The sequence below is a fragment of the Stenotrophomonas sp. CASM101 genome, from assembly GCF_049384845.1.
Taxonomy (GTDB): Bacteria; Pseudomonadota; Gammaproteobacteria; order Xanthomonadales; family Xanthomonadaceae; genus Stenotrophomonas; species Stenotrophomonas hibiscicola.
Map to the genome: position 1 here is coordinate 53,742 of NZ_JBMRFR010000001.1, position 112,149 is coordinate 165,890.

A 112,149-nucleotide genomic window follows, 5' to 3' on the forward strand; every position below is an offset into this window, starting at 1 on the left:
TGGGCATGGTACAAGGACGAACCTAGGGCTGATTATGGCCAGCCCGATCAGCCGGGAGACGACACAAGATGGAGTCGATGCGTTCCGCTGTTCACGGTCAAGAGCGTGACAGGTCCACACCTCGAACCGGCAAAGTTCGCCGGTAGATCGCACTACCAGGTGCAGCTCAGGTATCGCGAAGGGCCGCCCGCCACTCACTACGACGCGGGCTACCACGACGTTTGCCCGATCAAGGGGCGCCCCTGGCAGATGCGCGGCGACGGCGATTACCTGCAGTTGGTGCGCCGCGCACCGCCTGCGGTAAAGCCACGCCGCGTTCGGGCAGCACTGGCATCCACTCCCACCCCGCCGCCGGCATTCCCGGCCCAACTGGGCTTGTTCGCATGAACCTCTCACCGTCTATTGGACTCGGCGCGCGGGACTTCTCAGCCGATGCGTCGATGCCGCCAGTAGTTAAGGCCCGCAGGGTCAAGCACGACCTCGCAGGCTACGGCTACATGCGGTCGATCATGCTTTTCATGAAGTGGGCGCACGAGCAGGAGAAGTTCCCTACAGCCGAAGAGGTGATCGCGCGGTTTAGCGTGAGCCGGGCGACGGCTTATCGGCTCACGAGCGCGCTCGCCGATACCTACGGCATCGACCCTGCCGTACGGCACAAGGAGCGCCGATGAATCATCAGTATCAGCGTCGCGAGCCCCGTCATATGAAGCAAGCCAATGAAGGCCAGGTTGAGAGCTTGTACGACACACTTGGCCTTGAAGGTGCAGCTCGCATGATGCGCTTGGGCCTCGAAGCCATGAAGGAACTCGTGGACAAGGGTGAAGTGCCTGCCGTGCGCTTGAATCAGAAGCACACGGTCATGCTGCGTGAGGACCTGATCGACTTCCTGCGTTCGGAAGGGCGCAGGCAAGCTGCTGAGCGCAAGAAGTCGGCCATCGGGACCCGGCTTGCAGCCAACACGCCCGAATCAGTTCCGACCAGACGTGCAAGCAAGTCCCGTCGCACAAAGATCCCCGACCTCCGCGCTTACGAGCAGGCCGATCACCAAAGCTGATCGGCCAAATCGGAAGCACGCAAGTTGGCGTATCGCTTCAGCTGGCGCGGATCGCGATGCCCGGTGATGCTCGCGATCTTGATGTCTGTCAGCGTGGTCTTTTCGTACAGCCGGCTCGTCGCTTCGTGACGTAGATCGTGGAAGCCCAGATCCGCGCATCCGGCCGCAACGAAGATGCGCTCGAACTGGCGCGACAGCTTGCTCGATACACGCCGCAGGGCGAGCGGAGTACGCTCACCCGCCCAGAATGGGAATAGCCGGCCTTCGTAATCACCCTCATACGCGGCAAGCTTCGCCAGCAGTACCGAAGTCATGGGTACCTGACGCTTGCTCCCGTTCTTTGTCTTGTCCAAGAAGATCGTGCGCCGCGACACATCGAGCTGGCTGCGTTCTAGCGTGTAGATCTCCCGCATGCGCATGGCGGTTTCCAGCGCCATGTCGAACATCAGTATCAACGCCTCCCGCTGTGGCAGGTCGAGCGGCCGCTGCCGCCCCGGTGGCTTGGCGCCGGCCAGGATCTCGCGGATGCGTTCTTCCTCACCAGGTTCCAGACGGCGATCGCGCTCCTGGTCAGCTTTCGCCTCCCCATCTATGCGCTTCACGGCGATCTTGTCATCAGCTGTGTACGTCGAATAACCCCGAGGCAGGAGCCGCAGTGGATTCATTGGCAGTGCGCCATGGGCAGCCAGCCAATCCAAGGCACGCGAGAGTGCCCCCACGTAGTGTCGGATCGTTGAAGGCGCAAGGTTCTGCTCGCGCTTCATGGTGGTGACCCACTCTGTCGCCCAAGTGAAGGTCAGCTGCGGCAAGGTGATTCCGATAGGCAACCGCGAGAGCAGGACCGGCAGCAGCTGCTCGTCATCGACAGAAATGTGCTGCGCGCTCCGATACTCCGTCACCTGGCTGCGCAGGTCCTTCGCCGCCGCCTTGGTGTTTGCCAGCTCCTCCGGCACCACCCCACGGTCGAGCAGCGCCTCAAGGCGACGCACATACTCGTCGCCTTCCGCCTCCGAGGCAAAGCTCAGGTAGACCGGTTGGGGCAGCAGCCCCGCCCGCTTGATCGTGTACTGCCAGGAGTCGCCCCGGCGTCGCTTGGTTGCCATCCCTGCTCAAACTCACGTAAACGCACTCGGCACATGTTAACGCGAGTTTGCCACCCGAAAACGGGTGGCAGACCGATGATTTTGGGGGCGAATCAGGGGATCTCGGCCTCGGGTGTCGAACGCCAGGCAAAGAAAAAGCCCTGATAAATCAGGGCTTTATTTGGAGGCCTCAAGCGGAATCGAACCGCTGTAAACGGATTTGCAATCCGGTGCATAGCCACTCTGCCATGAGGCCAACGTACTTCACGCCAGGAACGTAGCCCTGACAAGACAAAACCCCAAGATGGGGCCTGTCGGAACATGGAGCGGGAAACGAGACTCGAACTCGCGACCTCAACCTTGGCAAGGTTGCGCTCTACCAACTGAGCTATTCCCGCGTAAGCCGACATGCTACCGGAAATCCGGAAAACACACCAGCGATTTCACCTTTCTGACTGCGCGTAAAGCCTTGTGGCCCAACGTGCCCCGCCTTGCCGTGGCGGGAGAAAAACAAGGCCCCTACCGGGGCCCTGTAGAATCTGGAGCGGGAAACGAGACTCGAACTCGCGACCTCAACCTTGGCAAGGTTGCGCTCTACCAACTGAGCTATTCCCGCAGATTCCGTTCGACCTGCGTCGAAGGAGCGCCATTGTGTCCAAATTCCTTCACGCCGTCAACAGTCTTCACATCATGCGGTCACGGGCGTCCGCGCTGGGGTACGCTGCCCCGCCCAAGCACGGACACCGCCGATGCCGAGACGCTACGTCCGCCTGTTCTGGTTGCTGGTCGCGCTGACCTGGCTGGCGCTGATCGCCGCGCTGGTCAATGCCGGTTTCACCCCGGACTACTGGCTGCTGCACCGACTGGAAGGCGCTGAGCTGCCCTACCCGACCAGCACCGTCATCCTGTTCGCGCTGCTGGGAACGGTTGAGCTGGTGGTGGCCGCGTTGATCGTGCGGCCTTGGAAACTGAAACGCCTGTGGCTGCGTCTGCTGATCGCCTTTGCCTTGCTGCTGGTGTGGTCGGTACCGTGGATGCTGTCGGCGATGCACCAGCCGCCGGTACAAGGCATGCACCTGCTGTGGCTGCTGCTGTTGGACGTGGGCCTGCTGCTGGCGCTGTGCGGGGTGTCGGCGGTGAGCGCGTGGCGGGCGTTCAGGCGTCCGCCACCACGCTAGGCCTATTTCCGGAACTCCACCCGCACGTGCTGGCCGAAGCGCGCCTTGGCCTCGCCATCGAACTCCAGCACACACTCCACCACCTTGGCCACGCCACGCCCTGCATCTTCAGGCAGGCGTGCCTGCGCGAACACCGGGCTGATGCGTACCACGCGTGCGGTCGGCAGCGTGCCGGTGTTCTCGGCACCATCACTGTCCGGTACCACCGCCGCTTTCATGCCTACCTGCACCGCATCGGCGTAGGCGGCGCTCAGTTCGGCGCGCACCTGCAGCGGGCGCGCCGGCAGCAACGAGATCGCCGGCTTGCCCGCCTGCACGAAGGCACCGACGCCCGGCACCTGGCTGACCACGGTGCCGGCTTCCGGCGCGCTCAACGACATCTGCTGCAGTTTCAGCTTCGCGTGCTCCAGCTTGTGCTGCGCCATGTCGACCTGCGCACCGGCCACGTCGACATCGGCGCGCACGCCGGCCAGCTGCTGTTTGGCTGCATCGGCCTGCTGGTTCGAGGACACGCCTTCGCTGGCGCCCGTGGACAGGCGAGTGGCGTTGCGCTCCAGTTCGCGCAGCTGCGCCTGGCTGCCCTTCAGGCGGTCATTGGCCAAGGCCAGATCGGCGCTGGCCATCGCCACCTCCTGCTGCAGCAGGGCACCATCCAGCGACAACAACAGCTGCCCCTTCTTCACCGTGGCGCCTTCCTTCACCGGTGCGGCGATGATCGAGCCATCCACCGGCGGTGCCAGCGCGATCAGGCCACCTTCGACGTCAATGATGCCCCGCGCCACGGCGACCTTGCCGGCGGCGGCAGTACCCTCCTTGCCTGAGGGGGCCGATGCAGCGGTGGGCGCTTCCCTGGAACAGGCGCCGAGCAGCAGTGCCGCGGACAGGGCCAGGCTGAGGGGAAGCAGATGCGACGTCTTGGTCATGGGGCGGACTCTACGGTTTCGTTCTGGCGGCGGTCATCACGGACCATGCCGTCTTCCATGGCGATCACCCGATCGGCATGCCGGATCAGGCGCGGATCGTGGCTCACGCACAGCACGGTGGCGCCATGCGCACGTGCGTAGCGATGCAGGATGTCGATCACGCGCTGACCGTTCTCGGCGTCCAGCGCGCTGGTGGGTTCGTCGGCGAAGATCAACGTCGGCGACTTGGCGAACGCGCGGGCGACAGCGACGCGCTGTTTCTCGCCACCGGACAGCTGCGCCGGGCGCATGTGGCTGCGGTGGCTGAGGCCGACTTCTTCCAGCGCCATGCGGGCCAGCGGCTCGCTTTCGCGATTGCGCATGCCGCGGTAGCCCAGTGGCAGCTGTACCTGCTCCAACGCAGTCAGTGCCGGGAACAGGTTGAAGCCCTGGAACACGAAGCCGACATGGTGCAGGCGGAAACGCTCCACTTCACTGCGGGTCATGTGGCCCACGTCCTGGCCCAGCGCGTGCACGCGACCGCCATCGGGTGCGGCCAGGCCGGACAGCAGCGACAGCAGCGTGCTCTTGCCGCAGCCGGACGGGCCGGATACCAGGGTCAGCTCGCCGGGATAGATGTCCAGCGACAGACCACGCAGCACCGGCACCTGCACATCACCGGACATGAAGCCTTTTTCCAATGCTTCGGCCTGCAGGGTCGGGGCGATGGCGCGTGTGGAAGTCATCGGCCGGTCCTCAACGCAGCAGCAACGATGGATCGGAGCGGACGACGCTGCGCACCGCCATGATGCTGGAGAGCATGGCCATCACCGCGACCAGCGCCACGCAGCCCAGGATCACCATCGGCGTCAGCTGCACCGGTACGCGCTGGGTCTGCGCGATCAACAGCACCACCGTGCTGAACGCCGCCGCCAGCAGCATGCCCACGCCACCGATCAGCAATGCCTGCTCGAACACCACCCGCGCCAGCGCGTAGCGACCGGCACCGAGCGCATTGAGCGTGGCGTACTCGCGCGCCGAACCTGCCACTACCGAGGCGAACGACTGGTTGGTGATCACCGCGCCGACGAAGCAGACGATGACGGCCATGAACAGCACCGCGATGCCGGCGCCGGTGTCGAACAGCCAGTATTGCTGCGAACGGCTGGCGAACGCCAGCGCGGTCTAGAACTCGACCGGCGTAGCTTGGCCCATTGACGCGGCCAAGCGATCGCGCACGCGCTCGGCCAGGTCCGGCGAGCGCAGGCCCGCCACGAAGTAGGTACTGCCCTCATGTGGGTCGGTACCAGCGATGGCGCGCGCGGTATCCAGCGAAGCCAGTACGTTGACACCACCAAGGCCACGCAGGCCCGGCTGCGCGGCAACCACGCGCACGGCCTTGCCATTGATCCAGGCACGGTTGTTCTGCAGGTCCACGCCGAGCGTATCCAGATCGGCGCTGTCGACGATCACCGCACCCGGCTCGCGAAGCTGCGCGCGCAGGTCGGCGGGCAGGATGCGCGCGAACATCATCGCGTCGTCCTGGGTGGAGATGCCGGACAGGTACACCGACACGTTGCCGGTACCCTGCGCGCTGGAGCGCCATTCGCCATCAACCCACTCGTAAGGTTCGACGCGGGTGACATCCGGGTCCATGCGCAGGTGGCTTTCGACGTCGGCGCTGATCGCATGGCCGTAGTTGACGCTCTGGGTGCCGGGGAAACCGGCCCAGATATCGGCCGAGGATGCCTTCACGTAGATCGCAGCGGTACCGAAGATGCCCAGCACCAGTGCTGCCTGCACGATCAGCAGCACGCCGGCGAAACACATCGCCAGCACCACCGGCAGGAACCGGCGCCACTCATAGGCCAGGGTCTTGCGGGCCAGCGCGATCATTGCGGTTCGCCCTCAGCCTCGACCGGCAGCGGTGCGCCGCCAAGGGCGCGGTACAGCGAAGCAAACGCCAGCACGCGTGCGCCCTGCGCACCGATCAGATCCGCCTGCGAAGCGAGCGCGGCACGTTGCGTGTCCAGCCCATCGAACTCGCTGGACAGGCCCAGCTGCACCTGCCGCGCCTGGCGCTTGACCTGCTGGTTGGCGGCATCGTTGGCCGCGCGCAGCGACTGGATGCTGCTGTCCTGGCGTGCAAGGCTGCCCAGCGCACCTTCCACTTCGCTCACGCCTTCCAGCACGGCCTTGCGATACCCGAGCAGCGCGGCGTCCAGTTGCTTCTCATCGGCATGGAAACGCGCACGGCGTTGGCCCCAGTCCCACAGCGGAATATCGACGTATGGACCGATCGACGGACTGGAGTCGGAATTGGAGCGCGCGTTCTGGGTGAGGTTGTAGGCATACAGAATGGAGCCGCCGAGGCTGATCCGCGGGTACATCGCGGCGCGCGCCGAGCCCTTGCTGGCGGCGGCCTGCATCACCTCCGATTCGGCCAGCAGGATCTGCGGACGATGGCGCAACAGGTCCGCCGGGACCTGCTGCAGCGAGAACGTGCCCAGCTTCGGCGGCGTGCGATAGGCGCGCCAGGCCGGATCCGGGCCATCTCGCCCCAGCAACACTGCCAGCGCGCGGGCCGCGTTGTCAGCGTTTTCCCGGGCCTGTGCCGTGGCCGCGCGGGTGGCGGCCTGGCGTGCACGCAGGCGATCCAGTTCGCCCGGCTCGTCCAGACGCAGGCGCTGGCGGACCCGCCCCAGTTGTTCGCCGCGGTCGTCCACGGCCTGCTGGCGCATCAGCAGATCCTGCTGGGCCTGCGCCACGGTCAGGTCCAGATAGCTGCGCACCACGTCGGCAATCACCGCTACCTGCGCGGCATTGCGCAGCGCCTCGGCATTGCCGGCCGAGGCCTGCGCGCTCAGCTGCGCACTCTCGGCGGCGCCGAACAGGCCCAGGTCCCAGATCGCTTCAATGCCGGCATGGAAGTAGGTATCGACAGCGGCGGCGTCCTGCACCTGCTTGGCGCTGGCGGAGATTTCCGGCAGGAAACGCGAGTCGGACGTGCCAGCGACGATCCGAACGGCCTGCAGGCGCAAGGTGGCCTGCTGCAGGTCGAGATTGCCGGCGACCGCCTGATCGACCAGGCCATCCAGCGCCGGGTCGGCCAGCACCTTCCACCACTGCCTGGCGTCCACCGCCACGCCCTGGCCCTGCGGTACCTGGGTCCAGGCGCTGGGTGTGCGATCAGGCAGGTCCGGGACGGGCACCGACATGCAGCCGGCCAGGGCCAGGGTTGCCAACAACGCACCGGGGCGCAGCACTGCCTGCAGGGAGAGTCCGCGCCCTGTCCTGGGCACTGCCACTGAAGTGATACGCCTGACCACCAGCCCGCCAACGTGTAGAAGGAGCATGAAGGCTACCGTGCGATTGTGGAGCGAACATGGAGAATTGGTCCGAAAACGGTCACCACACGCGTGCGGTTCAGGCAACGCTGCCCCAGTCTTTCACTGCGCTTTCAACGCGTTCCCGGTACAGAACACTGGATGCTTTTCACGGCGCATTGCACATTGCGACGTCTCCCCGGCTCGACGTACCACACGCGTGAACTTTCCCCGCCGCTGGCAGCCAATCGCTTCGATCACGGCGGTGCCTGTCGGTGCATCGTGGTCGCGCTGACCGCTCCACCGGCCTCGAACGCTTGCTGGCGACCCATGGGCGCATCCGGTCCGACAAACGAAAAACGCCCCCTTCCGGGAGCGTTCTTCTTGAATCTGGAGCGGGAAACGAGACTCGAACTCGCGACCTCAACCTTGGCAAGGTTGCGCTCTACCAACTGAGCTATTCCCGCAGATTTCGTTCGACCTGCGTCGAAGGAGCGCTATTGTGTCGGCATTGCTGCACGGCGTCAACAGGAATTTTCACGAGAAGTGAGGGGGTGGCGTTCAGGCGCCCCTGCCTGCTCCCTTCACGTGCGCAGCCCGCGGCGATGGAAGTAGACCTGTTCGGCAATGCGGCGCATGACCGCTGTATGCAGCAGTACATCGAGCGGCCAATCGGCCTGCAGATGATCCATCGCCCAGCGCAGCACGCGCTTGCCATGGAACGCCGGGGCGACCTGACGCGCCACCCGTTCCGCTTCTGGCCCTTGCCCACGCAGATGGCGGGCAATCGCCTCACCGACCGCCCAGCCGTGCCGCCACGAAGAGTGGATGCCCCCGGCGGACAGCGGCGAGACGATGCCCGCAGCGTCGCCGGTCAGGATCAGCCGCTGGCCGGTGATCGGCCCATCCGGCCGGCCGCAGGGCACCAGCCCTGCACGAGTGGCCGAGGGGCGCACGGAAGGCGGAATGCCGACGACATCGCGCACGTGGTCGAGGAAGCCATCAATGTCCGGCGGCCGTACCTGTTGCGGGTCATGACGCAGCGCCAATCCCACCTGCAGGCCGGTTGGATTCTGCGCGACCCAGCCGATGTAGCCCGGCGCGTAGCGCTTGTTGACGAAGCAATGCAGCGCGTCACCCTGCGGCAATTGCAGGTCGGCGAACTCACGCTCGACGCCGTAGAGGTTGTCACGCACCTGGCCGAGCCCGGTGCGATGTGCCACGCGTGAGCGTGCGCCATCAGCACCAACCAGATAGGCGCATCGCCCTGCCCCTTCCACCTGCCAGCCGTCACCACAGCGACGAGCGTCGGTGAAGGACTGCTGCAGGCGCAGGTCGACACCGTTCGCGCGCAGTTCGCTGGCCAGCCAGCGCATCAGGTTCGGCGTATCGGTGGTGAGGAAGTAATAGCCCGGCGCGACCAGCAACACGCTGCGCAGGTTCGGCGCATACAGGCGCACGTTGGCAACGCGCTGCACGAGGTGCTCGGGCATGCGCCCCAGCCAGGTCTGCTCCATCGCCTCTTTCACCACGATGCCAGTGGTGTGCAGGCGCTCGCCGGGGTCGGCCTTGCGTTCCAGCACGCAGAAGCGCAGACCGTACTGGGCGGCAGCCAGTGCGCAGGCGGCACCGGCGAAACTGGCGCCGACGATGACGACGTCGTGGTCGTAGGCGGGGGAGGTGTGAGGCATTTCGGCATCGCCGTGGAGAATCGGAGATGCAGCTTCGAACTGCCGCGTGACGAGCCGAAGGAGTGGCGGTGAAGTGGGAATGAAGCGCGGAATACGCAGACGAAAAACGCCCCCTTGCGGGAGCGTTTTTCTTGAATCTGGAGCGGGAAACGAGACTCGAATCCACCGTCCCAACCTTGGCAAGGTAGCGGTTGAAGCAGCTGACTGCGTAATGTATGAGTGGCACCGTCACCCAAACCAGCGGCCAGCTCCGGCAGGAATGCCACTGCTTCCATTTCGGAAACATTGCATGGACCGCGCCACATCAAAGCCTGATGGTGCATGCCCCTTCCTCACGCATTCAACGATGGCGATTCCAGTCGATCAAATCGTGTTTCTGCTGGCCACCGACTGTTTCAGGGAGGTGCTCCTTTCAACATTTCCGAGAAGCGATGCTGAAGCTGCGCGGCTTGCAGCACAGCGGACTGTGAGCCAGCTGGTCGATGGAGGAGATAACTACTACCTGTACGCCAGCTTCAGCGAAGCAAGGATAGGAAGCACTCATGATGCATTCTTCGACGATCTCCGCTCGCTTGGCGCCTCCGTCCGATTACAGAACCACGTTGCACTTGTGATTCAAGCACTACCAACTCCCGGAGCAGCAACGATCCGCGCATGCGATACGATCACGTCCATCGCCAGCTACCTCTTCTGGCTGGAAAGCGAGGCTCTATGCAATCCGATTACAGCGGAGCTCGTTGATGCGATCGCCGCGATAGAACCGCTTGGCCTGCAACGCGAGCCGCCCTGCGTGGATTGGCATGCAGCCTGGACCCATTCGGAGTCCGAGCAGGATCGTTACGTTGCTTCGTTGATGGATGGAATTGACGATGCGCCCGTGTACGTGTTTAACGATGTGCAGGCATTCACTGTTCGATTCGATTTTCTCTCACTGTGGAGAGCGCGACTTGGCGAAGCCTGCTTTGGGCTGATCAGCAAGTTCATCGCGACCGAGGCGCACTTGAGGCTGGACGATCGCGATGCTGACGCCGCTGGTCACATCGATCAGATCCTTGCGGCGATCTAGAACGTTGAGACGACAGATTCAAACCAGAACGAAAAACGCCCCCTCGCAGGAGCGTTTCTCTTGAATCTGGAGCGGGAAACGAGACTCGAACTCGCGACCTCAACCTTGGCAAGGTTGCGCTCTACCAACTGAGCTATTCCCGCTTGGGAGGCGAAATTCTACCTATTCCAAGGATGGCGTCAAGCGCTTTTTTCCAGAGTCTGCGAGGCGCCTTGCACCGCGTATCCACGCATGGCGTGGATCCACTACAGCATCCCCGCAAACCGATGGATCCACGTCCTTCGTGGATGCAGCATTTCCAGTAGATCCACGCCATGCGTGGATAGCGGATCGATGGGCTCAGTTGCCCAGCTTCTTCTGCCGCGCACGCTCGCGCGCAGCGCGCTCGTCATCGCGCAGGCTCGGCCAGGCGGCGTGCAGGTACTGCAGGCCCGACCACAGGGTCAGCACCGCGGCAATGGCCAGGGTCCAGTCGCCGATATGGAACACCGGCCAGCCCATCCAGATGTCTTCCACCGGCACGTTGGGGGCCACCGAATACAGCAGGCACAGCAGCGCGACCATCTGCGCGGTGGTCTTGACCTTGCCGATCATCGCCACGCGTACCTTCGCGCGCTGGCCCAGTTCGGCCATCCATTCGCGCAGCGCCGACACCGCGATCTCGCGGCCGACGATGACCGCCGCCCAGAACGCCATCCACGGCGTCGGGTGGCCCTGCACGATCAGGAACAGCGCTACTGCCACCATCAGCTTGTCCGCGACCGGATCGAGGAACGCGCCGAAGGCCGACTCCAGCTGGTAACGGCGTGCGATCCAGCCATCGAGCCAGTCGGTGATCGCGGCCAGGCCGAAGATCGCCGCCGAAGCGAAGTTGGTCCAGGTGTAGGGCAGGTAGAACACCAGCACCAGCACCGGGATCATCACGATCCGCAACAACGTCAGCCAGGTGGGCAGGGTCAACTTCATGCTTGCGTGCTTCTCTCTCTACTCGGCCGCATCGGGCGTGGCCAACCCGTGCAGGTTAGCGTAGATACGTGCCGCGAGGGCGTCATTGATGCCTTCCACCTTGGCGATTTCCGCTTCGCCAGCGGCTTTCAGGCCCACCAGGCCACCGAAATGCTTGAGCAGGCTGGCGCGGCGGCGCGGCCCGATGCCGGGGATATCCTCCAGCTTGCTGGTCATCCGTGCCTTCTGGCGGCGACCGCGGTGACCGGTGATGGCGAAGCGGTGCGCCTCGTCGCGCACCTGCTGGATGAACTGCAACGCTGGATTGGCTGCGCCCGGGCGCAGCTCGCGACCGTCGGGCATCACCAGCGCTTCGTGGCCGGCGCGGCGCTCCACGCCCTTGGCCACGCCCACCAGCAGCACGCCTTCCACGCCCAGATCGGCCAGTGCGGCCTGCGCCTGCGCCAGCTGCCCGGCGCCGCCGTCGATCAGCAGCACGTCCGGCAGCACGCCCTGCTCTTCCACCGCACGGCGGAAGCGGCGGTCGATGGCCTGGCGCATGGCGGCGTAGTCATCGCCCGGCTCGATGCCGCTGATGTTGAAGCGGCGGTACTGCGCACGCACCGGGCCGGCCGCATCGAACACCACGCACGAGGCCACGGTAGCCTCGCCCAGGGTGTGGCTGATGTCGAAACATTCGACCCGCTTGACCGGCTCGGCCAGGCCCAGCATCTCGCGCAGTGCGTCGCTGCGCGCCTGCTGCGCGTTGCGGCTGTTGAGTTCGGTGGCCAGGGTCAGCTGCGCGTTGCGGCTGGCCAGTTCCACGTAGCCGGCGCGCTCGCCGCGCACGTTCCACTTCAGCTGCACCTTGCGCTCGGCCGAGGCCGAGAGCGCGGCAACCAGCAGGTCGGCATCGGGAATCTCGCGGTCCAGCAGGATCTCGCGCGGCGGCTCGAATTCGATGTAGTACTGCGAAACGAACGCGGCCAGCACTTCCTCCGGGCTTTCCTCGCCGTTGGTGCGCGGGAAGAACGGGCGGGTGCCGAGGTTGCGGCCATCTCGGAAGGCCAGCAGCAGCACGCAGGCCTGCGACCCCTGCGTGGCCACCGCCAGCACGTCCAGGTCGGCAGCACGGCCATCCACGTACTGGCGGGTCTGCATGCTGCGCAGCGAGGAAATCAGGTCACGCAGGCGCGCGGCCTGCTCGAATTCCAGTGCCTCGCTGGCGGCCTGCATCTGCTCGCCCAGCTCGCGCGTCAGTTCGTCGCTCTTGCCCTCCAGGAACAGCGCGGCGCGGCGCACCGATTCGGCGTACTCGGCAGGCGCTACCAGCTCCACGCACGGCGCGCTGCAACGGCCGATCTGGTACTGCAGGCACGGCCGCGAACGGTTGCGGAACACGCTGTCCTCGCAGCTGCGCAGCTTGAACAGCTTGTGCATCAGGTTCAGCGTTTCGCGTACCGCGGTCACGCCCGGGTACGGCCCGAAATAGCGGCCGGGAATGGCGCGCGGGCCGCGATGCAGCGCGATGCGCGGCCAGTCCTCGCGGGTCAGCAGTACATGCGGGTAGGTCTTGTCGTCGCGCAGCGAAACGTTGTAACGCGGCGATAGGGATTTGATCAGCTGGTTTTCCAGCAGCAGCGCCTCGGCTTCCGAGCGCGTGACGGTCACGTCCATGCGCGCGATCTGCGAGATCATCGACATGATCCGCGCGTTCTTCGGACTGCCGTTGAAGTAGCTGCCAACGCGATTGCGCAGTGCACGGGCCTTGCCCACATACAGCAGGGTGTCGTCGGCGGCGTACATGCGGTACACGCCGGGCGCGGTGCTGAGCTGGGCCGCGAAGGCCTTGCCGTCGAAGGCCGGGGCGGGAACGTCGGTCATTCGCTGATCGGCACTTCGCTGAGCACGCCGCTGTCGGGATCGAATCGCAGCACGGCATGGGCGTCGGTCTCGGCAATCCACACCGCCCCGGCCCCCACCGCCAGGCCGGCCGGGCCATGCAGGCGACGCGGCAGCGGTTGGGTCGTCAGTTCGCCTCCGCCCAGGCGCAGCGTGCGCAGGCGGCCGTTGCCGGTATCGGCAATCCACAGCAGCGGCGCATCCGGGCTCAGCGCGATGGCCTGCGGGAACTGCAGGCTGGCCTGGGCGCGGGGACCGTCTTCACTGCCGAAGCGCCAGGGCCCCTGCCCGACCAGGGTCTGCACCAGGTCGCCACGCAGCTGAAGCGCGCGGATCGAGGAACCCAGCGCATCGGCCACGTACAGCACCTGCTGCACCACGGCGAGCGCGGTGGGCTGGGCGAAGGCCGCCAGATGGCCGCTGCCATCACGCTCGTCAATGGAGCCGCTGCCGGCGCGCCATTGCAGGCTGCGCTGGCCCAGGTGGTAGCTCCAGATGCGGTTGTCGCCGGCCATCGCGATGTGCAGCTGGTTGTCGGCAATGGCCAAGCCGACCGGGTGGTCCAGCGAGACCTGCCGCGGCTGCGCAACCGGACCTTCCACCGGCGCACCGGGGCGCCCGTTGCCACACAGGGTGTCGACGATGCCGGTCAACAGGTTGATGCGGCGCACGGCATGGTTGCCGGTATCGGCCACGTACAGCGAATCGCGCTCCAGCACCAGCGCCTGCGGGCGATGGAATGCCGCTTCGGCAAGGTTGCCATCCATGAAATCGGCGGTACCGAGGCCGAACTGGCGCAGGATGCGGCCACCGTGGCTGCATTCAAGGATGCGGTGGTGGCCACTGTCGGCGATGTACAGGCGCTCGGTGCTGACTGCCAGCCCCAACGGGAAGCGCAGGGCCTGGCGCGGTTCCGGATGCAGTTCGCTGCCCCCGCGCGACGGCGCCGAAGGGGCTCCCTGGCACAGCGCGTTCAAGGCGCGTTCCAGTTCACCGGGGGCCCCCAGCCCGATCAGCCGTTGCTGCTCCCTGCCCTGTGCATCCAGCAGCACCAGGGTCGGCCAGGCGCTGACGCCGAAGCGGCGCCAGCCATCCCAGTCGGCATCCAGCAGCACAGGCATGGTCAGGCCCTGGCGACGCAGCAGTTTCAGTGCAGCGCTGGCGTCACGTTCGAAATCGAAGCGCGGCACCTGCAGCACCAGCGGCTGCAGCTTGCCCGGATGGCGCGACAGCCATTGGCCGAACTCGGCCAGGCGTTGCGCGCTCCAGGCGGAGGCCGCATTGACGAACAGCAGCGCGACCGGCCGGCCGCGCAGTTCGGTCAGGGTGCAGGGGGTGGCGTTGAGCCAGGTGGCGAACTCGGGCAGGTCCGGGACGGGCTGGACGTTCATGATCCGATTATGCCGGAGTCGGCGTCATGCAACAGTCGTGCCACTGCACGTTTTGCAGCATCGTCGACCAGCGACCAGACCTGTTCGAAATGATCGCTCCCGCCGGTGTACGGATCGGGGATCGCGATCCGCCCCTGCGCGCCGGACCAGGGCAGGTACAGCGCCAGCCGTTCGCGCTGCGCCACCGACGCCAGGCGACCGGCGTCACGCAGGTTGGCCTCGTCGGCACACAGGATCCAGTCGAAACGGTCGAAATCCGCGGCCTGCAGCTGGCGTGCGCGCAGGCTGCCGATGTCCACACCGTGCCCGGCCGCGCAGGCGATCGCACGCCGGTCCGGTGGCTCGCCCACGTGCCAGTCGCCGGTGCCGGCCGAATCCACCTGCACCCGCCCGGCCAGCGGCGAGGCCTCCAGGCGTGCACGCAGCGCACCTTCGGCCATCGGCGAACGGCAGATGTTGCCGAGGCAGACGACCAGCAGCCTCATCGCGCGGCCATCGCCTGCAGCAGCCGCTCGGCGCGCTCCAGGTCCTCGGGCGTGTCGATGCCCGGCGGGAACGGTTCGGGCGAGATCGCCACGCTGATCGGGTAGCCCGCTTCCAGCACGCGCAGCTGTTCCAGCGATTCGACCTGCTCCAGCTGGCCTGGCGGCATCGCCGCGAACCGCTGCAGGAAACCGGCGCGGTAGCCGTAGATGCCGATGTGGCGCAGCCAGTGGTGGCCGTCCGGCAGCGTGTCGCGGCTGCGTGCGAAGCCGTCGCGGTGCCAGGCGATCGGCGCGCGGCTGAAGTACATCGCCTCGTTGCGCACGTTGCGCACCAGCTTCACGACGTTCGGGTCGAACAGGGTGTGCGCGTCCTCGACGGTCGTGGCGAGAGTCGACATCGGCGCAGTGCCAGCGACCAGCGCATCTGCCACCGCGCGGATGCCGGTCGCCGGTGCGAACGGTTCGTCGCCCTGCAGGTTGACCACCACCGTGTCATCGGCCCAGCCGGCAATGCGTGCGCACTCGGCCAGGCGATCGGTACCCGAGGCATGCGTGGTCGCGGTCATCGCCACCTTCACCTCGGCCAGCCCGGACAGCGCATCGGCAATGCGCTGATCGTCGGTCGCTACCCAGACCTCCCGGGCGCCGGCCTGCAGCGCGCGGCGCGCCACGAGCAGTACCAGCGGTTCACCACCCAGCAGGCGCAACGGCTTGCCGGGCAGCCGCGAGGCGGCATAGCGGGCCGGGATGGCGACGACGAATTCGGTCATGGGGCGGTACTCGGCAGGCTCGTTACAAGGGGAATGCGGCCGGCGGCGCGTGAATGCAAGCGCCGCTGCGCCGCTCAGTTCGGTCGCAGCTTGTCCAGGCGGTCAGTCAGCGCCACCCAGAACGCGGCGGGCAACTCGGCGCGCAGCGGAACCGCGTAGTGCCAGTCGTTGCCGAACGCCCGGCATTTCACCGCATCCTTTTCGGTCATCAGTACCGGCAGCTGGCTGCCGAAGGACAGGTCCTGCGGCTGATAGGCCTGGTGGTCGGCGAACGCATGCGGCACGACGCCGATGCCACGCGCGCGCAGCATGTCGAAGAAGCGCTGCGGATGGGCGATGCCGGCCACCGCATGCACGCGCTGGCCCTTGAAGTACGCCAGCGGGCGCGCGCGGCCACCGGCCAGCGGCTGCGCACTGTCGATGTGCAGGGCCATTGGCCACTGGCCGAAGCCACAGGCCTGTGCCGCGGTCTCCTCATCGGCCTGGCCGAGATTGACCACGCGGAAATCGCACTCGCTGGCGCGGCTGACCGGCTCGCGCAGCGGCCCGGCCGGAATCATCCGGCCATTGCCATAGCGACGCTGCGCATCGACCACTTCGATCTCGATGTCGCGCGCCAGCCGGTAGTGCTGCAAACCGTCGTCGCAGACGATCACATCGCAGCCGGCCTCGATCAGCGCCTTGCCGGCAGCAACCCGATCACTGTCCACGCGCACCGGCACGCCGGTCTTCCAGGCGATCAGCACCGGCTCGTCACCGCCCTTGGCGGTTGGCGTGTCGGCCCGCACCCACAGCGGCTTGTCGGCGTCTTCGCGACCATAGCCGCGGCTGGCCACGCCCGGCTTCCAGCCGGCGGCACGCAGGCGCTCCACCAGTGCGATGGTCAGCGGCGTCTTGCCAGTGCCACCGGCGGTGATGTTGCCAACCACGATGACCGGCACCGGCAGCGTGTAACGCTTGCGCCAGCCACGCCGATAGGCGCGCCGGCGCAGCGCGGTGACGCCGGCGTACAGCGGTGCCAGCAGGCGCATCGCCCACGGAACCGGGCTGCCGTCGTACCAGTACGCCGGGGTCTGGGTACCCTTGCCGGCCATCAGTCCTGCCTTTCGCGGAACTGCATGCTGTGCAGATGCTGGTACAGGCCGCCCAGCTCGAGCAGCTCCTTGTGGGTGCCGCGTTCAACGATGCGGCCATGGTCCATCACCAGCACCTGGTCGGCATGCTCGATGGTCGACAGCCGGTGCGCGATGACCAGCGTGGTGCGTTCGGGCATCAGGCGCTGCAGCGCGTCCTGCACCAGGCGCTCGGATTCGTTGTCCAGCGCCGCAGTGGCTTCGTCGAGGATAAGGATCGGGGCGTCGCGCAGGATCGCGCGGGCGATCGCCAGGCGCTGGCGCTGGCCACCGGACAGCAGCGCGCCGTTCTCGCCTACCGGCGTCTGCAGCTGCTGCGGCATACGTGCGATGAACTCCCACGCGTTGGCGGCTTCGGCCGCCGCGCGGATCTGCTCGTCGGTCGCTTCCATGCCATAGGCGATGTTGGCGGCGATGGTGTCATCGAACAGCATCACCTTCTGCCCGACGATCGCCACCTGCCGGCGCAGGTCGGCCAGCGGATAGTCATCCAGCGCCACGCCATCGAGGGTGATGACGCCGCCACTGGGCTCGTAGAAGCGTGGCACCAGCCGGATCAGGCTGGTCTTGCCGCTGCCGGAACGGCCGACAATGGCCGTCACCGTACCCGGCCTGGCAACGAAACTGATGTCGTCCAGGGCGATGCCACTGTCTTCGCGGTAGCGCAGCATGACGTGGTCGAACGCCAGTTCGCCACGCACGCGTTGCACGCGGTGCTGGCCTTCGTCGCGCTCCACCGGCATGTCGAGGATGCCGAACAGGCGCTCGGCGGCGGACACGCCGCGCGAAATCGAGGTCTGCACGCTGGTCAGGCGCCGCAGCGAAGGAATGATCGCCATCATCGAGGTCATCAGGCCCATGAACTGGCCGGCATTGAGGCGGCCGGCCAGGGCTTCGCGGGTCGACACCCAGACGATCACCGCCAGCGCCAGTGCGGCCAGGAACTGCACCACGCTGGACGCCGCTGCGCGGGTCACCTCGACCTTCATGTTCAGCGCCAGCATGCGGTTGGCCAGGCGCGAGTAGCGCGAGATCTCATGCTGCTGGGTGCCGTGCACCTTCACTTCCTGCTGCGCCGCCAAGGACTGCTCGGCGGTCTGCGCCATCGTGCCCATGCCGTCCTGGATGCCGCGGCTGATGCGACGATAGCGCTTGCCCACGTAGGACACGATGGCACCGATCAGCGGCACCACCAGCAGCATCGCCAGGGTTACCTTGACGCTCATCTGCAGCATCACCGCCAGCATCGCGATGATGGTGAGGGTATCGGCCACCACGGTCTTCAGCGCGTCGGCGCTGGCCTGGGTGACCTGCTCGGTATCGAAGTTCAGGCGGCTGACCATCACCGGCGTTGCTTCGGTGTCGAAGTGCGACGACGGCAGGTGCAGGTACTTCTGCAGCACCTGCTCACGCAGGTCGCGGACCACGCTGCGGCCGGTCTTGGCCAGCGTATAGTCGCTGACCCAGGTGGCCACGCTGCGCATCAGGAACAGGCCGAGGATGGTCAGCGGCAGGACCACGGCCGCGCGCGGCTGCGGATCGACAAACCCCTCGTTGACCAGCGGCTCCATCAGCTTGGTGAAGTGATAGCCGGCCAGGGCTTCGACCACCATGGCGATGACCGCGCCCACCATGAACACCCAGTAGGTGCGGGTGTAGCCCAGCAGACGTTTGTAGATCGGCCACACCGGCGCGTGATGGGAACTCATGGACGCACCTCTGGCGCAGTTGCAATGGCGATACGACGGAAACCGAGCTGACCGAGCGCGTCCTGCGCAGTCACCACGGCCTGGTAGGGAGTGCGTGCGTCGGCGCGCAGCAGCACGGGCTGGCTGCGGTCACTGCCGGCCACGGACGCGATGGTCTGCTTGACCGACTCGACGTCGCTGCGCAGCACTTCCTGGTCATTGATGAAATAGCGGCCTTCGGCGTTGATCAGCACGCTGAGCGAACGCGGCGGCTCGTTGTTGGGCTGCTGGCTGGCGGTAGGCAGCTGCACCTGCAGCGTCGAGCGCGCATCGAAGGTGGTGGTGACCACGAAGAAGATGATCAGCACCAGGATGACGTCGATCAGCGGAACCAGATCGATATGCGGCTCATCCTGGGAGCGGTCATTGCCGATACGCATCGATCAGGCCTTCGCCGTCGCGGCGTTGGCCGGTCGCGCCGGCGCGGCCGGGTTCATCACCCCGGGGCGACCGTCGAGCGTGTCCAGCAGGGCACTGGCTTCCTGCTCCATTTCCACCACGTAGCCGTGGATGCGGCCCTTGAAGTAGCGATGGAACATCAGTGCCGGAATGGCCACGATCATGCCCGTGGCGGTGCACACCAGCGCCTTGCCGATACCGCCGGCCAGCTGGTTCACGTCGCCCACCCCATGGTCGAGGATGCCCAGGAACATCTGGATCATGCCGATCACCGTGCCCAGCAGGCCCAGCAGCGGGCCGGCCGAGGCAATGGTGCCCAGCGCGTTGAGGAAACGTTCCATGCGGTGCACCAGGTGGCGGCCGGTGTCCTCGATGCGCTCGCGGATCTGGTCGCGCGGACGATTGCGGGCTTCCAGCGCGGCCGCCAGCAATGCGCCCAGCGGCGAGTTGGCACGCAGGGTCTGCAGGTGCGCCGGGTCAAGCTTGCCGCGTGCGGCCCAGTTGCGCACTTCCTGGCCGAGGCCGGGCGGCATCACTTCAGTCCGCCGCAGGGACCAGAAACGCTCCAGGATGATCGCCAAAGCCAGTACGCCCAACAGCAGCAGCGGCACCATCGGCCAGCCACCGGCCTTGACCAGTTCCCACACGTTTCAACCCTCCGGCCCAACGGCCGCTTGTTCGTTCGGCGATAGGATAGCAGCCGACCGCGCCCGCCCAGCGGCATCCCACCACCGGGATGCGTGGATACGCTGTTCACGCAGCTGCAGCCCTTGTGCACCAAGCCATACGCGGATCGCGCCGGAGTCGGCCGTGGCCAGCACTTCCGCCCCCTGCGCCTGCCAGCGTTGGACCACGTCCTGGCGTGGATGGCCGAAACGGTTGCGGTGGCCGGCCGAAACCACCGCCAACCGTGGCGCCACGGCGGCCACCCACGGCGCGCTGGAGCTGCCACCGCTGCCATGATGCGGCACCAGCACCACATCCGCCTTCAGCGCGGCCGGAGACGCCTGCAGCAGCGTCCGCTCGGCCGGCCGGCCGATGTCACCCGGCAGCAGGACCACGCCGTGGTGGCTGGCGATGCGCAGCACGCAGCTGTCTTCGTTCTCGGCCTGACGGCTGCCCGGCGCCGGGTGCAGGACCTGGAAATCTACCCCGTCCCACTGCCAGCGCAGCCCGTGGTGGCAGGACGTGGCGCCAGCGATGGTGCTGCCCGGCGGCGCCAGCAGCTGCAGTCCGGGCAGCTGCCGTCGCAGGCTGGACAGGCTGCCGGTGTGATCCAGATGGTCATGGCTGAGCATCACCTGCCGGGGCGGCGCCTGGCCGAGCGCGCGCAGGGCCGGGACCAGAATGCGCTCGTTGCCCTCGCCGCCGGTCGGAGGCCCTACGTCGTACCAGAGTGCGTGCCGCGCTGTACGCACCAGCACCGCTGTGCCCTGCCCCACATCGTGCACCAGCAGCTCCAGTTCCCCCTCGGCCGGTGCATGCCGCGCCGGCCACAACAGCGGCAGGCACAGCAGCAGGCCCGCCAGGCCACCGCCGGCGCCGCGTGGCAGCAGCCACCAGAACACCCCCGCCAATGCCGCCGGTACGGCCCAGCGCGGCGCCTCGGCCAACCACCACATGGCCTGCGGGTGCAGCGCCAGTGGCTGCAGCGCCTGCCAGCTCAGCTCGAACAGCCAGGCCGCAGCACGCCAGGACCAGCGGCCGGCTCCCTCGTGCAGCGCATGCAGCCCCGTACCCAGCAACGACAACGGCACCACCAGCAACGTCCACCACGGAATGATCGGCAGGTTGACCAGCGGCCCCAACCGCGCGGTGCCGCCGAACAGGGCCACGCACAGCGGCAACAGGCCGAGGCTGGCCACGCCCTGGGCGGCCAGGAAGCCACGCAGGCCCCCACCGGCGCCCTCCGGCCCGGTTCGCGGCAGGCACCACAGCAGCCACAGCACCCCGCCAAAGCTGAGCCAGAAGCCGGCCGACAACACCGACAGCGGCGCCGGCAGCAGCATCACCATCGCGGCCAGGGCCAACCCCTGCCCCGCACACACCGGGCGACGTCCGGCACGGGCCAGTGCCACCAGCCCGATCATCAGCGCCGCGCGCACCGTTGGCAGCGCGCCGCCGGCGGCCACGGCATAGGCGGCTGCGGCCAGCGCTGCACCCCATGCCGCCGCCTGCGGCCGTGGCCAGCAACGTCCCAGCACCGGGCACAGCCACCACGACAAGCGGCACAGCAGTACCCCGAAGCCCGCCACCACGCCGACGTGAAAACCGGAAATGGCGACCAGATGGGTCAGGCCCAGCGCGCGCAGGTGTTCCCAGTCGGCATCGGACAGCCCGCGGGTATCGCCCAGCGCCAAGGCCTGCACGAACCGCGCGGCAGGATGTGCCACCTGCGTAGCGATGGCGTCACTGCTGCGCTCGCGCCAGGCTGGCAGGCCCTGCGCAGGCGCGCGCTCACGCGCAGCCCCCGGGTCGCGTACCGTGCCATTGCCGGAGATGCCGCGCAGCAAGGCATGGCGTTCGCCGTCGAAGCCGCCGGGATTGATCCGCGAACGTGGCGCACGCACGCGCAGCGGCAACTGCCAATGCGATCCCGCACGAACCGCATGCCGCCCGCCCTCGGCCTCGTGCGCTGACGACCCGCGCCACGGATCGTTCCAGGTGACCTGCAGGCGCTTGCCGCGCAGCGCTGGCAGCGCATCGGCCTCATCCACGTGCAACACGAAACGGGTGTAGCCGGGCCCCCGCTGCGGAAGATCGGCGACTCGTCCGCTCACCCGCACATCCTGCGGCGGCGCGCCGGGTGGCAGCTGGCCGTGCAGCGCCCAATGCCCGTGCAATGTTGCCCATGCCAGGCCGAGCACGATTGCAGCCCAGGGGCGGCCGCGCCAGCGCAGCAGCCAGCCCGCGCCGCCGGCAACCGCCATCGGCGCGCTCAGCCACAGCGGCAGCAGCGCCGGCATCTGCACGCAGGCCAGCGCGCCCAGCACCAGGCCGGCAGCGCAGCCGGGGCCGAACAGGGCCGGCGCGGAACGTTCGGAAGCCATTCCATCAGCCTGCCGCCAGGCGCTACAGGCTGCCTATCGGGGTTTCCCCCGCGCGGCTGTCAGCGCCGGACGGTGCCGCGATGGAAGTTGACCCGGAAGCTGGCACCACCGCCGGTGGCCTCGCCGACACTGACCGAGCCGCCGTGATGCTGCACGATTTCCTTCACCAGATGCAGGCCGAGGCCACTGCCGCTGCCCGCCGCGCGCAGGCGATGGAACGGCTCGAAGATCGCTTCACGGTCACTCACCGGAATACCGGCGCCCTGATCGCTGACTTCCAGAAGGCCACGTGCATCCAGGCGCACGCAGATGGTGCCGCGCCCGCCGCCGTGGACGATGGCGTTGTGCACCAGGTTGGCTATCACCCGCCCCAGCGCCAGGCTGTCGCCATGGATCCACACGGGCGACTCCGGCGCATCCACCTCGAAGCCATAGCCGGCGCCGACCACCAGTGGCGCCAGATGGGCGGCCGCTTCACGCACCAGCAGCGCCAGATCCAGCCGCTGCAGTGCGCCGACATTGCGATCGAGCCGCTGCAGGTCAAGCAGGTGCTCGGCGACGTTGCCGAGCCGCGCCACGTCGGTCAGCAGCTGCGATTTCAGCTCACCCTGCGGCAGCTGCGACAAGCGCGCCTGTACCACTGCAATCGGCACCCGCAGCTCGTGCGCGGCATCGGCGAGGAACTTGTCACGTGCTGCATAGCCCTGCTGCACCTTGTCGATCGCGTCGTTGAAAGCTTCCACCAGCGGCGCGACCTCGGTCGACACCAGCTGCGCATCCAGCCGCGCACCCGGCTGGCCGATATCCAGCTCCTTGGCCTGCTGTGCGGACCGACGCACGCCGCGCATCGCACGGTGGATCACGGTCGGCATCACCAGCAGCGTGATCACGATCAGCGGCAGGAAGAACCACAGGCCGATCAGGCGCAGCACCATCAGTGCGCCGTCCAGCAGCCCGCCCTTCGGCGCCCCGCCCACCATCACCGTGATGCGCCGCCCATCCTCGTTGCGGATCATCACCCGCGCAACGTCCAGATAGGGCGGCACCAGTGAACCCAGTTCGGTGGCGCCCACCGTCGGCAAGCGTGCCAGCAACGGGGCGTGGACCGCAGGAATCGTGCCGCGCTCCAGCCACGTGCCCCTGTCATCAACCGCCGCGAACCAGAGGTTGCCCCCCGCCCCGGCATTGAGCCTGTCCCAGCGCGCCTGGTCCAGTACCAGCCGGCCGCCTTCGCTGTGCACGGCTTTGGCTACCGCCTCGGCCGTGAACATGTCCATTCCCCAAGTGTCCTTGTCGCCCCAGGTCAGGATCAACGCGACCACCGCGAACAACACAGTGAAGGCCTGCGCCAGGAACAACCGCCAGGCCAGGCCGAGCGTGATGGAGCGGATCGGTCGGGTCATCTCACGCCTCCGCCAGCAGATAGCCGACGCCGCGGATCACATGGATCTCCACACCGGCCCCGGCCTGCTGCAGCGCCTTGCGCAGCTTGGAAATGTGCGCGTCGAGTGCATTGGACTGGATCTCGTCATCAAACCCGTACACCGCCGCTTCCAGCGCGCTGCGTGTGACCGTGCGCCCCTGGCGCATCGCCAGCGCCTGCAGCACCAGCACCTGGCGCCGGGGCAGTGCCAGCGGCTGGCCTCCCACCTGCGCCTGCAGCGATTCGAAGTCGAATTCCAGCCGCCCCAGGTGCAGGCGCGGCGTCACCATCGCCGAGGGCCGCCGTGAGACTGCACGGATCCGCGCCATCAGTTCCTCGATCGCCACTGGCTTCACCAGGTAGTCATCGGCCCCCACATCCAGGCCCTCGACCTTGTCTGACAACGTGCCCTTGGCGGTCAGCATGATCACCGCCAGGTTAGGCCGCAGTGCACGCGCGGTGGCGACGAACGCCGCGCCATCGCCATCGGGCAGCTGGCGGTCGAGCAACATCAACTGGTGTACCGGTTCGCGCAGCGCGATCGTAGCTTCGGCCAGGCTTCCGACCACGTCGGCGACCACGCCCTGCCGCTCCAGGCCCGATTGCAGGGCTCGGGACAGATCGGGATCGTCTTCGACCAGGAGGATGCGCATCAGGGGGTTCGGCTACCGGAAACGCTGCCGATCATAGTGCCTTGCGCCGGGTTTGGGCGCCTTCGCGTGCCGATTGCCGACGCGCAATGTTCTGACAATGTTGCGCCCGCACCATGCACAGCCATCCTCCGCAAAGTGGCTGATCGATGCCGTTGCTGCCCCCGACCCTGCTGCGCCTGTTGCTGTTCTCCGCTGCCATCAGCTTTCCGTTGGCCGCCAACCAGCGGTTCGGCGATGCAGTAAAGGACAGCCCGATGGCGCGGCGTGGGACACAGACGTCGGCCTTCGTTTCCCTGATGCGCTCGTTCTGAGCGAGCGCCCGTTACAGACAAGGACACCCCTCATGGCCTGCGTCTCCGCCCCCCTCGAAGCCCATGCGATCCTGTGTGCTCCCGACCTGGACAGCGCAGAACGTGCGTATCTGGGCCTTATGCCCGATCTGGAGCATGTGGATGCGCTGGCCCGCCGCGCACTCGGGCTTTCGCGCGTCGCCGATGCGGCACGCACCTACGCGCTGTCGATGACCCTGGTCGGGCTGCGCCTGCAGGAACTTGAGATGAGCGAAGCGACCGCAAAGGAGCACCGCCAGGCTACGCTGCACAGCCTGCGGCAGGTCTTCAACGCCTGAGCGCAGGGGCGCGATGGCTCAGCGGAAGGTGGCCCAGGCCAGCACCGCAGCCAGCAGAGCTACCCAGACCACGGCCTTGAAGGTGCCTTCCAGCATGTTGCCGCCCAACAGCAGCTCGACGAATGGATTGGTCCGGGGAGCCGGAACATGCTCGCTCATCTGAGATGGATCCTGAGAGTGGTAGGGACGCGCACGCCACGGCGACACGCGGAACGCCTGCTTAACAACTCGCGCCGCAGTTCGGGTATGTTCCCGACAACGCTGCGTTCAAGGATGATCAATGCTCAAGCGCGCCCTGGTTCCTGTTGCTGCCCTGCTGCTGTCGGCGTTGATCATCGCGCTGGGATGGCAGAACCGCCAGTTGCGGCAGATCAACGAGCAGATGGCCGCCCAGCTGCAGGCCATGCAGCATGAGGCGCATGGCCTGGCGCTGGGCACGCGTGCCGATACGTTGGCATTGAAAACCACCCAGCGCACCCGGGTGATGATCGGCGGCGAACGCAGCACTGCCCAGATCCTGTACTTCTTTTCCACCGCCTGCCGCTATTGCCTGGCCTCGATGCCGCAGCTGCAGCAGATTGCTGGCGGACGTGGCACCAGCGAGCTGGTCGGCGTGGGGCTTCCTCCCTACGATGAACTGGCCGACTACGCCGGCAAGCACGATCTGCGCTTCCCGATTGCCATCGACAGCGACGGCGATGCCGCCAGACGCTACCGCGCCACGGTCACACCGATGCTGGTGGTGCTGGCTGCAGATGGCAGCGTGGCCTACAAACACGTCGGCCAGCTCGATGAGCAGGTCGTGCAGGCCGCCATGAAGTCGCTGGCGCCTCGCCTTGCATTGCACTGAGGCGCCACGCGCCCGATCCGCGCGCCCGCCCTCGCCACCAGATTCGCGCCACAACCGGCACTCCGGTGCCTTCGGCAACTGCAACACCAACGCCAACCAAGGAGATACACATGATCGGAAAGAAGGTCCTTTCGTCCGTCGCCGGTATCGTCGTTGTCGCCGCGCTGTCGTTCGGCGCGTCCCGGGCCTTTGCGAAGCCAACCAAGGCTGGCTTCGCGCCGGGCTGCACCTACACGCCGGGCTGCGTTTTCGGCGGCAACGGGACAATCGGTGGTACCCGCATCTGCTGCCAGCCGAACTGACCTGTGCAAGGCCGTCCCGCAAACGGCCTACACCGTGCATTTCCACACCTGAAGGAGCCACGCATGATCGGTAAGAAGAAGCTGTTCTCGTCTGTCGCCGGTATCGTCGTTGTCGCGGCCATGGCCTTCGGCACCAGCCAGGCCTTTGCCGTTGCGCCCAAGACCGGCTATGCGCCCGGTTGCGAGCCGCATCCGAGCTGCCCGTTCGGCAACTCCGGCAAGCCTGGCCAGGTGCTGTGCTGTGATCCGCTGTAATCGAAGCCGAGCTGCGGGTCGCCAGCGCTGACCCAGCGCAGCGGTGTTGATCGGCGCCCACCCGCATCGGGCATCGCGCCGGGCCGTCTCTTGGGGCGGCCCGGCACTTCCGGCCCCGGATTCATCCTTCCCCGGGCGCCTTGGCGCGCGCTTTACCGGCTTTCGTCGCATACCGGTTTCACACCGCAGGGGGCAGTGCCACGCTGGACTCCCTTCTCCGGAGCACCGTGCCATGCCGATGCTTGCCCTGCTGCTGTTGTGCGCTGGCCTGTTCGGCCGCGATACCGACGCCGGGGATGCTTCCCTGCGCAGCCAGATCCTGCAGGCCGAGGCTGGGCAGGCAGGAGCATCTCCAATGCCGGATGAGAAAGCAGACCCGGCCACCCTTCAGCTTTACCGGCTGCGCCAGGATCGCGTGCTGCGCGTGGGCAACCAGCCCCTGCGGGCGGACACCCCGCAGCAGCGCACCGGCTCGGCACGCGTTGCGCAGGTCTGGGAACGCGTGGACGGGCATTGGCGGCTGCAGCGCATGATCAGCATCGACGAATGGGTGGCCCAACGCTGACCGCTGGCTGCAGCCCGCTGGCGCAAACGAAAAAAGCCGGCCCGGGGCCGGCTTTCATTCTGATCCACCGTTGCACCGGCAGTGCCGGGAGCCAGGTGGTGGGCGGTACAGGGTTCGAACCTGTGACCCCTACCATGTCAAGGTAGTGCTCTACCGCTGAGCTAACCGCCCATCTTGTTCTTGCCGCCCAAAAGCTGGCCTTGCTACGTAAAAACCCGGCGCCAGGGCCGGGCTTTGCATTTCACGACAGCCCTCTTCCGAGGACTTCGTGGTGGGCGGTACAGGGTTCGAACCTGTGACCCCTACCATGTCAAGGTAGTGCTCTACCGCTGAGCTAACCGCCCGTTTTTGCTTCTGAACGTTCGCGATTGCGTCGGTGCAGGCCGCGTATATTACGTATGCCCGCCGTGAAGTGCAATACTTTCGTGAAGAAGATGCTGCACTGCCGCGTTCAGCCCAGACTCGCCTCCTTCAGCTGCCTGATCTGGTCGCGCACGCGGGCCGCGTCCTCGAATTCGAGGTCCTTCGCATGCTGGTACATCTGCTGTTCCAGCGCCTTGAGACGGGACGCCAGCTGGGCCGGGCTGAGCGAGCGATAGTCGCCCCCGTCCTCGGCCACGCCAGGCCTGCCCTTGCCCTTGCCCTTCCTCGCTTCCTTCTCTGCCGCATCCGAACGCGCGCCTTCCAACACGTCGACGATCGGGCGCGCCACCGAGCGCGGCACGATGCCATGTTGCTCGTTGTACTCGACCTGTTTGGCACGACGGCGGTCAGTCTCATCGATCGCGGCCTGCATCGAACGGGTGATCTTGTCCGCATACAGGATCGCCTTGCCACGCACGTTGCGCGCGGCACGGCCGATGGTCTGGATCAGCGAACCGGTGGAACGCAGGAAGCCCTCCTTGTCGGCATCAAGGATCGCCACCAGCGATACCTCGGGCATGTCCAGGCCTTCGCGCAGCAGGTTGATGCCGACCAGCACGTCGAACTTGCCCAGCCGCAGGTCGCGGATGATCTCCACGCGCTCGACCGTGTCCACGTCCGAGTGCAGGTAGCGCACGCAGATACCATGTTCGGTGAGGTATTCCGTGAGATTCTCGGCCATGCGCTTGGTCAGCGTGGTGACCAGCACGCGGTCGCCCGCCTTGATGCGCGCGTTGGCCTCGCTCATCAGGTCGTCGACCTGGGTACCGACCGGGCGGATCTCCACCACCGGGTCGATCAGGCCGGTCGGGCGCACCACCAGTTCGGTGATCTCGTCACCGGCTTCACGCAGTTCATAGGGCCCGGGCGTGGCCGACACGTAGATGCTGCGCGGGCAGCGCTCCTCCCACTCCTCGAAGCGCAGCGGGCGGTTGTCCAGCGCCGACGGCAGGCGGAAACCGAATTCGACCAGGGTCTCCTTGCGCGAGCGGTCGCCCTTGAACATGGCGCCGATCTGCGGAATGGTCACGTGCGATTCGTCGATCACCAGCAGTGCATCCGGCGGCAGGTAATCGAACAGGGTCGGCGGCGGCTCGCCGGCATTCTTGCCGGTCAGATGCCGGGAGTAGTTCTCGATGCCGTTGCAGTAGCCAACCTCGGCCATCATTTCCAGGTCAAACTGGGTGCGCTGGGCCAGGCGCTGCGCCTCCACCAGCTTGTTCTGCGCGTAGAGCTGCTCCAGCCGCTCCTTCAGCTCCACCTTGATCGTCTCGATCGCTGCCAGCACGCGCTCGCGCGTGGTCGCGTAGTGTGTCTTCGGATAAACAGTGAAACGCTGCATGTTGCGCAGCGTCTCGCCGGTCAGCGGGTCGAACAGTGTGATCTTCTCGACCTCGCCATCGAAAAGTTCCAGGCGCAGCGCCTCGCTGTCCGACTCGGCCGGGAACACGTCGATCACTTCGCCGCGCACGCGGAAGGTACCGCGCTGCAGCTCGTACTCATTGCGCGTGTACTGCAGCTGGGTGAGGTGATTGATCAGGTCGCGCTGGTCGATGCGCTCGCCCTTGGACAGGATCAGGCGCAGTGAAAGGTAGTCTTCCGGCGCACCCAGGCCATAGATCGCGGACACCGTGGCCACCACGATCGCGTCCGGGCGCGACAGCAGGGTCTTGGTCGCGGCCAGCCGCATCTGCTCGATGTGTTCGTTGATCGAACTGTCCTTCTCGATGAAGGTGTCCGACGACGGCACGTAGGCTTCCGGCTGGTAGTAATCGTAGTAGCTGACGAAGTACTCCACCGCGTTGTGCGGGAAGAATGCCTTGAACTCACCGTACAGCTGCGCCGCCAGCGTCTTGTTCGGCGCCATGATCAGCGTCGGCTTCTGCACGTTCTGGATGACGTTGGCGATGGTGTAGGTCTTGCCCGAACCGGTGACGCCCAGCAGGGTCTGCTTGGCGATGCCCGCTTCGAAGTTACTGGTCAGCTTTGCGATGGCATCAGGCTGGTCGCCTGCCGGCGAATACGGCGAGACGAGTTCAAAACGGTCGCTCATGGTGTTGCCAGTTCCCGGGAAGGGTGAGTATACGGGGCAAGCGGTGACGGCCAGCTGAGGGGTTTCCGGGCAGGCGGGCGCGGCAGTGCCTGATGGCGAATGCCCCGGCGTACGGCGAGGCTGCAGGCATGTCCCTTCGCCATCGCCCTGCCCGGCTCCACCGCGGGCTCCATCTGATCGAGTTCCTGATCGCCGTCATGGTGTTGGCGGTCCTGCTGGCGTTGGCGTGGGGCCCTTGGCAACGCATGTTGCGGCACTTCCAGGCGGAAACGCTGCGCGCCGAACTGGTGACCAGCCTGTCGATGGCACGCAGTGCCGCCATCACCGAACGCCGCCGCGTGACGGTCTGTGGCTCGTCGGATGGCATGACCTGCGACCAGGCATGGCGCCAGGGCTGGCGGGTACAGGTCGAACCGGCCAACAGCGCAACCGGCGCCGGAAGGGAACTGCGCGTGCACAGGGCACGCCAGCGTCATGTCGACCTGCGCGCCAGCGATAATCGGCCCGACGTGCGGTTCCGGCCCGACGGCCGCAATGCAGGCACCAACCAGTCCATCGTGCTGTGCGTGGACGGACAGGAGCACAGCCGCGTCATCATCAGCGTCCCCGGACGGGTCAGGAGCCAGCGCCCGCAAAGGCCCATCCCCTGCTGATGCCCGCAATGCCAACGCAGAAACGAAAAAAGCCGCGATTTCTCGCGGCTTTTTTCGAATCTGGCGCCCGAAGTTGGACTCGAACCAACGACCCCCTGATTAACAGTCAAGTGCTCTAACCGGCTGAGCTATTCGGGCGGGGTGCGCATTTTAGCCAGCGTTCGGTGGGGAGTGCAAGCCTTTTATGCGATGCCGCCCAAAGGCCTGCCCTTTACCAGCATCCGGGCCCCTTGCTGGCATTCGGCGTCTTTCGTCCGGCCTGGTCCAGGGTCAGTGTGCCGCAGTCATCCTTCTTCTGGATCTCGGTCGGTGCCGCCTGGAGGGTAAAGGAGGTGCCATTTGGCGTTCCCACGTAGGAAAGCGTGTATCTGGCGGTACCGTCCCGTGGCGATTGCGAGAAGGGCAGCGTCATGCCCGCATAGGTGTTCTCCACGGTATGCCGCCGCTCCAGCATCTGCGCCAGCTCGACCAGATCGGCCTTGGCCTGGGCACGATTGGCCTTGCGCACATAGGCCTGGTACGAAGGCAACGCGATGGCAGCAAGAATGGCGACCACGGCCACGGTGATCATCAGCTCGATCAGGGTGAAGCCGGTGGCGGTTCGACGCCTGCTGTACACATGCATGGGCAACCTCGATATCGGATTCATCAACGGATCTGCCGCCACGATTGCCGCCCACAGGGCCGTGGCATGTAAAGCGGATCGGCGCCGGCCGCACGCAGCACGAACGTACACTGGCTGGCCTGCAGCATCTTGTCGACCGTGCACCCGGTGTCGCCAGGTTTGCAGGGCGTAAGCTTGGGCACAAAGATGTTGGTGTCCTTCACTGGCGGCCCTTGGCTAAGATCACCCTTCTTGGTCAGGGCGACACCACCGCAGTTGCCGGTGCACAGCGCTTCTCCGCCGATGGTTGGGCTCAAGCCGGACATCTGGCCCCCACCGGTCAGCAGATTCAGACCGTACAGCCAGTTCACGCCACCGCCGCTTCCGCAGATGGCGGTACCTGGCACATAGGACGTGAAGAACACGATGCCGTTCTGCACACGGGGGTTGCCGACGAAGCGTTCGCCTTCGACTGCCGATCCGGCCTGCAGGTCCACATACCAGCCGCGGGCCGAACCGTAGTTCACCGCATTGCGGGTGACATCACGCAATTGATAGCCGCTGGCCGATGTGCCGGTAGTGATCACCTGCTGTACCAGATTGTCGCGCGTGCCAACCGCAATGGCGAGGTTATCCCAGATGCCATACAGCGACTGCACTGGCGAGGTGCTGCTGACCGCATTGTCATCGGCGGCGAAATACTGGCCGGTACCGAAGAACAGACTGATGCCGCCGCCCGGACCCGTGCTGATCTCGATGCCGCTCATGATCGGCTGCGGGCTGTTGTTGCGCGTAGCGGTGAACAGCGGCGTTCCAGACAGGGCAATGTTCCAATCGGTCGGATCGGTGCTGGAAAGATCGAACTTCCAGATATTGCCCTGCATGTCACCGCCATACACAGTGTCGGTGATGCCGTCATTGTTCTTCAACGCCACCGTGGCGATGTTGATCAGGCCATTGCGTGCCGCGTACTTGGCACCTACCGGCGAAAGCCGCTTGAGTACCTTGCCGGTCTGGATATCAACCACGAACAGCGCTGCCTTGCCGCTGGTGGAGTTGACGCCATTGCCGAAGATCGCGACGAAGCGCGGCGCAGCATTGGCATCGGCGCCCTTCACCGCCACCACAGCCGGCTTGCCCAGCACGAACCCGAGATCCGACTCTGTCTTGCCCGAGACTTCCCACAACACACTCGATGCACCGAACGCGGTCGGATCGCTGACATTCAGCGCGAACACGGAGCCATTGCCTACGCTCGTCGCATTGGGCGCCTTGCTGGAGCCACCACCACCCGTGGTGCCCACCAGCACCGTGTTCCAGGCATCCCCGTAGTAGACGTCGGACGACGTCAGTGGGCCATCCACGTAGTAGCGATGCCCATACTTGGGATTGGCCAGCTCGGCAATGTGCTGCATGGCAGCTGACGGAATGAAGGCCAGTTCTTCGGTACCGCCGGATGCTCCATTCGAACCGTTGAAACCATGCACCATCCCGTCATTGGCGCCAACATAGATCATCGTCGGCGGCCCCGAGGTCGCGCGCTTCGCTTTCAGGAAGGCGTCATAAGACGTGCCCAGCGTCGCCTTCCACTTGACTGTCGACTGCCTCGCCCAGCCTGCATAGCCGAAGTCATCCGTCTTGGAGACGATCTCGGTGGTGGAATTGACGATGTCACCCAACGGCGAAGTACGCGAACGGAGCCCGCTCACCGCCGCGCCGCGCAGATAGTTGACCAGGGTGGTCGAGGTCTGATTCGCGAACCATGCAGGAATCGAGTCACTGAATCCCAATGCCGACAGCTTCGCCCGCTCATCGTTGCCCGGCAGATTGGTGGCCAGGAACTCGTTCGCATTGACCGGGGTCACCGTGCCATCGGACGCGGTCTTCGTCGGGGACGTCGCCATGTAGATGCGGCGCGTGGCACTGCCGATGTTGCTGGACGCCTTCCACAGCACGGCTCCGTCCGCACCCTGGCCGTCGACCTGGGTGGCAATGACATCACCGGTCCAGTCCACAGTGCCAGAGGGCACGCTGTAATGGGACGATACAGTGAACGAGTTGGTCGAAATGCGCGCGCCACTGCCGCTACCACCGACCGGCGCATCACCTTCCGCTGCGCTGTTGAAGATCGCCTCCAGCGCCTCCTTCAGTTTGGTCGGATTGCGTGCCAGGAAGTAGTTATCCGGCACCCCTGGCTTCTTGCTGTCCCACTTCTTACCGGCCGGGACACCGTACTTGGCGGCATACCACAGCGGGCTCTGCAGCTGGCCCGCCGCAGTGGTAGAGGCCTTGTACTTGATGACTACCGGCCTCTGCCAGTTGCTCGGGAAGTTGTTTGTGCTGGTCAGCACGGAGCCATTGCTGTTGCCCGGACGCAGCGCCAGACGCTGCACGGTGCTGGAGGCATTTGAGCCTGTGATCGTGTAGCCCGTCAGCATTGCGTTGCCAGCGTAGGCCGACAGGTTCTCGATCCGGATGAGCACTTCATCCTCCTCGACCTTGCCGGCCAAAGTGGTGCCAATCCAATCCACCCCTTTGTTTGCAGTTGTGTAGTCGCACAGTCGCGTATTGCCCGCGGCGCTGTTGCTCACTTTCGCATCAGCACGCCAGCAGATGTTGTTGAAGGTGCCGGTATCGTTGCACGCGGCGCCCACGCAGTAGCTCAGCATGGCAACGACGTCGTTGTCATGGTCATTGCCCCACAGCGAGTCTTCCCACACCAGCGAGAAGCTGCCGGACTTCGCATCTGTCCGGTAGGGACGGCCATAGATCAGCTTCCCGCCAGTGTCGTTGGCCTGCTTGGTGCCAATGCCGACCGAACCCAGGAAACAGCTGCGCCAGCCCGTGCTCGCTGCCGTTGCGCCTGAGGTGTTGTTGGCCTGGCAGAGTGGGGCCAATCCGATCTTGCTGTTGCCCACCGCGATCTCGAACTGCGGAAGGTTCTCCGCCATGGCAACGGCATAGGTGGTGGCAGTGACCTTGTACGTACTTGGTTTGTTCTGCACGTTGGGACGCAGATCGGTCTCAGCTGCGGCCTTGGCCAGTCCCGCCATCAGGAAGCTGCCTTCCATCGAAGGAATGTCGGGGCAGATGCCACGCGCCTTGCTGAGGCCACTGATTGTCTGCCCTTGGCAGATATCGCTATGGGTATCAAGTGAGGTGTAGCGCGGCGTATCACCCACGCGACCGATCATGTAGCTCTTGCCAGCGATTCCTTCGGCCATGCCGACTGCATCGGTCGCGGACACCGCAGACGCAAGGCCGGTCACGGAACCGACGTTGTCACTGTCGAAGGACGGCAGGCCCGAAGACAGCACCAGGATGTTGCAGGTCGCACAATAAGAGTTGCCACCTTCTGCGGGCAGGCGGTAGGGATCCTTCCAGCTGATATTGGTTGGCAGGCCGCTGAGATCTCCGCTGTCACTATAGACCTTGGAACCCGCAGTGATGTAGCGCAGCGCCTCCGCATACATTTCCGCCAACGGATTGCCCCAGGCACTGCACTTCTGGCCTCCGGTTCCCGGATCGGTCAGATTGCCATTTCCCTTCTGGTCCTGTCGATTGAGGATGCCGTAGGTGTTGCAGTCATTCCAGTTGTTGGACCAGTTCCAGTTGTCCAGACGGAAGCTTGAAATCGCATTGATCACGCCCTCATCGTCGGCTTTGGCGCTTCCCGTCAGATTCAGGTAGCAGAACTGCCCCGTAGACAGGTCGATTTCATCACCCACGCCGCAGAACTTCGTACCGTTGCCCGCGATCTTGCCGATGTTCCGCCGCAGGACACCGCCATCCCGCGGATTGGCGTAGGTTCCCGTCACGAGCCCAAAGCGCAGTCGCCCGCTCTCACCGTAGGTCTGCAGCAGCCCAGCCGGCTTGAAACGGTCGGTGATGCCATCGTTGTATTTGCGGCAGAAACTCTCACGCACCGTTGAGCTGGCATCACACACTTCCACGCGCACGGTGTAGTCCGTGGCCGAGCGGGGAATGTCCGCGTAGCCATCGGCGTTGCTGGCTCGTCCGGTATCGCACTGGTTGCTGGCCGTCGAGGCCCACTCGCCCAGTGCACCTTCGGCCACGCGCATCAGCGGCGCCCCGGTTGCAGAACGGGTCGCACTGCAGAAGCTGAAGGTTGTCCCGCTTCCAGCAAGGTTGGCGAACTCGCGAAGATCCGATCCACTGTAGACCTTGACCCACGCATGCAGATCGCTGGGGATCGGCGCCCGCTCCAACACCGTCTTTTCCTTCGTATCGGTGAAGCGCTGGCCGCCGTACAGCACGTAGCGCATCACGTCCAGGCGACTCATCGTCACCCAGTTGAGGAAGTTGCCCGACCACGCGCCGCTGCAGCTGTGCTTGTTGGCGCCCTTCGCCTCTGCACTGGCCTTGAAGACACCGCTGTTGTACGAGTAACAGAGGTTGTAATCGAAGTAGCCTGAGTAATCGAACTTGTCCTGGTAGGTGGTGTCCAGCACCCCGTCCCCGTCCAGGTCGCTGTAATCGCTGTAGGCCTTGTTGAACAGCTGCTCGTCACGCGACATCACCATCATCATCAATGGCGGCTGGCTCTGCTTGCTGTACAGCGGCTCCTGCGCGATGTCGTAGTCACCAAGCGCGGCCTGCAGCGGAATGATCAACGCGGCAAGGCCGGCAAGCGCAGCAACACCCACACCGGCCCGCAGCCAGCTGGAGGAACGAAGTGGAAGGAAACGGCGCTCGCTGTTCATGGGATGAAGATCGTATCGATGACCGCACTGGCGGACGCATTGGAGGGATCGTCACTGGCAAGCGCCGTGACCTGGTAGATGTTCCCGGTTTCTTCGTTCTGTCGGCCGCCGGTGCGCCGGCTGGACGCTGCAAAGCACTTGTCGATGCGACGCGTATAGGTGGACTTGGTCTCACTGAGACCATCGGCCCAGGTCTGCGGATCGTAGGAGGGACTGCATTCCTCCTGGCTGGCCTTGAAGATGCCCCCGTCAGCCAGCGCCTTCTCGATGGATTTCTCGGTCTGCCGGGCGTCGGCCTCAGCATTCTGGAAGGCAACGTTGCTGCGCAGATAGTTGGCAGCCATCCGTTCCTGCATGCTTGTGACCTGCATGCCGGCGATGCCCAGCAGGGCCATCAGCACCAGCATGATCAGCACGACGTACAGCACCGCGCCGCGCTGGGAACGCGGTGAATGCAGAGAATGGCGGCGGGCGGGATGGGTACGCATGGTGGCCTCAGTTGCCATACAGGCGATTGCGCAGAGCGATCGTGCTCTGGTAGGCGGCGCGCATGCGGCCGTCAGAAGGCGCGGTGTATGTCACGCCGAGCGCGGTCAGCGGCGTACTTGAACTGGCCTGGACGGATGCGGCCGGGTCTGGACTGGACACCACCAGCCCCAGTTGCACCGTGCCCACGCGCTGCCAGCCACGCGAGGTCGGCACGATGGAGGCCTGAACATCGGTCGCGGTACCCTGGCGATCAATGTAGCCGGTCGGCGACACCGTGCTCAGACCGTGATCCTGGCCGTACAGAAGCTGCATGTTCTCCACGCCTTCGACCAGCGCCTCTGCTGGTCCCGCGACCAAGGCAGCACCGGGCTTGGCGGTGAATCGAAGGCGATACAGCGACGATTGCTTGGTCGTAGCGTCGTAGCCCACGTACAGGATGGACGTCTCGGCGCGATACAGCACCGCTTGGCCGGGCTGGTAGTTGCGGGCGATGGCCACGTCGTTGTTGGGTGCAGTGCCCACTGTCACGGTACCGGCCTTTGCGTCGATCGCACGAGCCTGGAAGACCGTGGCGGAAATGCAGTCGGCCACACCGAACAGCCCCGCGTCGGTAACTCCGCTATCAAGCACGGCAAGACGTTTTGGATCAAAACTGAAAACCGGCTGGGCAACCGTTCCGGCTACCGCGGTGACCGGCACACCGGTCGGCACCAGATAGCGCAGAGCGACGATATCGCTGCCATCGACCCGGTTCTTGATGGCCGCGGCGAACTCACTCGGCAACGCCGGGGAGTACTTGGTGCCCCCCGTTGACGGCGTTGCCGCCAACGTCACTGCGTCGCCCGGCTTGGTATTCGTTGCCTCGTAGCCCTGGATCGACCGCGCGAAGTCCAGCGCGGGGTGTCCTCCCGCAGCAAAGGTGGTTGCCAAGGTGCCCTGCGGATCATGCGCCTGATCGTTCACGCAACCGAAGTGCCCCGCCATGCGCAGTTCGCGTTGCAGGGAATCCATCGCGAAACGACTGTTCTCCTGGACCCGCGCAAGCCCTTCAGACAGCTGGTAGGCCGTGCGTGAAGCGGCGAACACTTGGACCACGCCCAGCATGATGATCAGGCCGATGGTCAGGGCGATCATCAGCTCGATCAACGACAGGCCACTCATCGTTTGGCGGGAGCGCATTCTGGTCATCACAGCAGGCTCTCGGCGGCAAAGGTGGTGTCAGCCTTCGAATCGGGATTCCAACGCTCATCGCCCCAGCTGACCGATACCCTTACCCGGCCGTCATTGACAGTCACCGTTCCGGACGCCGAGTCACCCAGTGCGCGGCCGAGGCGACAGCGCCAGTCGCGGGTGAAGTCATCCTTGCCGATATCCTTGCCAATGGACGGCGCGCAGTCCCCCTTGCCGGTGGTAGCAGCATAGGTACCGGCATAGCTGAGCGCGTTGATCCGGTTGGCCCGGATCTGATCAAGCAGTTCGTACCCCAGGTTGGTGGCCTGGGTGCGATAGTTCGCGCTCTGCACGAACCGTACATTCATCGTCTGCAGCAGCGCGAAGCCCAGCAGGCCGATACCCATCACCAGGATCGCGATCATGACCTCGATCAGGGTGAAACCTCCCTGCGCCGCACGGTGCGGCTGGAAGCCGATCCTTTTCATGAGCAACTCTCCTTCAACAGCCGCACCTGTCCCGTAGGCGATATGCGCAGCGTTCGCTGCAGGGGCTGGTCGCCACACTTTTCAGGGCGCAGTGTCACATCGACTTCCGCGTTGGCGCGATTGCGGCCACGGCCATCGAAGCCGATGGTCAACGCTTCGGTTGCGGACTTCATGGTCGGGCGACCTTCGCTGTAGCGCAGCACGTTCTCACCGGAATCAAGCGCCCCGTTGCCGTTGCGATCTTCCCAGACCATCCAGCCGTCGGCCCAGCTGCTGCCATCACACTCTTTGCCCGCTGTGGATGCGCATAGAGCCCCACCACGCGTGTTTTTTATCGCCTCGGAACGGGCAAGCGCCAGCGACGCGATCAGTTCGTTGGTCGTCGTGGCCACACGATTTGAGCGGATCGTACTCTGGAAGCTGGGATAGGCGATGGTGCTCAGGACCGCCAGCACGGCAACCGTGACCATCAACTCAACCAGCGTGAAGCCGTTTTGCCGGCGCAAAGACATTGGACGCTCCCCAGCGTGTTGGTGGCCACGATGGGCCATCGCCCCGTCACCGGCAAGCGGCGGCAGGATGAACGGTCAATCCGGGGCGACGGGCGTCAAAGCCTTGACGACCCGCCCTCCCCTACCCGTGCCGGCGCGATCCCCATCACGCCGGCGCAGGCTCAGGCCAGCACCTGGTAGCAGGGCTGGTATTCGCCGGAGATCTTCATCCGGCGCTGCTCGACGAAGGCGCGCAGCAATGCGTCCAGGGCCTGCATCATGTCCGGATCGCCATGGATCTGGAACGGTCCGAACTGCTCGATGCGGCGCATGCCGTCCTCCTTCACATTGCCGGCCACGATGCCCGAGAACGCCCGGCGCAGGTCGGCCGCCAGCGCGTGCGGCGCACGCCCGTGGTGCAGGTCCAGCGCGGCCATCGCCTCATGGGTCGGCACGAACGGCTGCTGGTACTCCCACGGAATCTCAATCGACCAGTTGAAGAAGAACGAGTCCTTCTGCGCCAGGCGGTGCTCGCGCACGCGCTTGATGCCGTTGGCCATCTTCTTGGCCACCGCGACCGGGTCACCGATGATGATCTCGTAGCGCTCGGCGGCAGCATCGCCCAGGGTCAGGCGGATGAAGCGGTCGATCTGCTCGAAGTACGGCGCCGCCACGGTCGGGCCGGTCAGGATCAGCGGGAACGGCAGGTCCTTGTTTTCTTCGCGCAGCAGGATGCCGAGCAGGTACAGGATTTCCTCGGCGGTGCCGACGCCACCGGCAAACACGATGATGCCGTGGCCGATGCGGACGAAGGCCTCAAGGCGCTTCTCGATGTCCGGCATGATCACCAGGTGGTTGACGATCGGGTTCGGCGACTCGGCGGCGATGATGCCCGGCTCGGTCAGGCCGATGTAGCGCGTCACGGTGCGGCGCTGCTTGGCGTGGGCAATGGTGGCGCCCTTCATCGGGCCCTTCATCGCGCCCGGGCCGCAGCCGGTGCAGATGTCCAGGCCGCGCAGGCCCAGCTCGTAACCGACCTGCTTGGTGTACAGGTATTCATCGCGCGAGATCGAGTGGCCGCCCCAGCACACGACCAGGTTCGGGTCGCCCGGGTTGAGGATGCGCGCATTGCGCAGCAGGCCGAACACCGCGTTGGTGATGCCCTCGGACGACTCCAGCTCGGCCGCGTAGGCCGGGCCCATCTCGATGGCCATGTAGGCCAGGTCGCGCACCACTGCGAACAGCAGTTCGGCGACACCGCGGATGATCTCGCCGTCGACGAAGGCCATCGCCGGTGCGTTGACCAGATCGATGCGCACGCCGCGATCCTGCTGCGCCACCTGGATGTCGAAATCGGGGTACAGATCGCGCGCCGCGCGCGGATCGTCAGAGGCGCTGCCGCTGGTCAGCACGGCCAGCGCGCAGCGGCGCAGCAGCTCATGCATGCCGCCGGCAGACGCATCGCGCAGGCGGGCCACTTCCGCCCGCGACAGCACATCCAGCCCACCGCGCGGGTAGATCCGCGCGTCCTGCACCGGCAGTGCGCGGGCTGATTTTTCGTTCGTGGTCATATCCAATTTTTCGCTTCCTTCAAGGTTTCCGACTGTACTGCCGCCCCCTTAAAAAGCAAAACGGCCGGGAAGCCCGACCGTTGGATGTGTGCTTCCTGCGTTCGCCTTTCCGGCACCGCATCGGCGGCGTTGGCACCGCGCACATTTCCGCATACTACGCCGATGCCAGGGGACCTGCAAGGACTTTCGCATGAAAGAAAAACGGCCGGGTTTCCCCGGCCGCTTTCACCTACTGCTTCAGATTCTGACGGATCAGAACTTGTACTTCAGGGTCAGCTGCATCGACCAACGCGACACGGCGGTGTTGCCCTTGTCGTTGTTGTTTTCCTGCACCGACGGGTTGTCGGTCGAACCGGTGAAGGAGTACACGTACTTGCCGGTGGCCGGATCGATACCTGCGTAGTTGGCAACGCGACGGGTCGAGTAGAAGCCGTAGTCGTCGATCAGGCCCCACTTCTTGTTCAGCAGGTTGCCGACATTCATGATGTCCAGGGCGACTTCACCCTTGTGACCCTTCATGAAGCCCGGGAATTCCTGGCTGACGCGGACGTCGAAGCTGTTGACCCACGAGGCGCGGTGGCGGTTGGCCGGGACCACGCTGCCGCGGTAGGCATCGAGTTCCGGATTCTGCGCCAGCCAATCGAAGAACTGCTTCTCCATCGCGGCACCACCGGTGAACAGCACGTCGCCCGGACCCTTCGGCACGTAGAACAGGTCGTTGGTGGTGGCACCGTCGCCGTTGGCATCGTTGTAGAAGATGTAGCTGTACGGACGGCCCGAGCGACCTTCGTAGAACAGGCCCACGCGGGTGGCGTTGTCACCGAAGAAGTTGTGCTTCCACTCCAGGGTGCCGGTGACGCGGTCCTTCATCGCGTAACGCGAATTGTAGGCCACGTTCTCATTGGCGTTGAAGATGAGCGTGTTGTTCCAGTTCGAGGTGTTCTGCGAGCTGGACAGCGGGCTGACCTCGGTCGACTTGGTGTAGGTGTAACCCAGCGACCAGCCCCAGTTCTCGGTCAGCGGCTTGGCCAGCGAGAAGGTGGCCTGGGTGCCGCGACCCTTGTCGGTATTGCGCAGGACCAGAACGTCGCCGATGTCCTTCGGACGGTTGAAACGATCAACCGCATTTTTGGTACCGGTCGAAATGCCGTAGTCGACACCCTTATCGATGCGAGTGTTCGCCGAGTTGCGTCCAGCATCGTTCCAGTAGATCGCGCGGCCATCCTGACCGAAGGCGGTCGGCGCCGACACGTCCAGACGGTCGAAGTAGATGCCGTCCTTGACCTTGGTGAACAGCACTTCGGCCGACGCGACGATGCCGTACCACGGCAGCTCATGGTCGAACGCCAGGTTGGCCTTCCACACCGACGGCAGGCGGGTGCCCGGCGCGATGATGTCGACGTTCTGACGGGCCGAAGCCGGGCCACCGGCCGGGATGTACGGGTTGTTGCCGTCCGGAGTGAAGGCACCGGCCGGGATGCTGCGCTCGTCGTACTCGATGTAGTTCAGGCCGGTGTTCTGGTAGGCACCTGCCAGCCACACGTTCGGGGCGGCGCCGCCGAACAGGCCCACGCCACCGCGCAGCTGGGTCGGGCGATCGCTGTCGAAGGTGTAGTTGAAGCCGACGCGCGGCTGCACCAGGTTCTTGTCGACCAGCTTGGTGTTGTTGAAGCCGTACAGCTGCTCGATGCGCGGGTTGTACAGGCGCTGGGTGCTGAAGTCAGGCATGTCGATGCGCACGCCGAACATCAGGTTCAGGTTGTAGTTGATCGCCCAGGTGTCCTGCACGAACACGCCGGTGTTCTTCAGGGTGAAGTCGGCCGGGATGTCGCTGCGGCTGCCATCGGCGCGAGGAGCACGCAGCTGGTAGCGCGAAGCATTGCCCGCCAGGAAATCGTTGACGCTGTTGAATTCGTACACGCCGTTGAGGTTGCGGCCGTAGAAGTTCATCAGGTCATTCTTCGAGTAATCGAAGCCGAACTTGACGGTGTGGTCACCGATGTACCAGGTACCGGCACCAAAGGCGCTCAGTTCCTTCGACTCGACGATGTTGACGTGGGTGTTCTGTTCGGTACCGACGTACAGCGAATCGTTGCCCGACTTGATGCGGATCTGCGGCATGTCGACCAGCGGGACGCGGTTGGCCGAGTAATCCTTGTGCGAGACCTTGAACTCGGTCGAGAAGTTCTCGGACCAGTCACTGAACAGTTCGCCCATCCAGGTTTCGTACTCGGTGGGCTGCTGGTACCAGAAGTTGCTCAGCGAGATGGCGCTGCTGCTGACCTGCGGGAAGCGAACGACGTTCTGCTCCATCTTGTTGTAGCGCAGGGCCGCACGGTGGTTCTCGTTGATGTTCCAGTCCAGCTTGACCGCATACTCCTCGATCTCGGTCTTGCTGTTCGGCGCCGTCAGGCTGCCCGGATCGTAGCCCAGCTTGCCCAGGAAGTTCTGGACGTCGGTGATCTGCTGCTGGGTGATGGTGCCACGGCCGATCGGCGTGTCGCTCAGCGCGACGCCGGCGGCCGAGCGCTCGTACTTTTCGTAGTTGGTGAAGAAGAACAGCTTGTCCTTGACGATCGGGCCGCCGAAGGTCATGCCGTAGGTCTTCTCGTCCTCGAAGCCGTTGAAGTCCTGCTTGTCACCTTCCAGGCGCGAACGGACCATGTCCTTGTCGCGGTACGAGCCGTACACGGTGCCGTGGAATTCATTGGTGCCCGACTTGGTCACGGCGTTGATCACCGCACCGGTACCACCGGCGATGGTGGTGTCGTAGTTGGCCAGGTCGATGTTGATTTCCTGGATGGCGTCCATCGACACCGGCTGACGCTCGGTCGGCAGGTTGTTGGAGCCCAGGCCGAACGGATCGGAGGCGCTGATGCCGTCGATGCGGATGGCGTTGTAACGGGTGTTCTGGCCACCGGCCGAGATCGCGCCGTCAGCCTTGCTGACCTGCGAGATGCGCGGATCCAGGCGGACGTAGTCCTGGATGTTGCGGCTGGCCGACGGCAATGCATCCATCGTTTCGCGGGTCACGTTGGTGCCGGTGCCCATCTTGTTGGCGCTGAACAGGTCCAGGCCGCCGGCAGTGGCGACAACGTTCACCGCGTCCAGGTTGGTCGCAGCCAGATCACCGCCCAGGTTGGCATTGACGGTGTTGACCTGGTTCAGGTTCAGGTAGACACCTTCTTCGGTCTTGGTGCCTTCACCGGGCTTGGTGATGGTGATGGTGTACGGACCACCCACGCGCAGGCCGCGCGCGTTGTAGCGACCCGACGCATCGGTGGTGGCACGCGAAACAGTGCCCGACTCGGTGTGCGTGATGGTGACTTCAGCGCCGGCAACAGGCTGGCCTGCGGCGGACATCACCTGGCCGCCGACACCGGCGGAGGTGCTGCTCTGGGCGAAGGCGGGAGCGGCAGCAAGTGCAGCCACGAGACCAAGGGTAAGCTTGGACATCCGGAGTGGGTGGGTCATTTTTCGGTAGCCTCGATGCGAGTTGGCGATGGCGGAAAAAAAGCGCATCCAAGCAGCCCTGCGGGTGGCTGATCGGAGAGTTATCTGGGGTTCCCTACCGTTCGGCTGAAGGCAGCCCTAACGGTTAACACTAGATTAACACGCTACGCCATCAATGTGACGGTTGTGCGACAAACGGCACCGGTTCGCAACGCAATCGTGACGGGCTCTTCACTCCGTCTTTCCCCGGCACTCACTCCGCAGGGGGCGCCTCGCTGGCATCGAGAATCTTGCCCCGCCAGACGGCGCCAGCGCCCGACAACAGGGTCACCGCCGCGGCGGCGGCGGCCTCCGGGCCTTGGGCGGCCGGGTCCTGATCAACGGAATAGGCCCGGGCCCGCAGGGCTGTGCGCAGCGGACCGGGGTACAGGCCACTGACCCGTACCGGGCTGCGGCCGAGTTCGTCGTGCAGGCTGGCGATCAGGCCACGAAGGCCATGCTGGGCCACGCCATAACCGCCCCAGTAAGCCTGCCCCACCCGTTCGGGAGCATCGACCGCAAACACCAGCGCCGCATCTTCACGCTGCCGCAGCAGCGGCAGGCAGGCCTGGGCCAGCCAGGCCGGCGCGGTCAGGGTGACGTGCACCGCGCGGGCGAAACTGGCCGGGTCGGCCAGTTCAAACGGGGTCAGGCCAGGGAAGTGAGCGGCACAGACCAGCAGGCCGTCCAATCGCCCCAGCTCGCGCTGCAGGGCCTGGGCCAGCTCGGCATAGTCGTCGGGGCCCGCGCCTTCCAGGTCCAGTGGATACAGCAGCGGCTCCGGGCCGACCGCCTGCACCTGGGCGTAGACACGGTCCAGGCGGCGCGGCTTGCGGCCCAGCAGGACCACGGTGGCACCGGCGGCCGCAGCAGCCACTGCCGCCGCACTACCCAATCCGCCACCGGCACCGGCGACCAGCACTACGCGATCCTGCAACGGGCGGCCATCGAGCGCCCCGTCGGCCGGTGACGTCGATGGCCAGGCACTCATCCCTGGGTCGCCTCTTCGACGATGCGCTTGAGCTCGCCGGCTTCGAACAACTCCAGGACAATGTCACAGCCACCAATCAACTCACCGTTGATGAACAGCTGCGGGAAGGTCGGCAGGTTGGAAAAGCGCGGCAGGTTGGCGCGGATCTCGGGTTCTTCCAGCACGTTGACGGTGCGCAGGGTGACCGCGCCGGCCGCCATCAACGCCTGTACCGCGCGGCTGGAGAAGCCGCACATCGGGTATTGCGGGGTGCCCTTCATGAACAGCACGAGCGGGTAACGATCGACCTCGGCCTGGATTTGCTGCATTACCGCCACAACCACACTCCTTGCTTCGCCGGACAAACCGACCGCGGTGGTCGGCTAGACTGCCCACGGTAGCCGCCATTGTAAGCGGATGGAACCGGCTGCCGCCGCCCCTCTGGCCACGAACCTGTCCATGCCTGTTGAATTGCCTGCCCTGCCCTACCTTCCCGGCTCCCTGCAGCCGCACCTGTCCGCACAGACCGTGGAACTGCACCACGGCCGCCACCATCGCGCCTATGTAGATGCCGTCAACGCCGGCATCCTCGGCACCGAGTGGGAGGAAGCGTCGCTGGATGAGATCGTCCGCCACGCCCAGGGCAGGCTGTTCGATGCGGCCGCTCAGGCCTGGAACCACGGCTTCTATTGGCAGTGCCTGCGGCCGCGCGGCGGCGGCGAGCCGCAGGGCCGATTGGGCGAGCTGGTCAAGCGCCAGTTCGGTGACGCGCAGCGCCTGCGCGAGGAGTTCAACCGCGCCGCGCTGGGCCTGTTCGGCTCGGGCTGGGTGTGGCTGGTGCAGCATCCGGGCGGGCAGCTGGGCATCCAGGCCACCCGCAACGCCGGCACACCCCTGACCGGTGAGAGCACCCCGCTGCTGTGCTGCGATGTCTGGGAGCACGCCTACTACACCGAGTACCAGAATGACCGGGCGCGTTACCTGGATGCCTTCTGGCAGCTGGTCAACTGGGAATTCGCCGAAAGCCAGCTGCGCTGACCCCTGTAGAGCCGAGCCCATGCTCGGCTGCTGTCCGGCCAGCCGAGCATGGGCTCGGCTCTACAGATCACGCTTCACGCGTTCTCGTGCGCGGCCACCGCGTCCATCACCCGTGCCGAATACACCAGCGCGGCGCCTGCATTGAGCGACACCGCCACGCCCAGTGCTTCGGCGATTTCCTCGCGGCTGGCGCCATGCTTCAGCGCTGCATCCACATGTACGGTGATGCAGCCATCGCAGCGGGTGGTCACCGCCACTGCCAGCGCGATCAGTTCGCGGGTCTTGGCATCCAGATGGTTGGTCTGGGCGCCGGCATTGGCCAGGGTCGCGTAGCCCTTGACCGTGTCCGGCGAGAGCTTGCCGATCTCGCCGATACGGCCCTTCAGTTCCTTGCGGTAGGCATTCCAGTCGAGCATGGTCGTGACTCCTGTGAAAGGAGCTCCACGCTACCACCGGCAATGGTGCGCCGATGCCTGCACCGGCGCGCCACACCGTTGCAGGCATACAAGGTTGTGCCGGCCATTGGCCGGCACGCCCGGGCTCAGCGATTGCGCAGCGCGTGTACCGCCGGCGCCACCTGGGCCTGGCGGTCCAGTTCCAGGCCAACCTGATCCAGCGCATCGGCCAATGCAGCGGCATCATCGTCGCGCAACGTGGCGTGGCCGACCTTGCGGCCCTCGCGCGGCTCCTTCCCGTAGTCGTGCCAGTGGCCGCTGGCCTGGGCCAGTACCGGTGCCGGGTCGGGCATCACGCCCAGCCAGTTCAGCATGCAGGCGTGACCCAGCATGCGGGTGCTGCCCAGCGGCAGGCCCAGCACGGCGCGCAGGTGATTCTCGAACTGCGAGGTTTCGCTGCCTTCGATGGTCCAGTGGCCGGAGTTGTGCACGCGCGGCGCCATCTCGTTGGCCAGCAGTTCGCCATCGCGGCAGAACAGCTCCAGCGCGAACACGCCGACGTACTGCAGGTGCTCGGCAACGCGGCGGGCATAGCCGATCGCGGCCTGCTGCTCGGTGTCGGACAGCACGGCCGGGGCCACGCTGGCCGACAGCACGCCGTCGACATGCCAGTTGCCGGTGACCGGCCAGGCCTCGAAGCTGCCATCGCGGCCACGCACGGCAACCACGCTGACTTCGCGCTGGAAGGCCACGAAGCCTTCCAGGATCAGGCCGGTACGCTCGACCTGTGCACCCAGCGCATCCCACGCGGCATCGATGTCGGCCTCGTTGCGCAGGCGGAACTGGCCCTTGCCGTCATAGCCGAGGCGACGGGTCTTGAGGATGCACGGCAGGCCGAATTCGGCGGCCTTGGCGGCCAGTTCGTCGCGGCTGCGGATATCGGCGAAGGCCGGCAGCGGAATGCCCAGCTGCTGGAACAGGGTCTTCTCGCTGAGCCGGTCCTGTGCGACAGCCAGCGCCGACGGCGGCGGGTAGACCGGCACGCGGTCGGCCAGCCACTGCGCACTGTCGGCCGGCACATTCTCGAAATCGAAGGTGACCACATCGACCTTGGCAGCGAAGTCCGCCAGGGCCTGGCGGTCATCGAAGGCGCCCACGGTGAGCGGCGCCAGCGGGCCGCTGCAGGCATCAGCGGCCGGGTCATACAGTTCGAAGCGCAGCCCCAGCGGCGCACCGGCCAGGACCATCATGCGGGCGAGCTGGCCGCCGCCCAGGATGCCGACGGTCAGGCTCATTGGCGCGGATCGTCGTGGGCCATCACGTCTTCGGTCTGGCGTGCACGGAAGGCATCGAGCGCCTGGCCGATCGCCGGCTGGTCGCTGGCCAGCATCGCAGCGGCGAACAGCGCGGCGTTGGAGGCGCCGGCGTTGCCGATGGCAAAGGTGGCGACCGGGATACCGGCCGGCATCTGCACGATCGACAGCAGCGAATCCATGCCGTTGAGGGCCTTGGACTGCACCGGCACACCCAGCACCGGCACGGCGGTCTTGGCCGCGATCATGCCCGGCAGGTGCGCGGCCCCGCCTGCACCGGCGATGATGGCCCGCAGGCCACGCGGGCCCGCCTGCTCGGCGTAACTGAACAACACATCCGGCGTCCGATGCGCGGACACCACCTTCACTTCGAACGGAACACCCAGGGCTTCAAGCTTCTGGGCGGCGTGCTGCATGGTTTCCCAGTCGGAACGGGAACCCATGACGATGCCGACAAGCGGCGCGATCGGGTTGGGGGTCATTGGCCGTCACCTGCCTTAAAGACGTATTCTAGCCATCTTCCACGCAAGACGAAGAACCATGGATCGCAAGCTGCTCGACCTGCTGGTGTCGCCGGACACCCGCCAGCCCCTGTCCCTGCTGGATGGCAAGGGCCTGGAAGCCCTCAACAAGGCCATTTCCGCCGGCGCGGTGACCAAGGCCGATGGCAACCCGCTGGCGCAGCCGCTGCGCGAGGCACTGGTCACCCGCGACCGCAAGCAGGTCTTCCGCGTGGACGATGGCATTCCGGTGCTGCTGGCCGAGGAAGCCATTCCCACCGCCCAGATCGCCGACTTCCCGGCCGCATGAGCGCGCTGCCGACGCCGGACGCGGCCGTTGTCGCCGCCGATGTCGCGCGTGCGCTGGCCGAGGACCTGGGCAGCGGCGACGTCACCGCTGCGCTGCTGCCCGACCAGGCCGACAGCGCTTACCTGCTGTGCAAGCAGGACGGAGTGATCGCCGGTCGCCCCTGGTTCGACGCCACCCACCGCGCACTCGACCCGGAGGTGCGCATCGAATGGCGTGTCTCCGAAGGTGACCCGGTCACTGCCGGCACCGTGCTGGCCCTGCTGCACGGGCGCAGCCGCAGTCTGGTCAGTGCCGAGCGCACCTCTCTGAATTTCCTGCAGACGCTGTCCGGCACCGCCACCACCACCGCCCGCTACGTAGCGGCAGTGGCCGGTACCGGCACGCGCATCCTCGACACCCGCAAGACCCTGCCCGGCCTGCGCCTGGCGCAGAAGTACGCGGTGCGCTGCGGCGGTGGCGAGAACCACCGCTTCGGCCTGTACGACACGGTGATGCTGAAGGAGAACCATATCCGTGCCGCCGGTTCGCTGGCCGCAGCCGTGGCCGCCGCACGCCGGCAGTGGCCTGCGCTGCCGCTGGTGGTGGAGGTCGAAGACCTGGCGCAGCTGCGCCAGGCGTTGGAAGCCGGGTGCGAACGCATCCTGCTGGACGACTTCAGCCCCGACCTGCGTCGCGAAGCCGTACGCATCACGGCCGGCCGCATTCCACTGGAAGTCTCCGGCAGCGTCGGCCTGGGCGGCCTGCGTTCGATCGCCGAAGACGGCGTGGACTGCATCTCCATCGGCGGGCTGACCAAGCATGTGCAGGCCATCGATCTGTCGCTGAAGCTGGGCCCGCCGCCGGCTTGAGGCCTGCGGGACGTTGTCGAGCCTACCTCGGCTGCTTCTCGATCTGCGGCGCGCCCTGCACCCGCTTTGCGCGATGAGCCGGGCGTGGGCTCGGCTCTGCACGACCGGAACGCCTTCACGGCTCGGCTACGGCCGCCTCTGCGACGCTGCCGGCATCCCCCACAGGAGCCGCGCATGCGCCGGATGCTCTTGCCTGCCTGCCTGCTGCTGGCCGCAGCGCCGTTGTCCGCAGCGGCCGCCGAAGCCTGCGACGTACCGCCCCGCTTCGGCCTGAGTCCGTTGGCGGTGGCCATCCGCAACACCGCCTGCAATGAGCACCGGCTCTGGTACCGGCCCTTCATCGATCGTGAAGGCCGTGCCGCCAGCCTCAGCGTCACCGAGGCCGAAAGCGATCACCTGGCCGACAACGGACTGATCGCCTGGCAGCGCGTGGCTGGCTACTGGCGAAACAGCGGCACGCTCAACGCGATGGGCAGCATCGCCGGCGCCAGCAGCTGCCTGGCACCGCTGGGCACGCGCTACACCGACAGTGACTGCCGCGCGTTCCTGATCGACAACCCGTGGTCGGCCGCGTTCATCTCCTGGGTAATGGTGCAGTCCGGCGTTCCCGGCTTCAATACCTCGCCTCGCCACATCGACTACATCCGTGCCGCATACCAGGGCGGCCCCTCGGGCGTGCCGTACCGGCTGGTCGACCCGGCCACGGCCAAACCCGCGCCGGGCGACCTGCTGTGCTTCCTGCGCGACCGCAGCACCACGCTCAGCTACAGCGGGCTGGTGCAGGCGCTGGGCAACGGCTCGGTGGGCCACTGGAAGTCGCATTGCGAAGTGGTGGTGGCCGCCAACCTGGGGGGCGACCAGACCCTGTACCTGGTCGGTGGCAACGTGATGAACACCGTAGCGATGCGGCTGCTGCCGCTGGACCGCACCGGGCTGATCAAGCTGCCACCGGCGCGCGAACGCAACAGCACCGGCATCGACCCGAGCTGCACGCCAGGGCGCGAGGACGAATGCAGCTTCAACCGCCAGGACTGGGCAGCCCTGCTGCAGCTGACTGCAACCTCACCGCTGGTGATGCCCTCGCCCACTGCGACGCCGATGCAGCACACTCCGGCACCGCAACCGATCATCGTGCCCGCGCAGCCGGTGTCCAGCGAACCGCAGCCGCGGCGGTGAGTGCGGCGCTTGATCCAGCGCGCGTTCGCCGCCATCTTTGCGGGATCGACCTCTGACGGCTGACGCCATGCCTACCCTGCTGTTGTTGCTGATTGCCGGCGGAATCATCTACTTCTTCTGGAACGCGGCACGCTCGGCCGCAGAGCGCGCCGTTGAATTGGGCCGCAATGCCTGCCGCGCAGCTGATGTGCAATGGCTGGATCAGGCGGTGCACGCCACCGGCCTGCGCCTGTCGCGCGGCGAGGATGGCCGGCTTGGGTTCGAGCGCACCTTCAAGTTCGAGTATTCCTACGATGGCATCGATCGCCACGTGGGTCGCATGGTGCTGCGTGGCGACCAGTTGATCTCGTTCACCGGCCCCGGCGCGGCGCGGATCAGCCAGATCCGGCCGGATGCGGAGGATGCCGAGGATGTGTAAGGGCTGAACGCGTGCCGACCAACGGTCGGCACCCACCGTTACTTGGTTACTTGACCACGCGCAGGTTCGGCCGCCCCTTCGGCGGCGGGCTGGCTGGCGGCGTATCGTCCGGCGGCGTGCCTTCCTCGTGCAGCAGTTCGTCGCTGGTCGGCGCGGTTTCGCTGCCCGGGATATCATCCGGCAGCGCCATGCCCTGCCCGGTCTCGCGGGCATAGACCGCCAGCACGGCGCTGATCGGTACCTGCACCGGGTAGCTGGTACCGGAGAAGCGCGCCGAGAAGCTCACCATCTCGTTGTCGATCATCAGCCGTACGACGGCACGTTCGGCGATGTTGAGCACGACCCGGCCATCCTTGACCGCCGAAGGCGGCACCTGCACGCCGGGAACGCCGGCGTCGACCAGGATGTGCGGGGTCAGCTGGTTGTCGTTGATCCATTCCACCAGCGCCCGCAGCAGGTACGGGCGGTGGCTGGTCATGTGGAAGAAGTCTTCGGTCATGCGTGAAGTGTACGCGCCCGGCGCCCCGCCGGGGCGGATCGCCTGCACGCCGGTCGGCGTGCAGACGGGTAACGCGGGCCGGATCAGGCCGGCAGGTCGCGCAGCTTCTTTTCCTGCTCGGTCAGGCTGCGGACGAAACCGGGGTGGCGGAAGATGCGGTTACCGTAGTCCTCAATCGCCTTGCCATCCTTCGGAAGTGGCACATCCAGCGATTGCAGCCGCCAGATGATCGGGGCCATGGCGCAGTCGGCCAGGCTCATTTCCGGGTTGAGGAAGAACTTGCTGGCCTTGAACAGCGGCAGCGAGGCGGTCAGCAGTTCCTTCAGGCGCTTGCGCCCGGCCTCGGCCTGGGTCTTGTTGCCCAGCTGGATGGCCTGCACCTGCGGCACCCAGTCGTGCTCGATGCGCAGCATCGCCAGGCGGATGCGCGCACGCGACAGCGGATCGACCGGCATCAGCGGCGGATGCGGGTAGCGCTCGTCCAGGTACTCGCTCACCACCGACGCGGCGTAGAGCACCAGCTCGCGCTCCACCAGGGTCGGCACCGAGTGGTACGGATTGAGATCGATCAGGTCTTCGGGCGGGTTCTGCGGATCGACCGGAACGAAGTCGAAGGTGACGCCCTTGGCCGCCAGGACCAGGCGCACCCGGTGGCACAGCACATCGTCGTTCGAGGAAAACAGCGTCAGTGTATTGCGCATGCGTACGCTCGCCGCCATCAAAGGCTCTCCCACGACAGGAGACCGCCTGCCGCATCGGCGCCGCCGGCACCGTGCCGACGGTCGACTCCTCCCCGAGTGTGCAACCGACCATCACAAAAGCCAATAGGCCCGTGCGATGGCCGGCGGCCGAATCAGTGGACGTCCTTCCAGTATTCCTTCTTCAGCAGGTACAGCAGGAAGGTCAGCAGGGCCAGGAACAGGATCACCCACACGCCCAGCTGCTGGCGCTTGAGCGCGGCCGGCTCGCCGGCGTATTCGAGGAAGTTGGTGATGTCGCGCACCGCCTGGTCGTACTGCCCGGCATCGACCGATCCCGGCGTTTCAATCTTCAGGCCGGTCACCGGCGGGTCCATGCCGGGGCCTTCGGCCTTGCCATGCACGGCGTGCTGCAGGCCCTGCATCTCCCACAGCGGGTTCGGCATGGAGGCGTTGGCGAACAGCGCGTTGTTCCAGCCCAGCGGCCGGCTGCTGTCCAGGTAGAACGACTTGAGGTAGGTGTAGACCCAGTCGCTGCCGCGCACGCGCGCGATCAGGCTGAGATCCGGCGGCATCTTGCCGAACCACTTCTCCGCGTTCTCCTTGGGCATCGCCACCGGGATCGGGTCGCCGATCGCCGAGCCGGTGAAGTTGAGGTTGTTCATCACCTCTTCCTCGGTCAGGCCCAGGTCCTGCGCCATCCGCGAATAGCGCAGGTACTTCAGCGCATGGCAGCCGGAGCAGTAGTTCATGTACAACTGTGCGCCGCGCTGCAGCGAGGCGCGGTCACCCAGATCGTTGCCTGCCTGCAGCAGCTTGGTGCCGCCCTCGGCGGCGGAGGCCAGGAAACTGCCCAGCATCAGGGTGGCCGCCAGGGCCAGCCGGACCATCCAGCGCTCAGTCATGCGTGGTCACCCTCTCCGGTACCGGCTTGGTCTTGTCCAGCCTTGTCCATAGCGGCATGGTGATGAAGAAGGCGAAGTACAGGAAGGTCAGCACCCGCCCGATGTAGGTTTCATGCACGTCGGTGCCCGGGCCGGAGCCGATCACGCCCAGCCACACGAAGCACACCGCCAGCACGCCCAGCATCACCCTCGAGATCCAGCCGCGGTAGCGCACCGATTTCACCTTCGCCTTGTCCAGCCACGGCACCAGGAACAGGATCGCGATGGCCGAGAACATCACCAGCACGCCACCGAGCTTGTTCGGCACCACGCGCAACATCGCGTAGTACGGCGTGTAGTACCAGACCGGCTTGATGTGCTCCGGGGTGACCAGGCGGTTGGCCTCGGTGAAGTTGTCGTGCTCCAGGAACAGGCCGCCGAAACCAGGCGCGAAGAAGATGATGAAGGCGGCGATGATCAGCAGGAAGCCGGCGCCTACACCATCCTTGAGCGTGTAGTACGGGTGGAACGGAATACCGTCGGCCGGAGCGTTCGGCGACCAGCGGTTGCCCTTCGGCCCCTTCTTGATCTCCACGCCATCGGGGTTGTTCGAACCCACTTCGTGCAGCGCGCCCAGGTGCAGTACCACCAGCAGCAACAGCACCAGCGGCAAGGCGATGACATGCAGCGCGAAGAAGCGGTTGAGCGTGGCGTCACTGGGCAGGTAATCGCCCATGATCCACTCGGTCAGGCCGTTGCCGATCACCGGTATGGCACCGAACAGCGAGATGATCACCTTGGCGCCCCAGAACGACATCTGGCCCCATGGCAGCACGTAGCCCATGAAGGCTTCGGCCATCAACACCAGGTAGATCAGCATGCCGAGGATCCACACCAGCTCGCGTGGCTTCTGGTAACTGCCGTACAGCAGGCCACGGAACATGTGCAGGTAGACCACGATGAAGAACAGCGAGGCACCCGTGGAGTGCATGTAGCGGATCAGCCAGCCCCACTCCACGTCCCGCATGATGTACTCGATGGAGCCGAACGCCTCGGCGGCGCTGGTCTTGTAGTGCATCGTCAGGAAGATGCCGGTGACGATCTGGTTGACCAGCACCAGCAGCGCCAGCGAACCGAAGTAGTACCAGATGTTGAAGTTCTTCGGCGCGTAGTACTCGCTCACATGCTTGCGATAGACCGGCATCAGGCCCGGCGCGCGGGCATTGACCCAGTCGGCCACGCCGCTGGCGGTACGGCTGAGGATATTGGCCATCAGGCAGCCCCCTGCGGATCGACACCGATGATGATGGTGTTGTCGTCCTGGTAATGGTGCGCGGGCACCTTCAGGTTGATCGGCGCCGGCACGTCCTTGAAGACGCGTCCGGACATGTCGAAGCGCGACTTGTGGCAGGGGCAGAAGTAGCCGCCCTTCCACTGCGGGTCGTAGGGCTCAGGCCGGATTTCGGCGACCATTTCCGGCGAGCAGCCCAGGTGCGTGCACAGGCCGACCAGTACGGAGATGTCCGGCTTGATCGAGCGCAGTTCGGGGTTCTGCTTCAGCACGTAGTCCGGCTGCTGGTCCTTCTCGCCGGACTCGGGGTCCTTGAGACGGCCGTCCAGCCCATGCAGCGCATCGAGGATGGCCTTGGACCGCTTGACGATCCAGATCGGCTGGCCACGCCATTCCACGATCAGGCGTTGGCCTTCCTGCAGGGCGCTGATATCGGCCACCACCGGTGCGCCGGCAAGCTTGGCGCGGGCACTGGGGTTCCAGGACTTGATGAAAGGAACGGCGGTGAATCCGACGCCGACGGCGCCCACCACGGCTGTGGTGGCAGAAAGAAAACGCCGACGTCCGGTGTTGACTGGATCGTGTACCCCATCGTTGGCCATCCGGCACTCCGATATTGATTAGGTAGCTTTAAGGCTGCCAGCGGATCCGGTGGGGGCCAGAGCCGCATTGAATCGCGGTCGAGTGTAGCGGAACCGTCGCGCGCCACACAACGCTCTTTGCAAGGAGTGCCGACTGACAGTCGGCACCCACCTGTTCAAGGGAGTGCCGACCAACGGTCGGCACCTACTGGTGACTCAGGGCGGTGCGGTAACGCTCGGCCAGCTGCCCGACCCGGCGCACGTAGTACTGCGTCTCGCTGTAGGGCGGCACGCCACCGTGGCGGTCGACCGCGCCCTCGCCGGCGTTGTAGCCGGCCGCAGCCAGGGTCAGGTCGCCATTGAAGCGCTTCAGCAACCACGCAAGATACTGCACGCCACCGCGGATGTTCTGCCCGGCATCATAGGAATCGCTGACCCCGAAGCGGGCCGCGGTCGGCGGCATCAGCTGCATCAGGCCCTGCGCGCCGGCGCGGCTGAGCGCGGTCGGGTTGTAGGCCGACTCGGCGTGGATGATGGCGCGCACCACGGCTTCTTCGACGCCGAACTCGCGTGCGGCCGAGGTGATCTCGGTCTGGAACGCGGTGGTGTTCAAGCGCACCGAACCGAAGTCCACGCGTGGGTTGACGCCACAGGCATAACAGCGCTCCATGAAACTGTAGCGGATGGTACGCACCGGGCCGAGGTTGGCGACCTGGGTTGGCCGCGCACTGGTGTAGTGGCGCACCCCATCCTTCATGAAGGAATAGACCTGGCCGCTGACCATCCGCCCGGCCCGCGAGGCCGTCGGTGCCGCAGCAGGCGCGGGGGCAGCAGGCGTCGACGCGACCGCAGTGGGCGCAGCGGCGCTGGCCGCCACGGCGACCGGATTGCGTTCGATGCTGGCCACCGTGGTCGGCGCAGGCTTCGGCGCGACCACCACAGGGCGCGGTGCCGGCCGGGTATCGCGGCTGTAGCTGATGCTGCTGCAGCGCGCGCCGGCCACTCGCTTGCTCACGTAGCTGGTGACCCCGTCGGCGCCCTGGCACTTGTACAGGGTGCCGGCGCTGGCCGGCGCAGCGGTCAGCGCAGCGATGATGATCGCCGTTGTCCCCAGTATCCCCTTCATGCCGCGAGTGTCCCAGCTTCGCCGGGGCTTGCCAAGCGACGTGGCTCAGCCTGTGACCGGCGGCACAGCCAGCACCTGGCCCAATCCGGCCAAACGCTGTGCCAGCTCATCGCGCAGGCCCGGCGGTGTGGTCCACAACGCCACCGGCACCCGGTCCAGGCTGAGGATCTGCGCCAGCATCATGCCGCGGCTCTCGGCGCCCATGCGCAACAGGCAATGGCCGGCACCATCAGCCTCCAGCACACCACACCACGGTGGGATGCGCCCTTCCAGCTCGGTGCGGCTGCCGGCCAGGCGGACGATGGCCTGCAGTGCGAACGGCGCCTGGCTGACCGCCTGCCGCACCATCACGTCCGGAGGGGCTGGCGTGCGCCGGTGCAGGCCCGGCTCGGAGCACTCACGTACGGCACCCATGCGGTCCACGCGGAGAGTGCGCCAGTCCTGCCGCCCCAGGTCCCAGGCAAGCAGATACCAGCGCCGCCCGTAATTGACCAGGTGCTGGGCCTCGACCTCGCGCTGGGTGACCGCGTCCTGCGCACTGCGGTATTCGAAGGCCAGCCGCGACGCCTGCCGACAGTGCTGGGCCAGCCGTCCGAGCAGGCGTGCGTCGGTGGACGGAAGGTCGGCCAGGGTGGCCGTCGCCGCATGCACCTCCCCGGCCTGCCGGCGGCGGCGGGTCGGCACCAGCGGGTCGAGCTTGGACAACAGGCCCCGCGCAGTGTCGTCGATGCCGGCGACGGTCGCAGACGCGGCACGCAGGGCGATGGCCAGGGTGGTTGCCTCCTCCTCGTCCAGCAGCATCGGCAATACCGGCGCCCCCGCCCCGAGCTGGTAGCCGCCGCCCACCCCTGACGAGGCGTGGACCGGGTAGCCCAGCTCGCGCAGGCGCTCGATATCGCGGCGGATGCTGCGCCGGTCCACGCCCATGCGCTCGGCCAGCTCAGCCCCGGACCACTGGCGGCGGGCCTGCAGCAGGGCGATCAGGCGCAGCAGTCGATGGGCGGTATGGCGCATGAAGAATCGAGGACAGAAGTCGTCCGCAATAGTGCCCCAGGATGGCTTCCAGTTCACCACCCACCGCAAGGAGCAATGCCATGACCTCACGCCAGATCACCCTGTATCACGCCGCCCGATCCCGCTCGAGCGGCGCCGTGGCTCTGCTCGAAGCGCTGGGTGCCGACTACCGCATGCAGGTGCTGGACCTGAAAGCCGGCGCCAACCTGGCTCCGGCCTATCTGGCCATCAACCCGATGGGCAAGGTGCCGGCCATCGTCCACAACGGCGCACTGGTGACCGAGCAGGTCGCCATTTATCTGTACCTGGCCGACCTGTATCCGGAAGCCGGGCTGGCACCGCCGATCGGCGACGCCCTGCGCGGGCCCTACCTTCGCTGGATGGCCTTCTACGGCGCCTGCTTCGAGCCGGCGATGATCGACAAGGCGATGCACCGCGAGCCACCGCCGCGCCTGATGTCACCGTACAACGATGCGGACACCGTGCTGCAGGTGGTCGAGGCCCAGCTGGCACAGGGTCCCTACCTGCTCGGCGGGACGATGAGTGCCGCCGATGTGCTGTGGGGCAATGCGCTGGCCTGGACCACGGCCTTCGGCCTGGTGCAGCCTGCGCCGGCCACGGCTGATTACATTGCGCGGATGAGCGCGATGACCGCCTTCGACCGTTCGCGGCAGATCGATGCGGAGCTGGCAGCGGCATAAGCAGCGCCGGCCGGCTTTCCTTGTAGAGCCGAGCCCACGCTCGGCTGGCTTCCGTAGAGCCAGGCCATGCCAGGCTGCCCCATGGGAAGCGGGAAGAGCAGCCGAGCGTGGGCTCGGCTCTACAAGGGCGCGGCGGCTGGCGCGGGATGCGGGTAGAATTGCCCGCTTTCCCGCCACCCGAATGGATTAAGCGCCATGACCGGGACGCCAGACGTCTTTCCGCCCGCCACGCCGGGCGGTACCCCGCTCGTTGCCCTGCCCGCTGGTCCGCGCAAGCCTGACCAGGTCAAGGGCAAGCTGTACATCAAGACCCACGGTTGCCAGATGAACGAGTACGACTCGGCCAAGATGGCCGACGTACTTGCCGCCAGCGATGGCCTGGAACTGACCGACAGCCCGGACGACGCCGACGTCATCCTGGTCAACACCTGCTCCATCCGCGAGAAGGCGCAGGAGAAGGTGTTCAGCCAGCTGGGCGTGTGGAAGGGCCTGAAGAACAAGGGCCGCGAGGTCATCATCGGCGTGGGCGGCTGCGTGGCCTCGCAGGAAGGCGAGGCGATCATCAAGCGCGCGCCGTTCGTTGACCTGGTGTTCGGCCCGCAGACCCTGCACCGCCTGCCGGAACTGATCCGCGCACGCCGCGAGCAGAAGCGCCCGCAGGTGGACATCAGCTTCCCCGAGATCGAGAAGTTCGACCGCCTGCCCGAGCCGCGCGCCGAAGGTCCCTCGGCATTCGTGTCGATCATGGAAGGCTGTTCCAAATACTGCTCGTTCTGCGTGGTGCCCTACACCCGCGGCACCGAAGTCAGCCGCCCGTTCGAGGACGTGGTGGTGGAAGTGGCGCAGCTGGCCGCACAGGGCGTGCGCGAGATCAACCTGCTCGGCCAGAACGTCAATGCCTACCGAGGGCCTTATGGGGACGGCGAATTCGCCGACCTTGGCCTGCTGATCCGTACCATCGCCGAGATCGACGGCGTCGGCCGCATCCGCTTCACCACCTCGCATCCGCTGGAGTTCAGCGATTCGCTGATCGATGCGTTCCGCGACGTGCCGCAGCTGGCCAACTTCCTGCACCTGCCGGTGCAGGCCGGCAGCGACCGCGTGCTGTCGGCGATGAAGCGTGGTTACACCGCACTGGAATTCAAGTCGAAGATCCGCAAGCTGCGCGCGGTGCGCCCGGACATCTCGATCAGCTCGGACTTCATCGTCGGCTTCCCCGGCGAGACCGATGCCGACTTCGAGAAGACCATGAAGCTGATCGAGGACATCGGCTTCGACCACAGCTTCTCCTTCATCTATTCGCGCCGCCCGGGCACGCCAGCGGCCGATCTGGAGGACACGATCAGCGATGCCGAGAAGCACGCTCGCCTGTCGCGGCTGCAGGAGCGCATCAATGCGCACGCCGCCAGCATCTCGGAGAAGATGGTCGGTACCGTGCAGACCGTGCTGGTGGAAGGGCCGTCGCGCAGGAATCCGAACGAACTGACCGGCAAGACCGAGAACATGCGTTCGGTGAACTTCCCGGCGCCGGCGCGGTTGATCGGCCAGTTCGTGGATGTGCTGATCACCGAAGCGCTTACCAACTCGCTGCGTGGGCGCGTGGTGGCGGAATAAGGTGTGCCGACCAACGGTCGGCACCTACCGGAAATGATGCCGGCCAGCGGCCGGCACTACCGAATGACAGGCCTCAATCCAGGCGCTTGCGGAAACGCAGGATCGCCAGGGTCATCATCACCACGATGAAGGCCAGCAGCGCCAGCGCGTCGTGCCACAGCTCCCATAGGGAGGCGCCGCGCAGCATGATGCCGCGCACCAGGCGCAGGAAGTGGGTCAGCGGCAGCACCTCGGCCAGCCACTGCACCGGCCGCGGCATGCCGGCGAACGGGAACATGAAACCCGACAGCAGGATCGACGGCAGGAACAGGAACAGCGTCATCTGCATCGCCTGGAACTGCGAACGCGCGCGCGTGGAGATCAGCAGGCCCAGCGCCAGGTTGGCCAGCACCAGCAGGACCGCGGCCAGGTAGATGTCCAGCAGGCTGCCGCGGATCGGCACCTGGAACAGCCAGGTACCCAGCGCCAGCACCAGGGTGGTCTGCAGCAGGCCGATCGCTGCATAGGGCAGCACCTTGCCGACCATCAGTTCGCTGCGCGATACCGGCGTGGCGATCAGCAGTTCCATGTTTCCGCGCTCGCGCTCGCGCACCACCGCCACCGCCGTGAACATCACCAGGGTCATGGTCAGGATCACCCCGATAAGGCCGGGCACGATGTTCACCGCCGAGCGCCGCTGCGGGTTGTAGAAGCTGGTCACGCTGATTGGACCACCTGCGATGCTGCCTTCGCGTAGCGGCCGCGTATTGCTGGTCGGGCGCGTATCCAGTGGCACCCGCGCCAGCTGGATCGCCGCACTCTGCACCACGGTGTCGCTGCCATCGACCAGCACCTGTACCGCTTCGCGTCCATCGAAGCGGCGACGCTCGAAGTCGGCCGGCACCACGATGCCGACGCTGATCTCGCCGCGGCGTAGTGCCTGCATCAGCTGGTCCGGCGTGTAGGCCTCGCTGCGCGGCGTGATCACGCCGGTAGCGACCATGTCCTGCACCAGCGCGCGAGAGGCGGCGCTGTTGGCCTGGTCGGCGACACCCGCATCGAGGTGGCGCAGGTTGAGGTTGATCGCATACCCGAACAGCAGCAGCTGCATCACCGGAATGCCGACGATCATCGCCAGCGTGATGCGGTCGCGGCGCAGCTGCCGCAGCTCCTTGAGCACGATCGCCCACAGCCGGCGCAGGTTCATGCCGCCGGCTCCCGGCCACGGCCGCGGGTGGCGGCGACGAACACGTCTTCCAGGTTCGGCGCTACGGTTTCGATATGCGCTTGCGGGTCGGCGCTGGCCAGCGCGCGCCGCAGCACTGCGACATCCGCTACGCCCTCATTGCACAGCACGCGCAGATGGGTGCCGATCTGCGCCACGCTCAGCACGCCGGGCAGCTCGGCCAGCACGCGGCTGGCCTGGCGTGGCTGCGATGACGTGACCTGCAGCGTGCGGCCGTCCAGCTGCGCACACAGTTCGGCCGGCGTGCCATCGGCGACCAGCGCGCCACGATCAAGAATAGCCAGCCGGTGGCAGCGCTCGGCTTCGTCCATGTAATGGGTCGAGACCAGCACGGTGGTACCGGCGTCGGCAAGTTCAAACAGGGCCTCCCAGAAGTCGCGGCGTGACTCCGGGTCGACCGCGCTGGTCGGCTCGTCCAGGAACAGCAGTTCGGGCGAATGCACCACGGCGCCGGCCAGGGCCAGGCGCTGCTTCTGCCCGCCGCTGAGCGTACCGGCCAGCTGCGGCTGCCGGTCCTGCAACCGGTACTGCTGCAGCAGCGCATCGACCCGTTGCCGGGCCTGGTTGCGCGGCAGGCCCTGGATGGCGGCGAGGAATTCCAGGTTCTCGCGTACCGATAGGTCTTCGTACAGCGAGAAGCGCTGGGTCATGTAGCCGATGCGCCGGCGCAGTGCTTCGGCCTGCTCGGGAACCGCCAGGCCCAGCACCTCGATCTGCCCCGCACTGGGTTCCAGCAGGCCGCACAGCATGCGGATGGTGGTCGACTTGCCCGACCCGTTCGGGCCCAGGAAACCATAGACCTGGCCACGGGGCACGGTCAGGTCGACCTTGTCCACGGCCAGCAGATCGCCGAAGCGGCGGGTCAGGCCCTGCGCATGCACTGCGATGTCCGCACCGGTGTTCAGAAGCGCACCTGCACCGGCAGCCCGGCCGGAAGCGTCTGCATGTCGCTGGCTTCATCCACTTCGATCTCGGCGAGGTAGCTCAGGCGCTCGACGTCATCGCCGGTCAGTGCGTAGTACGGGGTGAATGAAGGCTCGCTGCGGATCGCGCGCACATGGCCCTTCAGTACGGTGCGCCCTCCCTCCAGCTGTATCTGCGCCGGCTGACCGACCTTGACCTGCAGGCGCAGCGGCTGCGGCAGGTAGACGCGCGCATAGGGACGCTCGCCAACCAGCAGCACCGCCAGTGGCGCCCCGATCGGTGCCTGGTCACCCTGCCGGTACGGCAAAGCATCGATCACGCCATCGCGCGGTGCGCGCAGCTGCAGCTTCTGCAGGTTGACGCCCTGCACCACCTGCTGCGCCTGTGCGGCGTCGGCGGCCGCCTGGCCCTGGGCGATGTCCTGCGCGCGACTGCCGTGCACCCGTTCCAGCCAGGCCTGCTCGGCGGCACGCACGCTGGCCGCGGCATTGCCGGCGGCCGCCCGTGCACGGTCCAGCTCGGCGGCGGCGATCAGGCGCTGGCGTGCCAATGGTTGCACGCGCCGATAGTAGGCAGTGGCTTCAGCAGACTGCGCGCGCAACGCGGCCAGTTGTGCCTGGGCCTGTGCGATCTGTTCCTGCCGCGGGCCGAGCTTCAGCTCTTCCAGCTGGGCCTGCGCGCGCGCCGTGTCGGCCTGCGCCACCGCGAACTGCGCGTCGCCGCGGGCGGGGTCGAGCTGCATCAGCACGGCCCCGGCCTTGACCCGCTGGCCCTCGCGCACCTCCAACGTGGCGATCACCTCGGCCGCCGGCGCCGGCACCGTGATCCGGTCCCACTCCAGTGTGCCCAGCGCCGTTGGCGTTGACTGCCCACAGCCTGCCAGCAGGCCGATGGCCGCCAGCCCGAGTCCACGCATCCCGTTGCCGATGCCCATACCATCCCCTCCTGCGACGGCGACACGGTGCCAGCTGCCCCGTGCACCCTCAATGATTCCGATCAGCCCTGACGGTTTTTTCGCCACGTACGGGCGAGCCTTTTGCTGCAAGGCTCCTCTCCACCTATCCACAGCTTGATTCAGCATCATTCCACAGCTGGTGTGGAGAACCGAACGGGGGCGGCCGTACTGGGTGCCTGGCAGCGGAAGATGCGCTGCCGTCACAGGAGCCGGCCGGCTGTGACGGTTTTTTCACCACCGCCTCATACGCCTTGTGGCACAAGCACTGCGAAGGCCTATCCACAGGTTTTCGCGCCCCCCGTCCACACCGGGTGTGGAAAACCGCGTATCGGCCCGCTGCTGGCCGCATGCCCGGTACGCGCGTAACCTTGTCATCCCAAGTCCATCGCGGTGGACGGCGAACCCGCCCCACCCCAAGCAATGAAAAGCATCGATCATCGAGACTTCACCCTGTCGCCGGAAGACAACGAGCGATTGGCCAACCTGTGCGGCCCCTTCGACGGGCACCTGCGCCAGATCGAGCTGAAGCTCGGCGTGGAGATCGCAAACCGTGGCTTCGTGTTCCGCATCAGCGGGCCCAATGAAGCCATCGTGGAGGCGCAGAAGCTGGTTGAAGCGCTGTACGCCGAAGCCGGCGAGACCGTCTTTGACAGCCACGCCATCCATCTGCGCCTGGCGCAGGCCAATGTCGAGCAGATCGCCGAACGCTCCTACGAAGCGCAGGAGGTCGCGATCAAGGTCAAGCGCGGTACGGTACGTGGCCGTGGCGCCAATCAGTCCCGCTACCTGCACCAGATCGCCACCCACGACATCAACTTCGGCATCGGCCCGGCCGGTACCGGCAAGACCTTCCTGGCCGTGGCCAGCGCGGTCGAAGCACTGAACGAATCGCGGGTGCAGCGCCTGATCCTGGTGCGCCCGGCGGTGGAAGCCGGCGAGAAGCTGGGCTTCCTTCCAGGCGACCTGAGCCAGAAGGTCGATCCCTACCTGCGACCGTTGTACGACGCCCTGTACGAGATGATGGGCGTGGAGAAGGTGGTCAAGCTGGTGGAGAAGAACGTCATCGAGATCGCGCCGCTGGCCTACATGCGCGGCCGCACGCTCAACGATGCATTCGTGATCCTGGACGAAGCACAGAACACCACCATCGAACAGATGAAGATGTTCCTGACCCGCCTGGGCTACGGCTCCACCGCGGTGGTCACCGGTGACCTGACCCAGACCGACCTGCCCAAGCACGTGAAATCCGGTCTGCGCGACGCCATCGATGTGCTGCGTGAAGTCGAGGGCGTCAGCTTCACCTTCTTCGAATCCCGCGACGTGGTCCGCCACCCGCTGGTCGCGCGCATCGTCAGCGCCTACGACCGCCGCGACCTGCATCAGATCCAGCCTGGAGCGACGCCATGACCCGTGGTCCCGTGCGACTGGACGTCGCCGTCAGTTATGCCCTGCCGCGTGCCGGCCTGCCGGCGGCCGTGAGCTTTCGCAAGTGGGTGGCCGCTGCGTTGAAGGGCCGCATCCGCGAGGCCGATCTGGCCATCCGCGTGGTCGATGCCAAGGAAGGCCAGTCGCTGAACCGCCATTACCGTGGCAAGGACTACGCCACCAACGTGCTCAGCTTCCCGGCCGAAGTGCCCGAAGGCCTGCCCAAGGGCGTCAAGTTTCCACTGCTCGGCGACCTGGTGATCTGCGCACCGGTGGTGGCCCGCGAAGCCGACGAACAGGGCAAGGCGCTCAACGCCCATTACGCGCACCTGACCGTGCACGGCGTGCTGCACCTGCTTGGCTGGGACCACGAGGACGACAAGGAAGCCGAGGCGATGGAACAGCTGGAGCGCGACATCCTGGCCGAGCTCGGCATCGCCGATCCCTACGCCGGCGAGCGCTGACGACCACACACACCGGGTTCATCACGGAGGACAGCCCCATCGCGCTGTTGCCCGCACTCATCGCCGCTCTTCTGCAGGTAACCACTGCCCCGGGCATCGACCCCGACCGGGAACGACCGTCGCCGTTCCCGGCCAGCGACAGCGCGGCCGACATTGCCGCCAAAGTCGCCGAGGTGCAGGCCTTCTTTGACGTCAGCCAACAGACGGCCCGCCAGGCGGTCGCCGAGGCGCAGCAGCACGCATTGATGGAACGCTTGAGGGCGCGCCACGCGGCACGCCTGGCCGGCATGTGGGTGGACAATGCGACGGGTTGGACCGTCGTCGTGCGATTGACTGGCCCAGCCTCCGAGGCGGATGAGACCCATCCAGGGGCGGACGGCCCGCAACGCGTGCGCTATATCATCGGCGCTTCAATGACCGAAGCGGAGATGCAGCGCCGTCTTCAGGCGCAGCAGGGCTGGTTCATCCCGCAGCTGCCCGGTCTGACCGGCTATGGCCTGGACGTCATGACCGGTGAACTGGAGCTGGAACTCCGGGATACCGCTGGCGCGCGCGCAACGGCGACGACCGTGCGCGACCACCTGCAGGCGCTGCTGGGCTACCCGGTCAGGCTGCGCTGGTACCCAGCGGCATCGCAGCGCCGATCGCCCTGACCCAGCCGGGCTGCAGGTGCCGGTCCGCGCGCTGCGCAATTGTTTGCCGCCTGGCATGGCGGCACAAGGAAACCAAGGATGACCTCGGGAAACAGCTTCACGGCGATTGCAATGAGTGCGGGCCTGTTCGCAGGCCTGCTGGTGCTGGGCGCGTACACCGTGCGCCGCATCAGCGCCCGCGACCCCAGCGGCAGGCACTGGCTGCTGCGCAGCCTGGCCCTGCTCTTGCCCTTGTGCCTGCTGGCCGGGCTGGCGACCGGCATGATCGGCCCACACCTCACGGGTAGAGCAGAACCCGTCCACCTGCCCGGGCTGTGGGAAACGTCGATGGTGCTGATACTGGCCGGTGCCTTGACCCTGCCGGTGCTGTGGCGAACGCTGCTGCAGCAGCGGCTTGGCAGGCCGGTCAACGCGCTTCCGTTCTTCCATGCCAGCCGCACCTCGTTGCTGGTGCTGTTCGTGCTGGCCGTGATCTACGTGAAAGTGGCCAGGACAGCCGCATCGGAAATGTTGCCCTGGCTGACCAGCCCGGGCCTGTGGCCGGCGGTGGTGCGCATCGCGGGGCAATCGATGCAGATCACCATGCTCGCGGTCGTGCTTACCCTCTCACTGATGGTCGTGCGGCGGGCGATGACCGGTTTCCTGCGCCTTCTCAGCGGGCTGTTCAGGCGCTCACCGGAGCTATGATGGGTGCCCTTCGCCTGCGGAAACCGCCCGTGTCACTGCGCTGCTGCCTGCCCCTGCTGTGTGCCCTTGCGGTCCCATCCGCCTTCGCTTCCAGCGTCGACCTGCCGGCCCTGATCGAATGCCGCCAGGGCGTGGCCGAGCAGGCCGCGCTGGCGCCGCTGCTGGCCGATCCGCTGAAGGCCGTGGCCCAGGGCCTGCAGCCGCTGCCGCAGGGCAACCAGTTCATGAGCGAGTTCCGGCTGGCCAGCCCGATCACCGTCTTCGGCCAACAGACCGATCGGGTGGCGGTGGCCGGCGCCAGCGTCATGGCCGTCCTCGACCAGGCCGACCCACGCCCGCTGGCCAAACGGCTGGAATTGGAGACCGGCTACGACCAGGACGGCAAGTTCATGGCCGGCCGCGAGCTGGTCAGCCGCGACGTGACCGACCCGAAGACCGGCGAGGCCCAGATCGAGTCGATCATCCTCAGCGTCTCCACCGTGGCCTCCCACCCGGGCAAGACCCTGGCCGGCTGCACCTACAGCCTGGACCTGCCCGAGGAGGAGCCGGCTGCGGCCGCCCCAGCCCCGGCCACCGGCAGTCACTGACAGGCCGTCACATCCTGCTAGACTTGGGTCAACGCCCGGCCTGCCGGGTGCCTTTTTTCCAGAGATGTCAGAAGACGACAGTAGTAGCTCCCCTGCGGAGCACAGTGAAAAGAAGCGCGGCTGGCTTGAACGCCTGACCTCCGCCTTCTCCGGCGAACCCCATACCCGCGACGAGCTGGTCGCTGTCCTGCACACCGCGCAGGAAGAAGGCCTGATCGCCGCCGATACCCTGAAGATGATGGAAGGCGCCATTTCGGTGGCCGAGCTGACCGTGGGCGACGTGATGATCTCGCGCTCGCAGATGGTCTCGCTGCCGGTTGAAGCGCCCTTCCTGGAACTGATGAAGCAGGTGGTCGAATCCGGCCATTCACGCTTCCCGGTACACGGCGAGAACAAGGACGACATCCTTGGCATCCTGCTGGCCAAGGACCTGCTGCGCGGCGTGGTCGCCGACAACGGCCCGGCCAACGTACGCGAGCTGCTGCGCCCGGCAGTGCTGATTCCGGAGGCGAAGAAGCTCAACGTGCTGCTGAAGGAGTTCCGCCTGTCGCGCAACCACATGGCCATCGTGGTCGACGAGTACGGCGGTGTCGCCGGCCTGGTCACCATCGAGGACGTGCTGGAACAGATCGTCGGCGAGATCGACGACGAGCATGACGAGGCCGAGGACCCGTCGGCGCAGATCGCCATCCAGTCCGACGGACAGTACGTGGTCGACGCGCTGACCCCGATCGGCGACTTCAACGAGCGTTTCGGCGCAATGTTCTCCGACGAGGATTACGACACGATCGGTGGCCTGGTCACCGAGGCCGTGGGCCATCTGCCGGAAGTCGGCGATGAGCTGGCACTGGACCGCTTCATGTTCCGCGTGGCCCGCGCCGATGCGCGCCGGGTACAGGCCTTCCACGTGACCGTGCTGCCGCCGGACGCGCAGGACGACGCTTGAAGCGCCGCGGCCTGATCCTCATGGTGTGGCTGACACTCTACGTGTTGGCCATGGCCCTGCCGCTGGCCGCCTTCGCGCAGCCGGCGCCGGCCACACCTGCCGTGCCCGCGGCCAGCGCTGAAGCCCCTGCTCCGCGCATCGGCGTGGTGACCATGCAGCCGGGCACGGTGTTCTTCGAACGCTTCGGCCATGACGCCATCGTGGTGGTCGATCCGCTCAGCGGCGACGCAACCTCGTACAACTTCGGCTACTTCGACCCCACCGAGGACGATTTCATCAGCCGCTTCGCACGTGGCGACATGATGTATTACCTGGTGGCGCTGCCGCTGCAGCAGGACCTGTCGTACTACGACGAGACCGGCCGCGGTGCCAGCGTGCAATGGCTGGACCTGCGCCCGGACCAGGCGCGTGCCCTGGCCGCTGACCTGGCCGAGCGGGCCAAGCCGGAAAACGCGCGCTACCACTACGACTATTACACCGCCAATTGCGCCACGATGGTGCGCGACACCCTCGACAAGGCGTTGGGTGGTGGCCTGCAGTCGCAGCTGTCGGGGCGCTCGCGTGGCAACACCTATCGCAGTGAATCGGTCCGTCTGGCCTCGCCGGCACCATGGATGTGGCTGGGCTTCGATGTGGGCCTGGGGCCGTTCGCCGACCAGCCGCTGTCGCGCTGGCAGGAAGCGTTCGTCCCGATGCGCCTGGCCGATGCCCTGCGCCAGGCACGCAACAGCGATGGCCGGCCGCTGGTGCAGGCCGAACAGGAACTGTTGCCGCACCGCATCGATCCGGAGCCGAAGGAGTTCGCACGCCGCTGGTGGCCGTGGCTGCTGTGCGGCCTGGTGATCGCCGCTGGCGTGCTGGCGCTGCGCAACCGCCCGCGCCTGCTGGCCGGGCTGGCACTGCCGTTCTGGCTGCTGTGCGCTCTGTTGGGTGGCGTGCTGGTGTTCCTGTGGGGCTTCAGCATCCACTACGCCGCGTGGGCAAACCGCAACCTGCTGCTGCTTTCGCCGCTGGCCGTGCTGCTGCTGCCCGGTGCGATCGCGCTGCTGCGCCGGCGCCTGCCGGGACGCATGTTCAGCATCATGTTGTGGCTGCTGGCGGTACAGGCGGTGGCCGCACTGGTGCTGCACTGGCTGAGCCTGCAGGCCCAGTACAACGTGCAGTGGATCGTGCTGCTGCTGCCGGTGCACGCGGCCCTGGCGTGGGTGCTGGGGCGCCGTCCTCACTTGTCCGAAACACGGCCCTGACGCACGATGGCGGGCATGTCATTGCCCGCCTCCGCTTCCGCCCCGGCTTCGGCCAACCCTACCTGCGTCATCAACTGCGTCCACTACGATGACGAGGGCAAACGCCACGACATCACCCTGGACGCCATCAGCGATGTCATCGCCAGTGGCAATGGCTTCGTGTGGGTCGGCCTGTACGATCCCAACGACGATGTGCTGCTGAAACTGCAGGAAGAATTCTGCCTGCACGACCTTGCCATCGAAGACGCGCGCAACGCACACCAGCGGCCCAAGGTCGAGACCTACGGCAATTCGCTGTTCGTGGTGGTGACCACCGCGCAGATGGTCGACGAGCGCATCCAGTATGGCGAAACCCATGCCTTCCTCGGCCCGCGCTTCCTGGTGACGGTGCGCCACGGCGCCTCGCTGTCCTACGCGCCAGTGCGCGCACGCGTCGAGCGCGAGCCGCAGCTGCTGAAAATGGGCCCGTCGTACTGCCTGTATGCGGTGACCGACTTCGTGGTCGACAACTACCTGCCGATCGTGCACCGCTTCCGCGATACCCTGGACCTGCTGGAGAAGGACATCTTCGCCGAGAATTACAAGCGCAGCACCGTGGTGCGCCTGTACGAGCTCAAGCGCGAACTGAACAAGATGCGCATGGCAGTGGCGCCACTGCAGGACGTGCTCGCGCAGCTGCGCCGCTACCAGGGCGAACTGATCCCGGACGAAGTGAAGCTGTACGTGCGTGACGTGCATGACCATGCGGTGCGCATCAGCGATGTGATCGACACCCTGCGTGAGATGCTGGGCACCGCGCTGAGCGTGAACCTTTCGCTGGTGACACTGGCGCAGGGCGAGACGGTCAAGCGGCTGGGTGCGTGGGCCGCACTCTTGGCGGCGCCGACGCTGATCACCAGCTGGTACGGCATGAACTTCAGCCACATGCCGGAGCTGAGCCAACCGTGGGCCTACCCACTGATGATCGTTGGCGTGGGCGGCGTCTGCGTAGGGCTGTACCGGCTGTTCAAGCGCGCGAAGTGGTTGTAGCGCGTATCGACCAACGGTCGATACCCACCATGCACGGGGGGCGTCGATACCCCGCAATCCGGTAGGCCCCGACCGTTGGTGGTGGCACATGACCCGCTTCTGGTAGTGCCGGCCGCTGGCCGGCAATCAGGGCAATGCGGGCCAGCGACCGGCACTACCGCTCGGGATCAAGCCACGTAGACGGTCTTGATGTTCATGAACTCATGGATGCCATGGTCAGCCAGCTCCCGACCAAAGCCTGACTGCTTGCTGCCGCCGAACGGCAGCCGCGCGTCGCTCTTGACGATGGCGTTGACGAACGCCGCACCGCATTCCATGCGCTGCGCGAAGCGCTCGCCGCGTACCGGATCGCCGGTCCACACGCTGCCGCCCAGGCCGAAGCGGGTGTCGTTGGCCACGCGCAGTGCCTCGGCCTCATCCTTGACCCGGATCACCGCGGCCACCGGCCCGAACAGCTCCTCGTCATACGCCGGCATGCCCGGGCCGACCTGGTCGAGCACCGTGGCCGGATAGCCGGCATGGGTGCCGGCTATCGGCTCACCACCGATCAGCACCCGCGCGCCCTTGGCCACGCTGGCCTGCACCTGCTTGTGCAGTTCGTCACGCAGGTCGGCGCGAGCCATCGGTGCCAGCGTGGTGCCAGGCTTATCGGGATCGCCGTACTGGCGCTCGCCCGCCGCCTCCACAAAGCGACGGGTGAACTCATCGGCCACCGCCTCGACCACGATGAAGCGCTTGGCCGCGATGCAGGTCTGGCCGCTGTTGTCGAAGCGCGACTTCACCGCTGCGGCCACGGTCTTGTCGAGGTCGGCATCGTCGAGCACCACGAAGGCATCGCTGCCACCCAGCTCCATCACCGACTTCTTCAGCTGGCTGCCGGCATTGGAGGCGATCGAGCGCCCTGCCCGCTCGCTGCCGGTCAGCGTCACCGCCTTCACCCGTGCGTCGCGCAGCACGTCGGCGGCCTGGTCGTTGTCGATGTGCAGCACGTCGAACACGCCATCAGGCAGGCCGCCGTCACGGCACACCGCCAGGATCAGGTCGGCGCACTGCGGCACATTGCTGGCGTGCTTGAGCAGGGCGACGTTGCCAGCCATGAACGCCGGGGCGAGGAAACGGAACACCTGCCAGATCGGGAAATTCCACGGCATCACCGCGAATACACAGCCGATCGGCTCGTAGCGCACGTAGCTGCGCTGGGCTTCGGTGTCGATCAACTGCGGCTTGAGGTAGTCGGCCGCGTGGTCGGCGTAGTACTCGCAGGCGGCAGCGCACTTGTCGACCTCGGCCAGCGCTTCGGCCTTGAGCTTGCCCATCTCGTGGGTCATCGCCTGCTGCAGGTCGTCGCGGCGCGTGCGCAGCTGCGCCGCGATCTGGCGCAGGATCACGCCGCGTTCCTGCAGCGAACGCTCGGCCCAGCCGGGGAACGCATCGGCGGCGGCCTGCAGGCGCTGCTCGATGTCGGCAGCGCCCATCAGTTCATGGCGGTAGGTCACCTGGCCGGTGGCCGGGTCGACGATCTCGACGGTCATGGGGGATCTCCATCTGGAAGACCCCCATTGTGCGCCGCCGGCCGTGAGCCGGGTGTTGCCGGCACAGTGGACGGATCGTGTACTCAGCCGTTGTCCTGCCGCGCCAGCTGCAGGTCGCGCTGGCGCCGCTTCTCGGCGCGGGCATTGATGTACCAGCCGATCACCGCGGCGATCGATACCGCCGACACCAGCAGCGTGGCCAGTGCATTGATCTTCGGGCTGATGCCCATGCGCACCGACGCGAACACCTTCATCGGCAGCGTGGTCGAGCCCGGCGTGGCCACGAAGCTGGCCACCACCACGTCATCCAGCGACAGGGTGAACGCCAGCAGCCAACCCGCCACCAGCGCCGGCGCGATGATCGGCAGGGTGATGCGGGTGAACACGGTCAACCGGCTGGCCCCGAGGTCCATCGCGGCTTCTTCCAGCGACAGATCCATTTCCTGCAGGCGCGAGGACACCACCACGGTGACGAAGCAGAGGGTGAAGGTCACGTGCGCGATCCAGATGGTGGCCAGGCCACGCGCCGGGAAGCCGGGAATCGCGCCCATCGAGGCCAGCAGCGCCATCAGCGAGAAGCCCAGGATCACGTCCGGCATCACCAGCGGCGCGGTGACCAGCGCCCCGAACAGTGGCTTGCCGCGGAAGCGCTTGAAACGGGTCATCACCATCGCCGCCAGCGTACCCAGCACAGTAGCGGTACACGCAGTCCAGAACGCCACCACCAGGCTGGTCCACATCGCCTCCATCAGCGCGCGGTCGGCAAACAGGTCGCTGTAGGCGCGGGTGGAAAACCCGGCCCAGACCATCGCCAGCCGCGAGCTGTTGAACGAATAGAACATCAACAGCAGAATCGGCAGGTACAGGAAAGCGAAGCCGAGCAGCAGCACGCCCAGCGCTAGGCCTTTGCCGGTGCGCGGACTCATGCCTGCTTCCCTTCCAGCAGGCGCTGCTGGGAAAGGTTGAAAAGCAGGATCGGCACCAGCAGCAACAGGATCATCGCCACCGCCATCGCCGAGGCGCCTGGCCAATTGCGGTTGTTGAAGAACTCGTTCCACAGCTGGCGGCCGACCATCAGTGTCTCCGAACCACCGAGCATTTCCGGGATCACGAATTCACCCACCGCCGGGATCATCACCAGCATGCAGCCGGCGATGATGCCCGCCTTCGACAACGGCAGGGTGATGCGCAGGAACGCCTGCCACGGCTTGGCACCGAGGTCGTAGGCCGCTTCCAGCAGGCGGTGGTCATGCTTGACCAGATTGGCGTACAGCGGCAGCACCATGAACGGCAGATAGCAGTAGACGATGCCGATGTAGGCGGCGGTCGGGGTGTCGATCAGCTGCAGTTTCGGCAGGCCCATCGACGTCATCAGCGCCTGCAGGCCGGTGAACTGCAGGAACTGGTCAAGCAGGCCGTTGCGGTCCAGGATCGCCTTCCACGCATACACGCGGATCAGGAACGAGGTCCACGACGGCAGCACCACCAGCATCATCGCCACGTTGCGAGCGGCGGGCGACAGGCGCGCGATGGCATAGGCCATCGGATAGCCGATCAGCAGGGTGAAGAAGGTGGAGATCGCCGCGATCCTGATCGAGCTCAGGAACGCCTGGGCATAGATCGAATCGCGGAACAGCGCCAGGTAATTCTCCAGGTTCAGCTTCAGCGAGAAACCGCCGTCGGCGTACTGCAGCAGCCAGGTATACGGCGGCGAGCCGACCCGGCTGAGCGAGAAACTGATCATCAGCACGATCAGGAACGGCACTGCGAAGAACAGCAGCAGCCACAGGTACGGAATGCCGATCACCGTGGCACGCAGCCCCGGCAGCCAGCGCTTCAGGCCGGCGACGCTCATGAGGTCAGCACCACGCCGTCGTTGTCGCGCCAGTGCACCCACACCTCGTCGCCCCAGGTGAAGCCATCACTGGCCCAGCGCTGCGAGTTGGCGAAGTTGGCCAGCACCTTGGCGCCGCTGGGCAGGCGCACGTGATAGACCGAGTGGCTGCCGAAGTAGGCGATGTCCTCGATCACGCCCTGCGCCTTGTTGGTGTGCCCTTCCGGCTCGTCCTTGCCGATCATCACCTTCTCCGGGCGCAGCGCGAACGCGACCGGCTGCCCTTCATAGCAGGTGATGCCATGGGCAATGTAGATCGGCGCCGGGAACAGCGGCGACCGCACGGTCACGTACTCGGGCAGGTCCTCGTCGATCACCCCGTCAAACAGGTTGACCGAACCGATGAACTCGGCGACGAAGCGGTTGGCCGGCTGCTCGTAGACCTCGTCCGGCTTGCCGACCTGCTGGATCCAGCCGGCATCCATCACCGCGATGCGGGTGGCCATGGTCATCGCTTCTTCCTGGTCGTGGGTGACCATCACGCAGGTCACGCCCGACGACTCGATGATGCTGACCAGTTCCAGCTGCATCTGCGAGCGCAGCTTCTTGTCCAGCGCGCCCATCGGCTCGTCCAGCAACAGCAGCTTCGGCCCCTTGGCCAGCGACCGCGCCAGCGCCACGCGCTGCTGCTGGCCACCGGACAGCTGGTGCGGCTTGCGCTTGCCCAGGTGGCCCATCTGCACCAGGTCGAGCATCTCGCCGACGCGCTTGCTGATCGCGTCCTTGCCCAGGCCATCCTGCTTCAGGCCGAAGGCGATGTTCTGCTCGACCGTCATGTGCGGGAACAGGGCATAGGACTGGAACATCATGTTGACCGGCCGCTGGTACGGCGGCAGCGCGTCCAGGCGCTGGCCATCGACGGTGATGCTGCCCTTGGTGGGCGTCTCGAAGCCGCCCAGGCAGCGCAGCAGGGTCGATTTACCACTGCCGGAGCCACCGAGCAGGGCAAAGATCTCGCCCTTGCGCACGTCCAGGTTGACGTCGTCGACGGCGACGAATCCGTCGAATTCCTTGCGCAGATCACGAATGGAGAGATAGCCGGGCGCACCGGTCGTGTCGACGACGGCGGCTACCGGCTGGGCTTCAACGGGCATGGGGGCTCCGGGAGCGGGCGGTGGACAGCGGCGGCCATTCTAACGGCCGGGGGCCGAAGGGGATATGACGGCAGTGGGTGGAAGCGGCCGCTGGCGCGCCCAGGCCTCCCGAGGTGTGTCGGTTTTCCCCCGCCATGGTGGCCTGTGCGCCGGGAGGCCCAGGCTCTCCTCGACGCCCGGACGGCCGTCCCGGCCAGGCACCACGGGCGGCGGCCCGATCTGCAACATTTTTCAGAGCGGGATCCATTGAAAGCCCGGGGCATTCCCCGCGCAATGCCCCGGATCTAGGCCTTGCATGGACCGACCCTGGTGATTTCCCCGGACAGCCCCTCCCCTTTCCCGCCCCGCCTGCCGGGCTGCCTGCCTGCACGGCTGCCGCTGGTCATCATCGGCGCCGGCCAGGCCGGGTTGTCGCTCAGCGCGCTCCTGCAGGAGGCCGGCGTCGAGCATCGCGTGCTGGAGGCCGAAACCGTGGGTGCCAGCTGGCGGCGGCGCTGGGATTCGTTCCAGACCAACACCGCCAACGCGACCATGGCCCTTCATGGCCATGCCTATGCCGGGGATGACCCGGAAGGGTTCATGGGGGCCCCGGAAGTGATCCGACGGCTGCGCGACTATGCCGACGAGCGCTCGTTGCCGATCAGCGAAGGGTGCGTGGTCCATCGGGTCGGGCCCGAGTCCGGTGGTTATGACATCGACAGCAGCCGGGGGCTGATCCATGCCCAGGCGGTGGTGGTCGCCACCGGTGAATACCGCCGGGCGCGGTTGCCCCGGGCCCCCTTCGCGCCCGCACCAGGCCTCACCGTGCTGCACTCCAGCGACTACCGAAGTCCCGGCCAGCTACCCGAGGGCGCGGTGCTGGTCATCGGCGGCGGCCAGTCCGGCGCGCAGATCGCCCAGGACCTGCGCGACGGTGGTCGCAGCGTGTACTGGTCACTGGCCCAGCGGCATTCGCACACCCGCCGGCTGCGCGGCAAGGACTCGATGACCTGGTGGGACATGGCCGGGCGCATCCACCAGCACGTGAGCGAATCGGCGGGAGTACTGGCGGGTGGGCCGGACGCGCTGCGCAAGGCCCGCACTGCGGAGTTCCCGCTGATATCCGGCAAGGGAAGCGCCGGCCTGGGCAGTTCGATCAGCCTGTTGGCGATGCACCACGCAGGCATCAGGTTGCTGGGCCGGTTGCAGGAATTCAGCGGAAACACCGCCCGCTTCGCCGATGTCCGCCCGCAGCTGCATACCGCGATCGAGGCGACGCGGGCCGAATATGCCTATCTCGATTCGCTGGCCAGCGCGTACTACGCCACGCGGCCCGAACCGCGCACCGACGATGCCCGCTACATTCCCGAAGAGGTCTACCTGCACTGGGAGCCGGAACCGTCCCCATGCAAGCTGGACCTGAAGGCTGCGGGCATCCGCGCGGTGGTACTGGCCACCGGCTTCGTCGCCGAATGGCCCTGGCTCGACATGCAGGGCGTGCTGGATGCACACGGCTATCCGCTTGGCGACTTCGGTGTTTCCCCGCAGCCGGGGCTGTTCTTCATCGGCATGCACAACCTGCAGCGGATGAGTTCGTCGTTCCTGTGCAACGGCGGCCGCGACGCACGCGACCTGCTGCCGGCCATCCTGCAGCACCTTGGCCGAAGCGGGAGTACCGGCTTCGGCGCAGGTTAAGGGAGCCGCCGGGCAGGGCCCGACGGCGCCAGACCGGCTCAGCGGCCGGTCTTCACCTCGGTCCACAGCCGGGTGTAGAGCTTGTCGGTCTCCGGCGTGTTGATCGAGTAGGTGAACATCTTCTCGGCGACATCCGCCGGCGGATAGATGGTCGGGTCGGTGCGGATCGCCTCGTCCACCAGCGGCGTTGCGGTCGGGATCGGGTTGGCGTAGTGGATGAAGTTGGTGTTGGCCGCAGCGACCTTCGGTTCCAGCAGGTAGTTGATGAACCTGTAAGCCGCTTCCGGGTGCTTGGCGTCCTTCGGGATCGCCAGCATGTCGAACCACTGCGGCGCACCTTCCTTCGGGATCGAATAAGCCACGTGCACGCCATTGCTGGCTTCCTCGGCGCGGTCGCGGGCCTGGATGATGTCACCGGACCAGCCGACCACCAGGCAGGTACCGCCGTTGGCCAGCGAACCCACGTACTGCGAGGAGTGGAAATTCTGAACGTACGGGCGGATCGACTTCAGCAGGTCGGCCGCCTTCTGCAGTTCGGCCGGGTCGCCGCTGTGCGGGTCCAGGCCCAGGTAATGCAGCGCGATCGGGATCATGTCGGCCGGCGTGTCCAGGATGGTCACGCCGCAGTCCTTCATCTTGCTGATGTTCTCCGGCTTGAACACCAGGTCCCAGCTGTTGGCGATGTCGGTGCTGCCACCGAAGCGCTGCTTCAGCATGTCCACGTTGTAGCCGATGCCGGTGGTGCCGATCATGTACGGCACGCCGTACTGGTTGCCCGGATCCTGGGTGGCGATGCGCCTCATCACCGCCGGATCGAGGTTGGCCAGGTTCGGGATCTTGCTCTTGTCCAGCGGCAGGAACACGCCGGCCTGGATCTGGCGGCCGAAGAAGTTCAGCGTCGGCACCACCACGTCGTAGCCGCTGTTGCCGGCCAGCAGCTTGGTCTCGACCATCTCATCGCTGTCGAACACATCGTAGGTCACCTTGATCCCGCTCTCCTTCTCGAAGGTCGGAATGGTGTCCTCGGCGATGTAATCGCTGTAGTTGTAGACGTTCAGGACCTGGCTGTCCTGCGCGCCGCCGTTGCCACCGCCACAGGCGGCGAGCATGGCGGAGGCCAGGCCGAGCGTGAGGATACGCAGCTTCATCGGGTGCTCCAGAATGCGGGAAGGGGGGCCGGCGGTGCCGGCGACGGGTGCCAGCCTACCCCCCGGCGGCGGATTTTTCTATTGCGGATGCTCAGACGTTCAGCAGCAGGAACTCGCGCTCCCACGAGCTGATGACGCGGAAAAAGGTCTCGTATTCCTTGCGCTTGACCGAGATGTAGGCGCGGCAGAAACGCTCGCCCAGCAGGGCCTGGAGCTCGCTGCACTGCTCCAGCCCGTCCAGCGCCTCGCCCAGCGAGCGCGGCAGGTTGTAGCCCAGTTCCTTGGCGCTGCCGGTCACCGGCGCATCCGGTGCCAACCGCTCGCGGATGCCCAGCAGGCCGCAGGCCAGGGTCGCCGCCATTGCCAGGTACGGGTTGGCGTCGGAGCCGGCGAAACGGCTCTCCACGCGCATGTTTTCCGGCGTATCCAGCGGCACGCGCAGCCCGCAGGTACGGTTGTCGAAGCCCCAGTGCACGTTGCTCGGCGAGACCTCGCCGAACACCAGGCGGCGGTAGGAGTTCACGTTCGGCGCGAAGAACGCCATCGCCTGCGGCGCGTACTTCTGCAGGCCACCCAGGTAATGGCCGAACACTGGGCTGAACTCGCCCTCGGCATCGGAATCACCGGCAAAAACGTTGCTGCCGTCACTCATCCGCACCAGGCTCTGGTGGATGTGCATGGCACTGCCCGGCTCGTTCTCCATCGGCTTGGCCAGGAAGGTGGCATACACGCCGTGGCGCATCGCCGCCTCGCGCATGGTGCGCTTGAACAGGAATACCTGGTCGGCCAGGTCCATCGCATCGGCATGGGTGAAGTTGACCTCCAGCTGCGCCGCGCCCGATTCGTGGATCAGCGTGTCCACGTCCAGCTTCATCGCATCGGCGTAGTCGTACATCAGGTCGAGGATCGGGTCGAACTCGTTGACCGCGTCGATCGAGTACGACTGCCGCGCGGTCTCCGGGCGCCCGGAGCGGCCGGCCGGTGGCAGCAGCGGGAAGTCCGGGTCGGTGTTCTTCTGCACCAGGAAGAACTCAAGCTCCGGCGCCACCACCGGGCGCAGGCCCAGCTCGGCGTAGGCCGCCAGCACGCGGCGCAGTACGTTGCGTGGCGCCAGCTCGTGCGGCTCACCGCTCTTGGTGTAGCAATCGTGGATGACCTGCGCGGTGGCGTCGGCCGCCCACGGCACCATGCGCACCGTGTCCGGATCGGGGCGCAGCATCATGTCCGAGTCGGACGGCGAGGTCAGCTCGTAGTAATCGTCAGGGAACTCGCCGGTGACGGTGGTGGCGAAGATGCCCTCAGGCAGGCGCGTGCCGTAGTCGTGCGAGAACTTGTCGGCGGGAATGATCTTGCCGCGCGCGTTGCCGGTGATGTCCGGCACCAGGCATTCCACCTCGGTGATGCGCCGCTCCTTCAGCCAGCGCAGCAGCGTGCTTTCCTGCGGTGCGGGGGGCGTGGCCGTCTTGCGCGGGCGCGTTCGGGAACTCATCGGGAATCCAGTCGGTTCTGTTGGTGCTGCCGGCAAGCCTGGCCGAACGCACGGAAAATAGCGTGATAGAACGGCGCCTGCATGACACGCCACTCCGGGTGCCACTGTACGCCGAGCACGAAACGATGGTGCAGGCTGCGTGCGGCTTCGACCAGCCCATCGTCGGCCACGGCCTCGACCTGCAGGCCCTGCGCGAGGCGGGCAATGCCCTGCCCGTGCACCGAATTGACCTGCGCCCGGTCGCTGCCGTGCCACTGCGCCAGCCAGCCATCGGCAACCAGGGTAACCGCGTGGGCCGGTCCGTACTGCACCTCCACCGGCGCCTGCGGGTCTTCGCGATGGTCAGCCAGGCCAGGCACCGCGTGTACCTGCGGATGCAGGCTGCCACCCAGCGCGACGTTCAGTTCCTGGAAGCCGCGGCAGATCGCCAGTACCGGAAGATCCTGCGCCAAAGCCTCACGCAGCAACGCGAACGCATTGGCATCACGGGCCGGGTCATGCAGATTGCCCGGCCAGCTGCGACCGCCCTCGTAGTGCCGCGGTTCGATGTTGCTGACCGCGCCGGTCAACAGCAGGCCATCAAGCCCCTGCAGCCAGTCGCCAACCGGCAAAGGAGGCTGCAGGCTCGGCAGTACCACCGGGGTCACTTCGGCGGCCTCGGCCAGCGCGCGCACGTACTTCTCGCCGGCCGCCGCGAAGCGGTGATGGCCGAGCACGGTACTGTCGGTGGGCAGGCCCACCCAGGGCAGGCGGCGCATGGAAAAACTCCTTGACGTGCCGACACGTTACCCGTCGCCCGGCGAAGGCGGCAAGTCGTCGCCGTCACACCATGGCTGTCACGCATCGGCGAAACTACGCGGGTGAATGCTGATCGTCCTCCCCCGCTCCGCCCTCCCGCACTGCGCCCGCGAGGCCTGCGGTGAGTGCCGCCTTCCCGCCCAGCTGGTACGCCGCCAGTCTGCCCGAACCGCCCGCACTGCCCCCGCTGCAGAGGAATGTGCAGGCCGACGTTGCGGTGCTCGGTGCCGGCTATACCGGCCTGACCGCAGCCCTGGAACTGGCTACGCGCGGCCAGCGCGTGGTGGTGCTGGACGCGCAGCGGATCGGCTGGGGCGCGTCCGGTCGCAACGGTGGCCAGGCGCTGGTCGGCTATGGCTGCGAGGTGGACGAACTGGAGCGTCAGCTCGGTCGTGATGATGCGCGCCACCTGTTCGACTGGTCACGCGACGCGGTGCAGGCGATGCGCGCACGCATCGATCGGCACGGCATTGACTGTCATTGGGTGGAAGGCCACGCCAGCGTCGCCATCCGCGAACGCCATGAGCGCGACCTGCAGGCCAACTGCGAGCATCTGCAACGCCACTACGACTACCCCATGCAGTGGTGGGACCATGATGCCCTGCGCGCACAGCTGGACAGCCCACGCTACCGCGCCGCGATGTTCGATCCGCTCAGCGCGCATCTGCAGCCCCTGGCCTATGCCCGCGGACTGGCCGATGCGGCGCGTGCGGCCGGCGCGGTGATTCATGAGAACTCCGCAGTGACCCGCGTGCAGCGCGGGCCGCAGCCCACCCTGCATACCGCGCAGGGAAGCGTGCGCGCTGCGCATCTGGTGGTGGCCGGCAACGCCTGGTTGCAGGGCCTGCTGCCCGAGCTGGAACGGCGGATCATGCCGGTCGGCACCTATATCGGGGCCAGCACTCCGCTGGGTGCCGAGCGCGCCCGTGCCCTGATCGGCAACAACATGGCCGTGGCCGACACCGCCTGGGCACTGGATTACTTCCGTCTCAGCCACGACCATCGCCTGCTGTTTGGTGGCCGTGCCAGCTATTCAGCACTACCGCCACCCGGCCTGCGCGGGGTGATGCAGCGGCGCATGCACCAGGTGTTCCCGCAGCTGGCCGACGTGCCTCTGGAGCAGGTCTGGGGCGGTTATGTGGACATTACCCGCAACCGCGCCCCGCATTGGGGCCGGCTGGACGGCAATCTGTACTTCGCGCAGGGGTTCTCCGGCCATGGGGTGGCCGCCGCCGGGCTGGCCGGTGAGGTGATCGCCGCTGCTATTGCAGGCCAGAGCGAGCGCCTGGACGTGTTCCAGCGCCTGCGGCATGCCCCCTTCCCTGGCGGCCGGCTGCTGCGCACGCCACTGCTGGTGGCGGCGATGTCGTGGTACAAGCTGCGGGATGCGTTGTGGTGAAACAGTGAGCTGACACGGAGAGATTCCGAAGAACTGGCAATTCCCGGACCTCCACAGCATGTGAAGAGCACTCATCCAGAAGGGCGTGACGGAATTCTCATTTGATCGGCAGATCGCATCGGCAATTGCATTATCTATTTCATGCCGATACCGTCCCTCAGAACCGGGTCCCGCGGCGAATGGATGCTGACAGGGAACGTACTAGAGGGAGATGTGCGATTGAACTGGTGGAATGAAGGCCTGCAGTTGAAGTTGCGTATCCGCCCGGCGGGGCTGGTCCTTGCGCTGTTGTACGCCATCGCATGCTGGGCGTCTCGCCAGTTGTCGCTCGACCAGTTCTACCTGCCCGCCGGCGTCCGCGTGGCTGCGGTGCTGTTGTTCCCGCCTCGATGGTGGCCGTACCTGCTGCTGGGCGAATACGCCTACTTTGCGCAGATGCGCGTGCCAATGATCGAGAAGTATGGACTGGCCTGGATAGTGCTTGGTTCGGCACTGCTGATGCCTGCAGTGATGCTGATCGTGCATCTGCACCGGAAAATGATGGTGACCACGAAGAATGCATGGCTGATTTCAGTCGCGGCGGTTTCGGCACTGGTGGTCACGGCGCTCAATCTGATGTTGGCACATCTCCTGTGGCCGACACCGCCGGAGATGCCGGTGCTTGCGAGCATCGCGCGCCTGGTCGTTGGCGACTTCATCGGCATACTGACCCTTGCACCGCTTGCGTTGCTGTGGACACGCCGGACCGGCAACGCCCGTTGGACATCAGGTTTCGCCCCGCCTGCAGTCGCTGCCCTGACGCTGATGGCCATAATTGGCCTGTATGCCGCACAGCTGCCCTTGGACGAAGCCAACGCCAAGACATCGATGCAGCTGCTGATGGCGCTGCCGGTCGTCGTGCTCACCTGTCTGTATGGCTGGCGAGGTGCGGCGATCGGAGTACCGTCGCTCAACCTGATCATTGGCCTGACCACCCCAAGCCCCTACACGGGTGCGTTCGATCCAGCTGCGTTCGCGACCCAGCAGATCATGGCGGTCACCGGCGCTGCACTGCTGGTGTTAGGGTCGCGCATCACCCACTACTACCACCGTTCGCGATTGGGCGAAGTGGGTGAAAGGGATGCGCTCAAGCACGCGCGCAATTCACTGGTGGCAAGCGAGCTTGATCTCCGTGAGCGCGCGCGACACCTGAGGAAGCTGGGGGACGGCATCGACACCTCGCTCAGCGAGGTGGTGAATTGGCTCAATGCGCATGGCCATCCCACGATAGCGAACAGTCTCCTGCATATGGCTTCGGTCCATTCGCGACAGTTCCGCGAACAAACCAGCATGGTCTATCCCGCAGCACTGGAACATCTTGGGCTCTACGTCGCCCTGCAGGCCGGCGGCGTACGCGAAACCTGGGACCTGAGCCATCGCGTGATGCGCCCTCGATTGCTCGGCGATCCCTGTCAGCTCAGTGTCGGCCTGCAGCTGGCCGCCTATCGCGCCCTCACCGATGCCGTTTCGCTGTTGATCAACAGGGAATCCGGTCAGATCAGCATCCGCGTGCGTTGCGGCAGGAGAGGAGGACGCCGCGGCATCCTGATGACGGTCGCACTGCTGGATTCATACCGCAGCCTGTCACCGTCAACCGTCACCGCCACGGTCGAGCGCTTGGCTGGCCGCACGATTGCCTATGGCGGAACAGTGCAGTGCCATCGGAATCGGATACGGATGGCGATGGTGGAGACGGGTGACTCCGCCGCCATCGGCATTGCATCGTTCAGCGCTATGGATTACGTGACCACCTCCGGGCAGGGAAGCTCGCAGACCCAGATCTGATTGCCGGTGTCCGCCAGAGGGCCGGCCCTACAATAATCGCCCTCTGCCGCGTTCATCGCGGCAAGCGCAGCGGCGCAGGATATCCCGACACCGCTGCGCACTTCTACGTCTTTACGGTGTTTCAACCGACCAGATGACCTCGCCGCCACTACGATAACGCACCAGCGAAAAATCGCTGCCGCTGTAGATCTGCGAGCGGCTGGCGCCTGCCGGTATCTGGATCTTCTGCTGGGGCAGCGAAACCTTGGTCGCATTGTTGCCTGCCGGCAGCACCCAGTAGGTCCCCCCTGCGTTGCCGATAATCAGCTGCACGTTTCCGAGGAGGTCGTTCACCTGCAAATAGGTAATGCCATCACGCTGGAATCCATACAGCTGCCAGCTGGGGTCCTGGCTGAGATTGACCGCAGCCGGACTGGCCTGCCCCAACCCAGCCGTAGCCAATGGCTTTCCATGAAAATCCGAGGGACCGCCCGCGATTGCCGGGGCAGCGGCAATCATCAGCAATCCAGTAGCCGCACCAAAACATGAAAATCGCACAGTGACCTCCAGGTCGAAGTTGAAATCGAGAACCTCCAGCTGATACTAACCGCTTCCCATCTGAGCAATGGGCCAAACGACGAGCACGGACGTTTTCGTCCTAAAGTTACACCCGAAACCGCCGCTATCCGTGCCGAGCCCTCCTTCGTGAGCCACCGCATCATGCCCGTCCTGCCGCAGGCCGCCGTCGATGGCGACCTGGCCGATCCCCTGCCACAGCGGATCCTGCTGGTCGAAAATTCCCGTGCGTTCACCGGCATGCTGCGCGAAGCCATCGAACAGCGCCTGGAACTGCCGGTGGTGATCGCTTCCACCCTCGCCGAGGCCGATCGCCTGCTCAGCGAAGGTGCCGGCTGGTTCCTGGTGCTGACCGGGCTGGTGCTGGCCGACGGCGACCGTGATGCGGTGGTCGAGTTCTTCCTCAAGCGCGACCTGCCAACGGTGGTGGTCAGCGGCGTGTACGACGAGGACCTGCGCAAGCGCGTGCTGCAGCAGCAGATCATCGATTACGTGCTGAAGAACACCCCCGGCAGCATCGATTACCTGGTGTGGCTGGTGCAGCGGCTGGAACGCAACCGCCGCATCGCCGCGCTGGTGGTGGACGATTCGCCGTCTGCGCGTGGCTACGCTGCGGCCCTGCTGCGCATGTACGGCCATGAGGTGCATGAAGCCGCCGACGGCAACGAGGGCCTGGCTGCGATCGAGGCGCATCCGGCAATCCGCCTGGCGGTGGTCGATCAGGAAATGCCCGGCATGCAGGGCGTGGAGTTCACCCGCCGCCTGCGTACCCTGCGCTCGCGCGACAAGGTGGCGGTGATCGGCATCTCCGGCAATACCGATGCCTCGCTGATCCCACGCTTCCTTAAGAACGGTGCGAACGACTTCCTGCGCAAGCCGTTCTCGCGCGAGGAGTTTTTCTGCCGCGTCTCGCAGAACGTGGACCAGCTGGAGCTGATCGGCACTCTGCAGGATCTGGCCACCCGCGACTTCCTCACCGGGCTGCCCAACCGACGCTTCTTCCTGGAACAGAGCCAGCGCCAGCTGCCACAGCTGCAGCTGCATGGCCAGTGCGTGGCGGTGGCGATGATCGACATCGACCACTTCAAGCACATCAACGACACGCACGGCCACGAGGCCGGCGATGATGCGCTGCGCTCGGTGGCCGGCGCGGTGGCCGCACATGCACGCAGCCAGGACCTGATCGCACGCTTCGGTGGCGAGGAGTTCTGCCTGCTGGTGCCGGACATGGAACAGGACGAGGCGCTGCTGTACTTCGAGGAACTGCGCCAGCGCATCGCCGCGCTGGAAGTGGACATCGGCACCGCCACCCTGCGCATGACCGTGAGCATCGGCCTGTGCTGCCTGCGCCCGCAGCGTGATGCACTGCACCGGTTGATCTCCGAGGCCGACCGCCAGCTGTACCTGGCCAAGGCCGGTGGCCGCAACCGGGTCAGCTGCACCACGGTGGCCAGCCCGCTGCGCCCACGCGAGCCTGCCCTGCCCTGACCGGCCCGCTTTGATCCAGATCAACGCCGCACCCGCGCGGCAGTACTACAGTCGGCCCCGACATACGCATGAAGGGGAGCCGGGGATGGCACTACTGGTTTGGCAGGACGATCTGAACATCGGCATCGATGTGATCGACCAACAACACCGCCGCATCATCGAGATGCTCAACCACCTGCACGTGGCACAGGCCAGCATGCAGCGTGCGGCGGTGGGTGAAGTGATCGACGAAGTGGTGGACTACACCCTGTCGCACTTCGCGTTCGAGGAAGAGCTGATGGAAGAGGCGGGCTATCCGTTCTGTGCCGCGCACAAGCGCGTGCACGAGGTCTTCATCAAGCGGGTATCGGAATACCGCATGCGCTTCCAGGCCGGCGAGGACATCAGCGATGAACTGCGCACCATGCTCTCGCGCTGGCTGTTCAACCACATCCGCGGCGATGACCAGGCCTATGCCGAACAGGTCAAGGCGCACCTGAACCACTTTGCCCGCGAACACCAGGGTGGCGGCTGGCTGGGGCGCACGCTCAAGCGCTTCTTTGGTTGAGCCGCAGGGCGCGCCTGTGCAGTGCTACCAGCGCGCACAGGGTAGCTACCGCAGTCAGGCACAGGTAGTAGCCGACCGCGACCAGGCCGAAGCGTTCCGCCAGCCAGGTGGCCAGGTACGGCGCCGGCGCCGCACCCAGAATGCCGGCCAGGTTGAATGACAGCGAGGCGCCTGTGTAGCGCACTTCCACCGGGTAGATTTCGGCCAGGAAGGTGCCACAGGGGCCGTAGGTCAGCCCCATCAGGAACAATCCCAGGCACAGGAACGCAGTGACCAGCCATGGGCTGTGCGGCTGGAACAGCGGTGCGAACAGCACGCCGAAGCCGACAATCAGCACGCTGGCGACGATCATGGTGCGACGCGTCCCCCAGCGGTCGCCATAGCGCGCCGACAGCGGGATGCCCAGCGCGAAGAACAGCATGCCGGCCATCTGCATCAGCAGGAACTGCTCGCGGCTGTAACCCAGCACCGCCGTGCCATGGCCGAGGCTGAACACGGTCATCAGGTAGAACAGCACGAAGGTGGCGAACGCGCCCAGGGTACCCAGCAGCATCGGCACCGGGTGGTCACGCAGCACCGTCCACATCGGCAGCCGCACCGGTGCTTTGCGCTCCAGCGCCTGCCTGAAATCGGGGGTCTCGTGGATGTTCAGGCGCACCCACAGGCCAAGGCCGACCAGCAGCGCGCTGGCCACGAACGGAATGCGCCAGCCCCACTGCAGGAAGTCACCCTGGCTCAGGCAACGGCCCAACACCAGGAAGATGCCGGCCGACAACAGGAAGCCGAGTGGCGCGCCCAGCTGCGGGAACATGCCGTACCAGGCGCGCTTGCCCGGCGGAGCGTTCTCAGTGGCCAGCAGCACCGCCCCGCCCCACTCGCCACCCAGCCCCAGGCCCTGGCCGAAGCGGCACAGCGCCAGCAACGCAGGGGCCCACAGGCCAATCTGTGCATGGGTGGGCAACAGGCCGATCAGCACCGTGGACAGGCCCATGGTCAGCAGCGCGGCCACCAGCGTGGCCTTGCGGCCGATACGGTCACCGAAGTGGCCGAACACTGCCGAGCCCACCGGGCGCGCGATGAACGCGACCGCGAACGTTGCCAGTGACTGCAGCAGCGCCGCCTGCTCGCTGCTGTCCGGGAAGAACAGGTGCGGGAACACCAGCACGGCGGCCGTGGCGTAGATGTAGAAATCGAAGAATTCGATGGTGGTGCCGATCAGGCTGGCCAGCAGGACACGACGGGGGGAATTCACGGACGGCGCGGCAGCGGTGATCGTCGACATCGGCAACACGGGTAACGGCGGATCGCCCGATTCTGCCACGGGCCGATGGCCGCACGGGGCGATGGTTTCAGCCGACACCGATGCCAACGGAATTTTTCGGGCCACCCGCTAGGCTGCGCCACCGGTCCCTGCATGGACGCTTTGCCGATGACTGCAGTCGCGCTGTCGTGGTCCGATTCGCCGAAGCTGCCGCGGATGGCGGCGTGGCTGGTGGTACTGCTGGTGCATGGCGGGCTTGCTCTGTGGCTGCTGGACAGCGGCCGGATCGAACTGCGCAGCGACGACGGCCCACGGATCTTGCTGCGTTGGCTGCCACCGGAACTGCCGACGCCGGTAGCCAAGCAGCCCACCTTGCCCTCCGCACAGATGACGCGTCCGGCCGCATCGGTGATGCCCCGCCCTGCCCCGGTTGCGCAGGCAGACAGCGCCCAGCCTGCCGCGGAAAACGCGGCTGCGGTGGCGCCACTGATCCTGAGTCTGCCTGCGGGCAGCATCGACGGTGGTGACGGCATCAGCGCTGCGGGTGTCGCTCCGCGTCTTATTGGTCGCCGCGAGATACACCCGGCATTCGCGGCGCGCCGCAACTACTTCCCGATCCGTCGGCAGATGACCCCCGAGCAGATCGTGCATGGCGTCGCGCAACTGCTGGGTTTGTGGCCACCGGGCTACATCGTCGACCCGTGCGAGCTGGGCAAGCAGGACATGGACTATTTCCAGAACGCCGTCGAAGAAGCCGACCGCGACATGCTGCGTGCGGCGGTGCTGCAGGTGAGCGCGCGTTGCCGGTAGTCGCATTACTGTGGCGTCGAGCTTGCTCGACGGCTTTTCGCATTTTGTAGAGCCGAGCCATGCTCGGCTGCATTTCGCGAAGAGCAGTCGAGCATGGCTCGACTCTACAAAGAGCAAACAGCAGCCGAGCGTGGGCTCGGCTCTACGAAAAGCGCTCGGCGGGCGCGTCGTTACAACTGGATCCAGGTGGCCTTGATCTCGCTGTACTTGTCGAACGCATGCAGCGATTTGTCCCGGCCGTTGCCGGACTGCTTGTAGCCACCGAACGGGGCGGTCATGTCACCACCGTCCCAGCCGTTCACCCAGACGCTGCCGGCGCGCAGCTGGCGTGCGACACGATGGGCGCGGCCCAGGTCACGCGTCCACAGGCCCGCCGCCAATCCATAGCGGCTGTCATTGGCCACGCGCACCGCTTCGGCCTCGTCGTCGAAACCAAGCACGGCCAGCACTGGCCCGAACACTTCCTCGCGTGCCAACGCGTGGTCCGGACGCACCTGGTCGAACACCGTGGGCTGCACGTAGCAGCCGCCGGACTCCACCTCGGCCCGATGGCCCCCCATCAGCAGACGAGCGCCCTCGCCTTCGGCACGGGCGATATCGGCCAGCACCTTGTCCACGTGCGCGGCGTCGACCAGCGCACCCATCGGTGCATCGGCCTCCAGTGGATGGCGGGGCTGCATGTGCTGGCCATAGGCAATCACCTGGTGCACGAAGTCCTCACGGATCGAGCGCTGCACCAGCAGCCGCGAGCCAGCGGTGCAGACTTCGCCCTGGTTGAAGAAGATGCCCTGCGCCACGGCCTTGGCCGCTGCGTCCAGGTCCGGCGCGTCGGCGAACACCAGGTGGGGGCTCTTGCCACCGCATTCCAGCCAGACCCGCTTGAGGTTGGACCGTCCTGCATACTCCAGCAGCTTCGCACCGGTGGCGGTGGAACCGGTGAAGGCCAGCACGTCCACATCCATGTGCAGCGCCAAGGGCTCGCCCACGCGCGCACCATGGCCGGGCAGCACGTTCAGCACTCCGTCCGGCAGGCCCGCCTCGGCCGCCAGCGCCGCCAGCCGCAACGCCGACAGTGGCGAACGCTCGGACGGCTTGAGGACCACCGAATTGCCCATCGCCAGTGCCGGCGCGATCTTCCAGCAGGCCATCAGCAACGGGAAATTCCATGGCACGACCGCCGCCACCACGCCGGCAGGCTCGCGCGTGACCAGCCCCAGCTCGTGTGGGCCGGTCGGCGCGATTTCCCCGTACAGCTTGTCCACCGCTTCGGCGGTCCAGGCCAGGCAGCGCACCACGCCGGGCAGGTCGATACGGCGTGCGTCGCGCACCGGCTTGCCCATATCCAGGGTTTCCAGCAGCGCCAGCTCATCGGCGTGCTTCTCCACCAGCGCGGCCAGCGCCAGCAACACGCGCTTGCGATGCGCCGGGCTGGCCTGCGACCAGTGGCCCGCATCGAAGGCACGCCGCGCCGCCAGCACTGCGCGCTCCACGTCCTGTGCATCGCAGTCGGCGACCGCCGCGAGCACACGGCCATCGATGGGGCTGATGCAGTCGAAGCGGGCGCCGCTGGCGGCGTCGGTGTAGCGGCCATCGATGAAGGCCTGGCCGGGCATCGAAAGCTGCTGCGACAACGCCTGCCAGTGGCTGCGGTGGGGAAAGTCGGCCATGTCGGGCTCCTCGCAACAGTTTCCCCGGTTATACCGGCGTGGCCGCGACTCCACTGTGACGCGGCTGCGCTACATTCACCCCATCGGACCCCGATGGAGCTGGCATGAAACGTTCCGCGAGCGACCTGCACGACCTGGTCACCCAGCGCCCGGAATCCCTGGACGCGTACTGGATGCCGTTCACCGCCAATCGCCAGTTCAAGGCCGCACCGCGTGTGCTGGCGCGCGCCGAGGGCATGCACTACGAGGATGTCGACGGCCGCCACATCCTCGACGGTACCGCCGGCCTGTGGTGCTGCAACGCCGGCCACGCGCGGCCGCGCATCGTCGAGGCCATCGTCGATCAGGCACGCACGCTGGATTACTCGCCCGCCTTCCAGATGGGATCGCCACCAGCATTCGCGCTGGCAGAGCGCCTGGCGGCGCTGGCACCGGGCGCGCTCAACCATGTGTTCTTCACCAATTCCGGCTCGGAGGCGGTGGATACCGCGATGAAGATCGTGCTGGCCTACCACCGCCAGCGCGGCGAGGGCCAGCGCACGCGCTTCATCAGCCGCGAGAAGGCCTACCACGGCGTCGGCTTCGGCGGCATGGCACTAGGCGGCTTGCCCAACAACCGCAGGGCGTTCGGCCTGCAGCTGGGCGGCGTGGACTACCTGCGCCACACCCTGGACCTGCAGCGCAATGCATTCAGCAGGGGCCTGCCGCGCCAGGGCGCTGAACTGGCCGACGACCTGGAGCGGCTGATCGCGCTGCATGACGCCTCGACCATCGCGGCGGTCTTCGTCGAGCCCATCGCTGGGTCCGCCGGGGTCATCCTGCCGGCGCCGGGCTACCTGCAGCGCCTGCGCGAGCTGTGCGATCACCACGGCATCCTGCTGGTGTTCGATGAGGTCATCACCGGCTTCGGCAGGGTCGGCATGCCCTTCGCCGCACAGCGCTTCGGGGTCACCCCCGACCTGCTGACCTTCGCCAAGGCGGTCAGCAACGGCGCGGTGCCGCTGGGCGGCGTGCTGGCCAGCGATGCGGTGCACGCTACGCTGATGCAGGCGCCACCGCAGGCCATCGAGCTGTTCCACGGCTATACCTACTCTGGTCACCCGCTGGCCTGTGCGGCCGCGCTGGCCACTCTGGAGGTCTACGCCGAGGAGCGCCTGTTCGAGCGGGCCATCGAACTGGGCGAATACTGGCAGGAACGGCTGCATGCGCTGCAGGGCCTGCCCAACGTGATCGACATCCGCAACTTCGGGCTGGTCGGGGCGGTCGAGTTGGCGCCACGCCGGGACATGCCCGGCAGCCGCGGCTACGAGGTGTTCCGGCGCTGCTTCCACGATGGCCGGCTGCTGGTGCGCTGTACCGGTGACATCATCGCGCTGTCGCCCCCGCTGATCGTGGACAAGGCGCAGATCGACCAGATCACCGGCACGCTGGGCGAGATGATCCGGGCCACCGCCTGAGCCCTGGCCGGCGGCGGCGAGCGGGTACAATGGGCGGTTCCGCTCCTGCTCGCTGCCGTGCCCATGGATATCGTCGTCAAAGAAGAACTCAAGGCCTATATCGACCCGCTGACTGCGGACGAACATGACGCGCTGGAGCGCAGCATCCTGGCCGATGGCTGTCGTGACGCGCTGGTGCTGTGGGGCAACGTACTGGTCGACGGCCACAACCGCTTCGGCATCTGCCAGAAGCATGGCCTGCCCTTCAACACCGTACAGAACACCCGCTTCCAGAGCATGGAAGACGTGCACCTGTGGATGATCGAGCAGCACCTGGGCCGTCGCAGCGTGTCCGACTTCCAGCGCGGCGTGCTGGCGCTGCGCAAGCGCGACATCCTGGCCGCCCGCAAGCAGGTCGAGCAGGCCCAGCTGCAGCGCGAGAGCGACGGCACCGCGGACATCACCGACGAAGGCGGCGAAGACAGCCCGCCGTGGGAGCCGGCCCCGAAGCTCAGCCGTGCTGAGCTGGCCCGCGAAGCCAAGCTGAGCACCAGCCAGGTCGGCATGATCGAGCGCATCCATGCCCAGGCTGCACCCGAAGTGGTGGAGGCGGTGAAGGCCGGCGTGATCTCGATCAGCGCCGCTGCGGCCGTGGCCGACCTGCCCGAAGAGGAGCAGCGCGCTGCCGCCGCCGGTGGCAAGGACGAGCTGAAGCAGGCCGCCAAGCGCGTGCGCGAGTCCAAGCGCAAGCCGCGCGCGCCGAAGCCGGAAGCAGCCGAGATGGATTTCGAGGAGGCAAATGAGGACGAGATCGCCAGCCGCGACGCCGAAGTGCTGTTGGCGCTGGAACAGCTGGGCGAGGATGCCCCGGCCCTGCGCCGCCGCGTGGTCGCGTTGACCCGCGAGAACGACACCCTGCGCGCGCAGCTGGCCGCGCTGCGCAAGCAGCTGGAAGCGCTTTAAAAAACGCGAACCTCTCATGTAGAGCCGAGATCCTATGTTCGGCTGCGGTCTGCCGCGCGCAAGGCAGCCGAGCATGGGCTCGGCTCTACAGGCAGGCATCACCGGGCTGCGGTTAGACTCGTGCAATGACGCCTGCCCACGATCCGCGCCGCGCCCAGCTGCGGCGCCTGAAAGCCCTCGCATTGGGCCTGCTGCTGTTGATGCTGGCCGGATTCGCGATCAGCCACTGGCAGGGCGAGCGCGGCATCTGGGCCTGGGTTTCGGCCTTCTGCGAGGCTGCTGCGGTCGGCGCGCTGGCCGACTGGTTCGCAGTCGTTGCGCTGTTCCGGCGGCCAATGGGCCTGCCGATTCCGCACACCGCGATCATCCCGCGCAGCAAGGAACGCATCGGCGACAGCCTGGCGCTGTTCGTGCGCGACCAGTTCCTGGAGCCGGGTGTGCTGCTGGCCAAGCTGCAGGTGTTCGATCCGGCCAGCCGCCTCGGCAGCTGGCTGGCCGACCCGGCACGCTCGCGCATGCTGGCCGACATGGCCCGCGGCTGGGCGCTGCAGGCGCTGGATTTCTTCGACGAAACCGCCGTGCGCCGGCAGCTGCACGCCTTTGTGGTGCAGCAGCTGCGGCAGTGGAATGCCGCCGCCACCGCCGGTGAGCTGCTGGCCCTGCTGACCGCCGATGGGCGCCACCAGCGCGTGCTGGACGAGGGCCTGCAGCGCCTGGGACGCTGGCTGGAGCAGCCGGAAGTGAAGGAGCGCGCCTCGCAGCTGATCGTGCGTTACATCCAGCGCGAATGGCCGACGCTGTCGAGCACGGTGAACTGGGTCAAGCCGATCGACGAGATCGGCGACAGCCTGGCCGAACGCCTGGCCCGCGCGGTGCTGGAAGAGCTGCAGCAGGTGCTGGCCGAGCCGCAGCATCCGCTGCGCCAGGACTACGAGACCTGGTTGCAGAACTACGTGCAGCGCCTGCGCGAGGATCCGGCGCTGGCCGAGCGCATCGAGCAGCTCAAGCAGGACATGATCGACCACCCGGCCCTGCAGGAGTACGTGCAGGGGCTGTGGGCGCGCATCCACGCCAGCCTGCGGGCGGACCTGCAGCGCGAGGATTCGGCGCTGGTCGGCCACCTGCAGCGCAGCCTGGGTTCGCTCGGTGCCAGCCTGCAGGCCGACCCGGCGCTGCGCGAGGCACTGAACCAGCATCTGATGGAAGGTGCGCAGCGCCTGACCGGGCGCCTGCGCGAGGGCGTCACCACGCATATCGCGCAGACCGTGAAGGGCTGGGACGAGCGGCACCTGGTCGAACAGCTGGAACTGAGCGTGGGCCGTGACCTGCAGTTCATCCGCTTCAACGGCACCCTGGTCGGCGGGCTGATCGGCCTGCTGCTGCACGCTGCGACGGTCCTTTTCCACTTCTGAAGCCTCCCTGCACGGGAGCGGGTGCCGTCACGCTTGATTAACGAAATGCGAATGCCTATCATTTGCTAATCGGTTGTACGCTTAGCCAAGCGGGGCACGGAAGCACGCACCCACCCGCCCCTTCGCCCGTGTACATCCCCCGACTACCGGGTCGCCCGCACTGCGCGGGTGGCGCACCGTCGATGGGACTCGCTGGGCGACGTGCGCGGAGCGCGCGGTTGCTGCGTCTGCGCATTCCATCGCCTGTTTCGTCCTGCATGGAATCGCACCGATGGCAATGCCGCTCAACCTTCCTCGTCCCTCTCTGCTGGCCCTGGCCGTGACCGCACTGATGATCGCTCCGCTGGCACACGCCGACGGCACCGCTGAATCTTCCGCGCGCACGCTGGACACCGTGAAGGTGACCGCCGATGGCGAGATTCCGAACAGCTACACGGTGAAGAACGCGCGCAGCGCGACCAGGCTGGACCTGTCGTTGCGCGAGACGCCACAGTCGGTGACCGTGATCACCCGCCAGCGCCTGGACGACATGGGCCTGTTCTCGCTGTCGGACGTGATGGGCCAGGTGACCGGCGTCAGCGTGTCGGTCACCGACAGCGAGCGCATCAACTATGTTTCGCGCGGCTACACCATCGACAATTTCCAGATCGACGGCATGCTCAACACGTTCGGTGGCTCGGTCAAGACCAACACCGACAGCGTGATCTACGAGCGTATCGAGGTGATCCGTGGCGCCACCGGCCTGACCACCGGCGCCGGCGATCCCTCCGGCACCATCAGCATGATCCGCAAGCGCCCCACCGACACCTTCCAGATGGGCGCCAACCTCACCGTGGGACGCTGGGGCAACCGCCGCCTGGAAGCCGATCTCGGTGGTCCGGTTGCCTGGGACGGCCGCATCCGTGCGCGCGTGGTCGCGGCCAAGCAGCAGAGCGATTCATTCCGTGATGTCTATGCGCTCGACAGGGATGTGTTCTACGGCATCGTGCAGGCCGACCTGAGCGACAGCGCGCTGTTCGAAGTGGGCTACGAATACCAGTCGCCGCGTACCACCGGCGTGACCTGGGGCGTGGTGCCGTACTGGGGCGCCGATGGCACGCCAGCCAACCTGCCTCGCTCGACCAACCTGTCGGCCTCGTGGAGCGCCTGGCCGATCGTGGAGAAGACCAGCTTCGCGCGGCTGGAGCAGCAGCTCGGCAACGGCTGGTCGGTGAAGGGCAATATCAGCCACGCCGTGCGTGATACCGACGGCAGCGTCTGGTACGGCGCCGCCGGCAATCCGCGTGCCGATGGAACCGGCGTCACCGCCTACATCTCTCACTTCAACGAGCACAGCACGATGGACGTGTTCGACGTCAACGTCGGCGGCCCGTTCCAGCTGTTCGGTCGCGAGCACGAACTGGTGTTCGGCCTGGGCCAGTCGGTGCGCAAGGGCGAGTCGGAAGGCATGGACTTCGACTACGACGATGCCTATGCCGTGGTGCCGGACTGGCGCCACTGGACCGGCAATGTGCCGGTGCTGCCGGTGACCCGCCTGGGCAGGCTGTCTTCGCAGAATGAACTGCGCCAGCGCGCAGCCTACGTTGCCGCGCGGCTGCGCCTGGCCGACCCGCTGCTGGCGGTGGCAGGCGCGCGCTACGGCAGCTGGGAAACCCGCAGCTGGGCCTATGGCTACGATGCCAATGGCAACCGCAATCGCACCACCCGCACCGGCTACAGGCCGGACGACATGCTCACCCCGTATGCCGGCCTGGTCTTCGACTTCAATTCGATCTTCAGCGGCTATGTCAGCTACACCGACATCTTCAAGCCGCAGAACTACCGCGACCGCAATGGCAACTACCTGGAGCCGGTGGTCGGCAACATGTACGAAGCAGGCGTCAAGGCCGAGTTCTTCGGCGGCCTGCTCAATGCCTCGGCCGCCGTGTTCGAGGGCAAGCAGGACAACGTCGCCGAGATCGATGATTCGGTGCCGGTGAACTCGCTGCCCGACGGCAGCCAGGCCTACCGCTCCACCGGCAAGGGCAACAAGGTCAAGGGCTGGGAGATCGAAACCCAGGGCAGCATCGGCGAGCAGTGGAACGTCTCGGCCGGTTTCGCCCACACCGTCATCCGCAACAAGGACGGCGTGCTGCAGCGGACCACCGCCCCGCAGGATACCTTCCGGCTCAACACCAGCTGGCGCCCTGGCGGTATCGACGGCCGCTTCTGGCTGGGTGGTGGCGTGACCTGGCAGAGCAGCATCTGGAACACCAGCACCAAACCCGACCGCAGCAAGGCCAGGATCATCCAGGACGCGTTCTACCTGGTCAACCTCGCCGGCGGCTACCGCTTCAACGAGAACTTCAGCGCCCAGCTGAACATCAACAACCTGCTGGACAAGAAGTATTTCAACAACGTCGGTTTCTACAACGGCGTGTACTGGGGCGAACCACGCAATGTCACCGTGACGCTGCGCTGGAAGCTCTGACCCTGATGGATGGCACCGGTTCTGCGACCGGTGCCAGGCCAGGGATGGCCTCCTCCGGCGCACTGCGGTGCGCCGGCCCTCTTCCACTGAAACCTGCAGGAACGCCGTGGACCGCTCGCCCGTAACCGCCAGCCCCCGCACCTTGTTCTCCAACCCGCGCTGGGGCGTGCTGTCACGCTCGTTGGCTGCGATCTTCGGTGGCTACGCGCTGGCCTCGATGACCAGTGTGTTCTGCGCAGTGGCGCTGCCCGGCGCGCGCGGCCAGACCGTGCTGACCGGCATGCTGCTGGCGATCCTGGTCGCCGCCTGCGCGGCGTTGTGGGCGTTCGCCACCCGCAGCGCGCTGCGCGCCTGGGTCGGCATCCTCGCCCCCGCTCTGCTGATGGCTGCCATCGCGCGCATGCTGGGGGCCTGGGCATGAAGAACGGATTCCGCCAGTCGATGGCCTGGCTGCACACCTGGACCGGCCTGCTGGTCGGCTGGTTGCTGCTGCTGATCTTCATGGCCGGCACCGCCAGCTACTACCGCGAGGAAATCAGCCGCTGGATGCGCCCGGAGCTGCCGTCCAGCAACGTCAGCATCGACGTGGCCGCGCAGCGCGCGGTGGCCTACCTGCAGGCCAATGCGAGCCACGCCGAGAACTGGTTCGTCACCCTGCCGCAGCCGCGCAACCCGGCCATGCAGATGTTCTGGCGGCTGCCACCGGAACTGGCCGACCCCAGCCGTGGCCGCCGCGGTGGCTTCGGCGACGCCACGCTGGACCCGAACAGCGGCCAGGCACTGAAGGCGCGCGAGACCCGTGGAGGCGACTTCTTCTACCGCCTGCACTTCGACCTGCACTACATCCCGGTGTACTGGGCGCGCTACCTGGTCGGGTTCTGCGCGATGTTCATGCTGGTGGCGATCATCACCGGCGTGATCACCCACAAGAAGATCTTCAAGGACTTCTTCACCTTCCGCAAGGACAAGGGCCTGCGCTCCTGGCTCGACTTCCACAACGTCAGCGCGGTGATGGCGCTGCCGTACCACGCGATGATCACCTACACCGGCATCGTCACCCTGATGATCATGTACCTGCCGTGGGGAGTGAAGGTCGCCTACCCCCAGGACGAGGACAAATTCATCAGCGAGGCTTTCGGCGGCCTTCCGGAAGTGACCTCGCCCGCCGAGGGCCGCGCCACGCCGCTGCCGATCGCACAGTTGCTGGACAGCGCACGCGCGCATTGGCACGGCGTGGAGGTGGCCGGTTTCACCGTGTCCAATCCGGGGGCGGCCAATGCGGTGATCGACATCCGCCAGCGCGATGGCAAGCGCCTGTCCATCGACACCCCGGCCGTGCGTTACGACATGGTCAGCGGTGCTCTGCTTGAGGAAACGCCGCCATCGGGCGGTGCCACCGCCACCCGTGGTGTGCTGTACGGCCTGCACCTGGCGCGTTTTGCGGACTGGGGCCTGCGTGCACTGTTCTTCCTGTCCGGTCTGGTGGGCTGCCTGATGGTCGCCAGCGGCGTGGTGCTGTGGGCGGTGAAGGAACGACCGAAGCATGCCAAGAGTGGACGCACCGGCTTCGGCCTTCGCCTGGTCGATGCGCTCAACATCGGCACCGTGGCTGGCCTGCCGATCGCCTTCGCGGCGTACTTCTGGGGCAACCGCCTGCTGCCGCTGGACATCGCCGAGCGCGCGAGTGCGGAGGCCAACGTATTCTTCTACGCTTGGGCCGGCGCGCTGCTGGCCGCCTTCATCTGGCCGAAGCGAATGATGTGGGCGTGGCAGCTCTACCTGGGCGCGGCCGCGTTCGCACTGGTGCCGGTGGTCAATGCGTTGACCACGCATGCGCACCTGGGCAACACCCTGCGCAACGGCGACTGGGTACTGGCCGGCGTCGATCTTTCGATGATCGTCTTCGGCGCAATGCTGGCGATGTGCGGCTGGCGCATGCAGCGCTGGACGCCACCGCTGAGCGCGGCCGAGAAGAAGAAGCGTGCGGCGGCGGCGGCGCCAGTGGCTGTGGTCGAAACCGCCGAAGCGGAGGCCAGTGCATGATGCTGCTGGCGTTGACCCTGTCGTTTTCCGCGTTCACCGCGCTGTCGCTGGCGATGGAAAGACACCAGTACGACCTGCACGGCAAGGCTGCGGCCAGCCCGGCACGGCGCACGCAGTGGCGGGTGCTGGGCTGGGCCCTGCTGACGGTGGCGTTCGCGTTGTGCGTGGCCGATCACGGCTGGGCGATGGGCCCGGTGCTGTGGCTGGGCGCAATGACCATGTGCGGCGTGGCACTCTCGTTCGGGCTGTATCCGTACCGGCCGAAGTGGATCGCACCGCTGGCGATCACGCTGCCGGCGCTGGGGCTGGTGGTGGCGTTGCTGTAACCGCCATCCAGGCATGGCGTGGATCTACTGAACAACCATCCAGGCATGGCGTGGATCCACCGGCCAGACAGGGGTAGTGCCGGCCGCTGGCCGGCACCTCATGAACCCTTTGCGGATCTGACACCGTTGCCGGCCAGCGGCCGGCACTACCGGGCTTACCCCAGCCGCTTCAGTTCCCATGCGCGGTGGATGCGCGCGTTGCGCTCGAAATCCGGACCGATGGTGCGTGCGGTGATCTCGCGGCACTGGGCGAATTCGGCGATGGCGTTCTCTTCCAGCTTGAAGCGGCGGAAGTTGTTGGAGAAGTACAGCACGCCACCCGGTGCCAGCCGGGCCACCGCCGCCCGCAGCAGCTTCACCTGTTCGCGCTGCACGTCGAAATCATCGGCGCGGGCGGAGTTGGAGAAAGTCGGTGGATCACAGAAGATCACGTCGTACTGGCCGCGGTCGCCTTCCAGCCAGGCCATCGCGTCGGCCTGGACCAGCAGGTGCTGGTTGCCGCCCTGCCCGTTCAGCGCAAGGTTGTCGTAGCACCACTGCAGGTAGGTGGCCGACAGGTCGACGCTGGTGGTGCTGGCGGCACCGGCCACGGCGGCCTGCACGCTGGCCACGCCGGTGTAGCAGAACAGGTTCAGGAAACGCTTGCCACGCACCTGCTCGGCCATCATCCGGCGCAGCGGGCGATGGTCAAGGAACAGGCCGGTGTCCAGGTAGTCGAACAGGTTCACCTGCAGCAGTGCATGGTTCTCGCGCACCACGATGAACTCGTCACGCTGCTCGAAGCGGCCGTACTTGCTGCCGCCCTTGCCGCGCTCGCGCGACTTCATCGACACCTGCTCCGGCGGCACGCCGAATACTTCGCGCGCGGCGGCCAGCAGCTCGTTGCGGCGGCGGCGCACGTCGTTCTCGGGAATCGCCGCCGGTGCCGCGTACTCCTGCACATGCAGGAAGGTGCGGCGCTTGCCCCCGTCTTCCTCGTAGACATCAATGGCCGCCGCGTACTCCGGCAGGTCGGCGTCGTAGGCGCGGAAGCAGGTGATGTCCTCGCGGGCACGCCAGCTCTTGAACTTCTTCAGGTTCTTGCGCAGCCGGTTGGCCACCATCTGCGCGCCTTCGCTCAGCTCGCGCGGCTGTGCCGGATCACGACCCGGCACGGCAATCGGATCGCAGACGATCAGCGCGCATTCCAGCGCACCGTTGAACATCTGGTACTTCTTGCTGGCGCGCAGGCCAGTGGCGAAGGCCAGCTCGTCATTGCCGCACAGCAGGCTGGCACGCCACTGCGGCACGGCCTTCTGCAGGGCATTGCCCAACGCGCGGTACAGCGCCGGATCGGCAGCCAGGCGTTCGTCGTACGGCGGGTTACAGACCACCGCTCCGATCTCCTGTTCGGGCGCGGCCAGGTCGGCGACATCGGCGCGGGTGAAGCGGATCGCGTGGGCGACGCCGGCAACCTCTGCATTCTCGCGGGCGGCCTGGATCGCGGCCGGGTCGATATCGCTGCCATGGATGACCGGCTTCAGCGCGGCCAGGCCGGCCGCTTCGCGCTCGCGTGCTTCGCTCTGGATGGACTTCCAGGCCGCCTTGTCGAAGCCCAGCCAACGGCTCGGCGGCAGGCTGCCATGCCGCATCAGGCCAGGGGCGACGTCGGCGGCCATCAGTGCACCTTCGATCAGCAGCGTGCCGCTGCCACACATCGGGTCCAGCAGGCCGCCTCCGGCGGTGTGCAGGCGCGGCCACTGCGCGCGCAGCAGCAGCGCGGCGGCCAGGTTTTCCTTCAGCGGCGCCTCGTGGGCGGCACCGCGCCAGCCACGGCGATGCAGCGGGCCACCGCCGAGGTCGATCGACAGCGAAGCACGGCCCTTGCGCAGCGACAGGTTGACGCGCACATCGGGCAGGTCGGTGTTGACCGAGGGGCGCTCCAGGCCTTCATCACGCATCCGGTCGACGATGGCGTCCTTGATCCGCTGCGCGGCAAAGCGCGCATGGGTGATCTTGTCACCGGACACGTGTGCGTCCACCGCCAGGGTCATCTCCGGCGTGATGTGCTCGTGCCACGGCAGCGCACGCACGCCGTCATACAGGGCCTGCTCGTCCGGGCAGTCGAACTCGGCGATCGGCCACAGCACGCGGCTGGCCAGGCGCGACCACATCACGATCCGCAGCGCCTGCGCCAGTTCGCCCTCGGCGTTGACGCCGGCAATGGTGGCGGTGGCCTTGGCAAGGCCCAGGGCCGACAGTTCATCGGCAAGCAGGTATTCCAGGCCCTTGGCGCAGGAGACGAAGAATTTCACGGGGTCGGTTCGCAGGTGGTCGGGCGCGGCACAGGGGCCGGGCCGGTCGGAAAGGAGGGCCGTAGGCACGGCCGGCAGGCCCGCGCCGGGGGCGGCGGGGCTGCCATTGTAGTCAATGCGGGCGGGCGCGCCGTGCGCCCCGGCTTCACAGTTGCCGCAGCAGGCGCTCGAAGGCCTGCGCAGAGGCCTCCACGTGGCGCTCCAGGCGGTGGCCATCGTCAACCAGCAGCAACTGCGCCGAACGCGCCTGCGCCCAGGCAATCACGCCGGCAGCCGGTACCACGTCGTCATGCCAGGCCTGCACCACCGTGGTCGGCACCGCAGCGGCGTCCAGCGCCGGCATCGGGCCCATGGTGGTCGGCGGCACCATCAGGAACAGGCCGGCTACCGGCACCTGCAGCGAGGCGATGGCGGAAATGTAGGCGCCCAGGCTGGAGCCGGCCAGTACCACCGGCCCCTGACGGGCAGCGATGGCGGCGCGTTCAACCAGACGGCGCAGGCGGGTCGGCACGTCGCCCACCCGGCTGACCTCGCTCATCGCGTCCAGATCGGTGTAGTCGGGGCGCTCGTGGGTCCAGCCCAGGCGTTGGGCCACCTCGGCCAGCGCGGTGACCTTGGTCGCCTCCGGGCCGCTTTCGAAGCCATGGGAGAGGATGCAGTGGCCGCGACTCATGCGCGTGCTCCGTGGGCGCGGGCCAACCAGGAAAGAGAAGGCAGGTTCATGCCGCAATGCTAGCATCGCCGGATGCCCAACCCGCTCCTGCCCGGCCTGCAGCTGCAGCCCCTGCCCTACCACGACCGACTGCCGCTGCGCGATCCGGCCACGCTGGAGATGGTGGTGATCCACTGCACCGAGCTGCCCGATCTGGCGACGGCCCGCGAGTACGGCGAGCGCGTGCTGTATGACAGCGGTGCCGGCAACAGCGGGCACTTCTACATCGACCGCGATGGCAGCGTGGTGCAGTACGTTGCGCCCGAACGCGTGGCCCACCACGTGCGCGGCATGAACGCGCATACGCTGGGCATCGAGCTGGTCAATACCGGGCGCTACCCGCACTGGTTCGACAGCCGTCACCAGGCGATGGACGAGGCCTACACCGAGGCGCAACTGAAAGCGCTGGAGCGGCTGCTGCAGGCGCTGGTGGTGCGCTATCCGTCGCTGCAGCGGATTGCCGGGCATGACCAGCTGGACCTGGAGCAGGTGCCGGCCAGCGATGATCCGACGCTGAGGGTGGCACGCAAACGCGACCCGGGCCCGTTGTTCCCTTGGGCGCGGGTGCTGGCGAAGGTGCCGCTGCAGCCGGTTGGGTAAGCGGCAGGGCTGCGCCCTGCACCTGCGGTAGTGCCGGCCGCTGGCCGGCAACAGCAGGCTATCCATGGGATGGCAGGGTGGGCCCGGTTGCGGGGGACGCCGTAAATCCCCAGGCCGGCCCAGCCGCTGGCGGCTGTGCGTTCGGGCGCTCGCGAAGCAGTACTTCGCAAGCAAAGCGCCCTCACCCCTCGGGGCTTGGCCGCGGCATCCATGCCGCGGACACCCGCAACCGGACCCACCCCGCCTTCGACAGATTTCTGCCGCTGTTGGTGGGTGCCGACCGTTGGTCGGCACGGAGTCGAATCGATCGGAGGGTGCCTTTGTAGAGTCGAGCCGCGCTCCATGACCTGCGGGCGCCGATGATTTGAAGGCATCGCCATGCGCGTGGAGCCGGCCGCTCGGCTCTGGAGAGGCTCCGCGCTCGACTGCTTTCTGCTCGGATCGCTCAGGCGCCGGTCGCCACCGGGCGGCTGCTGTCGCTCACCCAGCCGCTCCAGGAGTCGGCATAGATGCGCGCGCCGCTCAGTCCTGCGCTTTCCATCGCCAGCAGCAGGTGGCAGGCGGTCACGCCGGAGCCGCACATCAGCACCACCTGCTGCGGATCGCGGTTGCCGATCACGCCCTGCAGTTCGGCGCGCAGTTCCTGTGCATCGCGCAGGCGGCCGTCGGCGACGTTCAACGCAAACGGGCGGTTGACCGCGCCGGGTACGTGGCCAGCGACCGGGTCCAGCGGCTCCACTTCGCCGCGGAAGCGTTCACCTGCGCGTGCGTCGACCAACCAGCCCGGTGCATGTTTCAGGCGCGCGGTGATTTCATCGGCGCTGGCGACCTGGGTGGTGTCGAAGCGGCCCGGGTAGGCAGGCAGCGCTGTCACTTCAGCCTGGCCGCTTTCCAACGCGTTACCGGCGGCCTGCCAGGCAGCGATGCCGCCGTCGAGCACAGCCACCTTGGTGTGCCCGATCAGGCGCAGCAGCCACCACAGGCGCGAGGCGGCCATGCTGCCGTCGCTGCCATCGTAGACCACCACCTGGGTGTCGAGGCCGATGCCCCACTGCCCCAGTTTCGCGGCAAAGGCATCGCTGTCGGGCAATGGATGGCGACCATGGCCGACGCGGCTGAGATCGGACAGATCACGGTTGAGATCGGCATGCACCGCAGTCGGTATGTGTCCTGCCAGGTACTGGCCGCCCGCAGCCTGCGGGTCCGCCAGCGAAGCACGCGCATCGACCACGCGCACGGCGGTACTGGCGGTGGCACGGGCGTCGACCACGCGTACGCCTTCGCCCAACGCGGCAGCCAGGGTGTCGACATCGACCAGGGTGGTCCACGGCTGCTTGATCGGGTTCATTGCACTTGCTCCAGGCGGCGACGCAGGTTGTAGAGGATGGCCGCGGTCGCCCCCCAGATGCGCTGGCCGGGCCAGCCATACTCAAGGACGTGGCGGATGCGGCCGCGATGATTGATTTCGACCTGGCGCAGGCTGTCAGGGGCCATCAGGTAGTCCAGCGGCACCTCGAACACTTCGGCCACTTCACTGGGCTGCGGCACCGGCACGAACTCCGGATCGACCACCGCCACCACCGGCGTGACCCGGTAGCCGGTGATCGTCACGAAGGGGTCGAGATAGCCAAGTGGCTGCACCTGGCTGGGCGCCAATGCGATTTCTTCCTGGCTCTCGCGCAGGGCGGCCGCCAGCGCGTCGCGGTCATCGGGTTCGGTGCGGCCACCGGGGAACCCGACCTGGCCGCCATGTGTACGCAGGGTTTCAGTGCGGCGGGTGAGGATGACCTGCGCGCCGTTGGCGCGCGGCACGATGCCGGCCAGCACCGCCGCCTCCACAGGCGGCCCCGGTGGCAGCAGGTCGATCAGCTCGCTGCGGTTCCAGCCGTCGCCGGCCGGCGGTTCGGCCAAAGGATGCAACGCGCGCACCAAGCGCTCGTGGTCGGCCAGCGATCCGCGTAGCGATTGCTGCAATTGTGCACGCAACGGTTGCACGCGGTGCAGGATGCGGCTGCGTTCCTCGTTGCTCATCGACGACCACCGCGCGATCTCATCGATATGCCGCCCGCAGCCGGCGCATTGCCGGTGCGGATCCAGCGTGCACACTCCGATGCAGGGACTTGCGACAACACGCGCCGTTTCTTCCATTGTTTGCACCCGGCAACAGTAGCGCGATCGGGCTGAATTTGCGCGGGTGGCCCGGCCCAACGGAAGAGTCGACTGTCAGTCGACGCTCGCGCGCAGCGCAGGCGTTTCACCGCCAGGGGCTGCACAAACAGAAACGCGCCGGTGGGATCACCGGCGCGTTTCGTTTGCTGTTTCGATTTACTTGACGCTGACCAGCTTGATCTCGAACTGCACAGCCACGTTCGGCGGGAACGGGGTGCGCGGATCGGCACCGTAGGCCTGGTCCGGCGGCAGGGTGACTTCCCACTTCGAGCCTGCCGGCATCTGCAGCAGGGTCTCGCGCATGGCCTTCATTTCGACGTCGCTGACCTTGATCGACGGGATCTGCTGGGCCGGGCGGGCTTCGGTCGGGCGCTGGCCGTACGGGAACGGACCGGCCACTTCCAGCTGCACGGTGCTGGCCTGGGTCGGCTTGGCACCCTTGCCGGCTTCGATCACGCGGTACTGGACGCCGCTCGGCAGCGACTGCACGCCGGCCTTGGCCTTGTTCGCCGCGATGAACTGATCGCTCTTGGTCTTGTTTTCGGCAGCAGCCTTCTCGTACTCGGCCTTGGCAGCCTGGGCACGGCCCTGCTCGCGCTTCTGGAATGCTTCAACGGCCGGCTTCAGCTGCTCGGCGGTGATCGCCGGCTGCTTCTTGGCGTAGGCATCCTGCAGGCCCTTCACCACCGAGTTGATGTCCAGCTGCTCACCACGACCGGTCAGCTCCGCCAGGTTGTTGCCGTAGTCGTAACCGAAGTAGTAGCTCAGCTTGCCCTTTTCGGACGAGACGTCCTGGGCGAAGGCATTGCCCGTCAGGGCCAGGGCCGCGACGGCGACCGCGATAGAACGCAACTTCATCAAACAGTTCTCCAGGGGTGGTAACTCAGGGACGTTCTGCGCCGCCCTGAGGCGACGGGTTAGGATAACGGGCGCAACGTGTAACCGCTACTCACGATGCAGGCTATGACCCGCCTGCGTTTGCAGAGTTCAATATCACTTTTTTTTAACGTTTCAGGAGTTTTCCCCGTGGCCGATGCCCTGATCGCTGTCTCCGACGACGGCGCCATCCGCACCGTGACCGTCCAGCGCCCGGACAAGCTCAACGCCCTCAACGCCGCGACCCTGGAGGCCCTTGCAGGGGCTTTCAGCGACGCCGCCGCCGATCCGGAGGTGCGCGTCGTGGTACTGACCGGGGCCGGTCCGAAGGCCTTCGTGGCTGGCGCCGACATCGCCGAGATGAACACACTCAGCGCGGTTCAGGGACGTGATTTCTCGCTGTCGGGCCAGACCCTGATGCGCCAGATTGAACGGATGCCGAAGCCGGTCATCGCACGCGTGAATGGTTTCGCACTGGGCGGTGGACTGGAACTGGCGATGGCCTGCCATCTGCGCATCGCCGCAGATACCGCCAAGGTCGGCCAACCGGAAATCAACCTCGGCCTGATCCCCGGCTTCGGCGGCAGCCAGCGCCTGCTGCGCCTGTGCGGCCGCGCCACCACCCTGGAGCTGTGCCTGCTGGGGGCGCCGATCACCGCCGCGCGTGCGCTGGAACTGGGCATCGTCAACGAAGTGGTGCCCGCCGACGCGCTGGACAATCGCGTGCAGGACATTGCCCGCCAGCTGGCACGCTCGGCCCCGCTGGCCCTGCGTGGCCTGCTGGATGCGGTGCACGTGGGCGGCGAATGCAGCCTGGACGCCGGGCTGGAGTTCGAAAGCGCGCAGTTCGGCCTGCTGTTCGCCACCGAGGACATGCGCGAAGGCACCAGCGCCTTCCTGCAGCGCCGCCCGCCGGCGTTCCAGAACCGCTGACGCCATGGCTTCCCGACCCAATCCCGCGCAGTTGTTCGCCCGGGTCCAGGCAGACGATCTTGACGGCGCCCTGCAGGCCGGGCTGATGGACTATGTCGCCCGCGCCGACGACGCGCAGTTGCTGCCCGGCCACCCGGAACTCCCGCAGCGGTTGCAGCAGGCCCAGCAGCAGCTTCAGGCCGCCTGGGCGGCACGCGAACGCTACCGCGCCCGTGCGGTGCGACTGGCCCGCCGCGAAGCCGAACGCGACGCGCGGCGCACGCCCGCCCCGGCGCCGGACGTGAAGCCCGCCCTTCCCGCCGCGGCAGCCGCCATCCTCGCCCGGGCCAAGGCCCGCGCCAGCGGCAAGGAGCAGTAATGGCGACCACGAAGAAAACCGCACGCGCCCCGGCGCGGCGTGGCGGCACGATGCCGCGCGCCGACGTGGTGGAGATGTTCACCCGCCTGCGCGAACTCAACCCGCACCCGAAGACCGAACTGGAGTACAGCTCGCCGTTCGAGCTGCTGGTGGCGGTGGCGCTGTCGGCGCAGGCCACCGACGTCGGCGTCAACAAGGCCACGCGCCGATTGTTCCCGGTCGCCAACACCCCGGCAAAGATCCTTGCGCTCGGTGAGGACGGGCTGAAGCAGTACATCTCCACCATCGGGCTGTTCAATGCCAAGGCGAAGAACGTGATCGCCACCTGCGCGATCCTGCTGGAGAAGCATGGCGGTGAAGTGCCGCGCGATCGCGAAGAACTGGAAGCGCTACCGGGCGTGGGCCGCAAGACCGCAAACGTGGTGCTCAACACCGCCTTCGGCGAGCCGGTAATGGCGGTGGACACGCACATCTTCCGCGTCGCCAACCGTACCGGCCTGGCCCCGGGAAAGAATGTGCGCGAAGTGGAAGACAAGCTGGTGAAGGTGATCCCCGCCGAGTTCCTGCTCGACGCGCATCACTGGCTGATCCTGCACGGACGTTACGTGTGCAAGGCGCGCAAGCCGGACTGCCCGGGCTGCGTGATCGCCGACCTGTGCCGGTTCAAGGACAAGACCGCGGCCGAGTGACGGCCGCATCCATGCAGGGCGTGGATCGACTGCAACCAAGGCGCAATCCGGGCGTCATACGCAAGCGGTTTCAATGGCAGGCCCTGCCGTGACGGGGCCTGCGGTGGATGTCTGCCGCGCGTGAACTGTCACATTTACGCAATCTTTACCTTCTAGCCTGCGCGCATCTTCCCACCTGCCTGCAAGGCTCCTCTCCATGAAACTGCATCACCAACTCCTGACGGTGGCCGTGGCTGCTGCGCTGTATGTGCCGGCTGCACACGCCGAAGTCGCCATCGACGTGATCGGCGGTTCGGAAATCACCTTCGAAGGCCTGGTCCAGGCCGACGGCAACTGGTTCCACAACGATGTGGTGGACCTCAACGGTGGCGACGCCGGCAACGGCAAGAACAGCGAATTCGAACTGCGTCGCGCCGAGCTGGTGCTCAAGGGCAAGGGCCCGGGCAACGTGGAGTGGGTGGTCGGCTATGACGCCAAGGCCGACAAGTTCCTCGACACCAACGTGAAGTACAAGCTTCTGGGCAACGCCAACCACTTCCTGCAGCTGGGCCAGTTCAAGCAGCCCAACAGCCTGGAAGAACTGTCCAGCACCAAGAACAACGATTTCATTTCCAAGGCAGCGGTCACCAATACCTATGCCATCGCCCGCCGCCTGGGCGGCGCGTACAGCTACGGCCAGGACAACTGGTCGGTGACCGCCAGCGCCTTCGGCCGCGAGCTGACCCGCAACCTGGCCCACGGCAGCGGCTACGGCGCGCGTGGCACCTGGGCCCCGATCAATGAAAAGGGCCAGGTCCTGCACTTCGGCCTGAGCTACGTCAACTACGACGCCGACGCCGACACCCTGCGCGTGCGTGCGCGTCCGAATGCCGACCTAGCCACTGCCCGCCTGGTCGACAGCGGCAATCTGACCGACACCGACCGCGTCAGCACCATCGGTGCCGAAGCCATGTACTTCCAGGGCCCGTTCAAGGCCCAGGCCGAGTACTACACCAGCAAGGCCAAGCGCTACGACCACGACAACTACACCAGCGACGGCTATTACATCAGCGGCGTGTGGAACGTGACCGGCGAGACCTGGAGCTACAAGGGCGGCACTCCGGGCACCGGCCTGCCGAACAACCCGGCCGGCGGCCAGTGGCAGCTGGGCGTGCGCTACGACCACATGGACCTCAATGACGGCAACCTCGCCGCCAATCCGGTCGCCGGTCGCCCGCCGATCGTCGATGGCGTGCTGGGTGGCAAGATGGACATCTGGACCGTGGGCGCGAACTGGTACCTGCGTTCCAACTTCAAGCTGATGCTCAACTACGTGATGGTCGACAGCAAGAAGTACAGCTCCACGGCGCGCGGTTTCGTCAACGACGATCCCAACATCGTGGAAGCCCGCGCGCAGTTCTTCTGGTAAGTCCCGCCACCTGCATTGAACCGCGAAGGCACGGCACCGGCCGTGCCTTCGTCGTTGCATCGGCACCCGCGCTGCCCAGCCGGCGCAGCGGACGTGACATCCCTCATGACGCATGTCACGCCCGCGTCATATGACAGACGCGGGCGTGTCACGCAACCGTTATGGAATGTGCACCGAAACGTCGGGCAACCGCCCTTCGACCACCACCCCAGGAGTCTCCCCGTGATCCACGCCTTCAAGTCGCGCGCCGCTGTCGCCATCCTGGCTGCATCGTCCGTGTTCGCCGCCAACGCCGCCGATATCACCGGCGCGGGCGCATCGTTCATCTACCCGGTCATGTCCAAGTGGTCGGCCGACTACAGCGCCGCAACCGGCAACAAGGTCAACTACCAGTCCATCGGTTCCGGCGGCGGCATTGCCCAGATCAAGGCCAAGACCGTTGATTTCGGCTCCTCCGACGCGCCGCTGAAGCCGGAAGACCTGGCTGCTGCGGGCCTGGCGCAGTTCCCGTCGGTGATCGGCGGCGTGGTGCCGGTGGTCAACGTGGCCGGCATCGCGCCGGGCGCGCTGAAGCTGGACGGCGCCGTGCTGGCCAACATCTTCCTGGGCAAGATCAAGACCTGGAACGACCCGGCCATCGCCGCGCTGAACCCGGGCGTGACCCTGCCCAACGCCAAGGTCACCGTCGTGCATCGTTCGGACGGCTCGGGCACCACCTTCAACTTCGTCAACTACCTGTCCAAGGTCAGCCCGGAGTGGAAGAGCTCGGTCGGTGAAGGCACCTCGGTGCAGTGGCCGGCCGGCATCGGCGGCAAGGGCAACGAAGGTGTTGCCGCCTATGTGAAGCAGATCAAGGGCGGCATCGGCTATGTCGAACTGTCCTACGCGCTGCAGAACAAGCTCTCCTACACGGCGATGAAGAATGCCGCTGGCAAGTTCGTGCAGCCGAGCGACACCTCGTTCGCTGCCGCCGCTGCCAGCGCCGACTGGGCCAACGCCCGCGACTTCTACCTGGTGATGACCAATGCGCCGGGCGCCGAGTCCTGGCCGATCACTGCCACCAACTTCATCCTGGTGCAGAAGACGCCGAAGAATGCTGCCAATGGCAAGGCGACCCAGGAATTCTTCCGCTGGGTCTACAAGAACGGCGATGCCCAGGCCCGCCAGCTGGACTACGTGCCGCTGCCGGACAGCCTGGTCCGCCAGATCGAGACCTACTGGTCGCAGAACCTGAAGTAAGCGCGTTCCCCCGCAGGAACGGGGGCGGCGGGTCCTCTCTCCCCCGCCGCTCCCACCCGGGCGCGAGATCCTCGAGATCTCGCGCTCTTCTTGTTTTCGGGGATGCACCTGCCTCTGTAGAGCCGAGCCGACGCTCGGCTGCGCTCTGGAGCGTGCGGACCAACGGTCCGCACCTACCGTGGGCAGGGAGCTGTCGCGCATTGACGCTGCAAGGACCAACCGGCCGTCATATCAGTGCGCAGATCCGGGGTTTCCGGGCACCTGCCGGATCGGCGCCAATCCTGTGAAACCCTTGTCAGAACGTGATCCAGGGCACCTCTGTCATGGTCGTAATACGGCTGTAACAAAAACATCATTTCATAGCCGCATCCGCCGACCACGTCGGCTCTTCCCCGCTATGGAGTGACCATGAAACTGCACTCGGCCGGCCTTGCCGCCCTTTCCCTGGCCATCGCCCTGGGCCTGTCGGCCTGCGGTGGCGACAAGCAGGCCGCGCAGCAGCCGGCCACTGATGCTGCCGCTGCCCCCGCCGCTGCCGGTGCCAAGGTGACCGCCGAAGTGTCCGGCGCGGGCGCGTCCTTCATCTTCCCGCTGGTCTCCAAGTGGTCGGCTGACTACAACGCCAGCACCGGCGCCAAGATCAACTACCAGTCGATCGGCTCCGGCGGCGGCATCGCCCAGATCAAGGCCGGCACCGTCGACTTCGGTTCGTCCGACAAGCCGCTGAGCAGCGAGGAGCTGGCCCAGGCCGGCCTGGCGCAGTTCCCGTCGGCCATCGGCGGCGTGGTGCCGGTGGTCAACATCGAAGGCCTGGAAGCCGGCAAGCTGCGCCTGAGCGGCGCCCTGCTGGCCGACATCTTCCTGGGCAAGGTCAAGACCTGGAACGACCCGGCCATCGTCGCCGCCAACCCGGGCGTGAAGCTGCCAGACGGCAAGATCACCCTGGTCCACCGTTCGGACGGTTCGGGCACCACCTTCAACTTCTCCAACTACCTGTCCAAGGTCAGCCCGGAGTGGAAGAGCAAGGTCGGCGAAGGCACCTCGGTGCAGTGGCCGGACGGCGTCGGTGGCAAGGGCAATGAAGGCGTCGCTTCCTATGTGAAGCAGATCAAGGGCTCGATCGGCTACGTCGAACTGGCCTACGCGCTGCAGAACGGCATGCCGTACACCGCCATGCAGAACGCGGCCGGCAACTGGGTCGAGCCGAGCGCGGAGACCTTCGCCGCCGCGGCCGCCAGCGCCGACTGGGCCAGCGCCAAGGACTTCAACCTGGTCATCACCAATGCCCCGGGCGAGCAGGCGTGGCCGATCACCGCCACCAACTTCATGCTGATGCAGAAGAAGCCGAAGGATGCCAAGCGCAACCAGGACACCCTGGCCTTCTTCAAGTGGGCCTTCGAGAACGGCCAGGCGCAGGCCAACGAGCTGCACTACGTGCCGCTGCCGGCCGAACTGGTCAAGCAGATCGAGGCCTACTGGGCGACCGACCTGAAGTGAGGGACTCGACGGTGCCCGCTCCGCGCGGGCACCGCTTGTTCCACGCCGTGCCGCCCCGCCCCTTCCTGGCCCAGCCGTCCCCATGAATGCCATCGCCCAGCCTGTAGCCGCCCCGTCCACGCGTGATGCGCGTGATGCCCGCAACGACACACTGTTCCGATGGGTGCTGGTCGGCACCGTCATCTTCGTCCTGATCGCCCTGGCCTGCGCCGCGCTGTCGATGCTGTGGGGCGGTCGCCATGCCCTGCAGATGCAGGGACTGAGCTTCTTCTTCTCCGCCGACTGGAATCCGGTCGAAAACAAGTTCGGCGCGCTCGCCCCGATCTACGGCACCCTGGTCACCGCCGTCATCGCGATGGTCATCGCCGTGCCGGTCAGCTTCGGCATCGCCTTCTTCCTCACCGAAGTCGCGCCGCGCTGGCTGCGTGGCCCGGTCGGTACCGCCATCGAACTGCTGGCCGGCATCCCTTCGATCATCTACGGCATGTGGGGCCTGTTCGTGCTGGTGCCGGTGATGACCGAGTACGTCACCCCGTTCCTCAACGAGACCCTGGGCGAATGGCCGGTGATCGGCCCGATGTTCCAGGGCCCGCCGCTGGGCATCGGCATGCTCACCGCCGGTTTCGTGCTGGCCATCATGGTCATTCCGTTCATCTCCTCGGTGATGCGCGAAGTGTTCCTGACCGTGCCGACCCGCCTGAAGGAATCGGCCTATGCGCTGGGCTCCACCAAGTGGGAAGTGAGCTGGGACATCGTCCTGCCCTACACCCGTTCGGCGGTCATCGGCGGCATCTTCCTCGGCCTGGGCCGCGCGCTGGGCGAAACGATGGCGGTGGCCTTCGTGATCGGCAACAGCGTGCGCCTGTCGCCGTCGCTGCTGGAACCGGGCACCACCATCGCTGCGCTGATCGCCAATGATTTCGGCGAAGCCACTGAGACCTACCGTTCGGCCCTGCTGCTGCTCGGCTTCGTCCTCTTCATCGTCACCTTCGTGGTGCTGGCCATCGCCCGCCTGATGCTGATGCGCCTGTCCCGCAAGGAGGGCAACTGATGTCCACCACCGCTGATTCGCTGTACCTGCGCCGCCGCATCGGCAACGTCGTTGCGATCACTGCGTCCTGCGCCACCGCCCTGTTCGGCCTGTTTTTCCTGGGCTGGATCCTGTTCACCCTGGCTGCCAAGGGCCTGGCCGGCATCAACTGGGATCTGTTCACCAAGATGACGCCACCGCCGATGCAGGACGGCGGCCTCGCCAACGCCTTCTTCGGCAGTGCCGTGATGTGTGCACTGGCCATCGGCATCGGCACCCCGCTGGGCGTGCTGGCCGGCACCTGGCTGGCCGAGTATGGCAACGCCCGCAAGGCCGGCACCGTGGTCCGCTTCGTCAACGACATCCTGCTGTCGGCGCCGTCCATCGTGCTGGGCCTGTTCGTCTACACGCTGTATGTAATGCAGACCGGCGGCAATTTCTCGGCGTTCGCCGGCGCCCTGTCACTGGCCTTCATCGTGCTGCCGGTGGTGGTGCGCACCACCGACGAGATGCTGCGCCTGGTGCCCTCGCAGATGCGCGAAGCGGCCCTGTCGCTGGGCATCCCGCAGTGGAAGGTGATCGTGCAGGTGCTGTACCGCAGTGCCTCGGCCGGCATCATCACCGGCATCCTGCTGGCGCTGGCCCGCATCTCCGGCGAGACCGCTCCGCTGCTGTTCACCGCCTTCGGCAACCAGTACTGGAACAACAACATCTTCCAGCCGATGGCTTCGGTGCCGGTGGTGATGAACCAGTTCGCCGGCAGCCCGTACGAATCCTGGCAGGTACTGGCCTGGGCCGGTGCCCTGGTGCTGACTGTCTTCGTGCTGCTGGTCAGCCTTGCCGCCCGCGGCATCCTGCTGCGCAACCGTATCTCCCATGACTGACCTTTCCGTGGACAACGCCATGAACGACCTTTCCAACGCCGTGCCGATGCAGCGCATCGCCGTGCCGTCCTCGCACGAGAGCCTGCACACGCCGTCGCCGGTGAAGCTGGCTGCGCGTGGACTGGACTTCTACTACGACAAGTTCCACGCCCTGAAGGGCATCAACCTGGAAATTCCGGAAAAGCGCGTGACCGCGCTGATCGGTCCTTCCGGTTGCGGCAAATCGACCCTGCTGCGCATCTTCAACCGCATCTACGCGCTGTACCCGAAGCTGGAAGCGCGCGGTGAAGTGCTGCTGGACGGCGAGAACATCCTGTCGCCGAAGTACCCGATGAACCGCCTGCGCAGCAAGGTCGGCATGGTGTTCCAGAAGCCGGTGCCGTTCCCGATGACCATCTTCGAGAACGTGGCCTACGGCATCCGCCACCACGAGAAGCTGAGCAAGGCCGACATGGCCGACCGCGTCGAGCAGGCACTGCGCCAGGGTGCACTGTGGGACGAAGTGAAGGACAAGCTGGGGCAGAGCGCGCTGGGCCTGTCCGGTGGCCAGCAGCAGCGCCTGTGCATCGCCCGTGCCGTGGCGCTGCGCCCGTCGGTGCTGCTGCTGGACGAGCCGACCTCGGCGCTGGATCCGATCTCGACCAGCCGCATCGAGCAGCTGGTGGAAGAGCTCAAGCACGAGTACACCATCGTCATCGTCACCCACAACATGCAGCAGGCCGCGCGCGTTTCCGACTACACCGCCTTCATGTACCTGGGCGACCTGATCGAGCACGACCGCACCGAAGTGATCTTCTCGCAGCCGTCGCAGCGGCAGACCGAGGACTACATCACCGGTCGCTTCGGCTGATCGACGCTGATTCTTCGCCACATGTCCCAGCCAGGCACGGCCTGGCTCCACCCGGATTTCAGACCATGAACCTTCCCAACGACCACATCGTCAAGAGCTACGACGAAGAGCAGCAGCGCCTGGTGGCCGAAATCGTGCGCATGGGCGAGATGGCCGTCGCCCAGCTCGAAGCGTCGATGGACGTGATCGAGAAGCGCGACGAGAACGCCGCCCATCGCATCATCGCCAACGACGAAGCCATTGATGCGCTGGAGCAGCAGATCAGCCATGACGTGATGCGCCTGGCCCTGCGTGGCCCGATGGCGC

Annotated in this window: 107 protein-coding genes, 8 tRNA genes and 2 pseudogenes (2 of these 117 running past the window's edge); 51 read left to right on the plus strand and 66 right to left on the minus strand. The window is 66.4% G+C overall.

What is annotated here, in order from left to right; genetic code table 11:
- The 3 genes in view from VG543_RS00325 to VG543_RS00335 are tightly spaced (each overlapping or abutting the next) and all read left to right on the plus strand, a layout consistent with a single transcriptional unit that may run on beyond the window.
- Positions 1 to 387: the 3' portion of a hypothetical protein gene (locus VG543_RS00325; RefSeq protein ID WP_423177433.1), read on the plus strand. 345 nt of this gene lie to the left of the window's left edge; 387 of the gene's 732 nt are visible here — the last part of the coding sequence; the start codon falls outside the window, past its left edge; the stop codon is at positions 385 to 387.
- Positions 384 to 671, plus strand: a complete 288-nt coding sequence (locus VG543_RS00330) for a hypothetical protein (protein WP_049420728.1) — start codon at positions 384 to 386, stop codon at positions 669 to 671. Before VG543_RS00325 ends, VG543_RS00330 begins: the two co-directional genes overlap by 4 nt.
- Positions 668 to 1,054: a hypothetical protein gene (locus tag VG543_RS00335; RefSeq protein WP_423177435.1), complete on the plus strand. Its 387-nt coding sequence runs from the start codon at positions 668 to 670 to the stop codon at positions 1,052 to 1,054. The genes VG543_RS00330 and VG543_RS00335 overlap by 4 nt, the downstream gene beginning before the upstream one ends.
- On the opposite strand, the gene VG543_RS00340 is transcribed toward VG543_RS00335, so the two are convergent.
- The 4 genes from VG543_RS00340 to VG543_RS00355 form a co-directional block, all read right to left on the minus strand.
- Positions 1,042 to 2,157 carry a site-specific integrase gene (locus VG543_RS00340; RefSeq protein ID WP_049420731.1) on the minus strand — a complete coding sequence of 372 codons (1,116 nt, stop codon included), beginning with the start codon at positions 2,155 to 2,157 and terminating at the stop codon, positions 1,042 to 1,044. The genes VG543_RS00335 and VG543_RS00340 overlap by 13 nt on opposite strands.
- Before the next feature lie 161 nt (positions 2,158 to 2,318).
- Positions 2,319 to 2,392: transfer RNA gene (locus VG543_RS00345), tRNA-Cys, on the minus strand.
- A gap of 66 nt (positions 2,393 to 2,458) precedes the next feature.
- Positions 2,459 to 2,534, minus strand: a tRNA-Gly gene (locus tag VG543_RS00350).
- Between the two features lie 142 nt (positions 2,535 to 2,676).
- A tRNA-Gly gene (locus tag VG543_RS00355) sits at positions 2,677 to 2,752 on the minus strand.
- Positions 2,753 to 2,885: 133 nt separating this feature from the next.
- On the opposite strand from VG543_RS00355, the gene VG543_RS00360 reads away from it, so the two are divergent.
- On the plus strand, positions 2,886 to 3,314 hold the full coding sequence (locus tag VG543_RS00360; protein ID WP_021202080.1) for a hypothetical protein: 429 nt from the start codon (positions 2,886 to 2,888) through the stop codon (positions 3,312 to 3,314).
- 2 nt (positions 3,315 to 3,316) lie between these two features.
- Here the strand turns inward: VG543_RS00360 and VG543_RS00365 are convergent, their stop codons facing one another.
- The 6 genes and pseudogenes from VG543_RS00365 to VG543_RS00390 all read right to left on the minus strand — a co-directional run bounded on the left by VG543_RS00365 (position 3,317) and on the right by VG543_RS00390 (position 9,233).
- A complete protein-coding gene (locus VG543_RS00365; protein WP_423177436.1) occupies positions 3,317 to 4,237 on the minus strand; it encodes an HlyD family secretion protein in 921 nt (306 codons plus the stop codon).
- Positions 4,234 to 4,962 carry an ABC transporter ATP-binding protein gene (locus VG543_RS00370; protein WP_019658988.1) on the minus strand — a complete coding sequence of 243 codons (729 nt, stop codon included), beginning with the start codon at positions 4,960 to 4,962 and terminating at the stop codon, positions 4,234 to 4,236. Before VG543_RS00370 ends, VG543_RS00365 begins: the two co-directional genes overlap by 4 nt.
- A gap of 10 nt (positions 4,963 to 4,972) precedes the next feature.
- A pseudogene (locus VG543_RS00375) lies at positions 4,973 to 6,112 on the minus strand (ABC transporter permease).
- A complete protein-coding gene (locus VG543_RS00380; protein ID WP_423177438.1) occupies positions 6,109 to 7,572 on the minus strand; it encodes a TolC family protein in 1,464 nt (487 codons plus the stop codon). Before VG543_RS00380 ends, VG543_RS00375 begins: the two are co-directional and overlap by 4 nt.
- A gap of 361 nt (positions 7,573 to 7,933) precedes the next feature.
- Positions 7,934 to 8,009, minus strand: a tRNA-Gly gene (locus tag VG543_RS00385).
- Positions 8,010 to 8,126: 117 nt separating this feature from the next.
- On the minus strand, positions 8,127 to 9,233 hold the full coding sequence (locus tag VG543_RS00390; RefSeq protein WP_423177439.1) for an NAD(P)/FAD-dependent oxidoreductase: 1,107 nt from the start codon (positions 9,231 to 9,233) through the stop codon (positions 8,127 to 8,129).
- A 289-nt stretch (positions 9,234 to 9,522) separates the two neighbouring features.
- Here VG543_RS00390 and VG543_RS00395 point away from each other — a divergent pair, with 289 nt between their 5' ends.
- Positions 9,523 to 10,299, plus strand: a complete 777-nt coding sequence (locus VG543_RS00395; protein ID WP_423177440.1) for a hypothetical protein — start codon at positions 9,523 to 9,525, stop codon at positions 10,297 to 10,299.
- A 67-nt stretch (positions 10,300 to 10,366) separates the two neighbouring features.
- Here the strand turns inward: VG543_RS00395 and VG543_RS00400 are convergent.
- The 13 genes from VG543_RS00400 to VG543_RS00460 all read right to left on the minus strand — a co-directional run bounded on the left by VG543_RS00400 (position 10,367) and on the right by VG543_RS00460 (position 24,198).
- Positions 10,367 to 10,442, minus strand: a tRNA-Gly gene (locus tag VG543_RS00400).
- 196 nt (positions 10,443 to 10,638) lie between these two features.
- Positions 10,639 to 11,265 carry a CDP-diacylglycerol--glycerol-3-phosphate 3-phosphatidyltransferase gene (gene pgsA, locus VG543_RS00405; RefSeq protein WP_012510614.1) on the minus strand — a complete coding sequence of 209 codons (627 nt, stop codon included), beginning with the start codon at positions 11,263 to 11,265 and terminating at the stop codon, positions 10,639 to 10,641.
- Between the two features lie 18 nt (positions 11,266 to 11,283).
- Positions 11,284 to 13,128 carry an excinuclease ABC subunit UvrC gene (gene uvrC / locus VG543_RS00410; protein WP_423177441.1) on the minus strand — a complete coding sequence of 615 codons (1,845 nt, stop codon included), beginning with the start codon at positions 13,126 to 13,128 and terminating at the stop codon, positions 11,284 to 11,286.
- On the minus strand, positions 13,125 to 14,537 hold the full coding sequence (locus VG543_RS00415; RefSeq protein WP_019658993.1) for a hypothetical protein: 1,413 nt from the start codon (positions 14,535 to 14,537) through the stop codon (positions 13,125 to 13,127). Before VG543_RS00415 ends, uvrC begins: the two co-directional genes overlap by 4 nt.
- On the minus strand, positions 14,534 to 15,022 hold the full coding sequence (locus tag VG543_RS00420) for a low molecular weight protein-tyrosine-phosphatase (protein WP_180877538.1): 489 nt from the start codon (positions 15,020 to 15,022) through the stop codon (positions 14,534 to 14,536). The genes VG543_RS00415 and VG543_RS00420 overlap by 4 nt, the downstream gene beginning before the upstream one ends.
- Complete coding sequence (gene kdsB, locus VG543_RS00425) at positions 15,019 to 15,792, minus strand: 3-deoxy-manno-octulosonate cytidylyltransferase (protein WP_423177442.1); 774 nt, start codon at positions 15,790 to 15,792, stop codon at positions 15,019 to 15,021. The genes VG543_RS00420 and kdsB overlap by 4 nt, the downstream gene beginning before the upstream one ends.
- 74 nt (positions 15,793 to 15,866) lie before the next feature.
- Positions 15,867 to 16,886 carry a tetraacyldisaccharide 4'-kinase gene (gene lpxK, locus VG543_RS00430; RefSeq protein WP_019658996.1) on the minus strand — a complete coding sequence of 340 codons (1,020 nt, stop codon included), beginning with the start codon at positions 16,884 to 16,886 and terminating at the stop codon, positions 15,867 to 15,869.
- Positions 16,886 to 18,634 (minus strand): lipid A export permease/ATP-binding protein MsbA, encoded by a 1,749-nt coding sequence (gene msbA / locus VG543_RS00435; protein WP_134729525.1) that lies wholly within the window; start codon positions 18,632 to 18,634, stop codon positions 16,886 to 16,888. Before msbA ends, lpxK begins: the two co-directional genes overlap by 1 nt.
- The gene (locus VG543_RS00440) at positions 18,631 to 19,053 is read right to left on the minus strand and encodes an ExbD/TolR family protein (protein WP_005415977.1); all 423 of its coding nucleotides are present in this window, start codon (positions 19,051 to 19,053) and stop codon (positions 18,631 to 18,633) included. Before VG543_RS00440 ends, msbA begins: the two co-directional genes overlap by 4 nt.
- 3 nt (positions 19,054 to 19,056) lie before the next feature.
- On the minus strand, positions 19,057 to 19,719 hold the full coding sequence (locus tag VG543_RS00445) for a MotA/TolQ/ExbB proton channel family protein (protein WP_134729523.1): 663 nt from the start codon (positions 19,717 to 19,719) through the stop codon (positions 19,057 to 19,059).
- Positions 19,720 to 19,722: 3 nt separating this feature from the next.
- Positions 19,723 to 22,122 carry a DNA internalization-related competence protein ComEC/Rec2 gene (locus tag VG543_RS00450; RefSeq protein ID WP_423177443.1) on the minus strand — a complete coding sequence of 800 codons (2,400 nt, stop codon included), beginning with the start codon at positions 22,120 to 22,122 and terminating at the stop codon, positions 19,723 to 19,725.
- 59 nt (positions 22,123 to 22,181) lie between these two features.
- Positions 22,182 to 23,525, minus strand: a complete 1,344-nt coding sequence (locus tag VG543_RS00455) for a sensor histidine kinase (RefSeq protein ID WP_423177444.1) — start codon at positions 23,523 to 23,525, stop codon at positions 22,182 to 22,184.
- Between the two features lies 1 nt (position 23,526).
- Positions 23,527 to 24,198, minus strand: coding sequence for a response regulator transcription factor (locus VG543_RS00460; protein WP_019659002.1), 672 nt, complete (start codon positions 24,196 to 24,198; stop codon positions 23,527 to 23,529).
- A 209-nt stretch (positions 24,199 to 24,407) separates the two neighbouring features.
- Here VG543_RS00460 and VG543_RS00465 point away from each other — a divergent pair.
- Together VG543_RS00465 and VG543_RS00470 are read left to right on the plus strand one after the other, a co-directional pair.
- Positions 24,408 to 24,509: pseudogene (locus VG543_RS00465) on the plus strand (MipA/OmpV family protein); the annotation flags it as partial.
- Positions 24,510 to 24,541: 32 nt separating this feature from the next.
- The gene (locus VG543_RS00470; RefSeq protein WP_019659004.1) at positions 24,542 to 24,826 is read left to right on the plus strand and encodes a hypothetical protein; all 285 of its coding nucleotides are present in this window, start codon (positions 24,542 to 24,544) and stop codon (positions 24,824 to 24,826) included.
- 18 nt (positions 24,827 to 24,844) lie between these two features.
- Here VG543_RS00470 and VG543_RS00475 read toward each other — a convergent pair whose 3' ends face one another.
- Positions 24,845 to 24,985, minus strand: coding sequence for a hypothetical protein (locus tag VG543_RS00475; protein WP_423177446.1), 141 nt, complete (start codon positions 24,983 to 24,985; stop codon positions 24,845 to 24,847).
- A 121-nt stretch (positions 24,986 to 25,106) separates the two neighbouring features.
- Between VG543_RS00475 and VG543_RS00480 the strand changes: the two genes are divergently transcribed.
- The 4 genes from VG543_RS00480 to VG543_RS00495 all read left to right on the plus strand — a co-directional run bounded on the left by VG543_RS00480 (position 25,107) and on the right by VG543_RS00495 (position 26,798).
- The gene (locus tag VG543_RS00480; RefSeq protein WP_019659006.1) at positions 25,107 to 25,676 is read left to right on the plus strand and encodes a peroxiredoxin family protein; all 570 of its coding nucleotides are present in this window, start codon (positions 25,107 to 25,109) and stop codon (positions 25,674 to 25,676) included.
- A 110-nt stretch (positions 25,677 to 25,786) separates the two neighbouring features.
- Complete coding sequence (locus VG543_RS00485; RefSeq protein ID WP_423177448.1) at positions 25,787 to 25,978, plus strand: hypothetical protein; 192 nt, start codon at positions 25,787 to 25,789, stop codon at positions 25,976 to 25,978.
- Between the two features lie 63 nt (positions 25,979 to 26,041).
- The gene (locus tag VG543_RS00490; protein ID WP_019659008.1) at positions 26,042 to 26,233 is read left to right on the plus strand and encodes a hypothetical protein; all 192 of its coding nucleotides are present in this window, start codon (positions 26,042 to 26,044) and stop codon (positions 26,231 to 26,233) included.
- Positions 26,234 to 26,465: 232 nt separating this feature from the next.
- Positions 26,466 to 26,798 carry a hypothetical protein gene (locus VG543_RS00495; protein WP_021203592.1) on the plus strand — a complete coding sequence of 111 codons (333 nt, stop codon included), beginning with the start codon at positions 26,466 to 26,468 and terminating at the stop codon, positions 26,796 to 26,798.
- Between the two features lie 96 nt (positions 26,799 to 26,894).
- On the opposite strand, the gene VG543_RS00500 is transcribed toward VG543_RS00495, so the two are convergent.
- The 3 genes from VG543_RS00500 to uvrB form a co-directional block, all read right to left on the minus strand.
- Positions 26,895 to 26,969 (minus strand) — tRNA-Val (locus tag VG543_RS00500).
- Between the two features lie 98 nt (positions 26,970 to 27,067).
- Positions 27,068 to 27,142 (minus strand) — tRNA-Val (locus VG543_RS00505).
- Positions 27,143 to 27,249: 107 nt separating this feature from the next.
- A complete protein-coding gene (gene uvrB / locus VG543_RS00510; protein WP_423177450.1) occupies positions 27,250 to 29,274 on the minus strand; it encodes an excinuclease ABC subunit UvrB in 2,025 nt (674 codons plus the stop codon).
- Positions 29,275 to 29,366: 92 nt separating this feature from the next.
- On the opposite strand from uvrB, the gene VG543_RS00515 reads away from it, so the two are divergent.
- Positions 29,367 to 29,927, plus strand: coding sequence for a GspH/FimT family pseudopilin (locus VG543_RS00515; protein WP_329847283.1), 561 nt, complete (start codon positions 29,367 to 29,369; stop codon positions 29,925 to 29,927).
- A 61-nt stretch (positions 29,928 to 29,988) separates the two neighbouring features.
- Here VG543_RS00515 and VG543_RS00520 read toward each other — a convergent pair.
- The 11 genes from VG543_RS00520 to grxD all read right to left on the minus strand — a co-directional run bounded on the left by VG543_RS00520 (position 29,989) and on the right by grxD (position 44,264).
- Positions 29,989 to 30,065 (minus strand) — tRNA-Asn (locus tag VG543_RS00520).
- A gap of 73 nt (positions 30,066 to 30,138) precedes the next feature.
- Positions 30,139 to 30,552 (minus strand): type IV pilin protein, encoded by a 414-nt coding sequence (locus VG543_RS00525; RefSeq protein WP_049446493.1) that lies wholly within the window; start codon positions 30,550 to 30,552, stop codon positions 30,139 to 30,141.
- A 23-nt stretch (positions 30,553 to 30,575) separates the two neighbouring features.
- Positions 30,576 to 35,255, minus strand: a complete 4,680-nt coding sequence (locus tag VG543_RS00530; RefSeq protein WP_423177453.1) for a pilus assembly protein — start codon at positions 35,253 to 35,255, stop codon at positions 30,576 to 30,578.
- A complete protein-coding gene (locus VG543_RS00535) occupies positions 35,252 to 35,761 on the minus strand; it encodes a pilus assembly PilX family protein (RefSeq protein ID WP_307741273.1) in 510 nt (169 codons plus the stop codon). The genes VG543_RS00530 and VG543_RS00535 overlap by 4 nt, the downstream gene beginning before the upstream one ends.
- Positions 35,751 to 36,932 (minus strand): PilW family protein, encoded by a 1,182-nt coding sequence (locus VG543_RS00540; RefSeq protein WP_423177454.1) that lies wholly within the window; start codon positions 36,930 to 36,932, stop codon positions 35,751 to 35,753. Before VG543_RS00540 ends, VG543_RS00535 begins: the two co-directional genes overlap by 11 nt.
- Positions 36,932 to 37,402: a type IV pilus modification protein PilV gene (gene pilV / locus VG543_RS00545; RefSeq protein WP_227843948.1), complete on the minus strand. Its 471-nt coding sequence runs from the start codon at positions 37,400 to 37,402 to the stop codon at positions 36,932 to 36,934. The genes VG543_RS00540 and pilV overlap by 1 nt, the downstream gene beginning before the upstream one ends.
- The gene (locus VG543_RS00550) at positions 37,399 to 37,914 is read right to left on the minus strand and encodes a GspH/FimT family pseudopilin (protein ID WP_251102268.1); all 516 of its coding nucleotides are present in this window, start codon (positions 37,912 to 37,914) and stop codon (positions 37,399 to 37,401) included. Before VG543_RS00550 ends, pilV begins: the two co-directional genes overlap by 4 nt.
- Before the next feature lie 161 nt (positions 37,915 to 38,075).
- Positions 38,076 to 39,464 carry a nucleotide 5'-monophosphate nucleosidase PpnN gene (ppnN, locus tag VG543_RS00555; RefSeq protein ID WP_005408855.1) on the minus strand — a complete coding sequence of 463 codons (1,389 nt, stop codon included), beginning with the start codon at positions 39,462 to 39,464 and terminating at the stop codon, positions 38,076 to 38,078.
- Positions 39,465 to 39,716: 252 nt separating this feature from the next.
- Complete coding sequence (locus tag VG543_RS00560) at positions 39,717 to 42,938, minus strand: TonB-dependent receptor (RefSeq protein WP_423177456.1); 3,222 nt, start codon at positions 42,936 to 42,938, stop codon at positions 39,717 to 39,719.
- A gap of 232 nt (positions 42,939 to 43,170) precedes the next feature.
- Complete coding sequence (locus tag VG543_RS00565; RefSeq protein ID WP_111102033.1) at positions 43,171 to 43,947, minus strand: SDR family NAD(P)-dependent oxidoreductase; 777 nt, start codon at positions 43,945 to 43,947, stop codon at positions 43,171 to 43,173.
- Positions 43,944 to 44,264 (minus strand): Grx4 family monothiol glutaredoxin, encoded by a 321-nt coding sequence (grxD, locus tag VG543_RS00570; protein WP_005408852.1) that lies wholly within the window; start codon positions 44,262 to 44,264, stop codon positions 43,944 to 43,946. Before grxD ends, VG543_RS00565 begins: the two co-directional genes overlap by 4 nt.
- A 121-nt stretch (positions 44,265 to 44,385) precedes the next feature.
- Between grxD and VG543_RS00575 the strand changes: the two genes are divergently transcribed.
- Entirely contained in the window at positions 44,386 to 44,964 is a 579-nt protein-coding gene (locus VG543_RS00575; protein WP_026346913.1) for a superoxide dismutase, read from the plus strand.
- 74 nt (positions 44,965 to 45,038) lie between these two features.
- On the opposite strand, the gene VG543_RS00580 is transcribed toward VG543_RS00575, so the two are convergent.
- The 3 genes from VG543_RS00580 to purE all read right to left on the minus strand — a co-directional run bounded on the left by VG543_RS00580 (position 45,039) and on the right by purE (position 47,154).
- Positions 45,039 to 45,380 carry a carboxymuconolactone decarboxylase family protein gene (locus VG543_RS00580; RefSeq protein WP_019659022.1) on the minus strand — a complete coding sequence of 114 codons (342 nt, stop codon included), beginning with the start codon at positions 45,378 to 45,380 and terminating at the stop codon, positions 45,039 to 45,041.
- A gap of 125 nt (positions 45,381 to 45,505) precedes the next feature.
- Positions 45,506 to 46,654, minus strand: coding sequence for a 5-(carboxyamino)imidazole ribonucleotide synthase (locus VG543_RS00585; protein WP_058979551.1), 1,149 nt, complete (start codon positions 46,652 to 46,654; stop codon positions 45,506 to 45,508).
- On the minus strand, positions 46,651 to 47,154 hold the full coding sequence (gene purE / locus VG543_RS00590; protein WP_005412808.1) for a 5-(carboxyamino)imidazole ribonucleotide mutase: 504 nt from the start codon (positions 47,152 to 47,154) through the stop codon (positions 46,651 to 46,653). Before purE ends, VG543_RS00585 begins: the two co-directional genes overlap by 4 nt.
- Before the next feature lie 58 nt (positions 47,155 to 47,212).
- On the opposite strand from purE, the gene VG543_RS00595 reads away from it, so the two are divergent.
- The 4 genes from VG543_RS00595 (at position 47,213) to VG543_RS00610 (ending at position 49,924) form a co-directional block, all read left to right on the plus strand.
- Positions 47,213 to 47,482, plus strand: a complete 270-nt coding sequence (locus tag VG543_RS00595; protein ID WP_019659024.1) for a Trm112 family protein — start codon at positions 47,213 to 47,215, stop codon at positions 47,480 to 47,482.
- Positions 47,479 to 48,330 (plus strand): carboxylating nicotinate-nucleotide diphosphorylase, encoded by an 852-nt coding sequence (gene nadC, locus VG543_RS00600; protein WP_021203580.1) that lies wholly within the window; start codon positions 47,479 to 47,481, stop codon positions 48,328 to 48,330. The genes VG543_RS00595 and nadC overlap by 4 nt, the downstream gene beginning before the upstream one ends.
- A gap of 174 nt (positions 48,331 to 48,504) precedes the next feature.
- Complete coding sequence (locus VG543_RS00605; RefSeq protein ID WP_019659026.1) at positions 48,505 to 49,506, plus strand: DUF2272 domain-containing protein; 1,002 nt, start codon at positions 48,505 to 48,507, stop codon at positions 49,504 to 49,506.
- 67 nt (positions 49,507 to 49,573) lie between these two features.
- Positions 49,574 to 49,924: a DUF3301 domain-containing protein gene (locus VG543_RS00610; RefSeq protein WP_049423257.1), complete on the plus strand. Its 351-nt coding sequence runs from the start codon at positions 49,574 to 49,576 to the stop codon at positions 49,922 to 49,924.
- A 46-nt stretch (positions 49,925 to 49,970) separates the two neighbouring features.
- Here the strand turns inward: VG543_RS00610 and VG543_RS00615 are convergent, their stop codons facing one another.
- The 7 genes from VG543_RS00615 to VG543_RS00645 form a co-directional block, all read right to left on the minus strand.
- Entirely contained in the window at positions 49,971 to 50,423 is a 453-nt protein-coding gene (locus VG543_RS00615) for a ClpXP protease specificity-enhancing factor (protein ID WP_019659028.1), read from the minus strand.
- Between the two features lie 83 nt (positions 50,424 to 50,506).
- The gene (locus VG543_RS00620) at positions 50,507 to 51,142 is read right to left on the minus strand and encodes a glutathione S-transferase N-terminal domain-containing protein (protein WP_021203577.1); all 636 of its coding nucleotides are present in this window, start codon (positions 51,140 to 51,142) and stop codon (positions 50,507 to 50,509) included.
- A gap of 134 nt (positions 51,143 to 51,276) precedes the next feature.
- Positions 51,277 to 52,026: a cytochrome c1 gene (locus tag VG543_RS00625; protein ID WP_058979545.1), complete on the minus strand. Its 750-nt coding sequence runs from the start codon at positions 52,024 to 52,026 to the stop codon at positions 51,277 to 51,279.
- Positions 52,019 to 53,278, minus strand: a complete 1,260-nt coding sequence (locus VG543_RS00630; RefSeq protein WP_019659030.1) for a cytochrome b — start codon at positions 53,276 to 53,278, stop codon at positions 52,019 to 52,021. The genes VG543_RS00625 and VG543_RS00630 overlap by 8 nt, the downstream gene beginning before the upstream one ends.
- Positions 53,278 to 53,898, minus strand: coding sequence for a ubiquinol-cytochrome c reductase iron-sulfur subunit (gene petA / locus VG543_RS00635; RefSeq protein WP_004151998.1), 621 nt, complete (start codon positions 53,896 to 53,898; stop codon positions 53,278 to 53,280). The genes VG543_RS00630 and petA overlap by 1 nt, the downstream gene beginning before the upstream one ends.
- 184 nt (positions 53,899 to 54,082) lie before the next feature.
- Entirely contained in the window at positions 54,083 to 55,003 is a 921-nt protein-coding gene (locus tag VG543_RS00640; protein WP_019659031.1) for a lytic transglycosylase domain-containing protein, read from the minus strand.
- Positions 55,004 to 55,048: 45 nt separating this feature from the next.
- Entirely contained in the window at positions 55,049 to 56,017 is a 969-nt protein-coding gene (locus VG543_RS00645) for a helix-turn-helix transcriptional regulator (RefSeq protein ID WP_134734913.1), read from the minus strand.
- Between the two features lie 80 nt (positions 56,018 to 56,097).
- Between VG543_RS00645 and VG543_RS00650 the strand changes: the two genes are divergently transcribed.
- Complete coding sequence (locus tag VG543_RS00650; protein WP_058979542.1) at positions 56,098 to 56,718, plus strand: glutathione S-transferase family protein; 621 nt, start codon at positions 56,098 to 56,100, stop codon at positions 56,716 to 56,718.
- Positions 56,719 to 56,913: 195 nt separating this feature from the next.
- Positions 56,914 to 58,332, plus strand: a complete 1,419-nt coding sequence (gene miaB / locus VG543_RS00655; RefSeq protein WP_423177459.1) for a tRNA (N6-isopentenyl adenosine(37)-C2)-methylthiotransferase MiaB — start codon at positions 56,914 to 56,916, stop codon at positions 58,330 to 58,332.
- 73 nt (positions 58,333 to 58,405) lie between these two features.
- On the opposite strand, the gene VG543_RS00660 is transcribed toward miaB, so the two are convergent.
- The 3 genes from VG543_RS00660 to VG543_RS00670 are packed head-to-tail and all read right to left on the minus strand — an operon-like array spanning position 58,406 to position 61,415.
- Positions 58,406 to 59,518 (minus strand): ABC transporter permease, encoded by a 1,113-nt coding sequence (locus VG543_RS00660; protein WP_423177461.1) that lies wholly within the window; start codon positions 59,516 to 59,518, stop codon positions 58,406 to 58,408.
- Positions 59,515 to 60,438, minus strand: coding sequence for an ABC transporter ATP-binding protein (locus VG543_RS00665; RefSeq protein ID WP_111097895.1), 924 nt, complete (start codon positions 60,436 to 60,438; stop codon positions 59,515 to 59,517). Before VG543_RS00665 ends, VG543_RS00660 begins: the two co-directional genes overlap by 4 nt.
- 20 nt (positions 60,439 to 60,458) lie before the next feature.
- On the minus strand, positions 60,459 to 61,415 hold the full coding sequence (locus VG543_RS00670) for an HlyD family secretion protein (RefSeq protein ID WP_021203568.1): 957 nt from the start codon (positions 61,413 to 61,415) through the stop codon (positions 60,459 to 60,461).
- Between the two features lie 441 nt (positions 61,416 to 61,856).
- Here VG543_RS00670 and VG543_RS00675 point away from each other — a divergent pair, with 441 nt between their 5' ends.
- The 8 genes from VG543_RS00675 (at position 61,857) to VG543_RS00710 (ending at position 68,474) form a co-directional block, all read left to right on the plus strand.
- Positions 61,857 to 62,843 carry a PhoH family protein gene (locus VG543_RS00675; protein WP_423177463.1) on the plus strand — a complete coding sequence of 329 codons (987 nt, stop codon included), beginning with the start codon at positions 61,857 to 61,859 and terminating at the stop codon, positions 62,841 to 62,843.
- Positions 62,840 to 63,325 carry an rRNA maturation RNase YbeY gene (gene ybeY / locus VG543_RS00680; RefSeq protein WP_019659039.1) on the plus strand — a complete coding sequence of 162 codons (486 nt, stop codon included), beginning with the start codon at positions 62,840 to 62,842 and terminating at the stop codon, positions 63,323 to 63,325. The genes VG543_RS00675 and ybeY overlap by 4 nt, the downstream gene beginning before the upstream one ends.
- Positions 63,326 to 63,372: 47 nt before the next feature.
- Positions 63,373 to 63,978: a hypothetical protein gene (locus VG543_RS00685; RefSeq protein ID WP_423177464.1), complete on the plus strand. Its 606-nt coding sequence runs from the start codon at positions 63,373 to 63,375 to the stop codon at positions 63,976 to 63,978.
- A 78-nt stretch (positions 63,979 to 64,056) separates the two neighbouring features.
- On the plus strand, positions 64,057 to 64,665 hold the full coding sequence (locus VG543_RS00690; RefSeq protein ID WP_423177466.1) for a hypothetical protein: 609 nt from the start codon (positions 64,057 to 64,059) through the stop codon (positions 64,663 to 64,665).
- A complete protein-coding gene (locus VG543_RS00695; protein ID WP_021203565.1) occupies positions 64,665 to 65,252 on the plus strand; it encodes a hypothetical protein in 588 nt (195 codons plus the stop codon). The genes VG543_RS00690 and VG543_RS00695 overlap by 1 nt, the downstream gene beginning before the upstream one ends.
- Before the next feature lie 64 nt (positions 65,253 to 65,316).
- A complete protein-coding gene (locus tag VG543_RS00700) occupies positions 65,317 to 66,198 on the plus strand; it encodes an HlyC/CorC family transporter (protein ID WP_019659043.1) in 882 nt (293 codons plus the stop codon).
- Positions 66,195 to 67,445, plus strand: coding sequence for a DUF4105 domain-containing protein (locus VG543_RS00705; RefSeq protein ID WP_423177467.1), 1,251 nt, complete (start codon positions 66,195 to 66,197; stop codon positions 67,443 to 67,445). Before VG543_RS00700 ends, VG543_RS00705 begins: the two co-directional genes overlap by 4 nt.
- A gap of 6 nt (positions 67,446 to 67,451) precedes the next feature.
- The gene (locus VG543_RS00710; RefSeq protein WP_423177468.1) at positions 67,452 to 68,474 is read left to right on the plus strand and encodes a magnesium and cobalt transport protein CorA; all 1,023 of its coding nucleotides are present in this window, start codon (positions 67,452 to 67,454) and stop codon (positions 68,472 to 68,474) included.
- A 167-nt stretch (positions 68,475 to 68,641) separates the two neighbouring features.
- On the opposite strand, the gene VG543_RS00715 is transcribed toward VG543_RS00710, so the two are convergent.
- The 4 genes from VG543_RS00715 to VG543_RS00730 form a co-directional block, all read right to left on the minus strand.
- Positions 68,642 to 70,006 (minus strand): NAD-dependent succinate-semialdehyde dehydrogenase, encoded by a 1,365-nt coding sequence (locus VG543_RS00715; protein WP_423177470.1) that lies wholly within the window; start codon positions 70,004 to 70,006, stop codon positions 68,642 to 68,644.
- An 83-nt stretch (positions 70,007 to 70,089) separates the two neighbouring features.
- On the minus strand, positions 70,090 to 70,932 hold the full coding sequence (locus tag VG543_RS00720; protein WP_019659047.1) for an ABC transporter permease subunit: 843 nt from the start codon (positions 70,930 to 70,932) through the stop codon (positions 70,090 to 70,092).
- Positions 70,929 to 71,861: an ABC transporter permease subunit gene (locus VG543_RS00725; protein WP_423177471.1), complete on the minus strand. Its 933-nt coding sequence runs from the start codon at positions 71,859 to 71,861 to the stop codon at positions 70,929 to 70,931. Before VG543_RS00725 ends, VG543_RS00720 begins: the two co-directional genes overlap by 4 nt.
- The gene (locus VG543_RS00730) at positions 71,858 to 72,994 is read right to left on the minus strand and encodes an ABC transporter ATP-binding protein (RefSeq protein ID WP_005415926.1); all 1,137 of its coding nucleotides are present in this window, start codon (positions 72,992 to 72,994) and stop codon (positions 71,858 to 71,860) included. Before VG543_RS00730 ends, VG543_RS00725 begins: the two co-directional genes overlap by 4 nt.
- A 291-nt stretch (positions 72,995 to 73,285) precedes the next feature.
- Between VG543_RS00730 and VG543_RS00735 the strand changes: the two genes are divergently transcribed.
- Entirely contained in the window at positions 73,286 to 74,668 is a 1,383-nt protein-coding gene (locus VG543_RS00735) for a flavin-containing monooxygenase (protein ID WP_423177473.1), read from the plus strand.
- Positions 74,669 to 74,706: 38 nt separating this feature from the next.
- On the opposite strand, the gene VG543_RS00740 is transcribed toward VG543_RS00735, so the two are convergent.
- The 3 genes from VG543_RS00740 to VG543_RS00750 form a co-directional block, all read right to left on the minus strand.
- Positions 74,707 to 75,816 (minus strand): polyamine ABC transporter substrate-binding protein, encoded by a 1,110-nt coding sequence (locus tag VG543_RS00740; protein ID WP_227843960.1) that lies wholly within the window; start codon positions 75,814 to 75,816, stop codon positions 74,707 to 74,709.
- Between the two features lie 91 nt (positions 75,817 to 75,907).
- On the minus strand, positions 75,908 to 77,305 hold the full coding sequence (locus tag VG543_RS00745; protein WP_019659051.1) for a glutamine synthetase family protein: 1,398 nt from the start codon (positions 77,303 to 77,305) through the stop codon (positions 75,908 to 75,910).
- Positions 77,302 to 78,063 (minus strand): gamma-glutamyl-gamma-aminobutyrate hydrolase family protein, encoded by a 762-nt coding sequence (locus tag VG543_RS00750; protein WP_329847263.1) that lies wholly within the window; start codon positions 78,061 to 78,063, stop codon positions 77,302 to 77,304. Before VG543_RS00750 ends, VG543_RS00745 begins: the two co-directional genes overlap by 4 nt.
- 161 nt (positions 78,064 to 78,224) lie before the next feature.
- On the opposite strand from VG543_RS00750, the gene VG543_RS00755 reads away from it, so the two are divergent.
- Both VG543_RS00755 and VG543_RS00760 read left to right on the plus strand, forming a co-directional pair.
- Positions 78,225 to 79,502: an NAD(P)/FAD-dependent oxidoreductase gene (locus VG543_RS00755; protein WP_423177474.1), complete on the plus strand. Its 1,278-nt coding sequence runs from the start codon at positions 78,225 to 78,227 to the stop codon at positions 79,500 to 79,502.
- Positions 79,503 to 79,715: 213 nt separating this feature from the next.
- Entirely contained in the window at positions 79,716 to 81,326 is a 1,611-nt protein-coding gene (locus tag VG543_RS00760) for an MASE1 domain-containing protein (protein ID WP_423177475.1), read from the plus strand.
- Between the two features lie 111 nt (positions 81,327 to 81,437).
- On the opposite strand, the gene VG543_RS00765 is transcribed toward VG543_RS00760, so the two are convergent.
- Positions 81,438 to 81,824: a hypothetical protein gene (locus VG543_RS00765; RefSeq protein ID WP_227199817.1), complete on the minus strand. Its 387-nt coding sequence runs from the start codon at positions 81,822 to 81,824 to the stop codon at positions 81,438 to 81,440.
- A gap of 201 nt (positions 81,825 to 82,025) precedes the next feature.
- On the opposite strand from VG543_RS00765, the gene VG543_RS00770 reads away from it, so the two are divergent.
- A complete protein-coding gene (locus tag VG543_RS00770; RefSeq protein WP_312545427.1) occupies positions 82,026 to 83,369 on the plus strand; it encodes a diguanylate cyclase in 1,344 nt (447 codons plus the stop codon).
- 85 nt (positions 83,370 to 83,454) lie between these two features.
- Complete coding sequence (locus VG543_RS00775; RefSeq protein ID WP_021203550.1) at positions 83,455 to 83,916, plus strand: bacteriohemerythrin; 462 nt, start codon at positions 83,455 to 83,457, stop codon at positions 83,914 to 83,916.
- Here VG543_RS00775 and VG543_RS00780 read toward each other — a convergent pair.
- Complete coding sequence (locus VG543_RS00780) at positions 83,897 to 85,198, minus strand: MFS transporter (protein WP_329847255.1); 1,302 nt, start codon at positions 85,196 to 85,198, stop codon at positions 83,897 to 83,899. The genes VG543_RS00775 and VG543_RS00780 overlap by 20 nt on opposite strands.
- Before the next feature lie 147 nt (positions 85,199 to 85,345).
- Between VG543_RS00780 and VG543_RS00785 the strand changes: the two genes are divergently transcribed.
- Positions 85,346 to 85,987, plus strand: a complete 642-nt coding sequence (locus VG543_RS00785; RefSeq protein ID WP_058979502.1) for a hypothetical protein — start codon at positions 85,346 to 85,348, stop codon at positions 85,985 to 85,987.
- Between the two features lie 170 nt (positions 85,988 to 86,157).
- Here VG543_RS00785 and VG543_RS00790 read toward each other — a convergent pair whose 3' ends face one another.
- The gene (locus VG543_RS00790) at positions 86,158 to 87,654 is read right to left on the minus strand and encodes an aldehyde dehydrogenase (protein ID WP_111097881.1); all 1,497 of its coding nucleotides are present in this window, start codon (positions 87,652 to 87,654) and stop codon (positions 86,158 to 86,160) included.
- Between the two features lie 104 nt (positions 87,655 to 87,758).
- Here VG543_RS00790 and VG543_RS00795 point away from each other — a divergent pair, with 104 nt between their 5' ends.
- From VG543_RS00795 to VG543_RS00825, 7 genes are all read left to right on the plus strand, one after another.
- Positions 87,759 to 89,111, plus strand: coding sequence for an aspartate aminotransferase family protein (locus VG543_RS00795; protein WP_423177476.1), 1,353 nt, complete (start codon positions 87,759 to 87,761; stop codon positions 89,109 to 89,111).
- 63 nt (positions 89,112 to 89,174) lie between these two features.
- Entirely contained in the window at positions 89,175 to 90,053 is an 879-nt protein-coding gene (locus VG543_RS00800) for a plasmid replication/partition related protein (protein WP_423177477.1), read from the plus strand.
- 125 nt (positions 90,054 to 90,178) lie between these two features.
- On the plus strand, positions 90,179 to 91,465 hold the full coding sequence (locus tag VG543_RS00805) for a DUF445 domain-containing protein (RefSeq protein WP_423177478.1): 1,287 nt from the start codon (positions 90,179 to 90,181) through the stop codon (positions 91,463 to 91,465).
- 271 nt (positions 91,466 to 91,736) lie between these two features.
- Positions 91,737 to 93,935 carry a TonB-dependent siderophore receptor gene (locus VG543_RS00810; protein ID WP_423177480.1) on the plus strand — a complete coding sequence of 733 codons (2,199 nt, stop codon included), beginning with the start codon at positions 91,737 to 91,739 and terminating at the stop codon, positions 93,933 to 93,935.
- 106 nt (positions 93,936 to 94,041) lie between these two features.
- On the plus strand, positions 94,042 to 94,356 hold the full coding sequence (locus VG543_RS00815; protein ID WP_021203544.1) for a DUF3649 domain-containing protein: 315 nt from the start codon (positions 94,042 to 94,044) through the stop codon (positions 94,354 to 94,356).
- Positions 94,353 to 95,978: a PepSY domain-containing protein gene (locus tag VG543_RS00820; protein ID WP_423177482.1), complete on the plus strand. Its 1,626-nt coding sequence runs from the start codon at positions 94,353 to 94,355 to the stop codon at positions 95,976 to 95,978. Before VG543_RS00815 ends, VG543_RS00820 begins: the two co-directional genes overlap by 4 nt.
- Positions 95,975 to 96,304: a DUF3325 domain-containing protein gene (locus VG543_RS00825; protein ID WP_019659066.1), complete on the plus strand. Its 330-nt coding sequence runs from the start codon at positions 95,975 to 95,977 to the stop codon at positions 96,302 to 96,304. Before VG543_RS00820 ends, VG543_RS00825 begins: the two co-directional genes overlap by 4 nt.
- A gap of 155 nt (positions 96,305 to 96,459) precedes the next feature.
- On the opposite strand, the gene rlmKL is transcribed toward VG543_RS00825, so the two are convergent.
- On the minus strand, positions 96,460 to 98,598 hold the full coding sequence (gene rlmKL / locus VG543_RS00830) for a bifunctional 23S rRNA (guanine(2069)-N(7))-methyltransferase RlmK/23S rRNA (guanine(2445)-N(2))-methyltransferase RlmL (RefSeq protein ID WP_134729479.1): 2,139 nt from the start codon (positions 98,596 to 98,598) through the stop codon (positions 96,460 to 96,462).
- 145 nt (positions 98,599 to 98,743) lie between these two features.
- On the minus strand, positions 98,744 to 99,271 hold the full coding sequence (locus tag VG543_RS00835) for an alpha/beta hydrolase (RefSeq protein ID WP_024958728.1): 528 nt from the start codon (positions 99,269 to 99,271) through the stop codon (positions 98,744 to 98,746).
- A gap of 72 nt (positions 99,272 to 99,343) precedes the next feature.
- Here VG543_RS00835 and VG543_RS00840 point away from each other — a divergent pair, with 72 nt between their 5' ends.
- Positions 99,344 to 99,910, plus strand: a complete 567-nt coding sequence (locus VG543_RS00840) for an N-acetylmuramoyl-L-alanine amidase (protein ID WP_021203541.1) — start codon at positions 99,344 to 99,346, stop codon at positions 99,908 to 99,910.
- 445 nt (positions 99,911 to 100,355) lie between these two features.
- On the opposite strand, the gene VG543_RS00845 is transcribed toward VG543_RS00840, so the two are convergent.
- The 3 genes from VG543_RS00845 to VG543_RS00855 form a co-directional block, all read right to left on the minus strand.
- On the minus strand, positions 100,356 to 101,258 hold the full coding sequence (locus VG543_RS00845; RefSeq protein WP_021204111.1) for a sulfurtransferase: 903 nt from the start codon (positions 101,256 to 101,258) through the stop codon (positions 100,356 to 100,358).
- Positions 101,255 to 102,058: a CoA pyrophosphatase gene (locus tag VG543_RS00850; protein ID WP_423177484.1), complete on the minus strand. Its 804-nt coding sequence runs from the start codon at positions 102,056 to 102,058 to the stop codon at positions 101,255 to 101,257. Before VG543_RS00850 ends, VG543_RS00845 begins: the two co-directional genes overlap by 4 nt.
- A 177-nt stretch (positions 102,059 to 102,235) precedes the next feature.
- Entirely contained in the window at positions 102,236 to 102,937 is a 702-nt protein-coding gene (locus tag VG543_RS00855; protein ID WP_019659072.1) for an FKBP-type peptidyl-prolyl cis-trans isomerase N-terminal domain-containing protein, read from the minus strand.
- A 168-nt stretch (positions 102,938 to 103,105) separates the two neighbouring features.
- Here VG543_RS00855 and VG543_RS00860 point away from each other — a divergent pair, with 168 nt between their 5' ends.
- The 10 genes from VG543_RS00860 to phoU all read left to right on the plus strand — a co-directional run.
- Positions 103,106 to 103,888 (plus strand): enoyl-CoA hydratase/isomerase family protein, encoded by a 783-nt coding sequence (locus tag VG543_RS00860; RefSeq protein WP_423177486.1) that lies wholly within the window; start codon positions 103,106 to 103,108, stop codon positions 103,886 to 103,888.
- A 4-nt stretch (positions 103,889 to 103,892) separates the two neighbouring features.
- Positions 103,893 to 104,246, plus strand: a complete 354-nt coding sequence (locus VG543_RS00865; RefSeq protein WP_005408795.1) for a hypothetical protein — start codon at positions 103,893 to 103,895, stop codon at positions 104,244 to 104,246.
- Positions 104,246 to 104,935, plus strand: coding sequence for an endonuclease III (gene nth / locus VG543_RS00870; RefSeq protein ID WP_155029213.1), 690 nt, complete (start codon positions 104,246 to 104,248; stop codon positions 104,933 to 104,935). The genes VG543_RS00865 and nth overlap by 1 nt, the downstream gene beginning before the upstream one ends.
- 196 nt (positions 104,936 to 105,131) lie before the next feature.
- Entirely contained in the window at positions 105,132 to 106,343 is a 1,212-nt protein-coding gene (locus VG543_RS00875; RefSeq protein ID WP_423177487.1) for an OprO/OprP family phosphate-selective porin, read from the plus strand.
- A gap of 222 nt (positions 106,344 to 106,565) precedes the next feature.
- Positions 106,566 to 107,582 (plus strand): phosphate ABC transporter substrate-binding protein PstS, encoded by a 1,017-nt coding sequence (pstS, locus tag VG543_RS00880; protein ID WP_005415897.1) that lies wholly within the window; start codon positions 106,566 to 106,568, stop codon positions 107,580 to 107,582.
- 408 nt (positions 107,583 to 107,990) lie between these two features.
- Positions 107,991 to 109,079, plus strand: coding sequence for a phosphate ABC transporter substrate-binding protein PstS (pstS, locus tag VG543_RS00885; protein WP_019659078.1), 1,089 nt, complete (start codon positions 107,991 to 107,993; stop codon positions 109,077 to 109,079).
- 82 nt (positions 109,080 to 109,161) lie between these two features.
- Entirely contained in the window at positions 109,162 to 110,130 is a 969-nt protein-coding gene (pstC, locus tag VG543_RS00890) for a phosphate ABC transporter permease subunit PstC (RefSeq protein ID WP_019659079.1), read from the plus strand.
- Positions 110,130 to 110,993: a phosphate ABC transporter permease PstA gene (pstA, locus tag VG543_RS00895; RefSeq protein WP_005415894.1), complete on the plus strand. Its 864-nt coding sequence runs from the start codon at positions 110,130 to 110,132 to the stop codon at positions 110,991 to 110,993. The genes pstC and pstA overlap by 1 nt, the downstream gene beginning before the upstream one ends.
- 19 nt (positions 110,994 to 111,012) lie before the next feature.
- Positions 111,013 to 111,843: a phosphate ABC transporter ATP-binding protein PstB gene (pstB, locus tag VG543_RS00900; RefSeq protein WP_005408788.1), complete on the plus strand. Its 831-nt coding sequence runs from the start codon at positions 111,013 to 111,015 to the stop codon at positions 111,841 to 111,843.
- 65 nt (positions 111,844 to 111,908) lie between these two features.
- Positions 111,909 to 112,149, plus strand: the 5' end (the start) of a protein-coding gene (gene phoU, locus VG543_RS00905) for a phosphate signaling complex protein PhoU (protein WP_005408787.1). 467 nt of this gene lie beyond the right edge of the window; 241 of the gene's 708 nt are visible here — the first part of the coding sequence; the start codon lies at positions 111,909 to 111,911; its stop codon lies beyond the right edge, outside the window.

Coding starts and splice junctions, on each gene's coding strand:
- msbA (WP_134729525.1), bottom strand. CDS start 18,634: ATGAGTTCCCATCACGCGCCGGTGTGGCCGATCTACAAACGTCTGCTG.
- VG543_RS00720 (WP_019659047.1), bottom strand. CDS start 70,932: ATGAGTCCGCGCACCGGCAAAGGCCTAGCGCTGGGCGTGCTGCTGCTC.
- VG543_RS00420 (WP_180877538.1), bottom strand. CDS start 15,022: ATGAGGCTGCTGGTCGTCTGCCTCGGCAACATCTGCCGTTCGCCGATG.
- VG543_RS00700 (WP_019659043.1), top strand. CDS start 65,317: ATGTCAGAAGACGACAGTAGTAGCTCCCCTGCGGAGCACAGTGAAAAG.
- uvrB (WP_423177450.1), bottom strand. CDS start 29,274: ATGAGCGACCGTTTTGAACTCGTCTCGCCGTATTCGCCGGCAGGCGAC.
- VG543_RS00865 (WP_005408795.1), top strand. CDS start 103,893: ATGGCTTCCCGACCCAATCCCGCGCAGTTGTTCGCCCGGGTCCAGGCA.
- kdsB (WP_423177442.1), bottom strand. CDS start 15,792: ATGACCGAATTCGTCGTCGCCATCCCGGCCCGCTATGCCGCCTCGCGG.
- ppnN (WP_005408855.1), bottom strand. CDS start 39,464: ATGACCACGAACGAAAAATCAGCCCGCGCACTGCCGGTGCAGGACGCG.
- VG543_RS00780 (WP_329847255.1), bottom strand. CDS start 85,198: ATGTCGACGATCACCGCTGCCGCGCCGTCCGTGAATTCCCCCCGTCGT.
- VG543_RS00725 (WP_423177471.1), bottom strand. CDS start 71,861: ATGAGCGTCGCCGGCCTGAAGCGCTGGCTGCCGGGGCTGCGTGCCACG.
- VG543_RS00530 (WP_423177453.1), bottom strand. CDS start 35,255: ATGAACAGCGAGCGCCGTTTCCTTCCACTTCGTTCCTCCAGCTGGCTG.
- VG543_RS00540 (WP_423177454.1), bottom strand. CDS start 36,932: ATGACCAGAATGCGCTCCCGCCAAACGATGAGTGGCCTGTCGTTGATC.
- VG543_RS00440 (WP_005415977.1), bottom strand. CDS start 19,053: ATGCGTATCGGCAATGACCGCTCCCAGGATGAGCCGCATATCGATCTG.
- VG543_RS00795 (WP_423177476.1), top strand. CDS start 87,759: ATGAAACGTTCCGCGAGCGACCTGCACGACCTGGTCACCCAGCGCCCG.
- VG543_RS00640 (WP_019659031.1), bottom strand. CDS start 55,003: ATGAAGGGGATACTGGGGACAACGGCGATCATCATCGCTGCGCTGACC.
- ybeY (WP_019659039.1), top strand. CDS start 62,840: ATGACCCGTGGTCCCGTGCGACTGGACGTCGCCGTCAGTTATGCCCTG.
- VG543_RS00340 (WP_049420731.1), bottom strand. CDS start 2,157: ATGGCAACCAAGCGACGCCGGGGCGACTCCTGGCAGTACACGATCAAG.
- VG543_RS00390 (WP_423177439.1), bottom strand. CDS start 9,233: ATGCCTCACACCTCCCCCGCCTACGACCACGACGTCGTCATCGTCGGC.
- VG543_RS00740 (WP_227843960.1), bottom strand. CDS start 75,816: ATGAAGCTGCGTATCCTCACGCTCGGCCTGGCCTCCGCCATGCTCGCC.
- VG543_RS00615 (WP_019659028.1), bottom strand. CDS start 50,423: ATGACCGAAGACTTCTTCCACATGACCAGCCACCGCCCGTACCTGCTG.
- VG543_RS00810 (WP_423177480.1), top strand. CDS start 91,737: ATGGCAATGCCGCTCAACCTTCCTCGTCCCTCTCTGCTGGCCCTGGCC.
- nth (WP_155029213.1), top strand. CDS start 104,246: ATGGCGACCACGAAGAAAACCGCACGCGCCCCGGCGCGGCGTGGCGGC.
- VG543_RS00800 (WP_423177477.1), top strand. CDS start 89,175: ATGGATATCGTCGTCAAAGAAGAACTCAAGGCCTATATCGACCCGCTG.
- VG543_RS00370 (WP_019658988.1), bottom strand. CDS start 4,962: ATGACTTCCACACGCGCCATCGCCCCGACCCTGCAGGCCGAAGCATTG.
- VG543_RS00620 (WP_021203577.1), bottom strand. CDS start 51,142: ATGGCGGCGAGCGTACGCATGCGCAATACACTGACGCTGTTTTCCTCG.
- pgsA (WP_012510614.1), bottom strand. CDS start 11,265: ATGAAGTTGACCCTGCCCACCTGGCTGACGTTGTTGCGGATCGTGATG.
- petA (WP_004151998.1), bottom strand. CDS start 53,898: ATGGCCAACGATGGGGTACACGATCCAGTCAACACCGGACGTCGGCGT.
- VG543_RS00850 (WP_423177484.1), bottom strand. CDS start 102,058: ATGGAAGAAACGGCGCGTGTTGTCGCAAGTCCCTGCATCGGAGTGTGC.
- VG543_RS00750 (WP_329847263.1), bottom strand. CDS start 78,063: ATGCGCCGCCTGCCCTGGGTGGGCCTGCCCACCGACAGTACCGTGCTC.
- VG543_RS00380 (WP_423177438.1), bottom strand. CDS start 7,572: ATGCTCCTTCTACACGTTGGCGGGCTGGTGGTCAGGCGTATCACTTCA.
- miaB (WP_423177459.1), top strand. CDS start 56,914: ATGACCGGGACGCCAGACGTCTTTCCGCCCGCCACGCCGGGCGGTACC.
- VG543_RS00495 (WP_021203592.1), top strand. CDS start 26,466: ATGCCGATGCTTGCCCTGCTGCTGTTGTGCGCTGGCCTGTTCGGCCGC.
- pstS (WP_019659078.1), top strand. CDS start 107,991: ATGAAACTGCACTCGGCCGGCCTTGCCGCCCTTTCCCTGGCCATCGCC.
- VG543_RS00785 (WP_058979502.1), top strand. CDS start 85,346: ATGACTGCAGTCGCGCTGTCGTGGTCCGATTCGCCGAAGCTGCCGCGG.
- pstC (WP_019659079.1), top strand. CDS start 109,162: ATGAATGCCATCGCCCAGCCTGTAGCCGCCCCGTCCACGCGTGATGCG.
- VG543_RS00845 (WP_021204111.1), bottom strand. CDS start 101,258: ATGAACCCGATCAAGCAGCCGTGGACCACCCTGGTCGATGTCGACACC.
- VG543_RS00675 (WP_423177463.1), top strand. CDS start 61,857: ATGAAAAGCATCGATCATCGAGACTTCACCCTGTCGCCGGAAGACAAC.
- uvrC (WP_423177441.1), bottom strand. CDS start 13,128: ATGACCGACGTTCCCGCCCCGGCCTTCGACGGCAAGGCCTTCGCGGCC.
- purE (WP_005412808.1), bottom strand. CDS start 47,154: ATGACCCCCAACCCGATCGCGCCGCTTGTCGGCATCGTCATGGGTTCC.
- VG543_RS00790 (WP_111097881.1), bottom strand. CDS start 87,654: ATGGCCGACTTTCCCCACCGCAGCCACTGGCAGGCGTTGTCGCAGCAG.
- VG543_RS00670 (WP_021203568.1), bottom strand. CDS start 61,415: ATGGGCATCGGCAACGGGATGCGTGGACTCGGGCTGGCGGCCATCGGC.
- VG543_RS00360 (WP_021202080.1), top strand. CDS start 2,886: ATGCCGAGACGCTACGTCCGCCTGTTCTGGTTGCTGGTCGCGCTGACC.
- VG543_RS00525 (WP_049446493.1), bottom strand. CDS start 30,552: ATGCATGTGTACAGCAGGCGTCGAACCGCCACCGGCTTCACCCTGATC.
- VG543_RS00580 (WP_019659022.1), bottom strand. CDS start 45,380: ATGCTCGACTGGAATGCCTACCGCAAGGAACTGAAGGGCCGTATCGGC.
- VG543_RS00485 (WP_423177448.1), top strand. CDS start 25,787: ATGATCGGAAAGAAGGTCCTTTCGTCCGTCGCCGGTATCGTCGTTGTC.
- VG543_RS00605 (WP_019659026.1), top strand. CDS start 48,505: ATGCGCCGGATGCTCTTGCCTGCCTGCCTGCTGCTGGCCGCAGCGCCG.
- pstA (WP_005415894.1), top strand. CDS start 110,130: ATGTCCACCACCGCTGATTCGCTGTACCTGCGCCGCCGCATCGGCAAC.
- VG543_RS00765 (WP_227199817.1), bottom strand. CDS start 81,824: ATGATTGCCGCTGCCCCGGCAATCGCGGGCGGTCCCTCGGATTTTCAT.
- VG543_RS00475 (WP_423177446.1), bottom strand. CDS start 24,985: ATGAGCGAGCATGTTCCGGCTCCCCGGACCAATCCATTCGTCGAGCTG.
- VG543_RS00630 (WP_019659030.1), bottom strand. CDS start 53,278: ATGGCCAATATCCTCAGCCGTACCGCCAGCGGCGTGGCCGACTGGGTC.
- VG543_RS00365 (WP_423177436.1), bottom strand. CDS start 4,237: ATGACCAAGACGTCGCATCTGCTTCCCCTCAGCCTGGCCCTGTCCGCG.
- VG543_RS00875 (WP_423177487.1), top strand. CDS start 105,132: ATGAAACTGCATCACCAACTCCTGACGGTGGCCGTGGCTGCTGCGCTG.
- lpxK (WP_019658996.1), bottom strand. CDS start 16,886: ATGGCCGGCAAGGGTACCCAGACCCCGGCGTACTGGTACGACGGCAGC.
- nadC (WP_021203580.1), top strand. CDS start 47,479: ATGAGCGCGCTGCCGACGCCGGACGCGGCCGTTGTCGCCGCCGATGTC.
- VG543_RS00710 (WP_423177468.1), top strand. CDS start 67,452: ATGGCGGGCATGTCATTGCCCGCCTCCGCTTCCGCCCCGGCTTCGGCC.
- VG543_RS00770 (WP_312545427.1), top strand. CDS start 82,026: ATGCCCGTCCTGCCGCAGGCCGCCGTCGATGGCGACCTGGCCGATCCC.
- VG543_RS00585 (WP_058979551.1), bottom strand. CDS start 46,654: ATGAGCCTGACCGTCGGCATCCTGGGCGGCGGCCAGCTCGCCCGCATG.
- VG543_RS00575 (WP_026346913.1), top strand. CDS start 44,386: ATGCCTGTTGAATTGCCTGCCCTGCCCTACCTTCCCGGCTCCCTGCAG.
- VG543_RS00840 (WP_021203541.1), top strand. CDS start 99,344: ATGCCCAACCCGCTCCTGCCCGGCCTGCAGCTGCAGCCCCTGCCCTAC.
- VG543_RS00415 (WP_019658993.1), bottom strand. CDS start 14,537: ATGAACGTCCAGCCCGTCCCGGACCTGCCCGAGTTCGCCACCTGGCTC.
- VG543_RS00805 (WP_423177478.1), top strand. CDS start 90,179: ATGACGCCTGCCCACGATCCGCGCCGCGCCCAGCTGCGGCGCCTGAAA.
- VG543_RS00625 (WP_058979545.1), bottom strand. CDS start 52,026: ATGACTGAGCGCTGGATGGTCCGGCTGGCCCTGGCGGCCACCCTGATG.
- VG543_RS00515 (WP_329847283.1), top strand. CDS start 29,367: ATGGCGAATGCCCCGGCGTACGGCGAGGCTGCAGGCATGTCCCTTCGC.
- VG543_RS00595 (WP_019659024.1), top strand. CDS start 47,213: ATGGATCGCAAGCTGCTCGACCTGCTGGTGTCGCCGGACACCCGCCAG.
- VG543_RS00535 (WP_307741273.1), bottom strand. CDS start 35,761: ATGGCAACTGAGGCCACCATGCGTACCCATCCCGCCCGCCGCCATTCT.
- VG543_RS00645 (WP_134734913.1), bottom strand. CDS start 56,017: ATGCGCCATACCGCCCATCGACTGCTGCGCCTGATCGCCCTGCTGCAG.
- VG543_RS00450 (WP_423177443.1), bottom strand. CDS start 22,122: ATGGCTTCCGAACGTTCCGCGCCGGCCCTGTTCGGCCCCGGCTGCGCT.
- VG543_RS00650 (WP_058979542.1), top strand. CDS start 56,098: ATGACCTCACGCCAGATCACCCTGTATCACGCCGCCCGATCCCGCTCG.
- VG543_RS00855 (WP_019659072.1), bottom strand. CDS start 102,937: ATGAAGTTGCGTTCTATCGCGGTCGCCGTCGCGGCCCTGGCCCTGACG.
- VG543_RS00775 (WP_021203550.1), top strand. CDS start 83,455: ATGGCACTACTGGTTTGGCAGGACGATCTGAACATCGGCATCGATGTG.
- VG543_RS00480 (WP_019659006.1), top strand. CDS start 25,107: ATGCTCAAGCGCGCCCTGGTTCCTGTTGCTGCCCTGCTGCTGTCGGCG.
- VG543_RS00330 (WP_049420728.1), top strand. CDS start 384: ATGAACCTCTCACCGTCTATTGGACTCGGCGCGCGGGACTTCTCAGCC.
- VG543_RS00560 (WP_423177456.1), bottom strand. CDS start 42,938: ATGACCCACCCACTCCGGATGTCCAAGCTTACCCTTGGTCTCGTGGCT.
- VG543_RS00690 (WP_423177466.1), top strand. CDS start 64,057: ATGACCTCGGGAAACAGCTTCACGGCGATTGCAATGAGTGCGGGCCTG.
- VG543_RS00745 (WP_019659051.1), bottom strand. CDS start 77,305: ATGAGTTCCCGAACGCGCCCGCGCAAGACGGCCACGCCCCCCGCACCG.
- VG543_RS00660 (WP_423177461.1), bottom strand. CDS start 59,518: ATGAACCTGCGCCGGCTGTGGGCGATCGTGCTCAAGGAGCTGCGGCAG.
- VG543_RS00455 (WP_423177444.1), bottom strand. CDS start 23,525: ATGACCCGACCGATCCGCTCCATCACGCTCGGCCTGGCCTGGCGGTTG.
- VG543_RS00730 (WP_005415926.1), bottom strand. CDS start 72,994: ATGCCCGTTGAAGCCCAGCCGGTAGCCGCCGTCGTCGACACGACCGGT.
- VG543_RS00395 (WP_423177440.1), top strand. CDS start 9,523: ATGGACCGCGCCACATCAAAGCCTGATGGTGCATGCCCCTTCCTCACG.
- pilV (WP_227843948.1), bottom strand. CDS start 37,402: ATGAAAAGGATCGGCTTCCAGCCGCACCGTGCGGCGCAGGGAGGTTTC.
- pstB (WP_005408788.1), top strand. CDS start 111,013: ATGAACGACCTTTCCAACGCCGTGCCGATGCAGCGCATCGCCGTGCCG.
- VG543_RS00460 (WP_019659002.1), bottom strand. CDS start 24,198: ATGCGCATCCTCCTGGTCGAAGACGATCCCGATCTGTCCCGAGCCCTG.
- VG543_RS00565 (WP_111102033.1), bottom strand. CDS start 43,947: ATGAGTGCCTGGCCATCGACGTCACCGGCCGACGGGGCGCTCGATGGC.
- VG543_RS00820 (WP_423177482.1), top strand. CDS start 94,353: ATGAAGAACGGATTCCGCCAGTCGATGGCCTGGCTGCACACCTGGACC.
- VG543_RS00470 (WP_019659004.1), top strand. CDS start 24,542: ATGGCCTGCGTCTCCGCCCCCCTCGAAGCCCATGCGATCCTGTGTGCT.
- VG543_RS00715 (WP_423177470.1), bottom strand. CDS start 70,006: ATGACCGTCGAGATCGTCGACCCGGCCACCGGCCAGGTGACCTACCGC.
- VG543_RS00610 (WP_049423257.1), top strand. CDS start 49,574: ATGCCTACCCTGCTGTTGTTGCTGATTGCCGGCGGAATCATCTACTTC.
- VG543_RS00335 (WP_423177435.1), top strand. CDS start 668: ATGAATCATCAGTATCAGCGTCGCGAGCCCCGTCATATGAAGCAAGCC.
- VG543_RS00835 (WP_024958728.1), bottom strand. CDS start 99,271: ATGAGTCGCGGCCACTGCATCCTCTCCCATGGCTTCGAAAGCGGCCCG.
- VG543_RS00825 (WP_019659066.1), top strand. CDS start 95,975: ATGATGCTGCTGGCGTTGACCCTGTCGTTTTCCGCGTTCACCGCGCTG.
- VG543_RS00550 (WP_251102268.1), bottom strand. CDS start 37,914: ATGTCTTTGCGCCGGCAAAACGGCTTCACGCTGGTTGAGTTGATGGTC.
- VG543_RS00490 (WP_019659008.1), top strand. CDS start 26,042: ATGATCGGTAAGAAGAAGCTGTTCTCGTCTGTCGCCGGTATCGTCGTT.
- VG543_RS00695 (WP_021203565.1), top strand. CDS start 64,665: ATGGGTGCCCTTCGCCTGCGGAAACCGCCCGTGTCACTGCGCTGCTGC.